Source organism: Nonomuraea sp. NPDC049400 (genome assembly GCF_044466425.1).
GTDB lineage: Bacteria > Actinomycetota > Actinomycetes > Streptosporangiales > Streptosporangiaceae > Nonomuraea.
This window is the reverse complement of sequence record NZ_JBITMP010000019.1, coordinates 101,676-201,624: the sequence shown is the minus strand read 5'-3', so window position 1 is coordinate 201,624 and position 99,949 is coordinate 101,676. Positions and strand designations below refer to the sequence as shown.

Annotated in this window: 90 protein-coding genes and 1 rRNA gene; 36 read left to right on the top strand and 55 right to left on the bottom strand. The window is 70.1% G+C overall.

All coding sequences use genetic code 11. The features are described from left to right. Window positions 1-91, bottom strand: a 16S ribosomal RNA gene (locus tag ACIBVN_RS29240); the annotation flags it as partial. A 480-nt stretch (window positions 92-571) separates the two neighbouring features. Here ACIBVN_RS29240 and ACIBVN_RS29235 point away from each other — a divergent pair. Beyond that, on the top strand, window positions 572-1,573 hold the full coding sequence (locus tag ACIBVN_RS29235) for an AI-2E family transporter (RefSeq protein ID WP_397141702.1): 1,002 nt from the start codon (window positions 572-574) through the stop codon (window positions 1,571-1,573). Here the strand turns inward: ACIBVN_RS29235 and ACIBVN_RS29230 are convergent. Further along, window positions 1,559-2,245, bottom strand: a complete 687-nt coding sequence (locus tag ACIBVN_RS29230) for a DUF6597 domain-containing transcriptional factor (protein ID WP_397141700.1) — start codon at window positions 2,243-2,245, stop codon at window positions 1,559-1,561. The two genes, ACIBVN_RS29235 and ACIBVN_RS29230, sit on opposite strands and share 15 nt — an antisense overlap. A gap of 19 nt (window positions 2,246-2,264) precedes the next feature. After that, window positions 2,265-3,128, bottom strand: a complete 864-nt coding sequence (locus ACIBVN_RS29225; protein WP_397141698.1) for a hypothetical protein — start codon at window positions 3,126-3,128, stop codon at window positions 2,265-2,267. A 52-nt stretch (window positions 3,129-3,180) separates the two neighbouring features. Between ACIBVN_RS29225 and ACIBVN_RS29220 the strand changes: the two genes are divergently transcribed. After that, a complete protein-coding gene (locus ACIBVN_RS29220) occupies window positions 3,181-3,615 on the top strand; it encodes a hypothetical protein (RefSeq protein WP_397141696.1) in 435 nt (144 codons plus the stop codon). 25 nt (window positions 3,616-3,640) lie between these two features. On the opposite strand, the gene ACIBVN_RS29215 is transcribed toward ACIBVN_RS29220, so the two are convergent. The 8 genes from ACIBVN_RS29215 to ACIBVN_RS29180 are packed head-to-tail and all read right to left on the bottom strand — an operon-like array spanning window position 3,641 to window position 12,121. After that, window positions 3,641-4,837, bottom strand: a complete 1,197-nt coding sequence (locus tag ACIBVN_RS29215; RefSeq protein WP_397141694.1) for an ABC transporter permease — start codon at window positions 4,835-4,837, stop codon at window positions 3,641-3,643. Next, complete coding sequence (locus ACIBVN_RS29210) at window positions 4,834-5,496, bottom strand: ABC transporter ATP-binding protein (protein ID WP_397141714.1); 663 nt, start codon at window positions 5,494-5,496, stop codon at window positions 4,834-4,836. Before ACIBVN_RS29210 ends, ACIBVN_RS29215 begins: the two co-directional genes overlap by 4 nt. Then, the gene (locus ACIBVN_RS29205; RefSeq protein ID WP_397141692.1) at window positions 5,496-6,587 is read right to left on the bottom strand and encodes a peptidoglycan-binding protein; all 1,092 of its coding nucleotides are present in this window, start codon (window positions 6,585-6,587) and stop codon (window positions 5,496-5,498) included. Before ACIBVN_RS29205 ends, ACIBVN_RS29210 begins: the two co-directional genes overlap by 1 nt. After that, window positions 6,584-7,105: a hypothetical protein gene (locus ACIBVN_RS29200; protein WP_397141690.1), complete on the bottom strand. Its 522-nt coding sequence runs from the start codon at window positions 7,103-7,105 to the stop codon at window positions 6,584-6,586. Before ACIBVN_RS29200 ends, ACIBVN_RS29205 begins: the two co-directional genes overlap by 4 nt. A 23-nt stretch (window positions 7,106-7,128) precedes the next feature. Then, a complete protein-coding gene (locus tag ACIBVN_RS29195; protein WP_397141688.1) occupies window positions 7,129-8,556 on the bottom strand; it encodes a sensor histidine kinase in 1,428 nt (475 codons plus the stop codon). Further along, a complete protein-coding gene (locus ACIBVN_RS29190) occupies window positions 8,553-9,230 on the bottom strand; it encodes a response regulator transcription factor (protein ID WP_397141686.1) in 678 nt (225 codons plus the stop codon). The genes ACIBVN_RS29195 and ACIBVN_RS29190 overlap by 4 nt, the downstream gene beginning before the upstream one ends. Before the next feature lie 57 nt (window positions 9,231-9,287). Then, window positions 9,288-11,063, bottom strand: coding sequence for a hypothetical protein (locus ACIBVN_RS29185; protein WP_397141684.1), 1,776 nt, complete (start codon window positions 11,061-11,063; stop codon window positions 9,288-9,290). Beyond that, window positions 11,060-12,121, bottom strand: a complete 1,062-nt coding sequence (locus tag ACIBVN_RS29180) for an AAA family ATPase (RefSeq protein ID WP_397141682.1) — start codon at window positions 12,119-12,121, stop codon at window positions 11,060-11,062. Before ACIBVN_RS29180 ends, ACIBVN_RS29185 begins: the two co-directional genes overlap by 4 nt. A 245-nt stretch (window positions 12,122-12,366) precedes the next feature. Between ACIBVN_RS29180 and erm the strand changes: the two genes are divergently transcribed. Then, complete coding sequence (gene erm / locus ACIBVN_RS29175) at window positions 12,367-13,188, top strand: ErmE/ErmH/ErmO/ErmR family 23S rRNA (adenine(2058)-N(6))-methyltransferase (RefSeq protein ID WP_397141680.1); 822 nt, start codon at window positions 12,367-12,369, stop codon at window positions 13,186-13,188. Here erm and ACIBVN_RS29170 read toward each other — a convergent pair. Then, the gene (locus ACIBVN_RS29170; protein WP_397141678.1) at window positions 13,177-14,571 is read right to left on the bottom strand and encodes a hypothetical protein; all 1,395 of its coding nucleotides are present in this window, start codon (window positions 14,569-14,571) and stop codon (window positions 13,177-13,179) included. The two genes, erm and ACIBVN_RS29170, sit on opposite strands and share 12 nt — an antisense overlap. 117 nt (window positions 14,572-14,688) lie before the next feature. On the opposite strand from ACIBVN_RS29170, the gene ACIBVN_RS29165 reads away from it, so the two are divergent. Further along, the gene (locus ACIBVN_RS29165) at window positions 14,689-16,260 is read left to right on the top strand and encodes a molybdopterin-dependent oxidoreductase (protein WP_397141676.1); all 1,572 of its coding nucleotides are present in this window, start codon (window positions 14,689-14,691) and stop codon (window positions 16,258-16,260) included. Window positions 16,261-16,491: 231 nt separating this feature from the next. Here the strand turns inward: ACIBVN_RS29165 and ACIBVN_RS29160 are convergent, their stop codons facing one another. From ACIBVN_RS29160 to ACIBVN_RS29150, 3 genes are all read right to left on the bottom strand, one after another. Beyond that, window positions 16,492-17,901, bottom strand: coding sequence for a carbohydrate-binding protein (locus ACIBVN_RS29160; RefSeq protein WP_397141674.1), 1,410 nt, complete (start codon window positions 17,899-17,901; stop codon window positions 16,492-16,494). Next, the gene (locus tag ACIBVN_RS29155; protein ID WP_397141672.1) at window positions 17,898-19,460 is read right to left on the bottom strand and encodes a chitinase; all 1,563 of its coding nucleotides are present in this window, start codon (window positions 19,458-19,460) and stop codon (window positions 17,898-17,900) included. The genes ACIBVN_RS29160 and ACIBVN_RS29155 overlap by 4 nt, the downstream gene beginning before the upstream one ends. Before the next feature lie 225 nt (window positions 19,461-19,685). Further along, a complete protein-coding gene (locus tag ACIBVN_RS29150) occupies window positions 19,686-21,515 on the bottom strand; it encodes a M14 family zinc carboxypeptidase (protein WP_397141670.1) in 1,830 nt (609 codons plus the stop codon). Window positions 21,516-21,676: 161 nt separating this feature from the next. Here ACIBVN_RS29150 and ACIBVN_RS29145 point away from each other — a divergent pair, with 161 nt between their 5' ends. Beyond that, window positions 21,677-22,588, top strand: a complete 912-nt coding sequence (locus ACIBVN_RS29145) for an ATP-binding cassette domain-containing protein (protein WP_397141668.1) — start codon at window positions 21,677-21,679, stop codon at window positions 22,586-22,588. After that, the gene (locus ACIBVN_RS29140; protein ID WP_397141666.1) at window positions 22,585-23,346 is read left to right on the top strand and encodes an ABC transporter permease; all 762 of its coding nucleotides are present in this window, start codon (window positions 22,585-22,587) and stop codon (window positions 23,344-23,346) included. Before ACIBVN_RS29145 ends, ACIBVN_RS29140 begins: the two co-directional genes overlap by 4 nt. 35 nt (window positions 23,347-23,381) lie before the next feature. Here the strand turns inward: ACIBVN_RS29140 and ACIBVN_RS29135 are convergent, their stop codons facing one another. Both ACIBVN_RS29135 and ACIBVN_RS29130 read right to left on the bottom strand, forming a co-directional pair. Next, window positions 23,382-26,447 carry a BTAD domain-containing putative transcriptional regulator gene (locus ACIBVN_RS29135; protein ID WP_397141664.1) on the bottom strand — a complete coding sequence of 1,022 codons (3,066 nt, stop codon included), beginning with the start codon at window positions 26,445-26,447 and terminating at the stop codon, window positions 23,382-23,384. Between the two features lie 123 nt (window positions 26,448-26,570). Further along, window positions 26,571-27,959, bottom strand: coding sequence for a cellulase family glycosylhydrolase (locus ACIBVN_RS29130; RefSeq protein WP_397141662.1), 1,389 nt, complete (start codon window positions 27,957-27,959; stop codon window positions 26,571-26,573). Between the two features lie 306 nt (window positions 27,960-28,265). Between ACIBVN_RS29130 and ACIBVN_RS29125 the strand changes: the two genes are divergently transcribed. From ACIBVN_RS29125 to ACIBVN_RS29115, 3 genes are all read left to right on the top strand, one after another. Further along, on the top strand, window positions 28,266-29,474 hold the full coding sequence (locus ACIBVN_RS29125) for a serine hydrolase domain-containing protein (RefSeq protein ID WP_397141660.1): 1,209 nt from the start codon (window positions 28,266-28,268) through the stop codon (window positions 29,472-29,474). A gap of 33 nt (window positions 29,475-29,507) precedes the next feature. Next, complete coding sequence (gene leuE / locus ACIBVN_RS29120; RefSeq protein ID WP_397141658.1) at window positions 29,508-30,152, top strand: leucine efflux protein LeuE; 645 nt, start codon at window positions 29,508-29,510, stop codon at window positions 30,150-30,152. Between the two features lie 214 nt (window positions 30,153-30,366). Further along, window positions 30,367-31,008 (top strand): VC0807 family protein, encoded by a 642-nt coding sequence (locus tag ACIBVN_RS29115; RefSeq protein WP_397141656.1) that lies wholly within the window; start codon window positions 30,367-30,369, stop codon window positions 31,006-31,008. Here the strand turns inward: ACIBVN_RS29115 and ACIBVN_RS29110 are convergent. Continuing rightward, entirely contained in the window at window positions 30,916-31,863 is a 948-nt protein-coding gene (locus tag ACIBVN_RS29110; protein WP_397141654.1) for a hypothetical protein, read from the bottom strand. The two genes, ACIBVN_RS29115 and ACIBVN_RS29110, sit on opposite strands and share 93 nt — an antisense overlap. Beyond that, window positions 31,856-33,055, bottom strand: a complete 1,200-nt coding sequence (locus ACIBVN_RS29105) for a sensor histidine kinase (protein WP_397141652.1) — start codon at window positions 33,053-33,055, stop codon at window positions 31,856-31,858. Before ACIBVN_RS29105 ends, ACIBVN_RS29110 begins: the two co-directional genes overlap by 8 nt. Before the next feature lie 391 nt (window positions 33,056-33,446). On the opposite strand from ACIBVN_RS29105, the gene ACIBVN_RS29100 reads away from it, so the two are divergent. Genes ACIBVN_RS29100 through ACIBVN_RS29065 form a run of 8 tightly spaced genes read left to right on the top strand, consistent with a single transcriptional unit; the run spans window position 33,447 to window position 42,768 of the window. Continuing rightward, the gene (locus ACIBVN_RS29100) at window positions 33,447-34,064 is read left to right on the top strand and encodes a DedA family protein (protein ID WP_397141650.1); all 618 of its coding nucleotides are present in this window, start codon (window positions 33,447-33,449) and stop codon (window positions 34,062-34,064) included. 36 nt (window positions 34,065-34,100) lie between these two features. Further along, window positions 34,101-34,922 (top strand): DMT family transporter, encoded by an 822-nt coding sequence (locus ACIBVN_RS29095; protein ID WP_397141648.1) that lies wholly within the window; start codon window positions 34,101-34,103, stop codon window positions 34,920-34,922. 18 nt (window positions 34,923-34,940) lie between these two features. Continuing rightward, the gene (locus ACIBVN_RS29090) at window positions 34,941-36,143 is read left to right on the top strand and encodes a glycosyltransferase (RefSeq protein WP_397141646.1); all 1,203 of its coding nucleotides are present in this window, start codon (window positions 34,941-34,943) and stop codon (window positions 36,141-36,143) included. Beyond that, entirely contained in the window at window positions 36,140-36,805 is a 666-nt protein-coding gene (locus ACIBVN_RS29085) for a DUF998 domain-containing protein (RefSeq protein ID WP_397141644.1), read from the top strand. The genes ACIBVN_RS29090 and ACIBVN_RS29085 overlap by 4 nt, the downstream gene beginning before the upstream one ends. Before the next feature lie 51 nt (window positions 36,806-36,856). Then, window positions 36,857-37,612 (top strand): cytochrome P450, encoded by a 756-nt coding sequence (locus tag ACIBVN_RS29080; RefSeq protein ID WP_397141642.1) that lies wholly within the window; start codon window positions 36,857-36,859, stop codon window positions 37,610-37,612. Beyond that, window positions 37,609-38,358, top strand: coding sequence for an isocitrate lyase/phosphoenolpyruvate mutase family protein (locus ACIBVN_RS29075; RefSeq protein ID WP_397141640.1), 750 nt, complete (start codon window positions 37,609-37,611; stop codon window positions 38,356-38,358). Before ACIBVN_RS29080 ends, ACIBVN_RS29075 begins: the two co-directional genes overlap by 4 nt. A gap of 7 nt (window positions 38,359-38,365) precedes the next feature. Beyond that, window positions 38,366-41,185, top strand: coding sequence for a BTAD domain-containing putative transcriptional regulator (locus tag ACIBVN_RS29070; protein WP_397141638.1), 2,820 nt, complete (start codon window positions 38,366-38,368; stop codon window positions 41,183-41,185). Between the two features lie 35 nt (window positions 41,186-41,220). Beyond that, the gene (locus ACIBVN_RS29065; protein ID WP_397141636.1) at window positions 41,221-42,768 is read left to right on the top strand and encodes an MFS transporter; all 1,548 of its coding nucleotides are present in this window, start codon (window positions 41,221-41,223) and stop codon (window positions 42,766-42,768) included. Window positions 42,769-42,787: 19 nt separating this feature from the next. Here ACIBVN_RS29065 and ACIBVN_RS29060 read toward each other — a convergent pair whose 3' ends face one another. Further along, window positions 42,788-43,435, bottom strand: coding sequence for a winged helix-turn-helix transcriptional regulator (locus ACIBVN_RS29060; RefSeq protein ID WP_397141634.1), 648 nt, complete (start codon window positions 43,433-43,435; stop codon window positions 42,788-42,790). A gap of 90 nt (window positions 43,436-43,525) precedes the next feature. Here ACIBVN_RS29060 and ACIBVN_RS29055 point away from each other — a divergent pair, with 90 nt between their 5' ends. Then, window positions 43,526-43,813: a DUF4287 domain-containing protein gene (locus ACIBVN_RS29055; RefSeq protein WP_397141712.1), complete on the top strand. Its 288-nt coding sequence runs from the start codon at window positions 43,526-43,528 to the stop codon at window positions 43,811-43,813. 30 nt (window positions 43,814-43,843) lie between these two features. Here the strand turns inward: ACIBVN_RS29055 and ACIBVN_RS29050 are convergent, their stop codons facing one another. From ACIBVN_RS29050 to ACIBVN_RS29015, 8 genes are all read right to left on the bottom strand, one after another. Beyond that, window positions 43,844-44,758 (bottom strand): serine hydrolase, encoded by a 915-nt coding sequence (locus ACIBVN_RS29050; protein ID WP_397141632.1) that lies wholly within the window; start codon window positions 44,756-44,758, stop codon window positions 43,844-43,846. Window positions 44,759-44,886: 128 nt separating this feature from the next. Further along, a complete protein-coding gene (locus ACIBVN_RS29045) occupies window positions 44,887-45,762 on the bottom strand; it encodes an alpha/beta hydrolase (protein ID WP_397141630.1) in 876 nt (291 codons plus the stop codon). Beyond that, window positions 45,759-47,153 carry an NAD(P)/FAD-dependent oxidoreductase gene (locus ACIBVN_RS29040; protein ID WP_397141628.1) on the bottom strand — a complete coding sequence of 465 codons (1,395 nt, stop codon included), beginning with the start codon at window positions 47,151-47,153 and terminating at the stop codon, window positions 45,759-45,761. Before ACIBVN_RS29040 ends, ACIBVN_RS29045 begins: the two co-directional genes overlap by 4 nt. 36 nt (window positions 47,154-47,189) lie before the next feature. Further along, the gene (locus tag ACIBVN_RS29035) at window positions 47,190-47,975 is read right to left on the bottom strand and encodes an ABC transporter permease (protein ID WP_397141626.1); all 786 of its coding nucleotides are present in this window, start codon (window positions 47,973-47,975) and stop codon (window positions 47,190-47,192) included. Then, window positions 47,972-48,823: an ABC transporter permease gene (locus tag ACIBVN_RS29030; protein WP_397141624.1), complete on the bottom strand. Its 852-nt coding sequence runs from the start codon at window positions 48,821-48,823 to the stop codon at window positions 47,972-47,974. The genes ACIBVN_RS29035 and ACIBVN_RS29030 overlap by 4 nt, the downstream gene beginning before the upstream one ends. A 3-nt stretch (window positions 48,824-48,826) precedes the next feature. Continuing rightward, the gene (locus ACIBVN_RS29025; RefSeq protein WP_397141622.1) at window positions 48,827-50,014 is read right to left on the bottom strand and encodes a spermidine/putrescine ABC transporter substrate-binding protein; all 1,188 of its coding nucleotides are present in this window, start codon (window positions 50,012-50,014) and stop codon (window positions 48,827-48,829) included. Window positions 50,015-50,035: 21 nt separating this feature from the next. Beyond that, the gene (locus ACIBVN_RS29020; protein WP_397141620.1) at window positions 50,036-51,181 is read right to left on the bottom strand and encodes an ABC transporter ATP-binding protein; all 1,146 of its coding nucleotides are present in this window, start codon (window positions 51,179-51,181) and stop codon (window positions 50,036-50,038) included. Window positions 51,182-51,194: 13 nt separating this feature from the next. After that, window positions 51,195-52,628 (bottom strand): gamma-aminobutyraldehyde dehydrogenase, encoded by a 1,434-nt coding sequence (locus ACIBVN_RS29015; protein ID WP_397141618.1) that lies wholly within the window; start codon window positions 52,626-52,628, stop codon window positions 51,195-51,197. 196 nt (window positions 52,629-52,824) lie between these two features. Here ACIBVN_RS29015 and ACIBVN_RS29010 point away from each other — a divergent pair, with 196 nt between their 5' ends. Next, window positions 52,825-53,316: an Lrp/AsnC family transcriptional regulator gene (locus ACIBVN_RS29010; RefSeq protein ID WP_349455573.1), complete on the top strand. Its 492-nt coding sequence runs from the start codon at window positions 52,825-52,827 to the stop codon at window positions 53,314-53,316. A gap of 39 nt (window positions 53,317-53,355) precedes the next feature. On the opposite strand, the gene ACIBVN_RS29005 is transcribed toward ACIBVN_RS29010, so the two are convergent. Together ACIBVN_RS29005 and speB are read right to left on the bottom strand one after the other, a co-directional pair. Then, entirely contained in the window at window positions 53,356-54,867 is a 1,512-nt protein-coding gene (locus ACIBVN_RS29005; protein WP_397141616.1) for a purine-cytosine permease family protein, read from the bottom strand. After that, window positions 54,864-55,799 carry an agmatinase gene (speB, locus tag ACIBVN_RS29000; RefSeq protein WP_397141614.1) on the bottom strand — a complete coding sequence of 312 codons (936 nt, stop codon included), beginning with the start codon at window positions 55,797-55,799 and terminating at the stop codon, window positions 54,864-54,866. The genes ACIBVN_RS29005 and speB overlap by 4 nt, the downstream gene beginning before the upstream one ends. Window positions 55,800-55,869: 70 nt before the next feature. Between speB and ACIBVN_RS28995 the strand changes: the two genes are divergently transcribed. Next, the gene (locus tag ACIBVN_RS28995) at window positions 55,870-57,336 is read left to right on the top strand and encodes a PucR family transcriptional regulator (protein ID WP_397141612.1); all 1,467 of its coding nucleotides are present in this window, start codon (window positions 55,870-55,872) and stop codon (window positions 57,334-57,336) included. A gap of 20 nt (window positions 57,337-57,356) precedes the next feature. On the opposite strand, the gene ACIBVN_RS28990 is transcribed toward ACIBVN_RS28995, so the two are convergent. The 10 genes from ACIBVN_RS28990 to ACIBVN_RS28945 are packed head-to-tail and all read right to left on the bottom strand — an operon-like array spanning window position 57,357 to window position 68,579. Continuing rightward, entirely contained in the window at window positions 57,357-57,638 is a 282-nt protein-coding gene (locus ACIBVN_RS28990; RefSeq protein ID WP_397141610.1) for a hypothetical protein, read from the bottom strand. Then, window positions 57,631-58,509 carry a hypothetical protein gene (locus ACIBVN_RS28985; protein WP_397141608.1) on the bottom strand — a complete coding sequence of 293 codons (879 nt, stop codon included), beginning with the start codon at window positions 58,507-58,509 and terminating at the stop codon, window positions 57,631-57,633. The genes ACIBVN_RS28990 and ACIBVN_RS28985 overlap by 8 nt, the downstream gene beginning before the upstream one ends. 34 nt (window positions 58,510-58,543) lie before the next feature. After that, on the bottom strand, window positions 58,544-61,276 hold the full coding sequence (locus ACIBVN_RS28980; RefSeq protein ID WP_397141606.1) for a glycoside hydrolase family 38 C-terminal domain-containing protein: 2,733 nt from the start codon (window positions 61,274-61,276) through the stop codon (window positions 58,544-58,546). Continuing rightward, the gene (locus tag ACIBVN_RS28975; protein WP_397141604.1) at window positions 61,273-62,352 is read right to left on the bottom strand and encodes a Gfo/Idh/MocA family protein; all 1,080 of its coding nucleotides are present in this window, start codon (window positions 62,350-62,352) and stop codon (window positions 61,273-61,275) included. Before ACIBVN_RS28975 ends, ACIBVN_RS28980 begins: the two co-directional genes overlap by 4 nt. Then, complete coding sequence (locus ACIBVN_RS28970; RefSeq protein WP_397141602.1) at window positions 62,349-63,245, bottom strand: TIM barrel protein; 897 nt, start codon at window positions 63,243-63,245, stop codon at window positions 62,349-62,351. The genes ACIBVN_RS28975 and ACIBVN_RS28970 overlap by 4 nt, the downstream gene beginning before the upstream one ends. Beyond that, window positions 63,236-64,414: a CehA/McbA family metallohydrolase gene (locus tag ACIBVN_RS28965; protein WP_397141600.1), complete on the bottom strand. Its 1,179-nt coding sequence runs from the start codon at window positions 64,412-64,414 to the stop codon at window positions 63,236-63,238. Before ACIBVN_RS28965 ends, ACIBVN_RS28970 begins: the two co-directional genes overlap by 10 nt. Continuing rightward, a complete protein-coding gene (locus ACIBVN_RS28960) occupies window positions 64,411-65,475 on the bottom strand; it encodes an ABC transporter ATP-binding protein (RefSeq protein WP_397141598.1) in 1,065 nt (354 codons plus the stop codon). Before ACIBVN_RS28960 ends, ACIBVN_RS28965 begins: the two co-directional genes overlap by 4 nt. Beyond that, window positions 65,475-66,293, bottom strand: coding sequence for a carbohydrate ABC transporter permease (locus ACIBVN_RS28955; protein WP_397141596.1), 819 nt, complete (start codon window positions 66,291-66,293; stop codon window positions 65,475-65,477). Before ACIBVN_RS28955 ends, ACIBVN_RS28960 begins: the two co-directional genes overlap by 1 nt. After that, complete coding sequence (locus ACIBVN_RS28950; protein ID WP_397141594.1) at window positions 66,290-67,216, bottom strand: carbohydrate ABC transporter permease; 927 nt, start codon at window positions 67,214-67,216, stop codon at window positions 66,290-66,292. The genes ACIBVN_RS28955 and ACIBVN_RS28950 overlap by 4 nt, the downstream gene beginning before the upstream one ends. Beyond that, window positions 67,191-68,579 carry an extracellular solute-binding protein gene (locus tag ACIBVN_RS28945; RefSeq protein WP_397141592.1) on the bottom strand — a complete coding sequence of 463 codons (1,389 nt, stop codon included), beginning with the start codon at window positions 68,577-68,579 and terminating at the stop codon, window positions 67,191-67,193. Before ACIBVN_RS28945 ends, ACIBVN_RS28950 begins: the two co-directional genes overlap by 26 nt. Window positions 68,580-68,843: 264 nt before the next feature. Between ACIBVN_RS28945 and iolC the strand changes: the two genes are divergently transcribed. The 5 genes from iolC to ACIBVN_RS28920 all read left to right on the top strand — a co-directional run bounded on the left by iolC (window position 68,844) and on the right by ACIBVN_RS28920 (window position 74,481). Then, on the top strand, window positions 68,844-69,782 hold the full coding sequence (gene iolC, locus ACIBVN_RS28940; protein WP_397141590.1) for a 5-dehydro-2-deoxygluconokinase: 939 nt from the start codon (window positions 68,844-68,846) through the stop codon (window positions 69,780-69,782). Then, a complete protein-coding gene (locus ACIBVN_RS28935; protein WP_397141588.1) occupies window positions 69,779-70,684 on the top strand; it encodes a deoxyribose-phosphate aldolase in 906 nt (301 codons plus the stop codon). Before iolC ends, ACIBVN_RS28935 begins: the two co-directional genes overlap by 4 nt. Next, window positions 70,681-71,520: a 5-deoxy-glucuronate isomerase gene (gene iolB / locus ACIBVN_RS28930; RefSeq protein WP_397141586.1), complete on the top strand. Its 840-nt coding sequence runs from the start codon at window positions 70,681-70,683 to the stop codon at window positions 71,518-71,520. Before ACIBVN_RS28935 ends, iolB begins: the two co-directional genes overlap by 4 nt. After that, a complete protein-coding gene (gene iolD, locus ACIBVN_RS28925) occupies window positions 71,517-73,367 on the top strand; it encodes a 3D-(3,5/4)-trihydroxycyclohexane-1,2-dione acylhydrolase (decyclizing) (protein ID WP_397141584.1) in 1,851 nt (616 codons plus the stop codon). Before iolB ends, iolD begins: the two co-directional genes overlap by 4 nt. Window positions 73,368-73,428: 61 nt before the next feature. Beyond that, complete coding sequence (locus tag ACIBVN_RS28920) at window positions 73,429-74,481, top strand: AI-2E family transporter (RefSeq protein ID WP_397141582.1); 1,053 nt, start codon at window positions 73,429-73,431, stop codon at window positions 74,479-74,481. Here ACIBVN_RS28920 and ACIBVN_RS28915 read toward each other — a convergent pair. Further along, on the bottom strand, window positions 74,426-75,028 hold the full coding sequence (locus ACIBVN_RS28915; RefSeq protein WP_397141580.1) for a PadR family transcriptional regulator: 603 nt from the start codon (window positions 75,026-75,028) through the stop codon (window positions 74,426-74,428). The two genes, ACIBVN_RS28920 and ACIBVN_RS28915, sit on opposite strands and share 56 nt — an antisense overlap. A gap of 64 nt (window positions 75,029-75,092) precedes the next feature. On the opposite strand from ACIBVN_RS28915, the gene ACIBVN_RS28910 reads away from it, so the two are divergent. Then, a complete protein-coding gene (locus ACIBVN_RS28910) occupies window positions 75,093-75,569 on the top strand; it encodes a hypothetical protein (protein WP_397141578.1) in 477 nt (158 codons plus the stop codon). 120 nt (window positions 75,570-75,689) lie between these two features. Here the strand turns inward: ACIBVN_RS28910 and ACIBVN_RS28905 are convergent, their stop codons facing one another. Then, entirely contained in the window at window positions 75,690-76,172 is a 483-nt protein-coding gene (locus tag ACIBVN_RS28905) for a GNAT family N-acetyltransferase (RefSeq protein WP_397141576.1), read from the bottom strand. Window positions 76,173-76,191: 19 nt separating this feature from the next. On the opposite strand from ACIBVN_RS28905, the gene ACIBVN_RS28900 reads away from it, so the two are divergent. Continuing rightward, entirely contained in the window at window positions 76,192-76,839 is a 648-nt protein-coding gene (locus ACIBVN_RS28900; protein ID WP_397141574.1) for an HAD-IA family hydrolase, read from the top strand. 58 nt (window positions 76,840-76,897) lie between these two features. On the opposite strand, the gene ACIBVN_RS28895 is transcribed toward ACIBVN_RS28900, so the two are convergent. Beyond that, window positions 76,898-77,419 (bottom strand): DivIVA domain-containing protein, encoded by a 522-nt coding sequence (locus ACIBVN_RS28895; protein WP_397141572.1) that lies wholly within the window; start codon window positions 77,417-77,419, stop codon window positions 76,898-76,900. A 117-nt stretch (window positions 77,420-77,536) separates the two neighbouring features. Between ACIBVN_RS28895 and ACIBVN_RS28890 the strand changes: the two genes are divergently transcribed. Genes ACIBVN_RS28890 through ACIBVN_RS28880 form a run of 3 tightly spaced genes read left to right on the top strand, consistent with a single transcriptional unit; the run spans window position 77,537 to window position 79,682 of the window. After that, entirely contained in the window at window positions 77,537-78,265 is a 729-nt protein-coding gene (locus ACIBVN_RS28890; protein WP_397141570.1) for an ATP-binding cassette domain-containing protein, read from the top strand. Further along, on the top strand, window positions 78,262-78,933 hold the full coding sequence (locus ACIBVN_RS28885; protein ID WP_397141568.1) for a hypothetical protein: 672 nt from the start codon (window positions 78,262-78,264) through the stop codon (window positions 78,931-78,933). The genes ACIBVN_RS28890 and ACIBVN_RS28885 overlap by 4 nt, the downstream gene beginning before the upstream one ends. Window positions 78,934-78,983: 50 nt before the next feature. Continuing rightward, a complete protein-coding gene (locus ACIBVN_RS28880) occupies window positions 78,984-79,682 on the top strand; it encodes an SGNH/GDSL hydrolase family protein (RefSeq protein WP_397141566.1) in 699 nt (232 codons plus the stop codon). 349 nt (window positions 79,683-80,031) lie between these two features. Here the strand turns inward: ACIBVN_RS28880 and rlmN are convergent, their stop codons facing one another. Further along, a complete protein-coding gene (gene rlmN / locus ACIBVN_RS28875) occupies window positions 80,032-81,132 on the bottom strand; it encodes a 23S rRNA (adenine(2503)-C(2))-methyltransferase RlmN (RefSeq protein WP_397141564.1) in 1,101 nt (366 codons plus the stop codon). 107 nt (window positions 81,133-81,239) lie between these two features. Here rlmN and ACIBVN_RS28870 point away from each other — a divergent pair, with 107 nt between their 5' ends. Then, window positions 81,240-82,262, top strand: coding sequence for a suppressor of fused domain protein (locus ACIBVN_RS28870; protein ID WP_397141562.1), 1,023 nt, complete (start codon window positions 81,240-81,242; stop codon window positions 82,260-82,262). Here the strand turns inward: ACIBVN_RS28870 and ACIBVN_RS28865 are convergent, their stop codons facing one another. The 6 genes from ACIBVN_RS28865 to ACIBVN_RS28840 form a co-directional block, all read right to left on the bottom strand. After that, window positions 82,263-83,102: a phosphatidate cytidylyltransferase gene (locus tag ACIBVN_RS28865; RefSeq protein ID WP_397141560.1), complete on the bottom strand. Its 840-nt coding sequence runs from the start codon at window positions 83,100-83,102 to the stop codon at window positions 82,263-82,265. It abuts the gene before it with no gap. A gap of 314 nt (window positions 83,103-83,416) precedes the next feature. Continuing rightward, window positions 83,417-83,974, bottom strand: coding sequence for a ribosome recycling factor (gene frr / locus ACIBVN_RS28860; RefSeq protein WP_360693974.1), 558 nt, complete (start codon window positions 83,972-83,974; stop codon window positions 83,417-83,419). Between the two features lie 43 nt (window positions 83,975-84,017). Beyond that, complete coding sequence (pyrH, locus tag ACIBVN_RS28855) at window positions 84,018-84,716, bottom strand: UMP kinase (protein WP_349455627.1); 699 nt, start codon at window positions 84,714-84,716, stop codon at window positions 84,018-84,020. Window positions 84,717-84,914: 198 nt separating this feature from the next. After that, a complete protein-coding gene (tsf, locus tag ACIBVN_RS28850; protein ID WP_397141557.1) occupies window positions 84,915-85,748 on the bottom strand; it encodes a translation elongation factor Ts in 834 nt (277 codons plus the stop codon). A 609-nt stretch (window positions 85,749-86,357) separates the two neighbouring features. Continuing rightward, entirely contained in the window at window positions 86,358-87,242 is an 885-nt protein-coding gene (gene rpsB / locus ACIBVN_RS28845) for a 30S ribosomal protein S2 (RefSeq protein WP_397141555.1), read from the bottom strand. A gap of 512 nt (window positions 87,243-87,754) precedes the next feature. Continuing rightward, window positions 87,755-88,363: an ArsR/SmtB family transcription factor gene (locus ACIBVN_RS28840; RefSeq protein WP_397141553.1), complete on the bottom strand. Its 609-nt coding sequence runs from the start codon at window positions 88,361-88,363 to the stop codon at window positions 87,755-87,757. A gap of 419 nt (window positions 88,364-88,782) precedes the next feature. Between ACIBVN_RS28840 and ACIBVN_RS28835 the strand changes: the two genes are divergently transcribed. Further along, a complete protein-coding gene (locus tag ACIBVN_RS28835) occupies window positions 88,783-90,123 on the top strand; it encodes an MFS transporter (RefSeq protein WP_397141709.1) in 1,341 nt (446 codons plus the stop codon). Between the two features lie 349 nt (window positions 90,124-90,472). Further along, window positions 90,473-91,576: a LysM peptidoglycan-binding domain-containing protein gene (locus ACIBVN_RS28830; protein ID WP_397141551.1), complete on the top strand. Its 1,104-nt coding sequence runs from the start codon at window positions 90,473-90,475 to the stop codon at window positions 91,574-91,576. 432 nt (window positions 91,577-92,008) lie between these two features. Here the strand turns inward: ACIBVN_RS28830 and ACIBVN_RS28825 are convergent, their stop codons facing one another. Next, window positions 92,009-92,551, bottom strand: coding sequence for a class IV adenylate cyclase (locus ACIBVN_RS28825; protein ID WP_397141549.1), 543 nt, complete (start codon window positions 92,549-92,551; stop codon window positions 92,009-92,011). 24 nt (window positions 92,552-92,575) lie between these two features. Here ACIBVN_RS28825 and ACIBVN_RS28820 point away from each other — a divergent pair, with 24 nt between their 5' ends. Next, window positions 92,576-92,773 (top strand): hypothetical protein, encoded by a 198-nt coding sequence (locus tag ACIBVN_RS28820; RefSeq protein WP_397141547.1) that lies wholly within the window; start codon window positions 92,576-92,578, stop codon window positions 92,771-92,773. Between the two features lie 104 nt (window positions 92,774-92,877). Then, complete coding sequence (locus tag ACIBVN_RS28815) at window positions 92,878-93,963, top strand: peptidoglycan DD-metalloendopeptidase family protein (RefSeq protein ID WP_397141545.1); 1,086 nt, start codon at window positions 92,878-92,880, stop codon at window positions 93,961-93,963. 223 nt (window positions 93,964-94,186) lie between these two features. On the opposite strand, the gene ACIBVN_RS28810 is transcribed toward ACIBVN_RS28815, so the two are convergent. Together ACIBVN_RS28810 and dprA are read right to left on the bottom strand one after the other, a co-directional pair. Then, a complete protein-coding gene (locus ACIBVN_RS28810) occupies window positions 94,187-95,050 on the bottom strand; it encodes a tyrosine recombinase XerC (RefSeq protein WP_397141543.1) in 864 nt (287 codons plus the stop codon). Window positions 95,051-95,631: 581 nt separating this feature from the next. Next, window positions 95,632-96,876 (bottom strand): DNA-processing protein DprA, encoded by a 1,245-nt coding sequence (dprA, locus tag ACIBVN_RS28805; RefSeq protein ID WP_397141541.1) that lies wholly within the window; start codon window positions 96,874-96,876, stop codon window positions 95,632-95,634. A gap of 124 nt (window positions 96,877-97,000) precedes the next feature. Here dprA and ACIBVN_RS28800 point away from each other — a divergent pair, with 124 nt between their 5' ends. Then, on the top strand, window positions 97,001-97,210 hold the full coding sequence (locus tag ACIBVN_RS28800) for a hypothetical protein (RefSeq protein WP_397141539.1): 210 nt from the start codon (window positions 97,001-97,003) through the stop codon (window positions 97,208-97,210). A 288-nt stretch (window positions 97,211-97,498) separates the two neighbouring features. On the opposite strand, the gene ACIBVN_RS28795 is transcribed toward ACIBVN_RS28800, so the two are convergent. Both ACIBVN_RS28795 and ACIBVN_RS28790 read right to left on the bottom strand, forming a co-directional pair. After that, window positions 97,499-99,034, bottom strand: a complete 1,536-nt coding sequence (locus ACIBVN_RS28795) for a YifB family Mg chelatase-like AAA ATPase (protein ID WP_397141537.1) — start codon at window positions 99,032-99,034, stop codon at window positions 97,499-97,501. Next, the gene (locus tag ACIBVN_RS28790; protein ID WP_397141535.1) at window positions 99,035-99,394 is read right to left on the bottom strand and encodes a YraN family protein; all 360 of its coding nucleotides are present in this window, start codon (window positions 99,392-99,394) and stop codon (window positions 99,035-99,037) included. It lies immediately after the preceding gene. Window positions 99,395-99,949: the final 555 nt, after the last annotated feature.

Below are 99,949 nucleotides of genomic sequence, written 5' to 3'. Positions count from 1 at the left end.
TCGAGTACCCCGAAGGGCCTTTCCGCTCGACTTGCATGTGTTAAGCACGCCGCCAGCGTTCGTCCTGAGCCAGGATCAAACTCTCCAAACAATGTTTACGTCTGGATTGTGAATCCAAGCAATTTCCGTCAAAAGACGGGGATATGCATGTATCTCATGCACTGGCTTTTAACACACTGTTGAGTTCTCAAGAAACGGACGCGTACTTCCTCACTCGAAACCGTTCAGGCTTTTCGCTCGGAGGCGTTCATTTCGTTGTGTCTTAATTCTTTCAGCCGTTCAAGTCCCTGTCAAATTGACCCGACTTGCTCGATCTGTGGGAATTAATCCGCGCCCCGCTTCCGGGACAACCCCTCTAACTTACCAGCCCACATGAGTAGACGCGAACGCCACCGCCGTGGAAGTGTCAGGAGGTCGCCCCCGAGTGAGCCCGGCGATCACCGCCGCCCTCGTGGGACTGGTGAACTCTATGTACGCCTCCGGGAACCGTCAAATCGATGGTTCGGCCGCGCACCAGGGGTAGGTACCGGAGGTGCGAGATCAAGCCGCGCCCCGGGCACTCATCATCCTGGTGGGCATCGCCGCCGCGATGGTCGTCCTCTACGGAATCCGTGAGGTGGCGCCGATCGCCGGTCCTGTCGTGCTGGCCCTCGTGCTCGTCATCGCCGTCTCCCCCGTGCGTGCGCGCCTCGCCGCGCGGCATGCGCCCATCTGGCTCCAGGTGGCCGTGCCGTTCCTCATCGTCGTGCTCGTGCTCCTCGGCATGGTCGGCATCCTGACCATCTCGGCCACCCAGCTCGCCTCGCTGCTGCCCACGTACGCCCCCGAGTTCGACCGCCTCCTCACCGACGCGCAGCACTGGGCCACCACGCACGGCCTCAGCAACGAAATGATCAATAGAGGTCTGCAGGCGTTCGACCCGGCGAAGATCGTCGAATTGGCGCAGAGCCTGCTCGGCAGTTTGATCGGCATTCTGTCGGCGATGTTTCTCATCGTCGTGTTGTTGCTGGCGATGTGTCTCGACGCGCCGGTGACCGCGAAAATCCTCACCACCGGCGAGGGCAACAGGCCGCAACTGGTGACGGCCCTGGGCACGTTCGCGCACAAGACGCGGCGCTATCTGATTGTCTCGACCATATTCGGGCTGATCTACGCGATCCTCGACGTGATCGCCCTGTCGCTTCTCGACGTGCCGCTCCCGCTGCTGTGGGGCGTGCTCGCGCTGATCACCAACTACATCCCCAACATCGGATTCCTCATCGGCCTGGTGCCGCCCGCCATGCTCGCCCTGCTGGACGGCGGCGTGCAGAAAATGTTGCTCGTCGTCGCCGCGTACACGGTCACCAATGTCGTCACCCAGTCGTTCATCCTCCCCAAATTCCTGGGGGACGCCGTGGGGCTCTCCACGACCATGACGTTCATCTCGCTGATCGTGTGGACTTTCGTACTGGGGCCGCTGGGCGCCATTCTCGCCATTCCGCTCAGTTTGCTGGCGCGGGCGCTGTTCATCGACAGCGATCCGAGCGCCGGGTGGGCGCAGGCGCTGGTCTCGGGGAAGCTACCCGGAAAGTGAGACGAGGTGGCGCATGGACACCCCGCTCAGCCGCTTGACGTCGTGGGACAGGTGCGCCTGGTCCGCGTAGCCCGCCGTGACCGCGACCTCTGCCAGCGGGACGCCGGCGCGGGCCAGGGCCAGCGCCCCCTGGAAGCGGACGATGCGCTGGAGGGTCTTGGGCGCGTAGCCGAACGAGGTCAGGCTGCGGCGATGCAACTGGCGCTCGCTGAGCCCGAGGTCCCAGGCCACCTCCCCGACCGTGCGGCCGTTCCTGAGCGCGCCGGCGATGGCGGAGCCCACGGGATCGACCGACTCCCCCTGGGCGAGGCGCGCTCTGACCGCGGCACGCATCGCGTCGAGCCGCCGCGCGGGGCAGATGTCAGGGATGTGCAGGGGCGGGAGGTCGGACAGCGGGACGCGCTGGTCGCGGAGCTCCTGGAGCGGGACGCCGAAGAAGTCGCCCGCCGCGCCCGGCTTGAACCGGATGCCGACGAACGTGTCGCCCGAAGCCATGGGCGCCGGCATGGGCCCCGTGTCCGGACCGGCCACGAACAGCCCCTGCGGCCCCCAGATCAGGTCGACGCAGGCGTCGGGCACCACGAGTTGCGTGGTGTCCGCCTCGCTGACCTGGTGCCACACGCAGGCGACGCGGTCGGCGAGGTCGGCGCCGGGGGGCCGTTCCACGTACATGCCCCCAACGTACGCGACCTCACCGACAGAACTCCGGCAGCAGCCCGTACGCGCGCAGCGTCTTGAGCCGATGGACGGCGAGGTATCCGCCCCATTCGTGCTCCACCACAGGGGTCCAGATCAGCCAATTGAGACCCCACTTGTCGTCATCGAACTGCGTGTCCATGTATGCGGTGAGATGGTGGTCCAGGACGTCCCGGGTGAACAGCGGCAGCCGCAGCGGCTCCGGCGCGAAGTCCAGCGGGAAGTGAACGTGCCCGGTCTCGTGCACATCGAAGGAGACCGTGGCCAGGATGGCCCCCCGCAATCGGGCGAACTCGGCCTCCGCGCGGTCCCGCTCAGTCACCAGGTCAAGGAACGTCACGATCGCGCGAGCCTCGTACGGGCCCACCTCTTCCAGTGCGGCGATGCGTGACCAGCAGAAGTCGGTGGCGGCGGCCAGCCAGGGATGCGTGCTGCCGTGCTTGTGCAGCAGCCCCGCGATCGACGCGGTGGGGATGAGGCTCCCGGGCGGCGAGTCGGAGGTCTCCCACCAGGGCGCGTGCAGCGTGTCGCGGACGGACGGCAGGACGAACGGCACGCCGCCGTCGGGTGCGCTGACGCGGGCCAGGTAGTCGCAGGCGGCGGCCACCATCGGCGAGTCGAACGCGTCGAGCTCGTCCAGGATCCAGAACGCCACCTCGACCGGCTCCGGCTGGCTGCCGGCGCCGCGCAGGTCGGGCTCGAGGGCGTTGCCGAAGCCGCCGTCGGCGTTCTGGTAGCAGCGCAGCACGTCGAGCACCCGCTCAGGCGGTCCGCCCCTGAAGAGCGCCTCGAATCGCAACCTGTCGATGAGGCGCCCGTGAAGCTGCAGGTATCTCTCCGCGCGGTCGATCACATCCATGAAGGCGAAGCTATCCCTTCCCCCGGGCCGTTCTCTTGTCAGAATCGGACGTGTGGAGCGGCAGCGGCGATGGGATGAGGACGAGCGGTTCACCGGCGTGAGCGACGCGGCGGCGATGCTGCCCGCCGTGCGGCAGCTCGGCGAGATGATGCGCACGGAGGGGTGGGTGACCGAGGAGCCCGAGGCGCATCTCCTCCCCCACCTGCGGCGCGCGCCGGGCTGGGAGGTGCTGGGCGAGCGGCAGCTCGACGACGGCTTCTACGAGGTGCTGGCCCGCCCGGAGGAGGAGCTGGAGGGCATCGACGTGCAGCGGGCCGTGATCAGGCTGCTGTCGGTGATCGCCGAGCCCTCCTTCCTGGTACGCCAGGCGGGCGGCAACGTGTACGACTGCGTGACCGGCGTGATGCCCGGCGACCCTCCGGGGATCTTCAAGTCGCACGGGCACCTCGTCCGGGTCATCGTCGTCACAGAGCAGGTCAGGGAGTAGGTCGGGAAGTAGGTCACGGAGCAGGTCAGGGAGTGGCCAGTGCCTCCGTCGGCGACATGCGGGCGGCGCGTACGGCCGGGTAGAAGCCCGCGACGCCGCCGATGACCAGCGTGGCGAGTACGCCGCCGAGCATGGCCCAGAGCGGCACGGTCGCGGGCCAGCCCTGGAAGCCCGCGTAAGCCGCCGTGACACCGATGCCGAGGAGCACGCCGCCGACGCCGCCGATGGCCGACAGCAGCAGCGACTCGGCCAGGAACTGCAGGCGGACCTGGCCGCGCGTGGCCCCCAGCGAGCGGCGCAGACCGATCTCCGCGCGCCGCTCGAGCACCGAGATGACCATCGTGTTGGCCACGCCCACGCCGCCCACCAGCAGCGCGACGCCGCCGAGGCCGAGCAGGAGCGCGTTCAGCGTGGCGTCGGTGGCCTGTTTGGCGGCCAGCACATCGGACGGTCTGGAGACCTCGACCTCGTTGGGCTGCTCCGGGTTCGCGGTCGCGGCGAGCACGTCGCGCACGGCGACGACGGACGCCTCCTGTGCCCTGGTGTAGATCGTGGTCGGGTACCCGTCGAAGCCGAGCCGCTCCTCGGCGACCGGCCAGCCGACCAGGGCGGCCGTGTCCAGTTCGGGGGCGAGCGGCGCGGGCGCGAGCACGCCCACGACGGTGAACCACCGCCCGCCGAGCCACACCCGCTGGTCGGGACCGGCGTGGACGACGCCGAGCCGGTCGGCCGCCTTGGCGCCGAGCACGGTGGCCGGGTAGCGGTGGGTGGCCTCGTTCAGCCAGGTGCCGCCGGCTACGGTGGCGCCGACGTCCCGGAGCAGGTCGAGCCGGGCGGCGGTGACGGAGACGCTGCTGGTCTGGGCCGCGGGGATGTGGTCGTTGCGGTACACCTTGGCCGGTGTCGTGCCGGTGGCGGTGACCGCGGTCACGGGCGCGATCTGGCCGATCATGCCTTCGGCCGCCGCGGGCAGGTGCGACGCCTCGCCGAACAGGGTCTGGCCGGGCGAGACGGTGAGCAGGTTCGTGCCGAGCGCTTCGAGCTGCCGGTTGAGGTTCTCCTGGCTGGAGGCGGAGATGCCGACGACGCCGAGCATGGCCGCGATGCCGATGGCGATGCCGAGCGCCGACAGGAACACCCGCAGCGGCCTGGCCCGCAGCCCCGCCCCGCCGACCCTGACCACGTCACGCGGCCGCATCCGGGAGGTCACCAGGGCGGTCATGTCCGGACCCCCTCCGCCACCTGGCCGTCGAGCATCTCGACCTGCCTGGGCAGCGAGGCGGCGATGTCGCGGTCGTGGGTGATGACGACCACGGTGGTGCCGCCCGCGTTCAGCTCGCGCAGCAGCTCCATCACGCCGGCTCCTGAGCGGGAGTCGAGGTTGCCGGTCGGCTCGTCGGCCAGCAGCAGTCGCGGCTCGCCGACGACGGCGCGGGCGATGGCCACGCGCTGCCGCTCGCCGCCGGACAGCTCGTGCGGGCGGTGGCCGAGCCGGTGCCCGAGCCCGACGCGTTCCAGGGCGTCGTACGCGCGCAGCCGCCGCTCCCGCAGGGGCGGACCCGCGTACAGGAGGCCGTCGGCCACGTTGTCCAGCGCGGAGACCCCGGCGGCCAGGTGGAACTGCTGGAAGACGAAGCCGATGACGTTCGCGCGCAGCGCGGACAGCTGCTTGTCGGTGAGCGAGCCCACGTCGTGCCCCGCGATGCGGACCAGCCCGCCGGAGGGGCGGTCGAGCGTGCCGATCATGTTGAGCATGGTCGACTTGCCCGAGCCTGAGGGGCCGACGATGCCGACGAGCTCGCCGTGGTGGATGTCCAGGGAGACCCCGCGGAGCGCGGCGACGTCGCCGTAGTGCTTGCTGACGTCGTGCAGTTCGACGATCACTTGGGCACCGCCACGGTCATGCCCTCCTGCACGCCGGTGACCTCGACCTGGCCGTCGGCGAACATGCCGGTCCCGACCGCGACGTAGCGGGTGGACGAGCCCTCGACGACCTGCACGCCGTAGCCGCCCTCGGCCAGCGCGAGCAGCGCGCCGACGGGCACGGCCAGGACGTTCTCGCGCTGGTCCGACACGATGGTGACGTCCACGGGGGCGGCGTCGTACGACTTCTTCAGCCCGCTCACCGACACCTTGACCTCGACCGTGGTGGCGGCGTCGTCACCGGTGCCGGTCTCGGTGGCGACCGTGCCCACGCTGCTGATCTTGCCGTTCACCTTGCTGCCGTCGGGCAGCTCGACGGTGGCCTTCATGCCCTTCCTGACCAGGTGCTCGTCGGCCACGTCGAGGTTGACCAGCACCTCGCGGGTGGTGCCCGTAGCGGTCAGCACGGGGCCGCTCGCCGTGTCGCCGAGCGCCTTCTTCAGCTCGCCGACGCGGATGGGGCCGTCGGCGATCACGACGTCGCCGGGCCGCACCTCGCCGGTGGCTTCGAGGCCCAAGTCGTCCTGCCAGTCCTCGACTGCCTCCCTGGTGGCCCAGGTGAACGTGCCGTCCACGTCGAAGCCGGTGTGGCCGAGCGCTTTCAGGTTGCGTTCGAGCAGCTCGACGTCCTTGCCCTCGACGCCGTCCGCCAGGGTGCGGTAGAGGGGCATGGCGCCGTACAGGAGGGGGCGGCGGTCGGCGTCCACGCTGTAGACGCCGTGGCCCCGGGTGATGGTGGCGCCCTCATCGGGCAGCCAGGTGATCGTGCCCTGGGACTTGCCGGTGACGGTCAGGGTGTCGCCGTAGCCGAGGGTGCCGTCCACGGTCTCGGTCTCGATGAGGGTGGTACGGGTCACCTTGGCGGTGGCGGGGGGCGTGCGGGCGGCGGCGGACGTACCGGTGCCGTCGCCGCCGAAGCCCACGGCGGCGGTGGCGACGGCGGCGGCGAGCAGCGCTGCGCCGCCCGTCCACGCCAGCGTCCGCAGGGGGCGGCGCCGGCGTGGCGGTAAGGCACGCGCGGCCACCAAGGGCTCCTTGACCTGCGTCACTTCCGCTCTCCCGTCTTGCGGAGCTTGCCGCAGACCTCGAACGCCTTCTTGAACGTGGGGTCGTTCCGGTCCAGGTTCAAGGGCGTGTCGCTGGTGAAGGTGCCGTCAGGGTTGGGGTCGGGCCAGTCCACGCCGTTCTCGCGCATGCACTTGGCCAGCTCGCGGAGCTGGTCCACCTGCTCCGGGTCGAGATTCCCGCGGTCCTTGAACGGGGCGTAGGACTGGCAGGCCTCGATGGCGTCCGTGACCTTCTTCTTGTCGGCGTTCTTGCCGATCGACCGCAGGCCGCCGCCACCGTCCGGGTCGGGGTCCTCCATGGGGATCCCGTGGTCGCGCATGCACTGCGCGAACTTCCTGGCCTGCTCCTGCGGGTCCGTGGTGCCGGTGGGGCTTGTGCTCGCGGAGGGTTTCGCGGACGAGCCCACGGCTACGGAAGCGACGCCCGTGCCGTTCTGCTGGCCGCCGCAGCCGACGGCGAGCGCGGCCAGCAGGGCGGTCGCGATGATTGTCCTGGTCATGCTCCGAATGTGCCGAGCGCGCTTCAATGCGGGCTGGGAGCCGCCTCGGAGTCAGGTAGGAGCACGCGGAAGGTCGCGCCCTCACCGGGCGCGGTGTGCACTTCGACTCGGCCGCCGTGGGCGCGGACGATGGCGGAGACGATGGCCAGGCCGAGCCCGGCGCCGCCGTCGGACCTGGATCTGCCCTGCCCGACGCGGTAGAGGCGGTCGAACAGGCGTGGCACGTGCTCGGGCGGCACGCCGGGCCCCGTGTCCGAGACCTCCAGAACGGCCGTGCCGTCCGACCTGCCGACCTTGACGGTGACGGAGGCGTCGGGAGGCGTGTGGCAGAGGGCGTTGGCGACGAGGTTGGCGGCCACCTGGCGCAGGCGGGCGTCGTCGCCCATGACCGAGACGGGCGCGAGCGGGCCGTCGAGCCCGGCGAGCTTGACCTGCCGGTCCGGTACGCGTACGCGGGCGTCGCGGATCGTGTCGGCGGCCACCGCCAGCAGGTCCACGGGGCGCGGGTCGAGCGGGCGCTCCTCGTCCAGCTGGGCGAGGGTGAGCAGGTCGTTGACCAGCACGCTCATCCTGGCCGCCTCGTCCTCGATCCTGCGCATCGCCTCGTCGGCGTCGCCGCCGCCCCTGCGGTGCAGCTCGGCGAAGCCGCGCACGGAGGTGAGCGGGGTGCGCAGCTCGTGGGAGGCGTCGGCGAGGAAGCGGCGCATGCGGGCCTCTGAGCCGGTCCTGGCGGCGATCTCGGAATGGAGGCGGTCGAGCATGACGTTCATGGCACCGGCCAGGCGACCCGGCTCGGTGTGCGGGTCATGCGCGGGCACCCGCCGGGCGAAGTCGCCGCCCGCTATGTGGCCGACCGCGGCCTCCATCCTGGTCAGCGGGCGCAGACCGAGGCGTACCAGGGCATCGGCTGCCAGGCCGAGCAGAAGCAGCACGAACGCGCTCACCGCGACGAAGATGACGGCGGCGGAGGTCTGGGTCTGCTCGACCTCGGCGAGCGACTGGGCGAACACCAAGGTCTTGCCGTTGGACAGCTGCGCGGCACGGACGCGCCACGAAGGCCCTGAGGTGCCCGGCACGGTGTAGGCTCCGTCGAACCTGCTCTCGCCGATGACGGGACCGGGCTCCTCGGGGGCGCCGCCGAACTTGAACTGCAGCGCGCCGTCGGAGCCGTAGACCATGACCTGCTGGACGGCGGCTATCCGTTTCGTGAGGATCTCGGACAAGAAGCCGTTCATCGGGACCTGCGTCGGTTTCGGGGCCACCGTGAAGACCGGGGCGCCATTGACCTCCGCGACCCTGGCGAGCTGCTCGAGCTGCTGGTCCACCCGGTCCATCAGGTTGTCGCGGAGCAGCGCGACGCCCGCCACGTTGGAGAGCACCAGCCCGAGCGTCGCGACGCCGAGCACGGCCATGACCAGGCGGGTGCGCAGGGTCCAGGTGGCGGGCCTCACCGCGGGGTCCTCAGCGTGTAGCCGACGCCGCGCACGGTGTGGATGAGCTGCGGCTCCCACTTGTCGATCTTCTTGCGCAGGTAGTAGACGTACGACTCGACGATGCTGGAGTCGCCGTCGAAGTCGTAACGCCACACGCTGTCGAGGATCTGGGCCTTGCTCACCACCCGGCCCGCGTTGGTGAGGAGATATTCGAGCAGGTTGAACTCGGTGGGCGACAGGTCGACCGGCACCCCCGCCCTGCGTACCTCGTGAGCCTGCGGGTCCAGCTCCAGGTCGGCGTAGCGGAGGATCCCGTCCCGGGGCGTCGAGCGGCTGCGGCGCAGGATGGCGCGGATGCGCAGCACCACCTCCTCCAGGCTGAACGGCTTGGCCACGTAGTCGTCGGCGCCCAGCGTGAGCCCCTGTACGCGGTCCTCCACCCGGTCGCGGGCGGTCAGGAACAGCACGGGGATACGCTCGCCGAGCCGCCTGGCGACCTCGAACCCGTCGAAGTCCGCCAGCATCACGTCGAGCACCACGATGTCGGGCTTGAACTCCCTGGCTGCCGTCACCGCCTCCGCGCCCGTCTCCACGGTCCGCACCTCGAACGACACCAGTCGCAAGGTCTGCGAGAGCAGGGCGCGGATGTTCGGCTCGTCGTCCACGACGAGCACCCTGGCAGGTCGGTCCATGGGTAAAGGTCTACCCGAGCCACTTCAAAGCGAGCTCAAAGTGCCGCGCGGAAGCGTTCACTTCACGTAGAACACCGGCCCGCGCGGCCGGAACGGCAGCGAGGCGCCCTGTGGCACCAGGAACGCGTGCTCCCTGCGGACGCGCAGCACGTCGCACCAGCCGTCGGTGATCACCAGGATGGGGCCGTCCGGCGGGAAGTCGTCGGCCTGCTCGAGCAGCCTGACACCGGGCTGGAGCACCGTGCCGCCCCGGCCGCGCACCCTGACCTTGCCCGCGATCTCCTCGACCGGCAGGTATCCGGCGTCGTAGGCGGCGGCGTCGCAGAAGACCACGCGGGCGCGGGGCACGTCGCGGGCCGCGGCGTAGGACGCGATCGCGCCGAGCGCCTTGCCGAGCAGCTTCACGTCCATGGAGCCGGAGGTGTCCAGCACGACCCCGAACGTGGCCTTGCGTACGACCTCCTCGGGACGCACCCAGCCTGGCCGCGGGATGCCGGGGCTCGACGCTTGCCTGCGCGATGCGCGGGCGTAGGAGCGCCGCTTCTCCTCCGGCTGGAAGTGCTCGTCGAACCAGCGGGCGAGCTGGGCGTCCCAGGGCAGCGGCGGCTGGTCGAGCGCGCGGATCTCCTGCTCGAGCCCGGCGGGCAGCAGGCCCCGGCCGCTGCTCTGGTGGTAGGCCAGGCCGGTGCAGAGCGCGTTGCGGTAGTAGTCGTCGAGGTCGACGTACCCGCCGGCGCGGCGCGGCGGGTGGTCGAGCACGTCGCCGAGCCCGCGCCCGCGCAGGGTGGCGAGCTTGCGCAGGCGGCGCAGGTCGGTGGCGATGCGGTCGTAGACGGTCTCCGCCGACAGGCCGCTCAGCGACTGGTCGAACAGCAACCCCTCCGGCATCTCGCCGACGCCCATCTCGACCAGCCACCCGTTGATCACGTAGTCACAGGCGACGTTCCACAGGTACGGCTCGCGCATGCCGCACCGCTCACCGTGGCGCAACGCGGCGTGCAGCATCTCGTGGGCCAGCACGAAACGCCATTCGGGCTCGGAGTGCCGGGCGAGCGGGTTGATGTAGATCTCCCCCGCCTCGGCGCTGACCGCGGCGATCGAGATCGACCAGCCCCTGGCCAGCTCGGCGTCCGAGACGATCGTCATGCCCGCGGCCAGCGCGCCGAGCAGCGGGTACGACGACGTGAACCAGCGCAGCGCCCGGTCCCACGGGCCCTTGACATGCCCTTCGACCGGCGTGCGGGGCTCGCCGGCCCGGTCGAGCGCGCTGGTGGCCGACTCGGCGATGCCGATCGCGAACGTGCGCTGGAAGTCCATGTCCTCTGCCAGCTTGGCCGAGCCGATGCGGAAGTCGGGCTCGCCCAGCGGCTTGAGCTGGACCGGGACGCCCTGCCTGCGCCAACGCTCGGACAGTGCCACCTCGTCATGCTCGGGCAGCTCGTCAGGGAGCGGCCAGGGGCAGCGCCCGATCTTGAGTGTGCGCAGGAACCGCTCCACGGCCAGGCAGCAGGCCGCGTGGTAGGCGGGCTCCGGGCGCTCGCCGTCGATGTCCTTCGGCGCACAGGCCCGCGGGTCGGCGTGGCCGAAGCCGAGGTGGAGCAGCAGGTGGGCGAAGACCCACGTCCACTCCTCCGCGGGGGCGCGGCGCTTGGGGTGGAAGCGCACGTCGCCGTCGTCGGTGACGATGGCCCAGGTGTCACCGCCCAGCTCGTCCTGCTCGGCCTCCAGCAGGTAGCTGTGGAAGACGCGGAAGAGCGGCAGGCGGACGACGGCGTTCCAGCCGTTGTGGACCTCCGCCCGCCACGGATCGACCTTGGCCTTGGCCCGGCTCACGACCGGGCCGCCATCAGCCGCGGCACGTCCCTGCCGACCTCGACCAGGAACCAGGTGGGCAGGGCGGGCGCGCCGTCGGCGTTGTTGGCGATGACCAGCTGGGCGCATTCGAGGGAGATCTCGGCCAGCTCCACCAGCAGCGTCTTGGCCCGGAAGCCCAGGTCGCGGGCGCGGGAGGAGGCTCCGCGCTTGTCCGTGGGCAGCTCCTTGATCAGGCGGGCGCGGAACGCCTCGGCCAGGAAGTAGAGCAGGTCGCGCTCCTCGGTCCTGCGCGGCCAGGGCGCCTCGCCCTTCAGCACGGCCTCCAGGTCGTACGCGTGCCGGACAGTCTTGACGTACGCGCGGAAGGCCGAGGCGTGCGTGGCGGTCAGCGTGCCGAACGCCAGCATGGCGATCGTCTCGTCGGACACGTCGTCACCGTAGGAGAGCAGCACGTCGGAGAGCATGTGCCAGGCCCGCGGGGAGGAGAACGGCTCCTCGGTCTTCGGCGGCGGGCTCCACAGGTGGTCGGGCCGCTGCACCAGGTAGTCGACGATCCACGGGTGGATGCCGTTGGCGGCGGCCCACTTCAGCCAGTCGTCCGCCGAGGCCCGCAGGTGCACGTGGACCAGCCGGTTGATCAACGCGGACGCCATCGGACGGGCGAGCGCGTTGTCGGTGGCGCGGTTGCCCGCGCCGATCACCACCGAGCCGGCGGGCAGCTCGTACGTGCCGATCCTGCGGTCGAGGATCAGCGAGTAGAACGCCTTCTGCACCTCGGGCGAGGAGGCGTTGAGCTCGTCGAGGAACAGGCAGTACGGCTCCGCGCGGGCGATCGACTCGGGCGGCGCGAACCGGCTGCGCCCGTCGACCAGCTCGGGCACGCCGATCAGGTCTTCGGGGGCGAGCTGGGTGCCGAGCAGCGTCACGCACTCCAGGCCGAGTGAGTCGGCGAACTCGCGCACCAGCGAGCTCTTGCCGATGCCGGGGGCGCCCCACAGGAACACGGGCCGGACCACGGCGACGTGCAGCAGCAGCTCCGGGAGCTGCGCCGGGGTGACCGTGACCGTTGCCTGCACGCCTTCCAGGGTGACGAACCTGGCACCGACCGCGCATCACATTTAATTGCGTTGCCCGGCCGACCGGCCGCTGCCTACTGTGGCCGGCATGACATGCATGTTCGCCTGCCCCGTCTTCATTCGCATCCGCCGTGGCCGGGCTCTGGCCCGCTAGCGGACGCGAACGTATGGAGCGGTAGCGTCCGCACGCGTGCCCAGGGCCCTTCGAGACCTGTCAATCTCGAGGACCCGAAAGGGCAAGTGCTGTGGCGCAGAATTTCGCGCACGGAAACTATTCACATACTCAACGCAAAGCCAGGAGCACCGGCGGCCGCACGCCCAGAGACCGGGCGCGGCGCACTCTCTCGCAGAATTTCCTGGCCGACCGGCATGCCGTCGACCTCATGGTGAAGGCCGCCGCCCCCGAAGGGCTCGTGCTGGAGCCGGGCGCGGGCGAGGGCGTGCTCACCTTCGCGCTGGCCGAGGCGGGCGCGCGGGTCGTCGCCTACGAGATCGACCCGAGACTCGCCGTACGGCTGGCCGCCCGCACGCGGAGCGATCCCAGGATCGACGTGGTCAGGGGCGACTTCACGGCCGCGCGGGCGCCGCGCGAGCCGTTCGCGGTCGTGGGCAACATCCCGTACTCGATCACATCGAAGATCGTGGACTGGTGTCTGCGGGCACCTTCGCTGACCTCGGCGACGCTGCTCACCCAGCGGGAGTACGCCCGTAAAAGGACGGGCGACTACGGCCGCTGGAGCCTGGTCACGGTCGAGTCGTGGCCGTGGTTCAGCTGGCGGCTCGGCGACACGATCGGCAGGGAGGGCTTCCGCCCCGTCCCGTCGGTCGACTCGGCGATCCTGCGCATCGAGCGCAGGCCGCACCCGCTGGTGAATGGGCACCGCTCCTACCAGGAGCTGGTCGAGCTGGGCTTCGGCGGGGTGGGCGGCTCGGTGCGCGCCTCGCTGAAGGCGCGCTACCAGGGGGTGGACGCCGCGCTGGCGGCCGCGGGCGTCGCCCGTGACGCCGTCGTGGGCCACGTCCACCCCGACCAGTGGATCACCTTGTGGGAGCGCCTATGCCGGTGACTTGACCCTGGCCGCCGTCGAGGACCCGACGGCGGGAGCCAGTCCTGGGGCCGCGGCCGCGACGCGGCGGCCCCAGGGCATGGCCAGCAGCAGGACGGGCAGCAGCACGATGGACGCCCGCGACCAGTCCTGGTGCAGGTACCACCAGGAGTTGACGTCGAACTGCGTCATGTAGAGATAGCCGTATCCGGACCAGATCGACACGCCCACGATGGCCGGCCAGGCGAACCTGGTGGGCCTGGCGACCAGGAACGGCATGAACCACAGCAGGTATTGAGCGCCCAGCCGCGGCGTGACCACCATGAAGATCAGCAGGATGGCGATGGTCATGTCGATCGGGTCGGCCCGCCGCCAGATGAGGATCGCCGCGATGACGCACGCGTAGATGAGGTTCGTGCCGAAGGAGGCCAGCTCCGGTATCAGCGCCCAGTCGCCGCCGGTGAACCACGGCGTCCAGCCCCATTCGCCGATGATCGGCCGGATGTCCCGGATCGTGTTGATGACCGCGGGGATCTGGTCGAGGGACGTGCCCGCGAAGATCGGCAGCGTGACCAGGAAGAACACCGGCAGGAGCCCGGTGGTGAACAGGGCGGCGACCCTGGAGCGCAGGTTGGGCAGGAGCAGCAGCATGCCGGGGATCAGCCAGATCGGCCAGCTCTTCGCGCACAACGCGAGGCCCATCAGGACTCCGGCCAGCGCGCCCCGCTTGAGGTCGGCCCGGTCGCCGGGCCCCGGCAGCAGGGCGCGGTGCAGCATGCCGCCCCGGCCGATCACACGCGGGATCGAGGAGCGCACGCCGTACGCGGCCACGCCCGCGCGCACCTTGGCGACGACGTCCGTCGCGATGCCGGGACGCTCCAGCGGGCCGGAGCCGCGGGCGACCACGAACGCGGCCACACCGAACACGAGCGCGACCGGCTCCACCTGGCCGTGGATGCAGGCGATCATCACGGCGAGCGGGTTGAGCGCGTACTGCAGGGCCCGCAGCGACGCCTTGGGGCCGCCGGCCAGCTTGGCCACCAGCGGGATGAGCACGATGTCGGCGACCACGGTGACCAGGCGCCCGGCGTACTCCCACGGGATGCCGAGCCAGAGCAGGATGCCGTACACGTACGGGATGGTCGGCAGGAAGTGCCAGCCGCCCTCGCTGGCCAGCACCGGGTCCTGTCCGCGCAGCACGGCCTCGCCCGCGGGCTTGAAGCTCTCCATGAAGTCGACCGGCTGCCAGGAGTCGATCGCCGACGTGTACATGATCAGCAGGCGCACGGCCACGCCCACGAGGACGGCGACAATGAGCGGCGGACGCCAATCGCGCCATTGGGCGATGAGAGCGAGTACGACACCGGCGACGAGGACTATCCCCGTGAGAACTGCGTAATCCATGGCGGCCTCTAGCCTGCCGCAACACCGGCAGTGCTGCCACCAGGGCTTCCAATTCTTATCCCCGACATGCCGATACGTATGGCGATTGAGCATCACTGTCTGTGTTGAACTTTTTCCATGGGGGGATCGCAGGTCAACCAGGCACTGGTCAGGCTCTATTTCGAGGTGAGGGATGGGACGCGCGACCCGGTCGCCACCTGGGCGAAACTCACAGCGAATTCACAGCAATACCGGGCGGCGCGAGGTGATCGGCGAGTGCCGCTCGACGACGGCACGGCGGCGGAGCTGGTGGCCGCGGCGATGGTGCACACCGCCGGTCAGCACGGGGCCGCCCGGGTGGCGGCGCTGGCCACCTCGCCGCTGGCGCGGCTGGTCGGCGGGCTCGGCGGCGCGGTGCTGACCGAGCATCCGTGCGCGCCCGATCAGGTGCTGGGGCCGCGGTTCGCGGGTCCGGGCGCCGACGACTGGGCGCGCGCGGCGTACGTGCTGCAGTGGGGGGAGAACAACCGGCTGGTGCGCACGCCGGACACGCCCTGGGTGATCGCCGGGCGGTACAAGGGGCAGAAGGTGGTCGCGGTCGGCACGCATCCCACGCGGCTGTCGGACGAGACGCTGGTCGTGCGCTCCGGCACGGACGGGGCGCTCGCGATGGCCATGGGGCACGTGCTGCTCAAGGAGTTCTACCTGGACAGGACGCCGTTCGCCAGGCACGCCATGGAACGCACCGACCTGCCGTACCTGGTGCGGCTGCGGGCGCGCGAGGACGCGTACGTGCCGGGCGGGCTGCTGGGGCGCGGGTGTGGCCGGCTGAGCGTGTACGGCGGCGAGGCGGTGGAGGTGCTGCTTCCGCGCTTCGACGACGGACCGGGCGTGCTGCGCCGCGGCGTGCCGGTGCTGCGCGAGGGTGACGAGCTGGTGACGACCGTGTTCGACCTGCTGCTGGCCGTCTACGGCGTGTCGCGTCCCGGGCTGCCGGGCGTGTGGCCGTCCGGGTACGCGGACCGGGCCGAGCCGTACACGCCCGCCTGGCAGGAGGCGTGCACGGGGGTGGCCGCGTCGCGGACGTTGAAGATCGCGCGTGAGCTGGGCGTGACGGCCGAGAAGACCGGCGGGCGGTGCCTGATCGTGCCGGGGCGGCTCGACACGCCGCACGCCGACACCGCCTACCGGGCGATGCTGGCGCTGCTGGTGCTCACCGGGTGCGGGAGCGGATGGGCGCAGGCGGGCGGGGCGGGGATCCCGCTGGTGCCGTACCTGTGCCTGCACGCGTGCGGCGAGGACCTCGCGGACGTGGGCGCGCTGAGCTGGGCGCTGGCCGAGGGGCTGTTCGCGCGCAGGACGTCGCGCTCGGTGCTGCTGGAGGCGGTGCGCGACGGCTGGCCGATGGCGCCGCCGCCGCGCGTGCTGGCCCTGCCGCGGCCGATCTACCCGCTGCCGCCCGACGTGGACCTGCTCATCGGGCCCGACGACCACTGTGACATGTCGTCGCCCGACGCCGAACTGGTGGCGGACGCGGTCGAGAAGCTGTCCGGGCTCCGGCCGTCCGCCGAGACCAGGCGCGGTTCCGGCGGGGGCCGGATGCGGCTGCTGGTGGACCACGCCTGGATGCACGAGTACGGCGAGGCGCTGCCCACCTACCGGCCGCCCGGTCTCGGCATCCCGCTCAAGCCCACCCAGCTCGTCACGTGAGCCCGTTGCCCGCGTCGCCCATGATCGGGCCCGAGGATCGAGATCAGCACCTTCTTGCCCTGTGCCTGCTTGTCGCCGTCTCCACCGCCGCCGCCCGCCGTGGTGCCGCTCGCCTCGGGCGTGTACGCCGAGCAGTTGTTCGCGACGTCGCAGGCGCGGACCTTGAACCCGACGTCATCGGTGTGCCTCCGTGCGGCCCGCCCCCTGCGCGGGGACGGGCCGCACAGCGGGTCAGAAGCCGGCGGTGATCCTGGTGAACTCCCAGTCGGCCTGGGAGATGCCGCTGCAGTGGGAGACCACGCCGCCGCCGGGGCAGGGGCGGTCGCGGTTGACGGCCCAGTAGGCGAGCCTGGTCAGGCCGCGGGCCTTGGCCCAGTCGCGGATCTGCGTCCAGGTGGACGGGGAGGTCAGCTCCTGCTGGTCGGACAGGCCGTTCATGCCCGAGATGCCCATGCGCGCGTACGCCTGGGCGTCGGTCCACCCGAAGGCGCTCTTCAACGCGTTCTTCAGGCCCTCGGAGGCGTTGACCGTGTCCTGGTACATGTTCGAGCCGCCGAAGTCGAACGGCATGATCGTGTAGTTGTCGATCGGCACGCCGAGCGCCTTGGCCTGGTTGATGAGGCGCACGCCGGGCGCGGTGGGGCCGGTCCTGGAGGTGCCGAAGGTGACGACGACCTTGACGTTCGGGTTGTTCTGCTTGACGATCTTGAGGCCGTTCAGGATGCGGTCCTGGACGGTGTAGTTCTCGAACTCGTCGGTGTTCTCGATGTCGAAGTCCACGACGGCCGGGCCGACGGCGTTGATGACCTGCTGCACCGCGCCCGCGAACGCCTGCGGCGTGGCGCAGTTGGGGCCGAGCTTGTTGCCCGACCAGCCGCCGAAGGAGATCTGGACGCTGCCGCCCTTGGACTTGATCGTGTTGATCGCCTGCTGGTCGGCGCCGCCGGTCAGCGGGCGGTTGCCGTCCCAGGCCGGGGTGCAGCCGCCGCTCGACAGGATGAACGCCATCGTGAACGACTTGACGCCGGTCGCGTCCATGACGGTGCCCGGGTTGGGCGGGTTGCCCCAGCCCATGTAGAGGTAGGGGGCGCCGGGCATCTTGGTCCCGCCGCCGGTGCAGCCTGACGTGGTGGCGGTGGCGTCACGCCCGGCCGACTCGCCCGCCGAGTTGTACGCCTTGACCGTGTAGGTGTGCGTCGTGCACGTGCCGAGCCCCGAGACGGTCGCGCTGGTGCCGGTGACCTGGGCCCGCTGGGTCGAGCCCTCGTACACGCGGTAGCCGGTCACGGTGCCGGACGAGGCGCCCCAGCTCAGCGAGATGCTCGAGCTGGTCACGGACGTGGTGACCGTGCCGGGCTGGCCGGGCGCGCCGGGGTTGCCGCCGCCCGAGCCGACCTTCCAGAGCGCCGGCACGTTGGGCGGCTCCCACCCGGGCTGGGAGGTGTGGGCCTGGATGCACACGTAGTCGACGCCGTTGTAGGTGACGACCGTGCCGATGGCGTACGAGGTCCACGGGGCCCAGGCGGCGGCCATCTGCTGCACGGCTCCGTAGGCGGCGGGCGCGGCGGCCGTGAATCCGGCGCCGGTCAGCGCGAGGGCGATCCCGGCGAGTAATGCGAGGAGTTTGCTGCGAAATTTCATGGCATTCCCTGGAGGTGGGGCTTGACGGTCTTGGAGAAGGACCAGTTGTTGCTGGCGTCCCAGTTGATGGACCAGGTCATCGCGCCCCTGATGTCCGGGTAGGCGCGCGGTGGCACGAAGGTCCCGCAGCTGGTGCGCTTGGCCAGGCAGTCGAGCGCCTGGTTGACGAGGGAGGGCGAGACGACGCCGCCGCCCGCGGCGCCCGGCCCGGCCGGCAGGCCCAGCGCCACCTGGTCGGGGCGCAGGCCGTTCTCGAGCTGGATGCAGGCGAGTGCGGTCATGAAGTTCACCGAGCCCTGTGTGTACGCCTGGGCCTGGTCGCAGCCGAGCATGGAGCCGGAGTTGTAGTACTGCGTGTGGACCACCGTGAGGATGTCCTTGATGCTCAGGGCGAGCTTGAAGTACTCCATCCCGGTCGACTGCATGTCGATGGTCTGGGGGGCCATCGTGATGATCAGTCCCGAGCCGGCCTTGGCGCGCAGCGACCTGAGCGCCTGGGCCATGTAGGTGGCGTTGAGGCCGTTCTCCAGGTCGATGTCCACGCCGTCGAAGCCGTAGGCCTGCATCAGCGCGTACACCGAGTCGGCGAACCTCGTCGCGGCGGCCGCGTCGGCGACCTGCACCCGGCCGGCCTCGCCGCCGACGGACAGGATGACCTTCTTGCCCCGCTGGTGCAGGGCCTGCACGTCGGCCTTGAACTGGGCGTCGGTGTAGCCGCCGACCGCCGTGGCCAGTCCGGGGTCGAGCGCGAAGGCGACCTGGCCCGGGGTGGCGGTGGCCTCGCCGAACGCGATCGCGACCAGGTCGTACTCGTCGGGCACGGCCGACAGCTTGAGCTCGGCGGCGGCGTTGGCGAAATTGTGCCAGTAGCCGGTGAGGAAGTGCTTCGGCAGGCTTCCACCGCCGCCGGTGCAGCCGGTGGTGGTGGCGGTGGCGTCGCGGCCTGCCGACTCGCCCGCCGAGTTGTACGCCTTGACGGTGTAGGTGTGGCTCTCGCAGGCACCGAGCCCGCCGATCGTGGCCGTGGTGCCCGTGACCGTGGCCTTGACAACGGTCCCCTCGTAGACGCGGTAGCCGGTCACCGTGCCGGAGGACGCTCCCCACGTGAGGGTGATGGCGCTGCCGGTCGCGGTGGCCGAGACGGCGCCCGGCGCGCCCGGCGCCCCGGTCGAGGAGCCGCCGCACGGGGCTCCGTTCAGCGTGCAGCCGGTGATGCCGGGGAAGTTGCCCGGGCTGCCGTTGAAGCCGAAGCTCGCGCTGGCTCCGGGCGCGAGCGCGGGCGCCCAGCTCGGGTTGGTGAACGTGTAGTGCTGTCCGCTCCGCGACATGACCGCGTCCCACGCGGAGGGGATCGAGTAGCCGGCGGGGACGTCGAACTGGACGTTCCAGCCGGTCATGGCCGTGGTGGCGCCGTTGGTGACGGTGACCTTGCCCTCGAAGCCGGAGCCCCAGTCGGAGACCTTGACGAACGTCGCGGTGGCCGAGGCGGCCTGGGCGGGGAGGGCGTACAGGCTGAGTGCGAGGGTGGAGAGGGCCAGGAGGATCGCGCGAGGTCTCACGAGTTCTTCCTTCGGGGGTGAGGCGCCGTACGGCTTGCGCCGGGGGGTGAGAGCGCAAGCCATACGGCACCGGCAAGGAGAGGCTGACTCGGATCCGATGAATTTATAGGAAACTTTCCTAAGTATTAGGCGCGATCGTAGCCTTGACACGGGAGGCTTACAAGACCCAAACACGACTCCGCCGTACAAGACACACGATCTTGTACGGCGGAGCGGCGGTGCGGTCTACGGTTGCTGGGTGATCCTGACGTCGTCCACGCCCGCCTCCACCAGGGAGGCCCCTGAGGCGTCGGCGGCGTCGATGAGGATGCGCACCGTCTGGCCCGCGAACGCGTTCAGGCTCGCGGTCGCGGTGGCCCAGGCGCCGTTGCGGTTCGAGGCCGCGCCGGCCTGGTTCAGGACCGTGGCGGTCGTGTTGCCGACCACGCGCACACGGAGGTAGTCGGCGCTGGAGGCGTTCGAACCGTGCGCCAGGTACCACGACAACGACAGGTTCAGCGCCCCTGTGGACGGCAGCGTGATCGGGGGCGACTGGATCGAGGTGACGCCGCCGTCGATGTCGTACGCGCCGGCGGAAGTGCCTGCCAGTCGGCCGGTCACCAGGTCGTTCGTGCCGCTGACCGTCGTGCCCAGCTGCTTGGCGCCCGACGAGGTGGTGGCCTCGGGGTCACCGCGCTCCCACTGGCCGAGGGTGGCGGTGTCGGTGCCCGACGGGTTGACGGTCCAGCCCGTCGCCGTCTCGAACGTGTCGGAGTAGACGGTCACCGGCGGTGTGCCGGTGCCGCAGTACTGGGCCTCCTTGCCGATGATCCGGTAGACGCAGTCCGAGTATTCGAGGAAGCGGAGCACGGCCTCCCTGTTGCGGGTGGTCTGGGGCACGATCTGCTCGTCAGGCGGGTAGAAGCCGGGACTCGCGCCCGTCGGGTACATCTCGAACGTGAAGCTGAAGATCTTGTAGACGCCCCACATCCAGTCGTCGATGGTCCCGTCGGTGATGTAGAGGTCGCTGGCCTGCTCGGGCGTGTAGCCGTTGGTGGAGGCCATGTTCTGGCCGAGCGTCGCGTGCGCGTCCCGGTCGTCCTGGGTCAGCCCGGGGGCGGTGTCGTTGAAGGTGTACCCGTAAGGCCAGAGGATCAGCTCGCTGTAGGTGTGCCAGTCGATGTGCGCCTTGAGTTGCTGCACGCCGCCGACGACCCGGCTGCGCACCCAGTTGGCCGCCGCCTTGACCTCGGGCGCCGACTCGGCGCTCGTGCCCCGGTACGTCTCGCTGGACGTCGAGCCCGACGAGCCGCCGCAGCAGCCCCAGTTGTAGGCCCAGTTGCGGTTCATGTCGGTGCCGACTGCCGACGAGCCGGAGTTCGGCTGCCGGTTCTTGCGCCAGGAGCGGTAGGAGCCGGTGGCGATGTCGTACTCGCCGCCGTCCGGGTTGAGGTCCGGCATGATCCAGATCTCCCTGGTGTTCACCAGGTTGGTGATCCTGGAGTCCGTGCCGTAGTTGTCGGCGAGCAGGTGCATGATGTACAGCGCCATCTCGACCGTCAGGTGCTCGCGGGCGTGCTGGTGGGCGGTGAAGAGCACCTCGGGCTCGTTCTCGTCGGTGCCCACGTTGTCGCTGATCTTGATCAGGCGCAGCGCCCTGCCCTCGTACGAGGTGCCGTACGTGGTCTGGCTGACGATGTTCGGGTGCGCCGCGACCAGGGCGTTGATGTCCGCGGTCATCTCCGCGAAGTTGTGGTAGCCGGAGTCCGCCGGCGGGAAGTCAAGCGCCCCGACGCCGGACGGGGATGTCGGGCGCGGCACCTCCGCCACCCGGTAGCCGAGCCGCCTGATGGCGGAGATCTCGGCTTCCGTCGCCGTGACCAGGACCGAGTCCTTGGCCACCTCCTCGATGGCCGCGCCGGTGGCCGCGACGGCGCTGCGCTGCTGCGCGTTCGCGGGGCCCTGGACGCGGTACTGCTTGTTGGCCGGGGGCTCCGCGGCGGCGCCCGCCCCGGTCATGCCGGTCAGGCTGATCAGGCTGAGGGCTGCCAGCAGGATGACTAATCGGTGTCTCACCTGTCCTCCTCGGGCGCTCGGGATCGGGTCGTATCCGGCGCCTGACCCCGAGACTGAAGACCCGGCCTCACCCAGGAAAGGCCCAAATTTACGGACATGCACCATCTCCCTGACAGGTCTTTGCCAGATGGATGCCAGCGGGCCAGGACACCGTCGGGGACATGATGTACGCGATCGAAGCCGAAGGGCTCGTCAAGAGATACGGCGACAATGCGGCGCTCGACGGCGTCGACCTGAGGGCCAGGACGGGCGCCGTGCTCGGCGTCCTCGGCCCGAACGGCGCGGGCAAGACGACCGCGGTCCGCATCCTCGCCACCCTGACCGCCCCCGACGCGGGGCGCGCCCTGGTCGGCGGGTACGACGTGACCCGCCAGGCCGGAAAGGTACGCGAGCTGATCGGCCTGACCGGCCAGTACGCCTCCGTCGACGAGAAGCTGACCGGCACCCAGAACCTGCTGCTGATGGGCCGCCTGCTCGGCCTGTCCAGGCCGGCGGCCAGGGCCAGGGCGGCGGAGCTGCTGGCCCGCTTCGGCCTGGAGGAGGCGGCCGGCCGCGCGGCGGGCGGCTACTCGGGCGGCATGCGCCGCCGCCTCGACCTGGCGGTCAGCCTGGTGAGCCGCCCGCGCATCCTGTTCCTCGACGAGCCGACCACGGGGCTCGACCCCCATGCCCGCGGCGGGCTGTGGGACGTGGTCAGGGAGCTGACCGCCGACGGCGTGACCGTGCTGCTGACCACGCAGTACCTGGAGGAGGCCGACCAGCTCGCCGACCACCTGCTGGTCATCGACCGGGGCCGGGTCGCCGCCGCCGGGACGCCCGACGAGCTGAAGGCGCTGGCGGGCGGGCACCGGCTCGACGTCAAGCCGCTGCGCGCCGCCGACCTGGAGAAGGCCGAGACGATCCTCGGCACTAAGGCCGTGGACGGCGTGGTGAGCATCCCCGTGCACGACCTGGCCGAGCCGCCCGCCGTGCTGAGGGCGCTCGACGACGCGGGCATCGTGCTCGCCGAGCACGCCCTGCGCCTGCCCTCACTGGACGACGTCTTCCTCACCCTGACCGGAGAGCACCGATGACCACCGCGATTTCCCAAGGGCTGACGCTGGCCTGGCGCAGCCTGATTCCCCTCAAGAACAGTCCGGGCCAGCTCCTGGGCATGCTGTTCCAGCCCGTGTTCATGATCGTCATCTTCGTGTACCTGTTCGGCGGCGCGGCCGGCGGCGACCGTGCGGGCGCGGTGGCGTACATGCTGCCCGGCGTGCTCGTCCAGGTGGCGCTGATGTCGACGATCACCACGGGCATGAACCTGGCCACCGACATCGGCAACGGCGTGTTCGACAGGTTCAGGACCATGCCGATCGCCAGGTCGGCGCCGCTGGCGGGACGCATCATGGCGGACCTGCTCACGCTGCTGATCACGATCGCGATGTCCATGCTCGTGGGATACGCCGTCGGCTTCCGCGTCACGACGGACCCGCTCAGCACGCTGGCGGGGCTCGGCCTGGTGCTGCTGCTGGCCATGGCGTTGAGCTGGGGCTCGGCCTGGATCGGCCTGGTGGCCAAGTCCGTCACGTCGATGCAGGGCATCTCGACGGCCGTCCTGTTGCCCCTCACGTTCGGCAGCAGCGCCTTCGTGCCCGCCACCGACATGCCCGGCTGGCTGACCTGGTGGATGAGCGTCAACCCCGTCTCCCACCTGGCCGGCGCCCTGCGCGGGCTGCTGACCGGCGGCCTGCACATGTCGGACGTGTGGATCACGTTCGGCTGGACCGCCGCGCTGCTCGCCCTCTTCCTCCCCCTTGCCCTTCGCGCCTACAACAGGAGAGTCCGATGATCGAGACCACCGAGACCATGACCACCCGCGACGTCCTACGTCGTGCTGCCCACCGTCCCGTAGACCTCTTCTCTTGACATGGCCGCGCCCTTGGCGAAGCACTCCTCGAAGTGCTCGTCACCGAGCGCGGCCCTGGCCGTTCGCAGGCCCTCCAGGGTCTCCGGCGAGGTGTTGTGCGGCTCCACCGCCGACGACGCCCCGAAGAGCACGGCCGCCCGCTCCTGACCGCCCGCGGCCTGCGCGGCCAGCGCGAACCCGGCCAGCACCAGCGACAGCACCGGCCGGTCCGGGCTGGTGTTCCCCAGTGCTTCCAGTGCCCGGCGGTGCTGCTCCAAGGCCGCCTCCACGTCGCCGTTGCGCGCCAGCGCCCGGCCGTAGGCCGTCATGACCGAGGCGATGAGCTGGGGCACCGGCGGGGACTGCGCGAGCAGGTCGAACAGCCCGCGATAGAGCTCCAGTCCCCGGTCCAGATCGCCGCGCTGGCAGGCGTGCGCGGCCTCGGCCAGCCCGAGCAGCAGCCGCGTGTGCGGCGCCGTCTCCCTGTCCACGCTCGCCCTGGCCCTGGCCAGGTCCGCGCCGGCGCCGTCGAGGTCGCCGCCGCGCTGGCGCAGCTCCGCCACCCTGACCAGCGTGGAGATCGCCTCGTCGGCTCCCACCCACGCCCTGGTCAGCGACCACGTCTCGGCTATGAGGTCGTCGGTCGGCGCTCCCCTGGCCGCCCGCAGCTCGGCGAGGCCGAGCAGCGCCTCGCTCAGCCCCCACCGGTCGCCGAGTTTCCTGAACCCGGCCACCGCCCGTTCCAGGCTCTCCTCACTACGCGCGGAGCCGCCGATCATGAGAGCGGCGCTGGACAGCCAGAGGTCGTCGCTCTGGACGTACGACTCGAGCAGCTCGGCGGCGTGCTCGTCGCGGCCCGCGGCGGCGGCCATGACGGCCTTGCCGATCTTCAGCATCGGGTGCAGCGGCCCCTCCCGCTCGGCCGTGCCGATCAGCCGGTCCATCCGGTGCGAGAGCGCGAGCATGGCGGGCCGATCGTTGATGATCGTGCTGAACAGGTTCACGCCGTACGCGAACATGCAGGCCGTGTACGCCGCGGCCAGCCCGGCAGGCGGCTCCTCGCCCGCCAGCTCGATCACCTGCGTGGCCCAGGCCGCGCTCTCCTGCCGGTAGCCGCACATCCACCAGTACCAGTTCAGCGCCCCGCACAGCCGCAGCGCCGGCTCGACGTCCCGCTCGTCGATCAGCCAGCGCAGCGCGGCGGCGAAGTCGTCGCGCTCGGGCGACAGGCGCTCGATCCAGGCCGTCTGCGCGCCCGTCCGCAGCTGCGGCACCGCCCGTTCGGCCAGGTCCAGCAGGTACGCCGCGTGCCGCCCCCGGTACTCGCCGACCTCTCCCGCCTCCGCCAGCCGTTCGAGCGCGTAGGCGCGGATGGTCTCCAGCATCGAGTAGCGGCCCTCGGGCGAGACCTGGACCAGTGACTTGTCGGCCAGCGCGCCCAGCACGTCCGCCGCTCCGCCGCAGACCTCCTCGACCGCCTCCAGCGTCGCCCCGCCCGCGAACACGCCAAGCCTCCTGGCCAGCACCCGCTCCTCCTCGCCCAGCAGGTCCCAGCTCCACTCCACCACCGCTCTGAGCGTCTGCTGGCGCGGCAGCGCGGTCCTGCTGCCGCCGGTGAGCAGCTTGAACCGGTCGCCGATGCGGTCGGCGAGCTGCTGCGGCGTCATGGTGCGCAGGCGCGCCGCGGCCAGCTCGATGGCCAGCGGCATGCCGTCCAGCCTGCGGCAGAGCGCCACCACGGCGGCCACGTTGTCGTCGTCGATCGCGAACCCGGGCCGGGCCGCGCCGGCCCGGTCCAGCAGCAGCCGGACCGACGGATACGTTTCCGCCTGTCCAGGGCTCGCGCCGACGGGCGGCGGCGCGAGCGGCGGGATGGGCGCCAGGTGCTCGCCCGGCAGGTTGAGCGGCTCCCTGCTCGTGGCCAGCACCCTCAGGTCCGGGCATTCGGTGAGCAGCCGCTCGGCCACCTCGGCCGCCGCGTCGATGAGGTGCTCGCAGTTGTCCAGGACGAGCAGCGCGGGCCGGCCCGCGACGGCCTCGGCCACCTGCGCCACCGGGTCGGTCCCGTCCGCGGGCATGCGGTACGGCGGCCGGTCGTCGCGCAGCTCCAGTGCGTCGAGCACAGTGCCAAGGACCTCGTTCAGGTCGCTGACCGGGGCCAGCTCGACCATCCAGGCCGCTTCGGCGGATCGCAGCGCCACCTCGGTGGCCAGCCTGGTCTTGCCCGCGCCGCCGGGGCCGACCAGCGTGACGATCCTGGCCTGGCCGAGCAGGGCGGCGAGCTGGTCCAGCTCGGCCTCGCGCCCGATGAAGCTGGTCCGCGGCGCCCGTACGTTGCCTCTCGGCCGGACGCGGACCTGCGGGGCCGGCGGGCGTACCTCTCCCGAGACCACCGCCAGGTGGGCGGCACGCAGCTCCGGCCCGGGATCGACGCCGAGCTCGTCGGCGAGCGTGCCGCGGGTGCGCTCGAACAGCTCCAGCGCCTCGGCCTGCCGTCCCTCGGCGGCGAGCGCCCGCATGGCCAGGGCGGCCAGCCGCTCGCGCAGCGGGTGCGCGGCGACCTCGGCGGTCAGGTCGACGGGCGTGCCGGCCGCCAGCCGCGCCTCGGCCTGGGCCTCCACTGCGGCGAGGCGGTCCTGCTCCAGGGCGGCGGCCGCGTTCGCCAGGAGCGGCACCGAGGTGAGGTCCGCCAGCGCGGGGCCCCGCCAGAGCTCCAGTCCTCCCCCGTTCCTGGCCGTCCGTCTGAACCGCAGAGCGTCCACGTCGCCTGGGTCCACGGTGAGCGCGTAGCCGCCCGGCCTGCTCTCCACCACCTCGTACGGACGCAGCGCCACCCGCAGCCGCTTGACCAGCGTCTGGAGGGCGTTGGCCGCGTTGGCGGGCGGCTCGTCCGGCCACAGGGCGTCGATCAGCCGCTCGGCCGTGACGGTCCGGCCGGCTTCCAGCGCCAGGATGGCGAGCAGCGCCCGCAACCTGAACCCGCCGACCGCGACCGGTCCCCCGTCGCCCTCGACCTCCAACGGCCCAAGGATGGATATCCGCACATGTCACATCCTGCCGTGCCTCTCCCGGCCCCCGGCACGGGCCTTGCGCGGGCCGGAAAGCGGTCAGCCAGGGGCGGCGGCTGCCCCTGGCTGGGTCGCGGACGTCAGATCCGACGCGGAGGGTCAGAAGTCGTCAGGGGTGCGGACGCGGTCGCGGATCCAGACGCCGGCCGGCTTGAGCCGGGAAGTGCCGGCGAAGGGCCCGTTCGGGCAGGTGCCCTCGGTGAAGACGGCCCCCGAGCGGAAGTCGTCAGAGAAGTTCCAGTTCACCCAGCTGATCTTCTTCTGCGCCATCAGGTCGAGGTACTGCTGCGACCTGGTGAAGTTGTTCGACCCGTCCCCGGAGGCCGTCTGGGTGCCGAACTCCGTGACGAAGATCGGGAGCCGGTCGGCCGCCCTGGACAGCGTGTCGAGGTACTCGCTGCCGTGGGAGGCGGCGTAGAAGTGGAACGTGTACATGATGTTGTCGGCGTTGACCGGGTTGTTGATGATCTCGGTCTCGCTGGCGCCGTCGGATACGCCCAGCGACGACCACGCGCGGGTGCCGACCAGGATCGGGGTCTCGGGGTCGTACTGCCTGATCACGGGGATGAGCTGGTTGGCGTAGCTGCGCACCGTGGACCAGGAGACGCCGTTGGGCTCGTTGGCGATCTCGTAGAGCAGGTTGTTCTTGCCGTTGTGCCGCTGGGCGATCTCGGTGAAGAACGTCTTGGCCCGTGACAGGTTGTAGTTGGGGTCACCGGGGCTGAGCATGTGCCAGTCGACGATGGCGTACATGCCGCGCGCGGTGGCCTGCTCGATCAGGTTGTGCACCCGGTCGGTGAACAGCCGGGGGTTGGTCTCGTAGCCGTCCTCCTGGATGTACATGGAGATGCGCAGGACGTCGGCCTTCCAGTCGTTGGCCAGCGCGTCCAGCGAGGCGGTGTTGAGGCACTGGTAGTACCACTGCAGGCCGTGGCTGCTCATGCCGCGCAGCTGGATCTGCTTGCCCTGCGCGTTGCAGAGCTTGACCCCGCACACCTTCAGCTGCCCGTTGGCCTGGACCGGCGTGCCCGCGGAAGGAGCTCCGACGACGAGGCGGTCGAGGTTGGGGCCGCCGTTGGCGGTGGTGGCGGTCGCCCGGACGGTGTTCGTCCCGGCGTTGAGCGTGGTGGTGAGAGTGGCCTCCTGCCAGGTGGTCCAGGCGCCGGTGCCGGGGAAGTCCCGGGTGGTCGTGGTGCCGTTCACGGCGACAGCCATCGGACGATTCGTGGTGGTGCCGTTGGCGTACCTGAAGGTGAGCGTGGCGGGACCGGCGGTGGCGGCGTCGACGGCGAACTCGACGTACGAGCCCGTGGTGTTGTCGTAGTTGACGAAACCTGTGCCGCTGTAGCCGGCGTGGTTCGACTCGGCCACGCCCTGGGAGATCGTGGCGTTCTCGGCCTCGTACGTGGTCGCGGCCTGGGCTGGAGCGGCTTGTAAGGAGGCGGCGACGATCGCGGCGATGGCGGCCAGCCGCACGGATCGATGCATGGGGGGTGAGCTCCTCACGCGTTCATTAGGAAACCTTACTAACTGAGGAGCGTAGATCGGACGTCAACCCGAGGACAAGACCCAAATTTGACGGGGACAGTCAAAGGGCGCGGTCCACGCGGCCACCCCTAGCCGCGCGGACCGCGCCCATCTCGAGCGGCGGACCCGCAGGACAGCAGCGCCGCCAGCCACAGCGCGACAGCGAGCCCGCTCCGTATTCCATGCTAAACAAATAGGGATTGCAGGTAAAGCTTGAATTCGCGGCAGGGTGGTGACAGGAACTGCCGTTCGTGATGGATTCGGGAAATGAGCGTGCAGGGCACTTGTGATCCCCGCTTCTCCCAGGTCGCGGAGGAGTTCGAGAACAACCTCGCCGCGCGCGGCGAGGTGGGCGCGTCGGTGTACGTGATCGTCGACGGCGAGGTCGTCGTCGACCTGTGGGGCGGGCAGGCGGCGCCCGGCGTCCCGTGGCAGAGCGGCACCATCGGGCACGTCTGGTCGTGCACCAAGGGCGCGACCGCGCTCTGCGCCCACGTGCTGGCCTCGCGCGGCGAGCTCGACCTCGACGCGCCGGTCGCGCGCTACTGGCCCGAGTACGCCGCCGCCGGCAAGGGCGGGACGCTCGTCCGGCACCTGCTCGCCCACCAGGCAGGTCTGCCCGCGCTGCGCGAGAAGCTGCCGCCGGGCGCGTTCTACGACTGGAAGCTGATGGCCGGCAGGCTCGCGGGCGAGGCGCCATTCTGGGAGCCGGGGACCAGGCACGGGTACCACGCGCTGACGTTCGGCTACCTGGTCGGGGAGGTCGTGCGGCGGGTGAGCGGGCGCTCGCTCGGCACGTTCTTCCGCGAGGAGATCGCCGAGCCGCTCGGCCTGGAGTTCTGGCTGGGACTGCCGGAGGAGCAGCAGGACAGGGTCGCGCCCACGATTCCCGCCGACCCGCCGGAGACGCCGCCCTCCTTCTACGTCAAGGCGTTCACCGACCCCGGCTCGATCCCCGCGCTGCTGCTGTCGAACGAGGGCGGCTACATGATGCCCGGCGAATCGGACAGCCGGGCCGCGCACGCGGCCGAGTACGGCGCCATCGGGGCGATCACCAACGCCCGGGGGCTGGCCGGCATGTACCGGCCGCTGTCGCTGGGCGGCGGCGAGCTCGTCACCCGGGAGCACCTCGCGCACATGTCGCTCACCGTCACGGCGGGCACCGACGCGGTGCTTGGCGTGCCGACGCGCTTCGCCCTCGGCTTCATGAAGGCGGCGGACAACCGGCACCTGCCGCCCGCCGACAGCGAGGGCGCGCTGCTGTCGGCGACCGCCTTCGGCCACGCGGGCATGGGCGGCTCGATCGGCTTCTGCGACCCGGCGGCGCGGCTGGCGTTCGGCTACACCATGAACAAGCAGGGCATCGGTCTCGGCGTCAACCCGCGCGGCCAGGCCCTGGTGGACGCCACGTACCGGGCGCTCGGCTACAAGCAGGTGTACGGCGGGATATGGACCGCGACGGGCGAGATATCGTGATGTGCGGTTAAGCCTTCCCCTGGAGCAAGCAGCATGTTCTTCGGTATCACGGACTTCTGGGCCTACGTCATCGGCGCGTTCCTGATCATTCTTCTCCCCGGCCCGAACTCCCTGTACGTCCTCAGCTTCGCCGCCCAGAACGGCGTCCGCCAGGGCTACCGGGCCGCGGCGGGCGTCTTCCTCGGCGACACCGTGCTGATGTTCCTGGCCGCCGCCGGCGCCGCCTCCCTGCTCCGCTCCAACCCGCTGCTCTTCACGATCGTCAAGTACGCGGGCGCCGGCTACCTGGCGTGGCTCGGCTTCCAGATGATCAGGGGCGCCTGGCGGTCCAGGAGGTCGACCGAGGAGAAGCCGCAGGTCAAGATGGAGCGCCAGGCGCGCCCGTTCCGCAAGGCCCTGATGATTAGCCTGCTGAACCCCAAGGCCATCCTCTTCTTCGTCTCGTTCTTCATCCAGTTCGTGGACCCGTCGTACACCGCGCCCGCGCTGTCGTTCCTGATCCTGGGCGCGGTCATCCAGGTGTTCAGCTTCCTCTACCTGACGGCGCTGATCTTCGGCGGCACCTTCCTGGCCAGCCAGTTCCGCCGGCACAGGAAGCTCAGCGCCGGTCTGACCTCGGGCGTCGGCGCCCTGTTCCTCGGATTCGGCGCGAAGCTCGCCACCACGTCACTCGGCTGAAAGCCGGCCGAAAGGCCCTGCTGTTTTCGTGGAACCCAGATGGAACGCGTCAAAAGAGGCAGTCGCACCACCTCGCCTCAGGTACGGTAAGCCACCGGCGTGCTTCCCGGGACCCGGGTGATGCCGTTCTGGTTACAGCGAGCGGTCCATCTGGAAAGCCTTGTCCCCCGAAGCCCGGGTAGACGCTGATCGTCGGCCTATCTGCGGAGCAGCCTTGAACCATCCCCCAGTCACCCTCCCACGCCTCACCGCACTTGCCCGGCAGGCGGCTCCGAAGCTGCTCGAAGGCGTCGTGGCGCCGCTGGTGGTGTTCTACCTGGCCATGATGGTCCTCGGATTCACGGGGGCGCTCGTCGCCACCGTCGCCTGGGTCTACCTCGGAGTGGCGTGGCGGCTGATCAGGCGGGTCAAGGTGCCCGCGACCATGTTCCTGGCCGCGTTCGTGATCACGATCCGCGCCCTCGTGTCGTTCTGGACGGGCACGTGGATGTGGTTCTTCATCCAGCCGGAGATGGGCACGATCTGCATCAGCATGGCGTTCCTCGCCTCGGTCCGGCTCAACAAGCCGCTCGTGCAGAAGCTCACGCTCGACTACATCCACCTGCCGTCGGCGGTGCTCAAGCACGAGCGGGTACGCAGGTTCTTCGCCAGGATCACGCTGCTGTGGGCCTTCGTGCTGCTGATGAACTCGACGTTGAGCATCGCCCTCGCGGTCCACGAGTCGCTGGCGGGCTCGCTCGGCGCGTTCATGGTGATGAGGACGTCAGCGGTGGCCGTGATCAGCGGTCTGGCGATCGCGTTCTCGATCTTCGCCTTCAAGCGCGTCCTGCACCGGCTGCACGTCGCCCATACGTGATCGCTCGGCGAGCAGGAACGCCCCGCACATCCCCATGACCAGCCCGGTCAGCATGGCGAACAGCTCCACCAGGTTCGACGCGGACGCCCCGCCGGCGAGCGGCCCGCCGACCGACATGACGATCATCGGGTAGAGCCCCCAGCCGAACAGGGAGCCGGAGCCCAGCCAGGCCACCACCAGCGGCCGCCAGAACGGGCCGCCCCCGCGCCGCCTGACCGCCAGGATGAGCGCGACAGCCCCGGCGATGCCCAGCAGTCCCTTGAAGCCTTCCAGGAAAAAGCCCCCGGAGAGCCTGACCGCGCCGATCGGCAGGGTCACCAGCAGCGCGCCCCAGGCCACGACCGTCTGGAACGACCGGGTGGGGCTGGCGAAGGGGTGGCCCACCCGGGTGGTGAAGGCGTGCGGCCACCGGTCGCGCGAGTAGAGCCAGAAGGCGGTCATGAGCCCGACGCCCTGCCCGATGAACCCGCCGTAGACCATCATGTAGACCCACGGTTCGATGCTCCCGCCCTGGAACGCCGACAGCCCGTCGAGCATCACCATGATCGGCGCCGTGACGACCATCACCGACAGCAGGCCGGTGCCCACCCACAGCGGCAGCAGCACGAGCCAGGCGGGCAGCCGCAGCCCCCACCTCATGGTGAACGCCAGCGCCAGCACCATTCCGACGGCGTCCATGCCGAACGTCATCGCGTTGAGCCCGACCATCGACGAGTCCCTCATCAGGTCGGGATCGGTGACCCCGATCGAGCTGCCCGTCAGCCAGAGCAGCTTCAACGTGAGGTACGGCAGCATCGCGGCGACCGCGACGATCGCGGCGGTGACGCGCCCTATGCCCGCTCTCTGTTCATTCATGCTCCGAGCGTCGCGCGCCGGGCCGCCGGTTCCCTCCCGAGCCGCGGGGATCCTCATCCCCCGTCCGGGGGATGGTCACGTCCAGCTCGAAACCGTCCCCGACCGGCCCGGCGGTCAGCGTGCCGCCCGCGAGCCGTACACGCTCGCGCAGGCCCGCCAGCCCCAGCCCGCCCGGCAGCGCGGTCGGCCGGGCCCGCGGCCGGTCGTTGCGCACGGTGACGCGGTCCGGCGCGACCCGCACGGTGACGGCCGCCCCCGGCGCGTGCTTGGCCGCGTTCGTCAGCCCCTCCTGCACCACCGCGTGCGCCAGGGCGGGCACCGGACCGGCCACCAGATCCAGGGCGATCGGCATGCCGGAGTCCCTGGCCCGCCGCACGACCTCGGCCACGTCCTCGTCCGCGGGTGACAGCGGCGCCGCGTCGGAGTCCTCGCGCAGCAGCCCGATGATCTGGCGCAGCCGCTCCGTGGCGTCCGCCGCCGCCAGCCGCAGCTCCCCCGCCGCCTTGACGTGCGCCTGGTCCAGCCCGTGGGCCAGCTCGAGCCCCGCGGCCCTGACCGCGATCAGGGCCAGGTCGTGGCCGAGCGAGTCGTGCATGTCCCGCGCGATCCTGGCCCGCTCGCGCAGCCTCGCCTGAGCCTCGGCGGACAGCCTGGCCTGCGTGCGCTGCTGCAGCAGCTTCCGCCTGAGCAGCCCCAGCAGGTACGGCACCACGTACGTGCCCAGCAGCCCCGTCACCATGGACACCCACAGGGCGAGGTCGCCGCCCTGGACGAGCACCACGCCCACGCCGACGACCGAGATCAGGCAGAAGGCGACCAGTGCCGGCCGGATCGCGGCCAGGCGCCGTCCGGTGAGGTAGGCGTACCACATGATGAACGGCGAGGTGGCCAGCAGCGGGAGGATCTTCACGTTGCGCCTGGGCAGCAGCCAGCTCAGGTCCACGGTCGCGAACCCCTCGCTGAACCGCCACGGCCCGAGCGGCAGCAGCAGCACCAGCGCGGCCAGCGGCCAGCGGCGGCCGACCAGCACCGCCACGGCGGCGAGGCCGATCCTGGGCACGGTCACCATGCCGAAGGCGGCCGGGTCCTTGACCGGGTCGGGACCCATGGCCGCGACGAAGATGCCGAGCACGGCCCAGAGCAGCAGGTCGTAGACCACCTGACGGCGGCTCTCCCGGCGAAGACGTCTCACGGCACCGACGTTATCCGCCTCACGGACGCGGGGGTCACGGCCGAAAGTCGGCAGGCGACCCTGACGAAAGTCAGGGTAGGGCGTCGTCCCCTGTCGCGGTGGGGCTAGCACCACCTCGAAAGCGCCTACCTCCACTCCTGTTTCCGCCTGCGGAAACAGGTTTGATCGATGGTGTCAACCGGAGGTCGGAACCGGACCCCTGACGAAAGTCGGGGGTACTGCGTGCCGATCGTCCGATGTGCCGTGACCTGCGGAGTTTCTACCTTCATGGGGTACCGGCCCTGAACTGCATAAGGGATGGGTCCGCGTTCGACCCGGGGCATCCCCGATGTCCCGGACCGTCCCACGCAGACACGCTGTGTGGGTGCCCTGACGATCGGAGTACACGCTCATGTCGCACGCCATTCTCGACCTGGTCCAGCAGGTGATGTCATCGCCGTGGTTATACGCCGCGCTGTTCGTCCTGGCGCTGCTCGACGGGTTCTTCCCCATCGTGCCCGCCGAGACCTCGGTGATCACGGCGGGGGTGTTCGCCGCGTCGGGCGAGACGAACCTGGGGCTGGTCATCCTGGTCGCGGCGCTGGGCGCGTTCGCGGGTGACCACACCTCCTACCTGATCGGCAACAAGTCGGCGGGCAGGCTGCGGGGAAAGAAGGCGTTCGTCTGGGCGCGCGGCGCGCTGGCCGAGCGGGGCGGTCTCGTCCTGGTCGTGGCCAGGTACATCCCCGGCGGGCGCACCGCGACCACGCTGACCATGGGCGCCGTGCGGCATCCGCTGCGCTCGTTCACGTTCTTCGACGCGATCGCGGCCGGCTCGTGGGCGGTGTACTCCGGGCTGATCGGCTTCTTCGGCGGGATGGCGTTCGAGAACGACCCGATCAAGGGCCTGCTCCTCGGCCTCGGCATCGCGGTGTCCATCACCGCGGTCGTCGAGGTCGTGAGATGGCTCAGGAAGCGACGCGCCATCCAGCCTTCCCCGGAACGTCTTCCTGCGGACACGTCCGTTTGACCCTGCCTGGCAACCATCCGTCTGAAAGGAGTGCGCATGACTGTGCTGGCCGCGGCGATCGCCTTGGTCGGTTCGCTGTTCTTCGCGCTCGGAGCCGCACTCCAGCAGTTCGAAGCAGTCGAGTCGGCCAAGCCGGGGCTGCTGACGCTGCTGCGCCGGCCGCGCTGGGTGCTCGGCGGCGCCTCCATTCTGGCGGGTGGCGGCCTGCACATCGTCGCGCTCGGCCTCGGCCCGCTGACCATCGTCCAGCCGATGGGGGTGGCCAGCCTGCTGTTCGCCCTGCCCATCGCCGCCACGCTGCACGGCCGCAAGCCCGCACGCAAGGAGCTGGCGGCGGCGGGTGTGGTGGCGTCCGGGCTGGTCGGGCTCGTGCTGCTCGTCCCCGCATCCGACGGTCCCACCTACCTCAGCCCGAACGGGGTGCTCACGCTGCTCGGCGTGGCCGGCGTCGCGGCGGTCCTGCTGTGGGCCGGCTCGAAGGCGGTCTCGCCCGCGGGCCGGGCCGCGCTGCTGGCCACCAGCTCGGGCGTGCTGTACGGCGCCACGGCCACCCTCGTGCGCGTGCTGGTGGACGGCGCCTGGAACTGGTGGTACCTGCTCGCGCTGCCGGTGCCCGCCCTGCTGGCGCTGATGATGCTCCAGCGGGCCTACGCCGTCGGGCACTTCGGCGTCTCGTTCGCCTCTCTCCAGATCGCCGATCCCCTGACGGCGGTGGCGTTCGGCGCGCTGCTGCTCGGCGAGCCACTGCCGACCGGGATCGCGCCGGTCGCCGCCGCGGCCCTCACCGCGGCCGGCACCATCGCGCTGGCCCGGACCAGCCCGCTGGAAGCCCACAACAATTCCCCCGCCCCTGTGTGAAAACGGAGTGTCACTCACATGGCCATGCCCCTGCGCTCGCTCCCCGAGACCGCCCCCGCACCCGAGCGTCCCCGCCGCGTCCTGATCTCGACCGACACCTACCCACCCGACGTGAACGGCGCCGCCTACTTCACCCACCGCCTGGCCACCGGCCTGGCCGCGCGCGGCAACGAGGTGCACGTGGTCTGCCAGTCGGACGCGGGCCCGCCCACCGCCGACGTGGTGGACGGCGTGATCGTGCACCGGCTGCGCTCCGCCCCGATCGTCGTCCACCCCACCATGCGTTTCACCGTGCCGACCAGGCTGGACCGGCTGATCGCGGGCATCCAGCCCGACGTCCTGCACACCCAGGGCCACTTCGTGGTCGGCAGGGCGGCCATGGCCGCCGCCCGCCGTGCCGGGGTGCCCGTCGTGGCCACCAACCACTTCATGCCCGACAACCTCTTCCAGTTCTGCCACATCCCCGACCGGCTGCGGGCCAAGGCCGGCCGGCTGGCCTGGCGCGACTTCAGCCGGATCTTCAACCGGGCCGACCACGTCACCACCCCGACGCCGCTGGCCGCCAAGCTGCTGGCCGACCAGGGCTTCACCCGCGAGGTGGAGGCGGTCTCCTGCGGGATCGACCTGGCCAGGTTCTACCCGCGCGCCGAGCCCAAGGCATGGGCGCGCAAGCTGTTCGACCTGCCCGACCGGCCCACCGTCCTGTTCGTCGGCCGGCTGGACGAGGAGAAGCGCCTGGACGAGCTCGTACGCGCACTGCCGCTCGTGCTGAACGAGACCGACGCGCAGGTGGCGCTCGTCGGCAAGGGCAACCAGCGGGCGGAGCTGGAGAGGCTGGCCAAGCGCATCGGTGTGAGCGAGCGGGTGTTCTTCCTGGGGTTCGTGCCCGACGAGATCATGCCTCAGGCGTTCGCCGCCGCCGACGTGTTCGCCATGCCGGGCATCGCCGAGCTGCAGAGCATCGCCACGCTTGAGGCCATGGCCTCGGGCCTGCCCGTGGTGGCCGCCGACGCCATGGCGCTGCCGCACCTGGTGGACGACAACGGCTACCTGTTCCAGCCGGGCGACGTGGTCGCGCTCGCCAGGCACCTGACGGCCATCCTCGCGGACGACGGCCTGCGGGCCAGATTCGGCAAGGCCAGCAGGGAGCTGGCCCTCACCCACGACCATCAGTCGTCGCTCGCCCGGTTCGAGCAAATCTACGATGAGGTGACTCGATGATCCCACGCCAGAGCGCTGTGGGCGCCATCGCCGGCACGGCGGTCTCCGCGGGCGCGCTGACGTACGCGCAGGTCGCCCTGCCCACGCAGACGTTACTCAGCGACTACGCGCTGGTCTCCGGCGGGCTCGTGCCCGTGCTGATCGGGATGCTCGCGCTGGCGGGGGCATGCCTGTCCCTCGCGTACGGCCTCGCGGCCGGTGACCCGGTGCGCACGGCGGCCACCAGGGTGCTGCTGCTGGCCGGGGCGGCGGGGCTGATGATGAGCGCGATCTTCCCCACGGACCCCTCGACGGTCGGCTCGATCACCGGCGAGATCCACCGGTGGTCGGCGGCCGTCGTGTTCACCTCGCTGCCGGTCGCCGGCTGGGCCCTGGCCAGGGGCCGGGCCGCGGCGCCCCGATGGAACGCGGTCCGGGCCATGAGCGTGACCTCCGCGGCCACGCTGGCCGTCTATCTGGCGGCACACCCCGCCTCCATCACCTCGGCGCTGATCGGCGGCTCGGCCTACTACGGGCTGCTGGAGCGGGGCGTGGTGCTGGCCGAGATGGCGCTGCTTACGGCCATGGCTCTGGCGTCCGCCGGAAGGCGGCCCGCCGTCCAGACCCCGGCCGCCCCGGCCGAGCCCCAGCGCTCCGAGCGCTCCGAGCGGCTGGCGGCCTGATGCCCGCATCCTTCGACCGGCGACGAAATTACCCCGTTCTAGCGTGGAACCATGCTCATCACACGCCACGCAGACGCCGAAGCGGTGCTCGCCGACCCGAGATATGTGCCGCCTCCCGTACGCCAGGACGCCGCGGAGGGCACGCTGGCCTGGCTCCGCGCCCAGGTGTCGCGCTTCAGCACCGGCGAGACGCACTCCGGGCGGCGCCACCTGCTGGTCGAGCGGCTGGCCGCGGTTGACCCGGCCGAGCTGAGACCGGCGGCCAGAGCCATGACACTGGAACGGGACGGGGACTGGCGGGGCGTGCCCACGGCCGTGCTCGGCGCCGCGCTGGGCGTCAAGGACACGAGCGCGGTGGCGGCCGCCGCGACCGGATACCTGTCCGGCGAGGAGAGCCCGGAGGCCGACGCCGCCGTCGCCGAGCTGCTCGAGCTGGCCGGCATCCCCGAGATCACGCTTCTGCTGCAGGGGCACGCCGCCACGGAGGCGCTCATCGAGCACACGCTCAGGCATGCCGAACCCGGCGACGACGTCGAAGCCCTGCTGCACGAGACGCTCAGGCAGGACCCGCCGCTCAAGGCCACCCGCAGGCTCGACACGCGGACCGGCGGCGAGGTGACGATCGACCTGGTGTCGGCCAACCGCGACCCGGACGTGTTCGCCGATCCCATCAGATTCGACCCCTCGCGCGGCCGTACACCCCATCTGACCTTCGGTCACGGCGCGCGCCCCTGCCCCGCGCCCGCCCACGCGCTCGCGCTGGCCGCGGGCGTGCTCGAAGCCCTGCTCCACGGGAGCCGCTCATGAACTTCCACGACCTGCACCGCCCAGGAGATCCGCTGCTGCTGCCGAACGCCTGGGACTACGGCTCCGCCGCCGTCCTGGCCGCGCACGGCTTCCCGGCGATCGGCACGACCAGCCTCGGCGTGGCCGCCGCGTACGGCAGGCCGGACGGGGCGGGCGTGACCAAGGCGGAGACGATCGAGCTGGTCGAAGCCGTCAAGGACCTGGGCGTCATGGTCACCGTGGACATCGAGGGCGGGTTCAGCGACGACCCCGCCGAGGTGTCCGACCTGGTCGCGAGCCTGGCCGCGCTCGGCGCCGTCGGCGTCAACCTGGAGGACGGCCGTCCCGACGGCACCCTGCGCCCGATCGAGCTGCACCAGCGGATCATCGAGGCGGCCAAGGGACACGGGGTGTTCGTCAACGCCCGCACGGACACGTACTGGCTGAAGACCGGTGACGACACCCTGGAGAGGGTGGCCGCCTACGGGCACGCCGACGGGATCTTCGTGCCGGGGCTGACGGACCTGAAGGAGATCGCCGAGGTGGCAGCCGCCACGCCGCTGCCGCTCAACGTCCTCCACCAGCCAGGCGGCCCCACCCTCGCCCAGCTCGCCGAGGTCGGCGTGGCCAGGGTGAGCACCGGGTCGCTCCTGTACCGGGCCGCGCTCGGCGAGGCGGTCGCGACAGCGCTCGCCGCCCAGGGGAAGCAGGCACCTCCGATGCCGACGTACGCGGAGATCTCCGCCCTGCTGCCGCGGCCACGATAATCGAGGCATGCGCTTTCAGATCCTCGGGCCCACGACCGTGCTGGGCGAGGACGGCGAGCCGGTCACGCTCGGCGGTCCCCGGGTGCGGGCGCTGCTGACCCTGCTCGCCCTGCACGCCGGCCGCATCGTCGGCGGCGAGCAGCTCGTGGCCGGCATGTACGGCCCCAGGCCCCCGGAGGGCGTGGCCAACGCGCTGCAGTCGCAGGTGTCCAGGCTGCGCAGGGCGCTGGGCAAGGACCTGGTGGAGTTCCACCCGGCCGGATACCGGCTGGTGGCCGACCCTCAGGAGGTCGACGCGCGCAGGTTCGAGCTGCTCGCGCAGGCGGGCAGGCAGGCACTCGCCGGCGGCGACCCTGGCCGGGCGGCCACGCTGCTGCGGGAGGCGCTCGACCTGTGGCGGGGTGCGCCGCTCGCCGACGCCCCGCACGCCGGGTCCGCCGCGACGGCGCTGGAGGAGTTACGGCTGGCCGCCACCGAGGACCGCGTGCAGGCGGACCTCGACCTGGGCGGGCACCGCGAGCTGGTCGCCGAGCTGCGCCAGCTCACGGCCGCACACCCGCTGCGCGAGCGGCTGCGGGCCCAGCTCATGCGCGCGCTCTACGGCAGCGGACGCCAGGCTGAGGCGCTGACCGTCTACGACGAGGCCAGGAAGACCCTGGACGAGGAGCTGGGCGTAGAACCCGGAGCCGAGCTGGCCGCCGCCCACCTTGCCGTGCTGAGGGCCGACCCGGCGCTCGGCGCCCCCACGCCCCCCGCGCCCAGGCAGCGGGGAGGACTGCGCGCCCAGCTCACCAGCTTCGTGGGCAGGGACGAGGAGATCGAGCAGGTGCGCGCCAGGCTGCGGGCCAACCGGCTGGTCACGCTGATCGGCCCCGGCGGCGCAGGCAAGACCCGGCTCGCGACCGAGGCGGCGGAGCGGGCCACCGGCGACGTGTGCTTCGTGCCGCTCGCGCCCGTCTCCGACGGCGGCGACGTGCCGAGGGCCGTGCTGGCCGCGCTCGACATCCGCGACACCCTCATGTACGGCCCCGAGCGGCCCGCCGTCGACCCGGTGACGAGGCTGGTCACCGCACTGGCCGACCGCAGGCTCCTGCTGGTCCTGGACAACTGCGAGCATCTCGTCGCGGCCACCGCCGAGCTGGCGGACGCGCTGCTGGCCTCCTGCCCCGGGCTGCGCGTGCTGGTGACCGGGCGCGAGGCGCTCGGCATCACCGGCGAGTCGATCCTGCCCGTGGCGCCGCTGCGGCTGCCGCCGCCGGAGCCGGGCAACCCGTTGGACTACCCGGCGGTCCGGCTGTTCGCCGACCGCGCCGCCGCCGTCCTGCCGGGGTTCGCCGTGGAGGCGGGCAACGCCGCCCAGGTCGTCCGCATCTGCCGGGCGCTCGACGGGCTGCCGCTGGCCATCGAGCTGGCCGCGGCGCGGCTGCGTACCCTGTCGGTGTCCGACGTGGCGGCGCGGCTCGACGACCGGTTCAGGCTGCTGACCCGGGGCAGCCGTACGGCGCTGCCCCGGCACCAGACGCTGCACGCGGTCGTCGCGTGGAGCTGGGACCTGCTCGACGAGAGCGAGCAGCGGCTGGCCAGGAGGCTCTCCGTCTTCCTGGGCGGCGCGCGGCCCGAGGCGGCCGAGCAGGTGTGCGGGCTGCCGGAGGAGGTGCTGTTCTCGCTGGCGGAGAAGTCGCTGGTGGAGTTCGTGGACGGCCGTTTCCGGATGCTGGAGACGATCAGGGCGTTCTGCGCGGAGCGGCTGGCGGAGTCCGGCGAGGTCGAGCAGGTCTGCGAGGCGCACGCCGGCTACTACCTCGACCTGGTCACGACGGCCGACCCGTGGCTGCGCACCGGCGAGCAGCTGGAGTGGCTGGCCCGGCTCGACGAGGAGGGCGACGACCTCAACGCCGCCGTGCGCTGGGCGACCGAGTCGGGCCGGCTGGAGACGGGGCTGCGGCTGCTGGCCCGCAGCGCCTGCTACTGGTGGATGCGCGGTCACCGCGTGACCAGCGCGAACCTGGCCGCCGCGCTGCTGGCCGAGCTCGGCAACCGGCGCCCACCCGGCATGGATGAGGAGTACATCATGTGTGTGCTCATCACAGCCTGGGCGGGCGGCATCGACGAGGGGCTACGCGCGCAGCTGGTGGAGGCGCGGCAATCGTTGCCGGTGGACTTCCTGCCGTCGCGGGTGGAGTTCCTGATGATGCTGCTGTCGGCGTTCACGGGGCCTCCCGGCGACTTCGACGAGATCTTCGCGCTGCTCCTGGAGCAGATCGATCGGCTCCCGCCCTGGCAGCGGGCCCTGTCCTACAGCGGCGCGGGGTTCGTGCTGCAGCAGGTCGGCCGCCTCGATGAGGCGCAGGCACACTTCGAGCTGGCCCTGGCCGGGTTCAAGGCGATCGGGGAGCGGTGGGGCACCGTGCTGGTGCTGTCCGGGCTGTGCGCGCTGTACCAGGAGCAGCGCGACTTCACGACCGCGTACGCGCTGGCCGACGAGGCGCTCGCGGTGGCCAGGGAGCTGGACGCCAAGTCGGAGATCGCCGAGGGTCTGTGCCGGCGGGGCGACGTCCTGCTCAGCCTGGCCGACGCGGCGGGAGCGCGGGCCGACTTCACACGCGCGGCCGGGGTGGCGCGCCGGAACGGCTCCATGGAGAACCTGGCGTGGGCGCACCTCGGCCTGGGCGAGGTGGCGCTGTTCCAGGGCGAGCAGGACGAGGCCCGCGCCCTGCTCACCCAGGCGCGCGACGAGGTCCCGGCCGACTGGTACAGCGCCGAGGAGACCCGCGCCCGCATCGCCGCCGCGCTGGCGGAGGTCAGCCTGCCGGTCAGCGAGCGGTAGGCAGGCCGTCAGCCGCCCTCACGAGAGTGGGCGGCATGAACAACAAATGGTCCTGCCTGGCCATCGCCTGCCTGGCGACCCTGCTGCTCTCGCTCGACCTCACGGTCCTGCACCTGGCCCTGCCCCGGCTGGTGACCGACCTCGGCGCGAACTCCACGCAGCTGCTCTGGATCAGCGATATGTACGGCTTCGCGCTCGCCGGCCTGCTCGTCACCATGGGCAACCTCGGCGACCGCATCGGCCGCAAGCGCCTGCTGCTGATCGGCGCGGCCGCGTTCGGCGCCGCCTCGCTGGTGACCGCGTACGCGCCCAACGCCGAGCTGCTGATCGCGGCCAGGGCACTGCTCGGCGTGGCCGGGGCGACGATCATGCCGTCCACCCTGTCGATCGTCCGGAACGTGTTCACCGAGCCGGGCGAGCGGACCGCGGCCATCGGCATCTGGAGCGGCATGAGCGCCGCCGGCTTCGCCGTGGGGCCGGTCGTCGGCGGGCTGCTGCTCGACCACTTCTGGTGGGGCTCGGTCTTCCTGATCAACGTGCCGATCATGCTGCTGGTGATCGCCGGCGGGATCCTCGTGCTGCCCGAGTCGCGCAACCCCCATGCGGGCCGGATCGACCTGGTCAGCGTGGCACTGTCGTTCGCCGGAGTGGTGACGGCCGTCTACGCGGTCAAGGAGGCGGCGCACAAGGGCATCGTCGCGGACCCGGCGACAGTAGTAGTCGAGCACGCCGACGTGCTCGCGGCGGGCGTGGCCGGGGTGCTGCTGCTGGGCCTGTTCGTGTGGCGGCAGGCGCGGCTTCCCGAGCCGCTGATCGACGTGCGGCTCTTCACGCGGAGGGCGTTCAGCGCGTCCATCGTCACGAACCTGCTGGCGATCTTCACGATGTCGGCCATGATGCTGATGTTCGGCTGGTACCTGCAGCTCGTGCTTGGCTGGACGCCGCTCCAGGCCGGCCTCGCGCAGCTGCCCGGCGGGCTGAGCGGCGCGGTGGGCGGCGTCCTGGCCGCGAAGCTGATCCGCCACCTCGGCAGGAACGGCGTGGTCGCGCTCGGCCTGGCCATGAACGCGGGCGCGTTCCTCTACTACTCCACGCTCGGCCCGTCGCTGAACTACCTCGCGCTGCTGCCCGTCATGCTCATCGGCGGCCTCGGCATCGGGTTCACGTTCACCGTCAACAACGACAACGTGCTGGCCACCACGCCCAGGGAAAGGGCCGGGGCGGCGGCCGCGGTGTCGGAGACGGCGTTCGAGCTGGGCGGGGCGCTCGGCATCGCGATCCTGGGCACGGTGCTGAACTCCGCGTACCGGGCCGGTCTGGACGACACGGTCGTGCAAGCCGGGGCGCGGGAGTCGATCGCCGGGGCGCGGGAGTCGATCGCCGGGGCGATGCGCGCGGCGGAGGCGCTGCCCGCCGAGGAGGCAGGCAGGCTCGTGCGGGCGGCGCAGGCGGCCTTCATCGAAGGGCTGCACCTGACCTCGCTGGTCACGGCGGGGCTGCTGGCCGTCGTCGCGCTGGTGGCACTGGTCGGGCTGCGTGGCGTGCCGAAGGTCATCCCGGAGGAGACGCTGACCAGCGCGTGACTCATGGCCCCTCTGTTGATCAGAAGCGGAACATCTCGGCGAACCGGCTGAGTAGCGCGGGATCGCCTTGTACGCGCACGCTGCCGTCGTGGAGCACCTCGTCCGGGGTCTTGCTGCCGCTCATCAGCTCGCGGACGGGGTGGCCGGTCAGTCGTTCGATGACGAGGTCGGGGGCGGGGTGCGGGCCGATGCCGACGGTGAGTCCCCCGTCGACGATCTGCAGGCGGAGCGTGAAGTCGCCCATGCGGACCTCGTAGCCGACGGTGACTCCTTGGGCGGCGTCCGGCCGGTAAGTCGTACGGAATGACATGGCGACCGACTCGGCGGTGACGAGCTCGCCGGGGCGAGGCTCGTCGAGCGTCCGCGCGCCCCAGCGGCCCAGCGCGACCAGCGCCGGCTCGAGATCGCGTCCGTAGTCGGTGAGCTCGTAGACGACTGCGCGGTCGGGATGCGGCAGCGCGCGGCGGGTGGCCAGTCCTGCCTCTTCGAGCTGCTTGAGGCGGGCCGACAGGATGTTGGTCGGGATGCCCGGCAAGCCCTTGCGCAGGTCCGTGAAGCGCTGAGCCCCGGTCAGCAGATTACGGACGATCAGCATGCTCCACCGTTCGCCGACCATCTCCATCGCGCGGGCCAAGCCGCAGAACTGTCCGTACTCACGAGACGTCATGATGCAAATCTTATCTCATGCTTCAGTTGACAAACCATGCTTGCAAAAGACAAGCTTGCTGCTCAGTCACCTCGCAAGATGGAGAAACGCATGTCGTTCCAGGCATACCTCGACAACATCGAGGACAAGACAGGACTGACACCACGTGAGTTCATCGCTCTGGCGAAGGAGCGCGGCTTCGACGACCCGTCCGTGAAAGCCGGAGTGATCGTCGACTGGCTGAAGCAGGACTACGACCTTGGACGTGGGCACGCGATGGCGTTGGTGCACGTGATCAAGAAAGGGCCGAAGATCGACACCAAACACGTCGGCAGCTCGGGTTCCCATCGCGACGAGTCCGACACGCTGTGGCTGGACGGCAAGAACAACCGGCCCTGAGGAGTCGGCCAGGCGACACCACGCAGGCATTCAGGCGATGGGCCTGGTCGGGCAGGGGCGGGTGATGGTCGGGGAGAGAGTGTCGAGGCGGGCGCCGATCAGGCGGGCCACGCCCTCGATGGTCTCGATGCCCGCCCCCTCCCCCGGCTGGTGGTCGGTCTGCACCGACAGCAGCAGGTCGCGGCCCGGCCCCACGATCCGGCCGTAGCTCGTGACGGCCCACGACGCGTTGCCGACGAACGGGCGCGGCGTCCAGCCGTTCTTCAGCGCCACCCGGTCCCCGGGCCGGGCAGCGGCGCTGACGCCCCACGACTGGTCCTTCTGGACCCGGGACATCAGGTCCAGCACCAGTCTCCGGTCGGGCGCGGTCAGGCCCCTGCCGCCCTTGACCAGGACCTTCATGAGGCGGATGCGGTCTGCGGGGCTGGTGGTGGTGCCGCCCCAGTAGATGCCGGGACCCGGCGTGGTCTCCCGGAGCCCCACCCTGGTGTAGAAATCGCTCATCGAGCCGCCGACCCGCGACCACAGGGCGTCCGCCGCGCTGTTGTCGCTCTCTGTGATCATGCGGGCTGCCAGGTCGCGTTCCTCCTCGTCCAGCTCACCGGTGCCGCGGAGCAGGAGCGCGGCGAGGATGTCCACCTTGGCGCCGCTGGCGGTGATGATGTCGTGTCGGTGCTCTCCCTCTCCGAACGACACCCCGGTGACCAGGTCAAGCGCGCCGTAAACGATCCGGCCGGGGCGCGTGCTCACGTACCGGGAAATGTCGCGTTCGAGGCGGACGCGGGCCGTGGCGGCGGCGCGCGGGTCGGGAAATTTCATGACGCAGCGGGCGACCTTGATCGGCGCTTTCACCGCCACGGGCGCGACCGGCCCGCTCTCGGTCCCGCACCCCGCCGCCAGCACCGGCACCAGCATCGACCAGGCCGCCATCCACTTCGCGCGCACGCGCCACCCCCATGATCTCATCGGGGGTCACAAGGAGCATGCTCCGCGAGGCGGCGCGGCCCGCCATGACACGCGCTTTCCTGGCCAGGCTTTCAGCGCGGCCTTGCGGAGCCGCTACCACACGGACGTCAGAGGTGCTCGGCGAGGAAGTCGGCCGTCGCGTCCACAGCCTGGGTGACGTACGGCTCGCGGTCGTAGAGGTCGATGTGCTGCTTGGCGTCCACCCAGACGAGCTTCTTCGGCTGGTCGAGCCGCCGGTAGGCCTCCTCGGCCCCCTCGGGCGGGCAGAACCGGTCGATGACGCCGTGCACGATCAGCGCCGGCTTCGGTGACAGGAAGTCCGCTCCCATCATGTTGTCCATCGTGACCAGCTCCCGCACGCTGGCCCTGGTCACCGAATTTGACCAATGGGGCGAGGCGCCCCGCGAGGTGCCGTAGTACGCGTACGGCTCGTCGCCCGGCATGGCGGCCTCGCCCTCCTCCGCGACCGCGGGCATGTACTCGACGGCGCCGCCCAGATCCTGCCGCTCCAGGACATCCGTGAGCCCCGCCAGCACCGACTGGTAGTCCATCCCGGCCCGCATGGAGTAGGGGTTGTTGTACGCGCCCGCAATACCGGTAAATGTCCGGACGCGAGGATCAAAAGCGGCAAATTTCAGGGCATATCCGCCACCCAGGCATACCCCCACCACCCCGATCCGCTCCCGGTCCACCTCGTCCCGCGACCGCAGGAACGACACGGCGGCCCGCAGGTCGCGCAGCTTGCCCTGGGGATCCTCCTCCCGGCGCGGAAGCCCCTCGGACTCGCCCCAGTTCCGATGGTCGAAGGCCAGCGTCACGTACCCTCGCTCGGCCAGCCGCTCCGCGTACCGCCCGGTGACCTGGGCGCGCACCCCGGTGAGTGGCCCCGTGAAAACCAGCGCGGGGCGCGGCCCCACGCCGCCGGGCACCCGCAGGTCCCCGACGAGCGTGAGGCCGTCCGCCATGAATTCCACCCGGGTCACGAGTCGAACCCCAGTCCCATCCGGTCGAGCGTGCGCAGCCACAGGTTGCGCTTGCCCTGGTGCTGGTCGGCCTGCGCGATCGACCACCGGGTGACCTGGATGACCCCGGACCGGACCGGCTCGGGCGGGAACGGGACCGGCTTCTCCTTGACCATCCGCAGCTCGGTCCGCTCGGTGGGCTCGCCCGACAGCAGGTCGAGCATGACGTTCGCGCCGAACCGGGTGGCTCCCACGCCCATCCCGGTGTAGCCGGTCGCGTAGACCAGCCGCCCGCCGTGCGCCTGCCCGTAGAAGGCGCTGAACCGGCTGCAGGTGTCGATCACCCCGCCCCACCTGTGCGTGAACCGCACGTCGCCGAGCTGCGGGAACGTGTCGTAGAAATGCTCTGCGAGCTTGACGAACGTCTCGTCGCGCTGCTCGTACTCGGACTTGACCAGGCCCCCGTTGTAGTAGACGGCGTCGTAGCCGCCCCACAGGATCCGGTTGTCGTCGGTCAGCCGGTAGTAGTGGAACTGGTTCCCGGAGTCGCCGACGCCCTGGCGGTTGCGCCAGCCCACCTCGGCGAGCTGGGCGCCGCTCAGCGGCTCGGTCATCAGCGCGTAGTCGTACACGGGGACCACGAAGTGCTTGAGCCGGCGCAGCAGCGGCGGGAACACCCCCGTGCCCAGCGCCACCCGGCGCGCGCCGACCGCGCCGTACGGCGTGCGCAGCGTGATGGTCGTGCCGTCGTCTCCCAGTGAGCGGACGGGGCTGCGCTCGTAGACCCGCACCCCCAGGCTGAGGCACGCGTCCCGCAGCCCCCACGCCAGCCGCGCCGGGTCGAGCATGGCGCACCCGCTGCGGTCCCAGAGCCCGCCCAGGTAGGTGGGCGAGTTCACCTCGGCCCGAACCTGCTCCTGGTCGAGCGGCAGGTAGTCGAGCCCGTGCGCCGAGATCAGGTCCAGGTGCTCGTGGAGGTCGTCGAGCTGCCACGGCTCGGTGGCCACGTGCAGCTCCCCGGTGCGCTCGAACGAGCAGTCGATGCCGTAACGCTCCAGGGTGCGCTCGATCTCGTCGAGGTTGGCCACCCCCATGCGCTCGAGGCGGTCGATCTCGTCCGGCCACCGCTCCAGGCCGTTGGGCAGGCCGTGGGTGAGGGTCGCCAGGCAGAACCCGCCGTTGCGCCCGGTGGCCGCCCAGCCGATCCTGCGCCCTTCGAGCAGGACGACGTCCAGCGAGGGGTCTCGTTCCTTGGCCATCAGGGCCGTCCACAGCCCCGAGAAGCCTCCGCCGACGACGACCAGGTCGGCACTCGTGTTCTCCTCAAGCCGCGGTCGCGGCTCGGGTCTGGCCGGGCTGTCCAGCCAGTACGGCTTGCGCTCCGCATCAGCAAGCGCCTTCAGCGGATCCACAAATCCCACTTCCCTACGAAGTTCGTGGAGGTTTATTTAGGTACGGCGCCGCGCCGCCACCGCGTTTCCGATCGCGATCAGCACCCCGATGCCGAAGATCAGCGTACCCATGACGTTGACCTGCGGTGGGATACCCGTCTTCACCGCACCCACGATCCACAGGGGGAAGGTGACGGTCGAGCCGTTGACGAAGCTGGTGACCACGTAGTCGTCGATGGACAGCGCGAACGACAACATCGCGCCGGCCATCACGCCCGGCATGATCGACGGCAGCGTCACCTGCCTGAACGTCCCCCACGCCGTCGCCCCCAGGTCCCTGGCCGCCTCCTCCAGCGACGGGTCGAGCGTGACGATCCGCGCCCGTACCGTCACCACCACGAAGGACACCGAGAACAGCACGTGGGCGATGATGACCGTGTTCGCGTCGCGCGGCACGTTCCCGGAGACGAACAACGACAGCAGCGACGCGCCCATGACCAGCTCGGGCGTGGAGATGGCGGCGAAGACCAGGAAGTTCGTGAGCCCCTTGCCGCGGAAGCGGTGCCGCCCGAGCGCCAGCCCCAGCATGGTGCCGATCACGACCGTGATGACGGTGCTGACCGCGGCGATCACCAGCGAGTTGCGCAGCGCCACGGTCAGGTCGGAGATGTCGAACAGCTCGGCGTACCAGCGGAGCGTGAAGCCCTGCCAGGAGGTGTTCGACTTGCTCTTCTTGTCGTTGAAGCCGAAGAGGATCATCACGGCGATCGGCGACGACAGCCAGACGATGATGATCCAGGTGTAGATGTGGAGGAGCCGGTCCCCGAGCCGAGCGCCCCTCATCGGGCCGCCGCCTCGAGCACGTTCTCCGTCCCGAGCGCCCTGGCGTAGATGAAGATCCCCACCAGCAGCACCGCCATCAGCGTGAACGACAGCGCCGAGGCGGTCGGGTAGTTGAGGTTCGTCAGGTACTCGGTCTGGATGATGTTGCCGATCATCGTGTTGGCCGTACCGCCGAGGATCTGCGCGTTGATCGGGTCAGCCGTGGCGGGCACGAACGTCATCAGCACCCCGGCGAACACCCCCGGCAGCGACAGCGGCAGCACCACCCGCCGGAAGGCCGCCGTCCGCGTCGCGTACAGGTCCTGTGCCGCCTCGATCACCCGCGGGTCCACCCGCTCCAGCGACACGTAGATCGGCAGGATCATGAACGGCAGGAAGTTGTACGTCAGCCCGCCAACCACGGCGACCGTCGTGGCCAGCACGTGGAAGTCCGCGGGCAGCAGCCCCCAGCCCTTCAGCGTGCCGAACAGGATGCCGTTGTCCGACAGCAGGAAGTTCCACGAGATCGTCCGCAGCACGAACGACACGAAGAACGGCAGCAGCAGCAGGAACAGGTACACGGACTTGCGCGTGCCGCCCTTGAACGCGATCCAGTACGCCACCGGATACCCGATCACCAGCATGGCTGCCGTGGCGAGCCCGCCGTAGACCAGCGAGCGCGCCAGCTGGGTGCCGTACCTGCCGAGCGCGTCGCTGTAGTTGGAGAAGCTGAACGTCATCGCGAAGCCGTCGATGGCGTTGCCGGTCTGCAGGGAGACCGACGCCATCGCGGCCATGGGCACGACCAGGAAGATCGCCAGCCACAGCCAGCTCGGCAGCGCCAGGAGGTAGGGGGTGAGCCGCCTCATGCGTTATGCCTGGGTGACGGACTGGAAGATCGGGTTGAAGACCTGCTCCTGCTTGGTGGTCAGCGGGGTGTAACTGCGCAGCTTGGCGTAGTCGGCCTCGGTGGGGAACATGAGCGGGCTGTTCACCATGTCCTCGAGGGCCTTCTTGTCCTTGCCCTTGGCCGTCTTGGCCTTCTCCCGCAGCAGGTCCTGCACGGCGGGGACCGGCGTGACGTACTGGATGAACTCGTCCAGCTCGGTGGCCACCGCCGGCTGGTAGAGGTAGTCCATGAGCATGAGCGCGTCCACCGGGTTGGCCGCGCCCTTGGGGATGAGCATGTTGTCGGTCCAGATCGTGCCGCCCTCCTCGGGCACCACGAACTTGACGGGCTCGCCGGCGAGCTGGCGCTGGAAGACGTCACCCGACCAGGCCATGGTCAGCCAGACGTCGCCCTTGGCCACGGCGTCAATGTAGCTCTGGTCATAATATTTCCGGACAATTCCGGCGTCGCGCTGCGCCTTGAGCTTCTCCCCGGCCTTCTTCCAGTCGGCCTCGGTCGACTTCTCGGGATCGATCCCGAGCGCGAACATGGCGAAGTTGCCGATCTCCTGCGCGTCGGACATCATGCCGACCCGGCCCTTGTACTTGGGATCGAAGAGCGACTCGATGCTGGTGATGTCCTCGTCGACGTACTCGGTGTTGTACGCGATCCCGGTCACGCCCGACGTGTACGGCACCGTGTACTTGTTGCCCGGGTCGTAGGCCCGCTCCTTGTACTTCTGACCGGCGTTGGCCGCGAAGTTCGGCAGCTGGGAGTGGTCGAGCGGGGTCGCGTAGCCCAGGTCGATCATGTGCTGGAGCTGCACGCCGTTGGTCATGACGACGATGTCGTAGCCCAGGGACTGCCCGGCGCGCAGCACGGGGTCGGCCTTGCCGAAGAACTCGGCGTTCTCCTGGATGACCTCTTTGTACTCGTACGAGATGCCGGTGGCCTGCTGGAACTTCTTCAGCGGCGCCTGGTCCTCCGGCATGTACTCGGGCCAGTTGGCGAAGACGACCTTGCCGTGCTTGGTCTGCTTCGCCCAGTAGTCCTTGACCGCGTCGGCCTTCGGCGGCGCGGCCTTCTGTCCTTGAACACCGCAGGCGGCCAGGGCCAGCCCGGCGGCGGAGAACCCGGCGATCCGGAAGACGTCACGACGGGAGCGGGGCATGGGGTGGTTCATGGGGTGCTGTCAACTTCCAATCACGTACGAGTGCCGCGCCTGCCACGACAGCCACACGGAGTCGCCCCGCTCCGCGGTGGCCGTGGCGTCAAGCGCGTTCTGCTGAAACACGGTGATGATCGTTCCGCCGCGAGCGGCGGAACGATCATCACCAAAGTGGCGTGCTTGATTGGCGCCCTCGCTACGCTCGGTCGCGCTGGCCCCGTCAGCGAGACTCACCGCGTAGCTGTTGTAGGTGCCCAGGTAGACCACCTCGGCCACGGTCCCGCGAACGGCGCTCAGCCCCTCGGCGGGCTCCTCCGTGCCGATGGTGATCTTCTCGGGCCGCACGGTCACCGTCACGTCGCCGTCGTGCCCCGGCACCAGCACCCGGCCGCCGCCGATCTTCAGCACGCCGCTGTTCGCGGTGCCCGCGAGCAGGTTGGAGGTGCCGATGAAGCCGGCCACGAACGCGGTCGCGGGCCGCTCGTAGATCTCACGCGGCCCGGCCAGTTGCTCGACCAGGCCGTCGTTCATGACCGCGATCCGGTCGCTCATGGTCAGCGCCTCGTTCTGGTCGTGTGTCACGTACACGAACGTGATGCCGACCTCGCGCTGGATGCGCTTGAGCTCGATCTGCATGGTCTGGCGGAGCTTGAGGTCGAGCGCGCCGAGCGGCTCGTCGAGCAGGAGCGCCCGCGGCCGGTTGACCAGCGCGCGGGCCAGCGCCACGCGCTGCTGCTGGCCGCCGGACATCTCGCGCGGCCGGCGCTTCTCCCTGCCGGTGAGGTCGACGATCTCCAGCATCTCGCCGACCCGCCGCCTGATCTCCTCCTGCGGCGTCTTGCGCTGCTTCAGCCCGAACGCCACGTTGTCCCAGACGCTCATGTGCGGGAAGAGCGCGTAGGACTGGAAGACCATGTTGACGTCGCGCTTGTTGGGCGGGACGTTCGTGACGTCCTTGCCGTGCAGCCTCACCAGGCCCTTCGAGGGCGGCTCGAACCCGGCGATCATTCTCATGGTCGTGGTCTTGCCGCACCCGGACGGGCCGAGGAGGGAGAAGAACTCCCCCTCGGCGATGCCCAGCGTGACGCCCTTTACCGCCTGGACGACCTCGCCATGCGAGAGGTACTCCTTGACGACGTTCTCAAGCTCTATCGCATTCAGCTCAGCCATCCCGGGTACTGTCCTATTCGCCGATGTAGTGCATGACGTGCTTGACGCGGGTGTAGTCGTGCAGGCCGAACACCGACAGGTCCTTGCCGTACCCGGAGTGCTTGAAGCCGCCGTGCGGCATCTCCGAGACGAACGGGATGTGCGTGTTGACCCAGACCACGCCGAAGTCGAGGCGGTTGGACATGCGCATGGCGCGGCCGTGGTCCGAGGTCCAGACCGAGCCGCTCAGGCCGTACTTCACGTCGTTGGCCTTGGCCAGCGCGTCGGCCTCGTCGGTGAACGTCTGGACGGTGAGCACAGGGCCGAAGACCTCGTTCTGCACCATCTCGTCGTCCTGCTTGAGGCCGTCGATGACCGTCGGCGCGAAGAAGTAGCCCTTCTCGCCGACGCGGTGGCCGCCGGTGAGCACCTTGGCGTGCGCCGGTGCCCGGTCGACGAAGCCCTGGACCCTGGCGAGCTGGTTCTCGTTGTTGAGCGGCCCGTAGAGCGCGTCCTCGTTGTCCAGGTCCCCGGTCACGGTGCCGGCGGCGGCCTCGGTCAGCGCGGCCACGAACTCGTCGTGCACGCTCTCCTGCACCAGCACCCGGCAGGCGGCGGTGCAGTCCTGGCCGGCGTTGTAGAGGCCGGCGACGGCGATGTCCGCGGCGGCCTTGCGCAGGTCCTTGACGTCCTCGAACACCACGACCGGGGCCTTGCCGCCGAGCTCGAGGTGCACCCGCTTGAGGTCGTCGGCGGCGCTCTTGGCGACCGACATGCCCGCGCCGACCGAGCCGGTGATGGCGACCATGGAGGCCGTCGGGTGGCCGACGACGAGCGCGCCGGTCTCGCGGTCGCCGGTGACGACGTTGAAGACGCCGGCGGGCAGCACCTCGCCGAGGATCTCAGCCAGCTTGAGCGTGGAGGCGGGGGTGGTGTCGGACGGCTTGAGCACGACCGTGTTCCCTGCCGCCAGAGCGGGGGCGATCTTCCAGACCGCCATCATCATCGGGTAGTTCCAGGGCGTGACCTGGCCGATCACGCCGATCGGCTCGTGCCTGATGACGCTGGTGTGCTCGGCGAGGAACTCGCCCGCCGTGGGGCCCTCCAGCGTGCGCGCCGCGCCCGCGAAGAACCGGAAGTGGTCGCCGGCGACCGGGGTCTCGTCCTCGGCCATGCGGGCGCGCGGCTTGCCGGTGTTGCGGCACTCGGCCTCGTTGATCTCGTCGGCCCGCGCGTCGATCGCGTCGGCGACCTTGAGCAGCAGGTTGGCCCGCTCCCCCGGGGTGGTCCTGCCCCACGACTCGAAGGCGGAAGCCGCGGCGGCGTAGGCGGCGTCGACGTCCTCGGCACCCGAGACGGGGGCCTGCAGGTAGGCCTCGCCCGTACACGGATCGATGACGTCGGAGAATCGGCCGCTCTTCGCGTCCACGAACTCACCGTTGATGAAGTTCTGGAGACGGGTGATCAAGTGCCCCTCCTCGTGGCTGAGATGCCGCGACTCTGACAGAGCGCGTCGCATCTGAACAAGGGATTTCGTGGTGAAGATACCAAATTGCTACGAATTCGCTTGACAGGCGGCCAGGAACTGACAACATGTCGCACCGGGACGGCAACTCAGCGGGAACGTGCCCGTAACGCCGGGCCGCTTAGGAGGACTGCAGTCGATGACGACGCCGCCGCGCGTACGCCGCACCAACGCCAATGCCGGGCCGGTGGTGCTCGACGATCTGTCCAAGCAGATCATCGAGCAGCTCCAGCGCGACGGGCGCATGCCGTACGCGGCGATCGGGAAGGCGGTGGGCCTGTCCGAGGCCGCCGTGCGCCAGCGCGTCCAGCGGCTGCAGGACGCCGGCGTGATGCAGATCGTCGCAGTCACCGACCCTCTGACGCTCGGGTTCCCCCGGCAGGCGATGATCGGCATCAACATCGAGGGCGACCTGGAGGCGGTTGCCGACGAGCTGGCGGCCATCGAGGAGATCGACTATGTGGTGCTCACGGCGGGCTCGTTCGACGTGATCGTGGAGGTGGTCTGCGAGGGGGACGGGCACCTATTGGAAATTCTTAGCAAAATTCGCGCCATCCCCGCCGTACGGGCCACGGAGTCGTTCGTCTACCTGAAGCTGCGCAAGCAGACCTACTCCTGGGGCACCCGCTAACCGACCCTCGCGACCGCGCGCGCAGGTCGACCAGCTCCATCACGTGACCGGCTCGGCCGCCGCGTCCACGATGGGCAGCACCGGCGTGTCGGCGGCGCGGGCCAGCCGCGGCCCCTCGGGTCCGTAGACCTCGCGCGGCTCCGGGAAGGCGGCAAGCAGCGCCAGGTAGAGCAGCCCGGCCACGGCCAGCCCGACCGGCAGCGAGATGTCCACGCCACCGGCGAGGTCTCCGAGCGGCCCGACGAACTGCCCCGGCAGGTTGACGAACATCAGCGCCAGTCCCCCCGACACCAGCCAGGCGCTCAGCCCACGCCAGTTCCAGCCGTGCGTGAACCAGTAGCGCCCGCCGCGCTGGCGCCGGTTGAAGACCTGCAGGGCCTCCGGGTCGTACCAGCCGCGCCGGGTCACGTAACCCAGCATCATGATCACCATCCACGGCGCGGTGCACGTGATGATCAGCGTGGCGAACGTGGAGATGCTCTGCGTGAGGTTCGCGGCGAAGCGGCCGATGAAGATGAACACGATCGACAACGTGCCGATGAAGACCGTGGCCTGCACGCGGGAGAAGCGGGTGAAGACGCTGGAGAAGTCGAGCCCGGTGCCGTAGAGCGAGGTCGTGCCCGTGGACATGCCGCCGATGAGCGCGATCAGGCAGACGGGCACGAAGTACCAGCCCGGCGAGATCGCCAGCAGCCCGCCGACGTAGTTGGGCGCGGCCGGGTCGACGTATTCGGCGGCCTTGGCCGCGATGATCGACGCGGTGGCCAGGCCGAAGAAGAACGGCAGGATGGTGGCGATCTGCGACAGGAACGCAGCGGCCATCACGCGGGAGCGCGGCGTGCTCGCCGGGATGTAGCGGGACCAGTCCCCGAGGAACGCTCCGAACGACACCGGGTTCGACAACACGATCAGTGCCGCGCCGATGAACGACGGCCAGAACAGCGGGTCACCCGCCGCCAGCGTGCCCGGGTAGGAGGGGTCGAAGTCACCGGCGAAGGCGAACACCCCCAGCACGAACAGCAGCGACGCCGCCGCCACCGCGATCTTGTTGACGAACAGCATGAACCGGAAGCCGTAGACGCACACGACCAGCACGAGCACCGCGAAGATCCCGTACGCGACGCCGTAGGACAGGTCGGTGTCCGGCAGCCCTGCCAGCCGGTGCGCGCCGCCGACCAACGCGTCCCCCGACGACCACACCGAGATCGAGAAGAACGCGATCGCGGTGAGCAGCGACAGGAACGACCCCACGATCCGGCCGTGCACGCCCAGGTGGGCCGACGACGAGACGGCGTTGTTGGTGCCGTTGAGCGGCCCGAACAACGACAGCGGCGCCAGGATCAGCGCCCCCACCACCAGCCCGAGCACGGTGGCGGCCAGCCCCTGCCAGAACGACAGGCCGAACAGGATGGGGAAGGCGCCGAGCACGCAGGTGGCGAAGGTGTTCGCACCTCCGAACGCCACCCTGAACAGGTCGGCCGGGCGCGCGGTGCGGTCGGCGTCGGGGATGCGCTCGACCCCGTAGGTCTCGATCTCGGTGATGCCGCTCATGTCTGCTTCTCCTGCATCGCCAGCAAGCTGACCAGGTCGTACGCCACGTGGGAGGCGGCGATCGAGGTGATCTCCGCGTGGTCGTAGGCCGGGGCCACCTCGACCACGTCGGCCCCGATCAGGTTGCGGCCGGCCAGTCCGCGCAGGATCTCCAGCAGCTCCCGGCTGGTGAGCCCGCCCGCTTCCGGCGTTCCGGTGCCGGGCGCGTGCGCGGGATCGAGCACGTCGATGTCGACGGACACGTAGAGCGGCCGATCGCCGATGCGCTGCCGCAGCACGTCGATCACTTCGTCGAGGCCGCGCCGCAGGACATCCGCCGCGGTCAGGATGCCGAACCCGAGCCGCCGGTCGTCCTCGAGGTCCTTCTTGCCGTACAGCGGGCCCCGGATCCCGACGTGGCTGAGGGCCTCGGTGTCGAGCAGGCCCTCCTCGACCGCCCGCCGGAACGGGGTGCCGTGCGTGTACTCCGCCCCGAAGTACGTGTCCCACGTGTCGAGGTGGGCGTCGAAGTGCAGCAGCGCCACGGGACCGTGCCTCCTGGCCACGGACCGCAGCAGCGGCAGCGCGATGGTGTGGTCGCCGCCGATCGCGACGAGCTTGGCGTCGATCGAGTCCGCCGCGCCCTCGATGCTCTCGATGGCCGCGCCGATGTCGAACGGGTTCGCCGCGATGTCACCGGCGTCCACCACCTGCGCCCGCTCGAACGGGGAGACGTCCAGCCCCGGATGGTACGGCCGCAGCAGCCGGGACGCCTCCCTGACCGCGGCCGGGCCGAACCTGGCGCCCGGCCGGTAGGAGACGCCGGTGTCGAACGGCACGCCCACCACGGCGACGTCGGCCCGCTCGACCTGGTCGAGGCGGGGCAGGCGGGCGAAGGTGGCGAGCCCGGCGAAGCGCGGGACCCGGCTGGAGTCGACTGGGCCTAGATTCATGCGGCCCAGTGTTCGTCATGCGTCTGACCTGCGACAATTGTAGGACTCACGAAGTATTACGGTGTGTGTTGTGGCTGAGCACAAGCTGACCGTCGAGGACCTCCTCCGCTCCCCCGCCCTCCAGCTCCGCCTGCTGGCGGGCGAGGCCGGGCTGTCACGTTCGGTGTCGTGGGCGCATGTGAGCGAGCTCGACGACCCGACGCCGTGGCTGCTCGGGGCCGAGGTCATCATGACGACAGGCCTCGGCGTGCCCCGTACGGCCGCCCGGCAGCGCGCCTACCTCGAACGCCTGGACGACGCCGGGGTCTCGGCCCTCGCGCTCTCGGCCCAGCTCCACGTGCCGCCGCTGCAACCGGCGTTCTTCGAGGCCGCGGAGTCGCGTGGCATGCCGGTGCTGGAGGTGCCCCTGGCGGTGCCGTTCATCGCGATCGCGCAGGAGGTGGCGGCGGCGCTCCAGGAGGACGCGAGCCACCGCCTCGGCGCCCAGCTCCAGGTGTTCGGCGCGCTGCGCTGGCTGGCCTCGGAGGACCTGGACAACGCGACCTTGTTCAACCGCCTGGAGCGCCTGTCCGGATACGACGTCCACATGTGCACGCCTCAGGGCCGCGCCCTGCTGCCCGGCGTGCCCGTGCCCGCGCTCGACGTCCTGCCCAAGGAGCCCGACGCGCCTCCGACGATCCCCGGCGGCTTCGTCCTGCCGGTGTCCGCGCCCGGCGGCCCCGCGGGCTTCCTGGTCGCCTTCGAGCGCGAGGGCGCCCGCCCGGCGGGCCTGGCGGTGGTCCAGCACATTGCGACGGTGGCCGCGCTCCAGGTGGCGATGGCCAGGCACGAGCACGAGACCCTGCGCAGGGAGGGCGCCGAGACGCTGGCCGAGCTCCTCCAGGACGTGCTCGACCCCCCGGCCGCCCGCCGCCGCCTCGCCAGGCTGGGCCTCCCCTTGGCGGAGGACTCGGTCCTGCTGGTGGTCCGCGGCGCTCCCGACGAGGCTCTGCGCCGGGCCCTGGACGACCTCCCCCACCTCATGCTGCGAAGAGGAGACGACCACTACCTCCTGGGCCCACCCGAGCTCGGCTCCGCCATCGCGGCCCTACCTGGGGTGCGGGCGGGCATGAGCCGCCCGTTCCCGCCCGGCGAGTCGATGCGACTGGTGCAGCGCGAGGCGCTGTGGGCGGTCGCGCACGCGGCGGAGTCGGGCAGGCCGCTGGTGCACTACGGCGACGACACCACGGGCCGCTGGCTGCCCGACGACCCGGCCACGCTGGCGGCCCTGGTGGATCACGTGCTGGGCGAGGTGCTGGCCTACGACAAGGCCCACGACTCGCGCCTGCTGGCGTCCGTACGCGTGTGGATGGAGCGCAACCGCCACACCGACGACGCGGCGGCGGTGCTCCACATCCACCCCAACACCCTGGCCTACCGGTTGCGGCGCTTCGCCGCCCTCACCGGACGCGACCTGTCATCGAGCTCGGCGTTCGCGGAGGTCTGGCTGGCCATCCGCGCCGCCCGCCAACTCGGCCTTCTGGGGTCCGGCCCCTGACGGGCCGGTTTGCCGGAACCTCAGGCTTGGCCGCGGTCGAAGAGCTCTTCCGCCGACTCGACGGTGAACGCCCGCTGGAACCAGGCTTCGAGAGTGGCTGTGTCCTCACAGCCCGCGATCCGCTCACGGACCTCCTCGGACACCTCGATGCCACGCATCTCCAGCAGCTTCAGCAGAAGCTTGGCTTCGCCTTCCGCCCTGCCTTCCGCCCTGCCTTCCGCCCTGCCTTCCGCCCTGCCTCCCGCCCGGCCCTCAGCCAGCAGGCTCTCGGCGTACTCGCCCTGAGTCGGCGACTCAGACAAAGAGTCCGTCCGCCGACTCGACGGTGAACGCCCGCTGAAACCAGGCCTCGAGAGTGGCCGTGTCCTCACAGCCAGCGATCCGCTCTCGGACCTCCTCGGAGACCGCGATGCCACGCATCTCCAGCAGCTTCAGCAGAAGCTTGGCTTCGCCTTCCGCTCTGCCTTCCGCTCTGCCTTCCGCCCGGCCCTCAGCCAGCAGGCTCTCGGCGTACTCGCCCTGGTAGGGATAGGTCTGCATAGCCATGAGTCTCCCCCATTCTTCCTGTGCCACGCCAGTCAGCGACACGTTTATGTAGTGCCCGTACTGTCCGGCAAGCTTGCGATCGATCCTGCTCAGAGCCTGGTTCAAGGTGCCCAGGATGTCCTTGAACAGCGGGTCGTCGTTCTTCGTGATGGCTGCGACGACGGCCAGCCCGATATTGCCCGCCGCCTCCTCCACATTGGTGATGGCCGGAGTGTTGTCGGGGCCAATGACCAACGGGGTCAGTGTTAACCCAGGATGGCCGGTTTCTATGGGCTTGGCCGCCCAGCGGGCGATCTTTCGGTCAGGACAGATGACCACCAGGCAGACGGGACATCTCTCACGGGCCCGGAAGTTGGCGATGTACTCCAGCCACGAATAGAGCTTGTCCTTGTCCTCTCCGCGTTGGGTCTCCGTGATGACCCCGAGCTTCTCCTTTCCCTTGCCGTAGAGCAGCGCGCCGTCGGCTCGGCACACAGCCGGCTTGGCGTCCGATAGATCAGGCGAGCCCAGCCGAGCGTCGCCTGATTCCGGTATCGGCAGGTCGAACAGTGCCCGCAGCATCTGCGCGGTGTGTCCGAAGTCGAGGGTGGCGATCTTGGTGATCCCCTCGTGTTGCGACGTGACCATGCCGCAACATTACAACTGGCGTTCGACCCATTACTCAGAGTTGACGAATTTGGATGGTCGCGATTTCCCACGGCCCCATCGGCAGCCGCACCACACCATCGGTGACCTGCACAGACTCCCCGGGACGTCCGCGCAGATCCGCGGGCCGCGCTTGCCCGAAGGCGCCGGAAATGACGGCTTCCGTGGCGTCGGGGGTCAGCGCCACCACCCGCAGCTCCTGCCAGTCGTCGCGCATCCTGAGCGAGGTCATCACCACCCCGTCGCCCGTCACCGACAGCCCGGACGAGGGAGAGGGCAGCGCGAGCGCCCGGTCGCCCTGGCCCGGGACCACGAGGAGGTCGTGGCGGAAGGTCTCCGCCTGAGGAACCACCTCCTGCCAGGACTCCTGGTACGGCATCAGCGCCAGGCTCACCGAGCGCAGCCCGCGCGACTGGGCGGCCGGGGTCGGGAGCTGGGGGCCGGCCGGTTCGGGGCGCAGGGCGTTGCGGTTGCGGGAGAGGTAGCCGACCGAGCGCAGCAGGGTGAGGGCCAGCTCGCCGTCCACCAGCTCGTACTCCGTCACGTGCTCGAGCAGCGCCGCCACGCCCCCGGCGGCCACCCACGACGAGGCGGGGAAGGTGGGCAGCGGGGTCTCGCCGCAGCCGCCCTCCGCGGTCAGCCCGCGGGTGACGACCGCGAACTGGCCCTCGGCGTGCGACTGCGACGCCGGGGCAGGCAGCGGCACGTGCAGGCGCACGCGATGGTCCTCGCACCGGTTGTCGAACTCGATGTGCAGGCGCACATACGGCTCGCCGGCCCGCAGCTCGACGCGGGTGGTGACGACGATCTCCTCGGTCCGGAGGCTCCGGGAGGGGGCGGGGAGCTCGGGAGCGCCGTGGACTCCGTCGCCGGAAGCGGGCCACCGGTACGTGCGCCGCACGTCCACCTGGGCCACCACCGGACCCGAGCAGATCAGCTCCGTCTCCACGGACGACGGCCGCGAGACGATCAGGTCCGTGAGCGGGGGCGCGTGGTTGTAGGTGTCGCCGACATCGCCGCCGTCCACGATGCGGCCCGCGCCCGTGATCGTGGTGCCGTCCCGGCCCAGCAGCGTCAGGGTGCCGTCGTCGGCGATCGTGACCCGGAGCAGGCCGTTGTCCAGCACCTGCTCGTCCCCGCGCACCGGCAGGGTCGCCGAGTCGGACCCGAGCCAGCAGGACGGGTCGTGCTCCATGGGCCGCAGGCCGGAGGCGGGCGTTCCGTACACCTGGTCGCGCGGCGCGGGCCGCAGGCTCGTGTGGCCCAGCGGCGGCACCTCGACCAGCGCCGCGACCTTGCGCCGCGGCTCGGCCAGGATGCGGACGCGGCTCACCCCGTCCAGCTGCCCGTGCAGGTCGCGCACGTCGAAGGTCAGCGACGTCTCCCGCGCCACCGTGAACGTCAGCGTCCCGCCCTCGACCGACCAGCCCGTGATGTGCTGCCCGTAGAGCTCGGTGCCGTGGACGAAGGTCAGCGCGAGCGCCGGGTCCATCTCCTCATCGAGCAGCAGCGTCCCGGCGTACTCCAGCGTCTGCGACGGCACCGGCGCGCCGGAGGCGTCCACGAGCGGGTCCGTCCCGGCCAGGTCCACGACGACCACGCCGCTGCGCACCTGAGGCGTCGGGTTGACGACGAGCGCCCCGTCGGAGGGCACCGACCCGGCCAGGCGGGCGGTCACCATGTCGCGTACGGCCTGCCCGAGGTGCTCGGCCTCGGCGATGCGCGCGGCCACCTGCTGGGCGGTGTCGTCCACGCCGCAGCCGGTCACCGAGTCGTGCCCGCTGGCGTCCACCAGCCGCCACCACGCCATGTCCAGGAAACGGCCGGGCCACTCCCCGCCCCAGAGGGTGGCGAGAGGTTCGGCGTAGCGCTCGACCATGCGCTCGGCGCGGCCCATGGCCTGCTTGACGTGGGCGCGGACCGAGATGACGCCGGGCAGGATGTTGGCGCGCGCGTGCGAGCGCAGCTCGCCGGCCACGCGCGGCAGTCCGTCCACGTCGCCGGAAAACTCCCCGATATATCCGGACAAGGTGTCCATCCGGGCGCCGATCGTGGCCACCATGTCCGGGAGCCCGCGCACGGGCGCCGAGTGGTCGGTGCCGTACATGGCCAGCAGCGGCCCCTCGGGCCCGTGCCACTCCCGCATGGTCGTCACGAACGAGGCCGCCCGCTCGGCCAGACCGGACGCGTCCGCGAACAGGTACGCCCCGTTGCCGTACCCGCCCGCGGGCAGGTACTGCGTACGCAGCGCCGTCCCGTCGGGCGCGACCCAGGCGAAGGCGTCAGTGGTGACCGAGGACGGCACCCCGCGATAGACGCAGGCGTGCAGCAGCCCGGCCTTGCGCAAGATCTGCGGCATCTGCGCCGTGTGCCCGAACATGTCGGGCAGATACCCGACCGGCATCGCCCCGCCGAGCTTGTCCGCCCGGGCCATGCCGAGCTCGAGGTTGCGCACGATGTTCTCGCCCGAGCACAGGAACTCGTCGAGCAGGATCTGCCACGGGCCCACCGCCAGCCGCCCCGACTCGACGAGCGCGGCGATGCGGTCGCGGTTCTCCGGTCGCACCTCCAGGTAGTCGTCCACGCAGGCCAGCTGCCCGTCGAGGGTGAAGTGGTAGGCGGGCTCGCGCTCCATCTGGTCGAGCACCTCGTCGAGCAGCGCCACCAGCCGTAGCCGGAAGCGCTGGAACGGCTCGTACCACTCCCGGTCCCAGTGCGTGTGCGGTACGACGACGATCTCAGCGCTCACGCTGCCTCCCCTCCAATGGGCAGATAATGCTGTACGGCGTAGCGGGCGGCGATCCGCTGGGCCGTCACGATGTCCTCCAGCGCGCCGCTCGCGTCGGTGAGCGGCGGCTTGCCATCGTTCACGAAAGCATGGAAGGCGGCCAGCTGTACTTCGAATGCCTCGGTGACGTCGCGGTACTCCGTACGGCTCTCGGCGCCGGACACCACTGTGAGGGTCGTGGGGGCGTTCATCAGGTAGGGCGAGGGGAACACCAGCTCCAGCGAGCCCTTGTCGTGGTGGATGGCCACGGTCTCGCGGTAGGCCGGGTAGTCCTCCAGGTAGTGCCAGCGGACGGAGAACCGGCCCCGGGCCGGCAGGGGACCGCTGATCTCGATGGAGCCGGGCGCGGGCCCCCACGTCTCAACGTACGAAATTTCCGCAGGAGAGCCGGTAAAGCGCCTCAAGAGCGACAAATCGTGGCATATCGAGCCGAGCGCCACCCCGTACAACCCCCTGACCTGCTCCGGCGCCGACTCCCCCAGCGCCCGCGAGACGAGGCCGCGCTCGGCGGCACGCAGCGAGTCGAGCAGCCCGGGATCCACGTCCCGTGCCTGCGTCAGGTTGGCGAAGGCGAGCTGCGACTCCCCGCTGGGATGCAGCACGGTCACCTCGACCGACCTGATCACCTCGGGACCGCCGAGCTCGGCCAGCAGCTCCTCCGCCCGGCTCACGGCCGGGTCGTACTGCTTCATGTAGCCCACCATCAGCCGCCCCTCGGGCAGCGCCGCCACCTCGGCCCTGGTCAGCGCGAGCGGCTTCTCGCACAGCACGGCGTACCCGGCGGCCAGCGCCCGGCCCGCCGTCTCCCCGTGGGAGCCGGACGCGAGGACGAGCACGGCGTCGAAGCCTCCGGCGGAGAGCATCTCCTCCACCACCGTGTAGCGACCGGCAGCGCCCAGCCGGTCGCCCACGGCGTCGGCCAGCGTCCGCGACAGGTCGCAGACCGCGGTCACCTCGAACAGGTCGCGCCGCCTCGACAGCAGCGGCACGTACACCGCCTGCGTGACGGCGCCGCATCCCACCAGCGCGATTCTCAAATCCCCAAGTCCTTCAGCTTCTGTCGGTTGGCCGCCTGGTCGGCGATGTTCTGGGCGACGGTGCGGCGTCCTGGCAGGGTGTCCTGCTCGATGATGATCCATCCCGCGTAGTCGATCTCGTCGAGGGTGCGCACCACGGCGGGCAGGTCCAGCTCGCCCTCGCCCAGCGGGGCGAACCCGCCGCGCCCCATGAGCTCGCGCAGGTCGGCGCCGTCGGCCAGGGCCTGGGCGAGGATCTTCGTGTCGCCGTCCTTGATGTGCACGTGGTCGACCCGGCTCGCCCAGTCGCGCAGCGCCGTCACCGGGTCGCCCCCGGCCAGCAGCAGGTGGCCGGTGTCGAGGCAGAGCTGCACGTCGGTCAGCTCCAGCAGCCGTTCCACGTCGCCGGGGGTCTCGACGTAGGTGCCGAGGTGGTGATGGAACGCGGGTTCCAGCCCGCGCTCGCGGCAACGGTCGGTCGCGTCCTGCACGCGGGCGGCGTACCCCGCCCACTCGGACGCCGCCAGCCCTGGAACGCTCCCACCTGGGCGCGCGAACCGCCCCGGGGACCCCGAGCAGGCCAGCGTGGGCCGTGGCCCGAACCCCTCCGGCGCCGGGGGCGCGGCGGCGAACACGTCGAGCGCGGCCTGCAGCACCGGCAGCGCGGCCTCGTACGCCCCCGCGTCGCTGTATGGCAGGTCCACCCAGCCGCCCGTGAGCAGCAGCCCGTTGCCGGCCAGCCGGTCGGCAAGCTCGGATCCGGTGCCCAGGTATCCGATCGGCCCTGAGTCGATGCCCTCGTAACCGGCCTCGGACAGCGCCCGGACCATCTCGTCGGCGCTGAGCGGCGGCGGCTCGGTGGCCAGCTCGAACACACCGAAGCTCACGGGCGCGTTAGCGACCTTCACTCGCATAGTGCGATCACCTCGTTCTCAAACGTTTCCAGGCGGTGTCGTCCGTCAATGGCCCGCAGCAGCACGCGCTCCCCGCGCACGACCTGCCGCGTGCCGTCGGGGCGGACCAGCACCAGGCCGTCGGCGTCCAGCGCGAGCAGCTCGTCGCCCAGCCTGAGCAGCAGCGGCCCGTCGGGCCCCGTGGAGACGGCGGTGCGCCCGGCGCGCACGCCGTCCAGCACCGCGCTCGTGTCCTCGGCCAGCACCCACGTCGTCGGCGCGCCCGGCAGGCCGTCGGAGCCGTGCCGGTGGAAGTCGCTGCCGCCGATCGCGATCACGTCGTCGCGCCAGGCGTCCGCCCAGGCCAGCGGCGCGCCCCAGCGGCGGTCCCACCAGCCGGAGCTCCAGACCTCGGCGATCCGGGGCCGGCGGGTGAGGGGCAGCAGCCAGGCGCAGTCGCCGCCGAGCGGGTGGTTGATCGAGATCAGCCCGCCCGCGCGCTCGGCGTGCTCGGCCCAGGAGTCGGCCGGCTGCCTGAAGTCGACCCAGCCGACGTCACCGAAGACGTTCGCGTGGCCCCGGTCGGTGGTGACCTCCTGGCCCGGGATGAGCGTGATGTCGCGGTCGATCTTGGCCAGCCAGGGGTGGTGGCTGACGGTGTTGTGGTCGGTGACGGCCAGGAAGTCGAGCCCGCGACCGTGAGCCAGCTCGGCCAGCTCGGCGATGGTCAGGGTGCCGTCGCTGTGCAGGGTGTGGGCGTGGAAGTCCCCGGCGAACCACCGCAGACCGTCGACGGAAGGGATGTCCCGCCGGGGCGGGCGCTGCCCGTGCGGCGGCTCCTCCGTGACCGGCTCGTCGGGGACGACGGCCGAGGTGGTGATCTCCAGCGCGTAGTCGAGCCCCTGTGGCGGGATCCGGTGCAGCCGCAACCACACGTGCCACGTCCCGGCCTCCGGCTCGCCCGGCAGGTAGCCGGGGGTGGCCCAGTCGCGGATGATCGTGTACTCGTCACGCGCGCCCCCGGACCAGCCGCGGAAGCCGTCCGGCGCGCCGCATCCGAGGTCGATCACCCCTTGCGACCTGTCGTACGACAGCCGGACGGACACGGCCGCGGTCCCGGCGGGCACCTCGAACGGCACCTCCCGCAGGATCCGCTCCAGCCGGTCGTCCAGGCTCCAGTGGCCTCTCACACCAATTCCCCGTCCCGGTAGACCAGGGCGCGGTCGCGCCGGGGCGCCGCGTAGCCGTCGTCGCCGATCGCGGGCTCGCTGCCCTCCGGCACGACGGCCTGCACGGTCACGTCGTTGACGTCGAGCGTCACCAGATGGGACGCGCCGAGGTTCTCCACGATGGCCACCTTGCCGCCCAGCGCGCCCTCCGCGGGCTCGGGCGAGTAGGCCAGGTATTCGGGCCGCACGCCGTACACGATCTTCTCCCCGTCGGACAGCCGTCCTTCGGCCGAGGCCGGCACCGCCACCTTGCAGCCTGCCACCTCCAGCGTGTCACCTCGTACGGTGCCGTCCAGCAGGTTCATGGGTGTCGAGCCGATGAATCCGGCCACGAACGTGTTGGCGGGCCGCTGGAACACCTCGGCCGGGGTGCCGATCTGCCGGATGTGCCCGCTTTCCATGACGGCCATGCGGTCGGCCATGGCCAGGGCCTCCGCCTGGTCGTGGGTGACGAAGACCGTGGTGACGCCCAGCTCGCGCTGGAGCTTCTTCAGGAACGTACGGGCTTCGAGCCGCAGCCGGGCGTCCAGGTTGGACAGCGGCTCGTCGAACAGGAACGCCTGCGCCTGCGTGGCCATCACCCGGGCCAGCGCCACCCGCTGCTGCTGCCCGCCGGAGAGCTGCCCTGGCCGGCGGTCCATGAGGTGTTCGAGGCCGAGCCGCGCCCCGACCTCGGCGGCCTTGTCGCGGCGCGCGGACTTGGCGACCTTCTTGATGCGCAGCGGGTAGGCGATGTTGTCCGTGACGTCCATGTGCGGGAAGAGCGCGTAGTCCTGGAAGACCATGGCGACGTCGCGCCCGCCCGGCTGCACGCCGGTCACGTCGCTGTCGCCGATGACGACCGCCCCGCCGGTGGCGGTCTCCAGCCCGGCGATCGTGCGCAGCAGCGTGGTCTTGCCGCAGCCGGAGGGTCCGAGCAGGGCGAAGAACTCGCCGTCGGGGATGGCCAGGTCGAGCGAGTCGAGCGCCTTCACCCCGCCGGGGTAGACCTTGGTCAGCCCGCGTAGTTCGATTCCGGCCATTAACGCTTGATCCCTCCGTGGAAGCGGAAGCCGTACTTCTTGCTGACGAACAGGTACATGAGAACCACGGGAATCGAATAGAGCAGGCCGAACGTGGACAACATGCTCAGGTTGGCCTGGCCGCCCTCGGTGTACAGCGTGTACGTGATCACGGCGGCCGGCTGCTTCTCGACGTCGCTCAGCAGCAGGTACGGCATCAGGAAATTTCCCCACACGTTGGCCACGGCCCAGACCGCGATCGTCGCCAGCCCCGGGCGCACGAGAGGCACCACCACGTCCCGCACGATCTGCAGCGGCGTGGCCCCGAACACCCGCGCCGACTCCTCATACGACTTCGGCGTCGAGTCCATGAAGTCCTTGAGCATGAAGATCGCCGCCGGCAGCAGCCCGCCGGTCAGGATGAGGATCAGCCCGAGCTGCGAGTCGATGAGGTTCAGCTCCACCGCGAGCTGGAACAGCGGCACCATGGCCGCCGTCCCCGTGATGATCGACGACAGCAGCAGCAACGCGTAGAGCAGCGCGTCCCTGCCGGGCAGCCGCACCCGGCTCAGCGCGTACGCGGCCAGCGCGGCCAGGATCACCACCAGGACGGCCGTGCCGACGGACAGCAGCAGCGAGTTGTAGAGGGACGGCAGCGCGTACGGATGCTCGACGACCGCCCTGAAGTTGTCCCAGGTGAAGTCGGGCACCTGGACCTCGTACGTCGGGTTGGACGTGAACGGCGCCGTCACCAGCCACAGCAGCGGGATCGTGAAGAAGGCCAGCAGCACCGCGATCAGCGTGTAGAACCCGATCCGGCCCAGCACGAAACGCGTCATTTCTTGCTCCGGAGCAGCCGCAGGTAGAACACCGCCACGACCAGGTTGATCAGCAGGATGATCGTGGAGACCGCGGCGCCGTGGCCCAGCTCGCCGCTCTGCAGCGCGACCTTGTACACGTGCACGGCCAGTATCTCGGACTTGCCGTCGGGGCCGCCCGCGGTGAGCAGGAAGGGGGTGAAGTCGTTGAACGTCCAAAGGCTGATCAGCAGCAGGTTCGTCAGGATGTGCCCTCTGATGTGCGGGAACACCACGTCCCTGAGCTGCTGCCAGCCGGAGGCCCCCGCCAGGCGGGCGCTCTCCAGGTGCGACGGCGGCACGTTCCCGAGCGCGGCGCCGTACAGCATCATCGAGAACGCGGTGCCGCGCCAGATGTTGAACACGATGATCGACAGCATGGGGTGATCGAGCAGCCAGCCGAAGCCCTGGGTGCCGAGCAGCGCGTTGAGCGTGCCGGCGTCGCGGTCGAGCAGCGCCACCCACAGGAACGACACGATCGCGCTGGGCAGGATCCAGGCCAGGATGACCAGGCCCTCGACCACCCGCTTCAGCGGACCGCGCCGGTCGCGCAGCAGCCAGGCGATCGTGAAACCGAGCCCGACCTGCCCGATGACGGCCGAGCCCGCCACGAACTCGACCGTCAGCCAGGTGGAGCTCCAGAACTCCGGGTTGCTCACCGCGTCGATGAGGTTGGCCGGCCCGACGAACTGGGGATCCGCCGCGGCGAGGCCGGTCAGGCGGTAGTTCGTGAGCCCGAGATAGAGCACCCAGAGCGCGGGGAAGACGAGGAAGACCGCGACGAGCAGCAGGGCGGGGGCCACGAAGACCCCTGCCCGCAGCCTGCCCAGGCCCGCCGCGTCCGAGCTGTACCGCGCCGGTCCGGCGGTCTCGGGGACCTCAGGAGGCGATGTTGCCAGCGCCACCGACGATTCCCTCAAGCTTCTTCTGGTAGTCGGCCGCCGCCTGGTCGGGCGCAGTGCCGCCCACCACCGCGGCGGTGGCCTCCTGCAGCGCCACCGACACCTGCGGGTAGACGGCGACCGGCGGCCGGTAGGCCGTCAGCGGCATCACCTGCTCCGAGATGTACGCCAGCAGCGGCTCGTTCACGAGGATCTCCTTGTTGACGTCGGTACGCGGCGTGATGCGTACGTTGCCGTCCTTGGTCTCCTCCTTCAACGCATCCGGCGAGAGCGTGAAGGCCGCCAGCTCGAAGGCCTCCTTCGGGTGCTTGCTGTTGGGGTTGATCGTACGCAGGGCGCCGCCGGACATGCTGACGAAGTCCTGGCCGCGGATGCCCTTGCCGGGCTCCATGGCCGGGATCCTGGCGTAGCCGACCACCTGGTCGCGGTCGGGCATCTTGGCCACGCCGTCCTTGGGGTTGACGACGCCGCGCCAGAAGTAGTCGCCCTCCATCAGGATGCCGATCTTGCCCTGGGCGAACTGCTGGAACGACTTGTCGCGGCCCTTGGCCTCCTGCTGGAGCTTGGGGTCGCCGAGGCCGCCGCCGTAGATCTTCTGGTAGAAGCCGAGCGCGTCCTTCATCGGCTGCGCGGCGCCGGTCCACTTGCCGTCCTTCTGCACCTCGCCGCCCGCGCCCGCGAGCAGCGGCAGCACGCCCTGCATCGAGGTGGCCTCGCCCATCGCCGTGCCGGCGTTGATCTGGATCGGCACGGGCACGCCGGAGGACTTCAGCTTCGTGCCGGCGTCGAGGATCTCCTGCCAGCTCTTCGGCTGCCAGTCGGCCGGGAGCCCGGCCTTCTGGAAGAGAGTCTTGTTGAAGTAGAGCACCCGGCCGTCGGTGCCGACGGGCAGGGCGTACTTCTTGCCGTTGAACGTGGCCGCGCCCTGCACGGCCTCGGGGATCTGCGACCAGCCGTCCCAGTTGTCGGCGTCCGCCCCGACCACCTCCGACAGCGGCTTGATGAAGCCTGCCTCGGCGAACTCGCCGGCCCAGATGCCGTCGATGTCCATCACGTCCGCGCCCTTGCCTGACTTGAGGTCCAGGGAGAGCTTGGTCTTGTACTGCTCGTCGTCGACGCCGCTGGGGACGAACTTGACCTTGACGGTCTTGCCCTTCGCCTTCTGGGCCGCCTCGAACTTGGGGATCACCCAGTTGGTGATGAAGTTCGCGCCGGCGGCGTTCTTCCCGCCCGCGATGGCGTTCTGGGTGATGGTTAACTCGATGGCGTCACCGCCTCCGCCGGACGATTGGCCGCAGGCGGCCAACCCCAGCCCGGTCGCCGCCAGGACCGCGACCACACCCATCGACCGTTTCCGCACTGCCATGCATACCCTCCGGAATGTCCGTAAAGGAGGTAAAGCCATCGGCCAATATGTCATGACATCCATATGACGTAAAGACCCGGCCATACATCGAGGATGTGCCCGCATGCTGCGCCTTTGCTCCGCCGGCGGGGGAGCTCACAGTCCGACACTACGCGATGTGAGGCGCGCGGGTTTTAATCAAGGCACATTAGGTAACATAGCGGACATCCATATGTCATGACAATATGCCATAGTGTCGACGGTAAGCTCCACCTTGGAGGTGCTTTGTACGACCTGATCACGATCGGCCGCTGCGGCGTCGACGTCTACCCGCTGCAGACCGGCGTCGGCCTGGCCGACGTCGAGACCTTCGGCAAGTTCCTCGGCGGCAGCCCGACCAACGTGGCCGTGGCCGCGGCGCGACACGGGCTGCGCTCCGCCGTGATCACCGGCGTGGGAGCGGACCCGTTCGGAGAGTTCGTACGGCGGGCGATCCGCGGCTTCGGCGTGGACGACGCCTTCGTGAGCACCATCGAGGGCCCGCCGACGCCCGTGACGTTCTGCGAGATCTTCCCTCCCGACCACTTCCCGATCTACTTCTACCGCGGCGAGCACCCGCCCGACCTGCAGATCTCCCCTTCCCACCTGGACCTCGAGGCGATCGCGGGCACGAACCTGTTCTGGTTCTCGCTGACCGGGCTGAGCCAGGAGCCGAGCGCCGCCGCCCACGCCGCCGCCCTGTCGGTGCGCAAGTCGGGCTGGACCGTGTTCGACCTCGACTGGCGGCCGGCGCTGTGGGAGTCGCGGGAGGCCGCGCACGAGGCGGTGCGGCGGGCGCTGCCGTACGCGAACGTCGCCGTCGGCAACCTGGACGAGGTGGAGACCGCGGTGGGCGTGCGCGACCCGGAGGCCGCCGCGCAGGCGCTCCTGGACGCGGGCGTGAAAGTGGCCGTGGTGAAAATGGGCCCCGAGGGGGTTCTCGCGCGTACCTCTGAGGAAAGTGCCTTGGTGGAGCCGGTGGAGGTGAAGGTGGTCAACGGCATCGGAGCGGGCGACGCGTTCGGCGGCGCGCTCTGCCTCGGGCTGCTGCGCGGCTGGCCGCTGGAGCGCACGGTGAGCTTCGCCAACGCGGCCGGCGCATTCGTGGCCGCCCGCCTGGCCTGCGCCGACGCGATGCCGTCCGCGGCGGAAGTGGAAGACCTGCTGAACGGGGCGGGCTCTTGAGCGACATCACACTGCCCAGGTCCGCCGGATACGAACGGCTCACCCACATCAGGGCGACCCGCCCTGAGGAGATCGCCGAGGCCGCGGCCCGGCGGCAGCGGCGCGGCCTGCCGGGCGAGGGCGAGCGGCTGCTGATCATCGCCGCCGACCACCCGGCCCGCGGCTCCCTGGCCGTGCGGGACCGGCCGCTGGCCATGGCCAGCCGCACGGACCTGCTCGACCGCCTCCAGGTGGCGCTCTCCCGCCCCGGCGTGGACGGCATCCTGGCCTCACCCGACGTGCTGGAGGACCTGCTCCTGCTGGGCGCGCTGGAGGACAAGCTGGCCTTCGGCTCCATGAACAGGGGCGGCCTGCAGGGCTCGGTCTTCGAGGCGGACGACCGCTTCACCGGCTTCGACGCGGCCTCCATCGACGCGATGCGCCTGGACGGCGGCAAGATGCTCTGCCGCATCGACCCCAACGACCACGCCACCGTGTCCACCCTGGAGTCCTGCGCCCGCGCGGTGACGGACCTGGCCCGCCGCCGCCTGATGGCCATGGTGGAGCCCTTCTGGTCGCTGCGCACGGAGTCGGGGGCGCTGCGCAACGACCTGTCGCCCGAGGCCGTGATCCGGGCGATCAGCGTCGCCCAGGCGCTCGGCGCGACCTCGGCGTACACGTGGCTCAAGATCCCGGCCGTGGCGGAGATGGAGCGCGTGATGGCCGCAACCACGCTGCCCGCCCTGCTGCTCGGCGGCGATCCGCCGGACATCGACGCCGCCTATGCCGACTGGCACCGCGCCCTCGCCCTTCCCGGGGTACGGGGCCTCGTGGTGGGCCGCGCCCTGCTCTACCCGCCGGACGACGACGTGGCGACCGCGGTGGACGGCGCCGCGGCCCTGGTTCGGGAGGCTCGCAAATGACATACGTTCCGTACGGCAAGGCCGCCAACGGCCCCTGGTCGGTCGAGATCACGCCGGCCATGGCCGGCTGGACATACTCGGGTCTGCGCGTCCTGGACCTGACGGATGCCCCGGTCTCCTTCGACACGGGCGAGGAGGAAATGCTGGTCCTCCCGCTCTCCGGCTCCTGCACGGTGACGATCCCGGCCGACACGTTCGTGCTGGCGGGCAGGGATTCTGTGTTCGACGGGCCGAGCGACTTCGCCTACATCCCGATCGACACGCAGGTGACCATTCAGGGCGCCGGGCGGATCGCCCTGCCCTCGGCCCGCGCCACCCGCGCTCTCGAGCCGCGTTACGTGCCCGCCACCGAGGTCTCGGTCGAGATCCGCGGCGCGGGCCAGGCCAGCCGCCAGGTGAACAACTTCGCCGCCCCCGACGCCTTCGACTGCCACAAGCTCATGGCCGTGGAGGTCCTCACCCCGGACGGCAACTGGTCGTCGTACCCGCCGCACAAACACGACACCGACAATCCGGGCGAGGCGGTCCTGGAGGAGATCTACTACTTCGAGGTGCGCGACCAGGGCATCGGCTACCAGCGCGTCTACTCCTCCGAGCGCGGCCACATCGACACTCTCGCCGAGGTCTCCTCCGGCGACGTCGTCCTGGTCCCGTACGGCTACCACGGCCCCGCCATGGCCGCGCCCGGCTACGACCTGTACTACCTGAACGTCCTGGCGGGCCCGGCGGAGCAGCGTTCGATGGCGTTCTGCGACGATCCGCGCCACGCCTGGATCCGCTCCTCCTGGGAAGCTCAGCCCACCGATCCCAGACTGCCGTTCGGGAGGACCTCATGACACAGCTGACGGTCGCGCAGGCCGTCGTACGCTTCCTGGCCCAGCAGTGGAGCGAGCGCGACGGAGTGGAGCACAGGTTCTTCGGCGGCATCTGCGGCATCTTCGGCCATGGCAACGTCGCCGGGCTCGGCCAGGCGCTGGCCACCTCCACCGAGGACCTCCCCTACCACCTGAGCCGTAACGAGCAGGCCATGGTCCACACGGCCGCCGCCTACGCCCGGGCCGCCAACCGCCTGGCCACCCTGGCCTGCACCACCTCCATCGGCCCCGGCGCGACCAACATGATCACCGGCGCGGCCGGCGCGACGATCAACCGGCTGCCGGTGCTGCTGCTGCCCGGCGACATCTTCTCCACCCGCGTGGCCGGCCCGGTGCTGCAGGAGCTGGAGGATCAGCGCTCGTACGACATCTCCGTCAACGACTGCTTCAAGCCGGTCTCTCGCTACTGGGACCGGATCAACCGCCCCGAGCAGCTCCCGTCCGCGCTGCTGGCCGCCATGCGCGTGCTCACCGACCCGGCAGAGACCGGCGCGGTGACGCTGGCGCTGCCGCAGGACGTGCAGGCGGAGGCGTACGACTGGCCGGAGGAGCTGTTCGCCCGCCGCGTGTGGCACATCCCCAGGCCCAGCCCCGAGCGGGCGGCCGTGTTCAGGGCGGCCCAGCTGGTCAAGTCGGCCTCGCGCCCGCTGATCGTGGCCGGCGGCGGGACGATCTACAGCGAGGCCACGGAGCAGCTGCGGATCTTCGCCGAGACGTACGGCATCCCGGTGGCCGAGACGCAGGCGGGCAAGGGCGCGCTCCCCTACGGGCACCCGCTCGCCATGGGGGCGATCGGCGCCACCGGCACCACGGCGGCCAACGCGCTGGCCCGCGAGGCCGACCTGATCATCGGCGTCGGCACCCGCTACAGCGACTTCACCACGGCATCCCGGACGATCTTCGCGCCCGATGCCCGGTTCCTGAACCTCAACGTCACCGCCTTCGACGCGGCCAAGCTGTCGGGCATGCAGCTGGTGGCCGACGCCCGCGAGGGGCTCGCGGACCTGGTCGAGGCGTTCGCGGGCTGGAGCGGCCCGCCTGGCGCCTACCGCGAGCGGGCCGCCGAGCTGACCCGTGAGTGGGACGCGGCCGTGGACCACGCGTACGCGCTGGAGGGCACGCCGCTGCCCCAGTCCGCGGTGATCGGCGCGGTCAACGCGGCGGCGGGCGACGACGGCGTGGTGGTGTGCGCGGCCGGTTCGATGCCCGGCGACCTGCACAAGCTCTGGCGGCCGAGCGGTCCGGGCAGCTACCACGTCGAGTACGGCTACTCCTGCATGGGCTACGAGATCGCCGGCGGCCTGGGCGTCAAGATGGCGGCTCCGGAGCGCGAGGTGTTCGTCATGGTGGGCGACGGCTCCTACCTGATGATGGCCCAGGAGCTCGTCACGGCGGTCTCCGAGGGGATCAAGCTGGTCGTCGTCCTGGTGGACAACTCCGGTTTCGCCTCCATCGGCCGGCTGTCGGAGAGCGTCGGCGGGGAGCGGCTCGGCACCTCCTACCGGAGCCGCGACGGCGGCCCGCTGCCGGTCGACCTCGCCGCCAACGCGGCCAGCCTCGGCGCGTCGGTGCTGCGCCCCGAGTCGGTCGCCGACCTGCGCAAGGCCCTCGACGCGGCCCGTTCGGCGACCGAGACCACGGTGATCTACGTCCGCACCGATCCGATGGCGGACGACGTGCCGTCCTCCGAGGCGTGGTGGGACGTGCCCGTGGCGGCGGTCGGCACGACGGACTCGACCCGGGCGGCGCGGGAGACGTACGAGGTGAACAAGCTCTCCCAGCGTCCCCACCTCACTCCGCCCGGCTGACCAGGGTTGCCGCCGATCCCGCTGGGGAAGGCCTCTGACCAGGCAGAACAGGGGGCAGGGGATGAGGCCGTGGCGGCTGCTCGGTTGGCTCGTGGTGATCGCGGTGGCCGGTTTCTGCCTCTATCACGTGCGCACGGTGGCCGTCTCGATCGTCATCGGCGTGTTCATCACGGCGCTGCTCCTGCCCCCCGCCCGCTGGCTCAGGTCACGCGGGCTGAGCCGCGCCCTGTCCACCACGATCGTCTTCGCGGGCGGCCTCGTGCTGGCGGCGGGCCTGTTCGCCCTGGTGGTGCCGCCCACCATTGACAGCGTGTCCCAGCTGCGGACCAGCGTCGGCAAGGTGCTCGACGACCTGTACCAACTGACCGCCAGGTTCGGGCTCGCCCCCCGGCAGCTGGCCGAGCAGGCCAGGGATTACCTGGCCGGCCAGGGCCGCCAGATCACCACCGGCGCGCTGGCCGGGCTCAGGACGGTGGGCGAGATCGTCGTCGGGGCGGTGCTGGCGATCATCCTGTCGGTGTACTTCGTGCACGGCGGCGACCGGCTCTTCCGCTGGCTCGTGGACCTCGCGCCCGCCTCGGCCAGGACCCGCCTCACCGAGGCCGGTCACCTGGTCATCACCGTGGTCGGCCGCTACATCCGCGGGATCGCGCTGGTGGGCGCGGTGGACGCGCTCTTCATCGGATCCGCCCTGTGGATCATGGGAGTGCCGATCGCGTTGCCGCTGGCGGTGCTGACGTTCGTGGGGGCGTACCTGCCGGTGGTGGGCGCGTTCGTCGCGGGGCTGCTGGCCGCGGTGGTGGCGCTCGTGGCCAAGGGCTGGCTGGTGGCGCTCATCGTGGTCGGGGTGACCGTGGCGGTGCAGCAGATCGAGGGGCACGTGCTGGCCCCGCAGATCTACGGCAGGGCCCTGGACCTGCCCGGAGCGGTCATCCTGGTCGCCATCGCGGTGGGCAGCCTGGTCGCGGGCATCATCGGCGCGTTCCTGGCCGCCCCGGTGGCGGGAGTGATCGTGGCCCTGCTCCGGAGCTCGAGAGGTCCGGCCGGTCACGCGGAGGTCAAGACGCCTCCCACCCGCCCGCAGCCCCCGCCAGCGACGCCTGCGACCAGGTGAGCCGCCCGGCCCGCAGGTCCTCGATGACGGCGCGCAGCCACCGGCTCTCCGTGGCCGTCATCTCCCGCAGGTATTCGACCTCCAGCATGGTGACGCGCGGCAGACCTGCCTCGGCGGCCAGAGTCGCGTCCAGCCCGGCCAGCGTCTGGGCGACCGCCTGCTCGCGCCGCTCGAACACCTCGGCCAGCTCTTCCGGGGTGAGCAGGAGAGCGTTCGTCAGTGCCGCGGGGAACTGCGGGAACTCCTGCTTGGGCGTGCTGAGCATCTCGTCCAGCCACTTGCGCAGCGCCGCCTCGCCCTCATCGGTGAGCTCGTAGACCGTGCGCTCGGGGTACTGCTGGTCGCGCCCCGTCTCGCGGACCCTGATCAGGCCGCCCTCCAGCAGCCGGTCAATGGTCCGGTAGAGGCCGGCCCGCTGGCCGACGTTGACCACCAGGTCCTTGCCCCACTGCTTGAGCAGACGCTGGATGCCGTACGGATGCAGCGGCCGGTAGCGCAGGAGGGCCAGCACGGTCAGGGCGAGCGGCGAACCGCGATCGAGAGCCATGCACCAATACTAGCCCCAAAGTTACTAGTTGACGAAGGACTAGTTTCAATGCAACTATCGAGCCATGAGCGATGTTGAGCGAATCCACTCCGACCACGCAGTCACCCGACGTCTGGGCAACTGGACCACCGCGAGCCGCTTCGAGGTCCGCACCCGTTACGGCCAGAGCACCATCGACCTGCGCTCCCCTGACCTGCCCGACGACCTGGAGCTCCGGCTCGACCTCGACCATGGCGTGGTCAAGCTGCTGGTTCCCGATGACGCCACCGTCGACCACTGGGACCTGCAGTGGACCGGCAGGGGCAAGGTCAAGGACTACGAGGCGCCCAAGGAGAGCACCGGGCGGCGCATCCGCCTGATCGGCACGGCGGTCACGAGCGAGGTCCGCGTTGCGCGCCGCGGGGTCGCGATCATCACCGCGATGATGTCCCGCGAGTACTTCCGCGACGTCCGCCAGGCCCAGAAGAACGGCACCCACCCCACGGTCGACGACCCCGCACGCAAGCTGGAGCCGGCGGGCTGCAAGACCTCCCGGTCCTGATCATCGGCTCCGCGGGTCTCGCCTCAGCGCTCTTCCTCCCCCATCAGGGCGTGCCCTGCCCGCCGGTCGACCGCCGTGCCGACCGTGGGCAGGGCCAGGGGCTCAACCCCGCACCCTCAGTCAGAGGGGAAGCTCCAGCTCCAGCTCGTGCCGGATCGGGATGCCGTCGGACTCGGCGGGGATGCCCGGTTTGAGCTGGCGCGCCCGGTCCACGCCGTGCCGGTGCAGGGCGACCAGGTCGAAGCCGTAGCGCTGGTAGAAGCGCAGCGCGTGCGTGTTGTCGTTGGTGGTGACCAGCCAGAGCCGGGCCGCCCCGCACTCGGTGGCCGCGGCGCGCACCGCGTCGAGCAGCGCCACGCCGACCCCCTTGCCGGGGATCACGGCGTCGATCGTGATGATCTCCACGGAGTCTCCGCGCTGCGCGTAGGTGATGATCCCGGCCAGCTCACCGTCGATCTCGGCGATGAAACCGGGCTGGGTGGCGGCGTCGATCAGCTCACCCCGGCCCAGCGCGACCACGGTGGCGCCGCCCCAGCTCTCGGTCAACACCCGGGTCACTCTCGCGAGATCTTGTGGCTCGATCGCCCGCACGGATATCGCCATGTGCAACATTATGAGATCTATGCGATGGGCAACGTTCGACTGTTTCGGGACACTTGTCGACTGGCGGCACGGCATCCGCACCAGCGCCGAACTGATCGCGCCTGGTCAGGGGGCGCGGCTGCTGGAGGCGTACAACCGGCATGAGCACGCCGTGCAGGCCGAGTCTCCGGCACTCCGCTACCGCCACGTGCTCGCCGAGACGCTGCGCAGGGCCTGCGCCGAGGAGAAGGTCGAGCTGAATGAGGACGACGCCTCGGTGCTGGCCGCGACGATCCCTTACTGGCCGGTCTTCCCCGAGGTCGGCGCCGAACTGGCGGCGCTGCGCACGGCGGGCTGGCACCTGGCGCTGCTCACCAACTGCGACCGCGACCTCATCGCCGAGACGCGGCGGCGGCTGCCCATGCCGTTCGACGCGGTGGTGACCTCGGAGGACGTGGGCGCCTACAAGCCGTCCGACGCCCACTTCGAGGCGTTCAGGCGCTCGTACGAGCCGACGACATGGGTTCATGTGGCGCAGAGCTACTTTCACGACATGGTGCCCGCGCACCGGCTGGACATCCCACGGGTGTGGATCAACCGCCAGGGCGAACGACCTGAGGACGAGAAGATCATCCAGCAGGCCCTGCCCGACCTCGGCGGGCTGCTCGCAGCGGTCGAGAACGCCTAGCCGCGCTGCTCGGGCGGGCGAGAACGCATAGCTGCCCTCCTCGGGCAGGCGAGAACGCCTAGCCGCGCTGCTCCAGCACGTCGGCGATGCCTGAGAGAAAGGCGTCCACGTCGGAGATCAGGTAACCGGACCTGAACAGCACGGTCGAGAACCTCGCCTCCCGGACCTCCTTGGCCGTCACGGGGAACTCGGTCGTCCCGCGCAGGGTGGCCACGATGCGGTCGAGGAAGGCGTCGATCTCGTCCTCGTTGTAGCCGGTGCCCATGCGACCCGGGCGGAAGGCCACCCGTTCGACGCGCGCCGCCTGGGTCTCGAACCACTCCTCGCGCAGCATCTCACCGGTGGGCTCGGCCATGGCCAGCCGTACCGGACGTTTGGCCTGGGTCTCCAGCGCCACCACGAACGCCTCCAGGGCGAAGTCGACCGCGGTCTCGTGATAGCCGCCGCGCTTGGCGCGGAACGTGGCCCGGCGCACGTCGTCGGCCGTGACGGGCTCCATGGCGTGCGGGCCCCGGCCGAGCGTCGACTCGATCCGCCCGATCAGGGCGTCGACCTCGGCGGGGTCATAGCCTGAACGCATACCCATGACGCGCGGAAAGCGATTCAAGCCCACTCCTCTTGAGAACGTGCTGGGGGTGCCTCCATTGTGGGGCTCTTTATCACGACGATGCGACCCGACATATAGCTTTGCAGGATCATGCAGCTGTCCAAGGTCTCTTTTCGCTACCGAAGACGCGGTCCGTTAGTCATCCAGGACGCCGACGCGCGGCTCGCCCCCGGCGACGTGATCGAGCTGGCCGGCGTGAACGGGGCAGGCAAGTCGACCCTGCTCCGGCTCCTGGCGGGCCTCGCCCGGCCGACGACCGGCACGATCGCCGGCCGCCCCGAAGTCGTCGGCTTCGCCCCCGACCGGTTCCCCACCGCCCAGCCGTTCACGGTGACCGCCTACCTGCGCCACATGGCCCGGGTACGCGGCGGCGCCCGCTGGGAGCCGTGGGCCGAGCGCCTCAACATGGACCACCTCCTCAACGTCCCCCTCGGTGAGCTGTCGAAGGGCAGCGCGCACAAGGTCGGCCTGGTCCAGGCGCTGATGGCCGAGCCGGGGCTGCTGATCCTGGACGAGCCGTTCGCCGGGCTCGACGCCGGCACGCGCGAGGCGCTGCCCGCGATCGCCGCCGAGGTGGCGGCCCGCGGCGGCATCGTCATCGCCAGCGACCACCAGGGCGGCCTGCGCGCCCTTCCCGTCGTCCGGCACTGGTCGCTGGTGGACGGCCACCTCAAGGAGGGCACGGCGGCACCTCTCCAGGAGAGCGAGGACCGGGAGGCGGTCGTGGCCGTCACCGTGCCCGAGGCCGAGCTCCACCACTTCCTCACCAGGATGCGCGCCGAGGGCTATCAGGCCCGCGAGATCGAGGAGACCGGATGATCGCCCTGGCCGCGTTCCGCCTGGCCGCCTACGTCCGCTCGCACCGCGTGTACCAGGCACTCCTCCTGGCCCTGGCCATGCTGGCGATCGTCTACGGCAGCCGGGCGCCGCGGGGCGCGGAGGCGGCCGTGCTCACGGACGGCGCCGTGCTGATCATTCCGATCCTGGCCTGGGCCGCCAGGAGCCTCCTCGACACCGAGCCCGACCGGCAGCGCGAGCTGTCCGCGGTCCAGGCGGGCGGCTGGGGCAGGGAGGTGGCGGCTGGCCTGGCGGCGGCGTTCGCGGCGTGCACGGCGCTCGCGGCGCTCAGCCTGGGCTGGGCGCTCCTGCTCGGCGTCAGCCAGTCCCCGACCGGCCCCGTGCTGGCCGCCGTCCTCGTCCTGCACGTTCTGGCCACGCTCACCGGAACCGCGCTGGGCGCGCTCACCAGCCGCTCGGTCGTCCGCTCTCCCGCCGTCTCGATCATGGCGTTGCTGCTCGGGTTCATGGCGATGCTGCTGCTCAGCGCCTCGTCCCTGCATTGGCTGACCGTGCCGCTCATCGCGTGGATGAAGGCGGCGAACGCAGGTCACCTCCTCGACCAGCTCCCCGAGCTCGCGGCTGTCTCCCTGTTCTGGTGCCTGATCGGCCTCGGGGCGTACGTATGGCTCCGGCGTAGGGTAGGTTAGTGAGCACTCACCCACTCTGAGCGGAGGAGGCAACGGTGAAGGTGATCTGCATGGGTGACAGCATCACCCGCGCACAGGTGAGCGCAGACTACGTGGCCATGCTCTGCGCCCGGCTGCCCCAGGCGGCCGTGATCAATGCCGGGGTCAACTACGAGCCGTCCTCGGAAACGGTGAAGCGGCTGGACGACGTCGTCGGGCAGGACCCGGACGTGGTGACCGTGCTGATCGGCACCAACGACGCCAACTCCACACTCAGCCGGAAGCTCGCCAAGACACTGCGCAAGCGCTGGCAGCTCTCCGCGGACCCGACCCCGGAGGGCTACGCCGCCAACCTCACCACCATCGCCAGGAGGCTTCAGGACCAGACGATGGCCCGGGTGGCACTGCTCTCCCTGCCGGTCATCGGCGAGGACCTCAGCTCGGTCCCGGTGCGGCGGGCCGCCGAATACAGCGAGATCGTCCGGCGGGTCGCGGCGCACGAAGGCGTCACGTACCTGCCGCTCAACGAGCGGATGACCGCGTACCTGGAGGAGCAGGGCCGCACGCCCGGCACCCACTACCGCGCGGAGGGCCGGCTGGCGCAGACCGCCGCGATACAGCACTTCCTGCTCGGCCGCAGCCTGGACGCCATCTCCAGGAGCCGCGGCCTCCAGCTCACCACCGACACCGTCCACCTGAACGGCCGGGGCGCCCGCTTGATCGCCGACCTCATCGAGGGCTTCGTCGCCCGCTCGATAGCCCACCACTGACTGCCCGCGTCACCGACCTGCCCGCCGCTGAACACCGCCTCGCGCGGCGGCGGCGTGGGATGCGAAGAGTCCAGACGCCCCCGCCGGAGCTCGGCGTCCCGTCGCATGGAAGCTCGACATCCCGTCGCACGGAAGCCCAGCGCCCCGTCGCACGGAAGCCCAGCATCCGTCTCACGCGGGTTCCCACTCCGTCGCCTTCCGCCGGCACGCCCGCGATCCCCGTGCCGAACGGCCTCTGAGACGTGCACGGCCGCCCTGCACGGTGGCTGGCTGGCCCGCCCCCTCCGGAGCCCTCAAGGAGCTGTGAGGCGCGACCGTAGCAACGCGGCGTGTTCGGGGAAGGAGCAGGCTACTCGGCGGCGGCGAGCTGGCCGCAGGCGCCGTCGATCTCGCGCCCGCGCGTGTCGCGCACCGTCACCGGCACGCCGTGGAACTCCAGCCGCCGCACGAACGCCCGCTCGTCCTCAGGCCGGGAAGCCGTCCACTTCGACCCGGGCGTCGGGTTGAGCGGGATCAGGTTGACGTGCACGAGCTTGCCCTTGACCAGCTTGCCCAGCAGGTCGGCCCGCCACTCCTGGTCGTTGATGTCCTTGATCAGTGCGTACTCGATCGAGATCCGCCGCTTGGTCTTCGCCGCGTACGCCCAGGCGGCGTCGAGAACTTCGGCCACCTTCCACCGCGTGTTGATCGGCACCAGCGTGTCACGCAGCTCGTCGTCGGGCGCGTGCAGCGACAGCGCCAGCGTGACGGGCAGCCCCTCGTCGGCCAGCTTGCCGATCGCGGGCACCAGCCCGACCGTGGAGACGGTGACGCCGCGGGCCGAGATGCCGAGCCCGTGCGGCGCGGGCTCCACCAGCCGGCGGACCGCCCCGATCACCGCCTTGTAGTTGGCCAGCGGCTCCCCCATGCCCATGAACACGACGTTGCTCACTCGCCCCGGTCCGCCGGGCACCTCGCCGGCGGCCAGCGCCCTGGCCCCTGCGACGACCTGCTCGACGATCTCGGCGGTGGACATGTTGCGGGTCAGGCCCGCCTGGCCGGTGGCGCAGAACGGGCAGTTCATGCCACAGCCGGCCTGCGACGACACGCACATCGTGACCCGGTCGGGATAGCGCATGAGCACAGACTCGACCAGCGCCCCGTCGAACAGCCGCCACAGCGTCTTACGCGTCGTGCCCCTGTCGGTGCTCAGCTCCCTGACCGAGGTGAGCAGGTCGGGCAGGAGCGTGGCGAGCTTCTCGCGGGAGGCCGCTGGCAGGTCGGTCATCGCGCCGACGTCGGCGGTGAGGCGCTCGAAGTAGTGGCGGGAGAGCTGGTCGGCGCGGAACGCCTTCTCGCCCAGCTCCGTGACCGCGGCCCGCCGGTCGGCCATCGACAGGTCGGCCAGGTGCCGTGCGGGCTTGGCTCGCCGGGGCGCGACGAAGGTGAGCTGGCCTGGTGGCTGGGACACGTTCCTGCCTTCGCTTGAGGGGCTGTCAATCAGGGTAATGAACGTTCGGATCGGAGGTGACATTCCTGCTCGCGTCATGGTCGCCGCCCGATCTACAGTCATCTCGTATGGCGATTTTCCGGTCGGCATCTGGCGAGGGTGGCGCCGAGGTCGTACTCGCTGTCGGCAACCCGTACGGGAGCCGGACGCTCGTGGTCGAGCGGGACGAGGACTCCTCGGTAGCTTACCTGTGCTCGCCCGACGGCACGGTGCACGGCGCCGTCTGGCTGGCCAACCACCGTCCCGCCCCCACCGTGGTGGATCTGGCCAGGATCAACGCCGGCCTGCCGCCGCTGATGCCCAGGGCCAACACCGCCCACCCGGCCGGCCGCAGGCCGCTCGGGCAGCTCAGCGCGCTGTGGTTCGAGGAGGGGGACGGGGTCGCCCTGTACGAGGACGACGACCTGCTGGCGGTCATCCCCGGCTGGGCCGACATGAGCAGGGGCATGCCCGGTTACGCCCGTGACGCGGTGGGCGAGTCGCCGTTCGCCTGGGCGCTCTCGGAGGCGCTCGAAGGGTTGCGGCCCCGTATCTCCAACGCCAGGTCCTACTGGCGCTGGCGGCACAACGAGGGGTCGTGGCCGTCGTTCCAGCAGTTCGTGATGGGGCATCTGGACCGGGTGCTCGGCCCCGCGGGACGCTACTGGGACGCCAGCGGCGAACGGCTGCCGACAGTCGGGATCACCGAGCGTTCGCCGCACCAGGGCCGCGACTTCACGGTGCTGTCCACGGTCGGGATGAGCTGCCAGCGCATGCCCACCGTCGAGCAGTGGATCGACAAGCCGGGCGCGTACGCCCGGATCGAGCTGGCCGTGGCCACCCGCGAGGACCCGCGGGACGCGGCGCTGCTGCTGGTGTGGCTGTCGCAGTATCCGTGGCACTCCGTCACGTGGCTGGGCCACGGGCATACGGCGAAGTGGTATCACGAGCCCTCGACGTTCCCGCTGGGGCCGCGGTATTCGGGTGTCCTGATGCTGGCCAACGCACCCCACATGCCCGACATGTCGGGATTCGCGTTCGGCGGGGAGGCCGTACGGTGGCTCTGGCTCTCGCCCGTCACCACCGAAGCCCTGGAGGCCCAGAACCGCTGACTAGAAGAACAGGGTCATCAGCAGCCATACCGGCACCAGCGTCGTCACCAGCGAGTCGAGCCGGTCCATCAGGCCGCCGTGGCCGGGCAGGATGGTGCCCAGGTCCTTGATCCCGAGGTCCCGCTTGATCATCGACTCGATCAGGTCGCCCACGGTCGCCAGCAGCGCCGCGAGCCCGCCGATCAGCGCGCCCTGCCAGATCTCGCCGTGCATCAGCCAGGTCACCAGCCAGGCCCCGACCGCCGTGCACGCGACCACCGATCCGGCGAACCCCTCCCAGGTCTTCTTGGGGCTGATCACCGTCATCTTGTGCCGGCCGAACAGCACACCGGCGACGTAGCCGCCGATGTCGCTGGCCACGGTCACCGCGATGAAGATCAGCACCCGGTGGTCGCCGTCCTCGGGACGCAGCAGCAAGGCCACGAACGCCGCCAGCATGGCCGGATAGAACAGCGTGAACACCGAGGCCGACGCGTCCCGCACGTAGCCCTCGGTCCCTTCGCTGAACATGCGCCAGATCAGCAGCACGAACGCGAACACCGCGAACGTGGCCAGCAGCCACACCGGCCCGCCCCAGTACGCCGTCGCCTGCATCGCCGCCATCCCCGCGAGCACCGGCACGGCGGGCACCTTGATCTGGCGGGTCGCGAACGCCTTGGACAGCTCCAGCACGCCGACGCCCACAGCCCCCACGAGCACCAGGAGGAACAGCTCCTTGATCGTGTAGAGGGAGCCCACGACAAGCGCGCCCAGCACCACACCGACCGCGATCGCGGCGGGCAGGTTCCTTCCGGTACGGCTGCCGCCGCTCGAGCTGGTGCCAGCCGTACGGTTATTCACAGAGTTCTCCAAAAGCCACGGCCCCCGCCCCGGGGCGAGGGCCGTAGATGCAAGAGCCGCCACCCACGACAGCCCGCCATAGGTGCAAGGGCCGCCACCCACGACGACCCACCGCAGGTGCAAGCCCGCTACCTGCAGCGGCCCGCCGTAGGTGCAAAAGGACCGCTACCTGCGACGGCCCGCTGAACGCGGCCCGCCGTAGGTGCAAAAGGACCGCCACCTGCGACGGCCCGCCGAACGCGGCCCGCCGTAGGTGCAAAACCACCGCCACCTGCGACGGCCCGCCGAACGCGGTCCGCCCCGCGGTGTGCCGCTCAGACTTCGAGCAGCTCGGCTTCCTTGTGCTTGAGCAGCTCATCGATCTTCGCGACGTGCTTCTGGGTGAGGTCGTCGAGCTCCTTCTCGGCCCGCCTGACCTCGTCCTCGCCCGCCTCGCCATCCTTGATCATCTTGTCGAGGATCTCCTTGGCGGAGCGGCGGATGTTGCGTACCGACACCTTGGCGTGCTCGCCCTTGTTCCTGGCGACCTTGATGTACTCCTTGCGCCGCTCCTCGGACAGCTCCGGGAACGTCACGCGGATCACCTGACCGTCGTCGGTGGGATTGACGCCGAGGTCGGAGTCGCGGATGGCCTTCTCAATGGCGCCCATCGAGCTCTTGTCATAAGGCTGGATCAGAACCATGCGCGCCTCCGGCACGTGGAACGACGCCAGTTGCTGGATGGGCGTCGGCGTGCCGTAGTACTCAGCGTTGATCTTGTTGAACATCGAGGGGGTGACGCGGCCCGTACGGATGGTCGCGAAGTCCTCCTTCGCGACCGAGACGGCCTTGTCCATTTTTTCCTCGGCTTCGAGGAGGGTTTCGTCGATCACAGCGGCTCCCTGTCTACTAGCTGGCGGTGTCGGGCTCGCTCCCTCATTTGCCTGTGGGACTCACCAGCGTGCCGATTTTCTCACCGCGTACCGCTCGCAGGATGTTGCCCTCGCCCATGAGGTCGAAGACCACGATCGGCAGGTCGTTGTCCTTGCACAGGCTGATCGCGGTGGCGTCCATGACCGCGAGGTCGCGGAGCAGCACCTCGCCGTAGTCAAGATGGTCGAACCTGACCGCATCCGGATTTTTCCGTGGATCGGAGTCGTAGATCCCGTCCACCTGCGTCCCCTTGAGCAGCGCCTCAGCGCCGATCTCCAGGGCTCGCTGGGACGCCGCGGTGTCGGTGGAGAAGTACGGCGAGCCGAGCCCGGCGCCGAAGATGACCACGCGGCCCTTCTCGAGGTGCCTGATCGCGCGGCGCGGCAGGAACGGCTCGGCCACTTGCTGCATGGTGATGGCGGTCTGCACGCGTGTCTCGACGCCCCGCCGTTCGAGGAAGTCCTGGAGGGCGAGGCAGTTGATGACCGTGCCGAGCATGCCCATGTAGTCGGCCCTGGCCCGGTCGATGCCTCCCTGCGACAGGGTGGCGCCGCGGAACATGTTGCCGCCGCCGACCACGACCGCGACCTGCACGCCCTCCTTGACCGCCTCGGTGATCGAGTCAGCCAGGTGATCGACGACCACCGGATCGATGCCCAGCGGCTCGCTCCCGGCGAACGCCTCTCCTGACAGCTTCAGCATCACCCGCTTCCACCTCAGTGGACTTTGCGGGTTTTGAGATGAGGAAGCCGCCGTCCGTGTGGATTCGTGGGCTGGCTCCCGGTGGTCCTGCACGGCGGCGGCCTCCTTCGTTCGGTGGGGCGGTGGGGCTTGTGGCTCTGTCTCTTGCCTCAGCTGCTGGGCTTGTGCCCAGCTGGTAGCTGGTGGGCTCGACTAAGCCTAAGCCTGACCGACCTTGAAGCGGACAAAGGCCTGGACCTCGACGCCGTTCTCCTCGGCGTACTTGCCCACGCTCTTCTTGTTGTCCTTGACAAAGGCCTGCTGGACAAGCGTGAAGTCCTTGTACCAGCCGTTCACGCGGCCCTCGACGATCTTGCCGATGGCGGCCTCGGGCTTGCCCTCCTCGCGGGTCATCTCCTCGAAGAGCTTGCGCTCCTTCTCGACGACCTCGGCGGGAACGGCGGCAGGCTTGAGGTACTGCGGGGCCATCGCGGCGGCGTGCTGCGCGATGTCCTTGGCGACCTCTGCGTTCGGCTTGTCGAGCTGGACCAGCACGCCGACCGTCGGAGGCAGCGCCGGGTCGGTCTTGTGCATGTAGGCGCCGATGTAGCCGCCCTCGAGCACCGCGAACCGGCGGATCTCGATCTTCTCGCCGAGCGCGGCGTTGGCGGTGTCGAGGTGCTCCTTGACGCTCTTGCCGTCGAAGGACGACTCGAGCAGCGTCGCCACGTCGGCGGGCTTGGTCTCGAGGATGTGCGCCACGACCTGGCCGGCAAGCTCCTGGAAGCGCTCGCCCTTGGCCACGAAGTCGGTCTCACAGTTGAGCTCGAGCAGCGCGGCGGCGGAGTCGCCGTCCTGCTTGAGCGCGACGAGGCCGTTGGAGGCGGTACGGGCCTCGCGCTTGCCCACGTCCTTGGCGCCCTTGAGGCGCAGCAGCTCGATCGCGCGGTCGAAGTCGCCCTCAGACTCTTCAAGCGCCTTCTTGCAGTCCATCATGCCGGCAGCGGTGATCTCGCGAAGCCGCTTGACATCGGCCATGTTCACGGAAGCCATTGCTTTTCCTTGTGGGATTTCGTCGTCGTCGTCGTGGATCGGGTGGGCGCCGGAGTCCCGTCGCCCACCCTGGTTCTGGTACGGCAGGCGCTTGCCGTACGGAAGCCTTTGTCTTGCGTCAGCCTTTGTCTTGCTTTGCGGGCCCCGGCTCGCCTGGCATACTGCCCAGCCTCGCCCTGGCATACCATCCCGGACCGATAGCGCCCAGCACCGACGCCACCCGCCCGGCCCACCACACCGGCCCAAACCCAGCAGCCCGACCCGGACCACCGCGCCCAGCCCGAGCCCTATCGCCCGACCCGGCTGCCCGGCCCGGCTCGCGTCTGTCGTGACCCCGGCCCGGCTCGTAGTGCCAGCCTGGCTCACCGACCTGGCACGGCTCGCGGCCCCAGCCTAACCCGGCGCCCAGGGTGGCTCGACGCCCCTGGCCCAGCTCGAACTCCCAGCCGAGCCCAGCGACACCGGTCCGACTCGGCACTCTGGCCCGACCGTTCGTCGATCTCGCCGTACTGTGCCGGGGATGGAGGCCCGCGCCCTACCTGGTGAAGTACTCACTCACCTGGCCGGCACGGGCCCGTACCCGCATGCCTTGGACCGAAGCCCTCGGCGTCAGGCCTGCTGCTCGGCGTCGCCCTCGGCAGCGGCGGCCTCAGGAGCAGCCTCAGCCGGAGCCTCAGCCGCGGGAGCGGGCGCTTCCGCCTCGGCAGCCGGGGCCTCGCCGGTGCCCTGCTCGATCAGCTCGCGCTCCCACTCGGCCAGCGGCTCGGCGGCGGCCGGCTTCTCGTCACCGCGGGCGGCACCGGAGCGGGCCATCAGACCGGCCGCGACACCGTCGGCGACAACCCTGGTCAGCAGGCCGACGGCGCGGATGGCGTCGTCGTTGCCCGGGATCGGGTAGTCGACCTCGTCGGGGTCGCAGTTGGTGTCGAGGATCGCGACGACAGGGATGCCAAGCTTCTTGGCCTCGCTGATCGCGATGTGCTCCTTCTTGGTGTCGACGACCCACACCGCGCTGGGCACGCGGCCCATGTCACGGATGCCGCCCAGCGTGCGCTCGAGCTTGTCCTTCTCGCGGCGGCGCATGAGGAGCTCCTTCTTGGTGAGCCCCGAGCCCGCGACGTTGTCGAAGTCGAGCTCCTCGAGCTCCTTCAGCCGCTGGAGCCTCTTGTGCACGGTGGAGAAGTTGGTGAGCATGCCGCCCAGCCAGCGCTGGTTGACGTACGGCATGCCGACCCGCGCGGCCTGCTCGGAGATGGCCTCCTGAGCCTGCTTCTTGGTGCCGATGAACAGAATGGTGCCGCCGTGGGCGACCGTCTCCTTGACGAAGTCGTAGGCGCGGTCGATGTAGGAGAGCGACTTCTGCAGGTCGATGATGTAGATGCCGTTGCGCTCGGTGAAGATGAACCGCTTCATCTTCGGGTTCCAGCGCCGGGTCTGGTGACCGAAGTGAACGCCGCTCTCGAGCAGCTGTCGCATGGTGACGACGGGGGCCATGTGCTGGTCCTCCAGGTCTTGGCGCCCTGCGGATGGGCGCGGTTCTCGGTTGTGCCGCGACAGCGCGTAGTCTGCCGCCCTGATGCCCCGAAACCTCGCCAGCCGGGCCGTAGCCCGGACCGATGGCGCGGTCCGCAATGAGGCATGCGAAGTCGGCCTGTGGTCACAGGCCACCGAAAAGTCTACCTCCCACACCAGCCCAGCCTGACCGTCAGCCGTCAAACGGACATCTCTCGCCCCTCTGCCACCACACCGGCGCCATCGCGATCACCCAGGCATCACAGCAAAGACCGTCGCGTCACTACGCGAGCCACCTCGTCACCGCGCCTACGACTCCAAGGGTCCAATCCGACGCCTTCCCCGGCCTACTGACCACGCCACCCCCTGGCCCGACATCAGACCGCGCGTACAGCGACAACCGCGTACCACGAAGGATCCGGACCAGCAGCCGGAGACGCGTACCCCTCGAACCTTCACGCCGGCAGCAGACGCCGGAGTTTATCCGCCTCCGCTCAGCGTGCCGCGTCGTGATCCTCGGTAGGCAACCCCTGCACCGGCCTCTTCGCCACCGGGAACAGGTTGACCTGCACTTCGGCGACCCTGGCCCCACTCGGCGCCGCCTTCTCGTCACGCTTGGCGGCGATGTACGGCTCGATCAGCTTCTCGATCGACTCGTTGAGCCGGGCCAGCTCCTCCGCGTCGACCCTGATCCGCATACGGCTGAACCGGGTGACATCCCGCCACTCAGCCGACTCCCTTTCGACCTCGGCCAGCGCACGATCCGCCTCTTCGTTGGCCTCTCGGCGGAACGCCAGCATCAACGACACCTTGGCATCCCGCACATCCGGCTGATCGCCGGGCAGGACTCCGATGGAGATCGGCGCGTCCACGGACTTCCACAGCCGCTCCCTGCCGTCGCCCCGCGGCGGCGCGTCCTCAACGAACCCGTACTTGGCAAGCATGCGCAGGTGGTAGCTGGCGGCACTGGGCGTGATCCCCGCGATCTCCGCCACTTCGGTGGCGGTAGCGCTCCCCTCGACCCCCAGCCGGCTGAGGATCATCAAGCGCGCCGGGTGGGCCAGCGCCCGCATTGCCTTGGGATCACTGAGCCCCTCACTCATGCGGCCAAGGGTACCCCGACGCGAGTTCTGAAGCATTGCTTTCATAACTATGAAGGGATATCTTCACAGTTATGAAGCGTTCCCTTCACATCTCTCGCGCACCCGACCACGGACCGGTCCACCACCTCACCGCTCCCCACAACGCCCCAGAACACAACCTTGGGAGGCAGCACCGCCAGCCGAACCACGACACAGCGACACAGCACCACGTACGGAACCACGACCTTGAGACACGGGACCACGAACCGAACCACGCCCCTGAGACGCATCGCCGCGATCCGAGCCACGACCCTGAGACACATCGCCGCGATCAGCATGACGACCCCACCACTGACCACAATTGCCCCGAGCGGAACCCGACCGCCCAGGACCACAGGTCCAACCATCACCACCCCGACGTCCACCACCCCACCACGGACATAGCGGATATAAACGACACAGGCGCGGCCCAACCACCCCCGCTCAGAAAGCAGCGCGACTACCGGCTCCTCTGGACGGCCCGCACCATCTCGGTCACTGGCTCAGAGGTGTCCAAGCTGGCCATCCCCCTGACCGCGGTCACTCTGCTGACCGCCTCCCCCTCACAGATGGGACTGCTGACGGCCACCGCCTCGGTGCCCGCCCTGCTGTTCGGTCTCCAGTCAGGCGCCATCGCGGACAGGCTCACCCGGCACCGCCCGGTGATGATCGCCTGTGAGCTCGCATCGTGCGCAGCCGCCATCACGGTCCCCGTAGCCTGGCTACTCGGCCTCCTCAACGTCGCCTGGTTGATCGCCGTGGCCCTGGTGATCGGCTCGGCCGGAGTGCTCTTCAAAGCAGCGAACTTCCCTTATGTCGCAGCAGTCGTCGCGCCTTCCCAGCGAACTGAGGCGATGGCCGGCTTCCATGCCTCCTACTCGGTGGCCTCGGTCAGCGGCCCCAGTCTGGCGGGTCTGTTGGTGCAGCTCCTCACAGCCCCGCTGGCCGTGCTCGCTGAGGCGCTGTCCTTCCTGACCTCGGCCCTCTTACTCCGCGCCATCCGAACCCCTGAGAAGAACGAACCGGCAACTTCCCGAGGCATGTGGCGCGACGTCGTAGAAGGCCTGCGAACCAGCGTCACCCATCCCGTGCTCCGCGCCCTCCTGGGCGCAGGCGTCACGATCAATTTCTTCGCGATGGCGTACACAGCCGTCTACATGCTCTACATGGTCAACACGCTGAACATCCCCAAGGCCCTGATAGGTGTCCTCATCGCCTTGAGCGGCATCGGCGGGCTACTGGGCGCCTGGGCAACGGCCCGCCTGTCCAAGCGTTACGGCGAGAACCGCGTCCTGCTCGTCTCGGTGCTCTTCTTCCCCATCGAAATCCTCGCGGTAGGCCTGCTGACCGGCCCTCTGTGGTGGAAACTCTCGCTACTCGCGCTGACCGGAACGATCATAGGCGCCATCGTCGTCGCCTTCGCCACCTGTATGGGCGCCATCGCCCTCCGCGAAACCTCGCCCGAGCTCCGTGGCCGAGTGAACGCCACCATGACCTTCGCCGTGCAGGGCGTTCTGGCCCTCGGCGGCATAGCCGGAGGCGTACTCGCCGAGTTCCTGGGCCTACGCCCGGTGATCCTCATCTGCGCGGCAGGCATAGCACTGAGCACGATCTGGATCTGGACGTCTCCCCTACGCCCGCGCCGTACACGATCCGCGCCCACCGCCACGCCAGGCACCAACCCGACCTTGTCTCAAGAAATAGATCTCTGGATCACTTCCAGGCGCCGTTCCATCCCCTGACCGCATCAGCCGCCGACCTCAGCCGCTTGCGCACCCGGCCAAAGTCACTCTCACAACCGCCACCGACCTGTCCGACACCGCCCTCCGGCAGCCCATCATCGCAGCTCTCCGCCAGGCCCCAAGCCATCATCCAGCCACTTATCCACAGGCCATCAGCCACGCCTCGCCCCATCCTGGCCACCGGTATCCGCGGGCGGAACGCCGCACCTGGCGCCCACGCGGGCCGCGGGCGCCGGCCGCGCCCATTGCACAGCTCCTGCTGCGAGCCGCCACCGAAATTGTGTGGCTGCGCCGGACCGGAATAAACTCGCCATCGGCGAAAGTGATTATCGGTTTCAGGAGTCGGTCAGTGGGCGGTGGAGGCAGCGTCAGGGTCGAGGCGTGGCCGAATGAGGCGAGCACGCTGGAGGGCATCGCCAGGCATATGTACGGCGACGCCGCGCAGTGGACGCGGATCTACGAGGCCAACCGGGACGCGATCCACCATCCGGACCGGCTCCGGACCGGGCAGGTGCTCCGCGTCCCGGCGTATTTGCCGCCGGGCGACCGGCGCGCGAGCGCAGTCACGCTCGACCCACCCGGTAAAGACGAGTGGAAGCATTGGAGCGCTGAACCGCGCCTGCCCAGGGAGTGGCCCGGCCTGGATGAGGACCGAGCGGACGGCTTTGAGGTACGGCACGCCGACCTGCGCGCCGCCGGGCGGCGGCTTGCCTCTATCGGCAAGCAGATCTCAGAGATAGAGTTCCCCACGCTCGGCGAGGCCCCCCTCGGGTGGAACGAGGTGGCGTCGTTCATGACGCGGGTGAGCGAACTGCGGTCAGCGGTGCGGACGTTCCTAAGCGACACGCGTGCGGAGATCATGGTGGCCGCGGCCCTTATAGGCGCGGCCGAGAACCGGTACGCCGGCCTCGAACCTGACGAAAGGGTGCCGAACCTCAAGGTGAGTAGCGTCTACCCGCGGGGGTCGAGAGAGCCCGGCCCGCCGCGCCCCCGAACGTACGTCGATGCCATGGAGAGCAACGAGATCGGCGAAATGATGATGCGTGCGGCGCCGGAAGCGCTGAACCTTCCCGATGTCGTCGCCGCCGCGAACCGGTCCGCCGACGATCTGGCCGCACTGACCTACGCCCTGTTCCACAAGGCCAGGGAGATTCGCGAAGCCTGGCGAGGCCCCGCCGCGACGGCGGCGCTGCACGCGCTTCGGCGGATCTACGCCACCCTGCGAGGCCTCGCCCATGTGGACGGCAGCGTGGCCACGGTCACAGCGGAGTTCTCCGGCGTGCTGTCCTGCGCCCGGACCCACGCCCTCGACCTGGTCCTCCAGGGCGGCGGCAACCTTCGTCTCCGTCCGCACCTGCGCACCGTGAACGAGCGGATCGACACCTTGTATCGCGGCCTTCCCACCAGGGTTCACCTTGCTCTCCCCGGTCTGATCAGCGCAGAGGGCGGTTGAATCACCACCAAGATCGTCGCCTGGATCACGGTAGCGCACTGATCCTCGGGATCGCGCTGACCTGGACGGAGGTGGATCCGGCGCTGCCGCGCAGCGGAGCGGCGCGGGTGGGCGTGGCTGGGGCAGGCGGTGATACCTCGATCAGATGACTCGGAAGGTACACCCTTCCCGTCAGATCCACAGGTTTCGATCATTGCTCGCGCTAACAGCGGCTCGGCTCACTACTGGGACTGGCGATCCATGCCCCCAGCAACGGCACGTACCAACCCACCCCCTGGTTCACCGGCACCCCGAAGGAAGCCCTCGATCTGGTCTGCGACCTCCACGTGACCCCTCACGGACTGACCACCTCAGATCCGAAAGTCCACCCCCGAGAGACTTCCAGGCAAGGCCGCTAAGGCACCAAGCTGCGGATGGCGCGGGCAAGTAGCCTCATGGGTTGGTGGGTCGTTGGTGGTCGCGGTGCTCTGTGACTGCTTCGGTGTAGTCCATGGTCGATAGATCGTCTTCGGTGATCCCAAGGTCGTACATCTGCAATCTCACCGCTTCAAGTGCGGCCGGAAGCTGATCGAGGCTATCAACGATCGTCTCGATCTCCAGGAAAGTACCGTCCAGTTCGGGGACAGTAACCATGGTTGCCAGCATGGCGCGTCCCCTCGCTTGAAACTGCCAATTGGTGCAGTACTTCTCGAATGAGATGTACGGGTTGTAACCAAGACTCCTCAGGATGGTGTCGATCGCCTCCGCGTCGGCGACTTCTGTCTCGTCCTCGGGCTTGGAATGGCTGGCCTCGTCCACCATGGGCGATTTGTGGGTCAGCAGAACGTGACGTCCCTCGTTGCTGGTCACCGTGCGGACGCGCAGCTCACGGCCGATGGCAGTGAGGGAGCGGTCCAAGCTGTCGTAGTAGGTGTCGCGGTAGATGGTGGTTGCGCTCGTGGCCTGATGATCGTACGCGGCCGAACTGCGAGCCATCACCCTCACCCCCTGGAGATGACCATGCACAACACGATCCATGACCAGACGCGCGACATCCACGACAGCACCGAGTACGTCACGCCTCGGCCGGTCCGTTTCGCCCAAGGCTGGATGTTCATCCAAGCCTTCCTCGGGCTCATCGCCAGCGTCCTGCTGGTGGCCCTGCTGGCACCGGCCGGTCCACTCACGGGCCAACCGGGTCAACACGGGGCAGCGTAGCCCCAAAACCCCAGGTCAACCCCCTGATTGTGGAAAACCCAACGTCCTCCACAGAATCCCGTTCGCTCCCCCGCCGCCCCGGCGCGACTAACCACACTCGCGCCATGAACTCCGTCCGCAAAGCAAGACCGAAAGCCTCGCCCGTCCGCCGTCTCCTCAAGCCGACCAGGGGAGCCCTGACGGCACTTGCGCTGCTCCTCACCGCCGCGATGATCTTGCTCCCGACTGCCCCCGCAAGGGCCTCTCCACCCACCTGGCGCTGGCCGTTGGACGGGCATCCCCGCATCCTTCGCCGCTTCGCCCCACCGCCGGAGCCATGGCTCGCCGGACACCGCGGCGTCGACCTGGCCGCTCCCACAGCCACCCCGGTCCTGGCGGCGGGCCCGGGCACGGTCCGCTTCGCCGGCCCCGTAGCGGGAAAGGGCGTGGTCACCGTCGAGCACGAGGGCGGCCTGCGTACGACGTACCTCCCTGTCGAAGCGTCGGTACGCCGAGGCCAACCCGTCGCCTCAGGAGCCAGACTCGGCGTCATTGAAGCCTCGACTGGCCACTGCCAGGAGTCCTGCCTGCACTGGGGCCTTCGCCGCGGCACCGACTACCTCGATCCCCTCCTGCTCCTAGGCCACGCCCCCATCCGCCTCCTCCCCCACTGGCCCATAGACAACAACGCCCTCAAGCCCCCAGACGAGGGCGCCCTCGGGCCCCCAGGCGAGAGCACCCTCGGGCAGATGGCGGCCCGAAACGAGATCACCCACCCCCTCAACCAGCAACAGTCAAGATCCCAATCAGCTCCCCGCCCTCTACAACCGAGGGAACCCAAAGCCCTCGGCACCGCCCCAGCCTGGCCCGCCCTGACTGCGAGCACTGCACCACCGCCCCCTCACGACGGCTCGCCAAAGGAGCAGCCACCACCCCTGACGATCCCGAACCTCACCACGCCGACCGCCTCAAGCCGTCGGACTGAGCCCGCCGCCCCTCAGGCCACGAAACTCGGTTTGCTGACCCGCTCAGCCTCGACTCCCGCGGCACCTGCCATCGGCCTGGGCGCACTGTTCGGGATGGCCCTCCTGATCACAGCCCTACGCCGTCACGGACGTACTCGGACGACCCAGCACACTCACAGGGGCCAACACCGCAGACGTCGCCACAGGAGAAGACCCCGAAAGCACCGGCACCCGCCATCGCGATGAGAGGAAAGGCCCCAAACAACGAGCAGCCCCATCAACGCAGAGCCCAACACCGATCAGCTACACCACCACGCATGAGCAAGGAGCAAGGAACAAGGAACAACGTTCACATCAACATCAAGACGCGGCCCAACGAGGTCGACCAGCACCAAGGAGGAGATTCAACAGAGCCGGCAGGGGACCGGAAGATCGATCAGGAGCGCACCCGATCACCACGTCCCTACCATCAGGCCCTCGGATGCGCCTGCCGATACGCCGCCCTCAGACGCTCAATCGAGACATGCGTGTAAATCTGCGTGGTGTTCAGCGACGCGTGCCCAAGCAACTCCTGGACACTCCGCAGATCCGCACCGCCCTCGAGCAGGTGGGTCGCCGCGCTGTGCCGCAACCCATGCGGCCCCATGTCCGGGACCCCGTCCACCTGAGCCAACCTCGCATGCACCACTCGCCGAACGGTCCCCGCGTCGATCCGCCCGCCCCGTACCCCGAGGAAGAGCGCAGCACCTGACCGAGCCCGCACCCACAACGGCCGCCCGTGAATGCACCACCTGTCCAACGCCCGGAGAGCAGGCAACCCAAACGGCACAGACCGTTCCTTACGCCCCTTGCCCAACACCTTGATGACGTGCCGATCCCGATCCACATCATCGACATCGAGCGCACACAACTCACTCACCCGCACGCCAGTGGCGTACAGCAGCTCAAGAATGGCCTGGTCCCGCAATTCCTTGGGTTCCTCCGTCGAAGGAACCTCAAGGACGGCCTGCGCCTGCTCCTGATCGAGCACGGAAGGCAACGGCCGTGCTGCCTTGGCACTTCCCAGCAGCAAACCAGGATCCGCAGCCAGCCAGCCGCGGCGATGGCAGTAAGCGGTAAAGGTACGAACGCACGCAGTCCGCCGCGCCAAGGTAGCCCGCGCCTTCCCTGCGCGATGCTGCTCCGCCAGCCACTCTCGCAGCACCCGGATGTCCAGCTCCTCGAGCCGCCCATCCACGTGATCAAGCAGCGAGTTCACATCAGTCAGATATGCACGCACGGTGTGCGATGAAAGGTCCCTTTCAAACCGCAGGTGCCGACCGAACTCCGCCACCACTTCATCCCGACCAACACCCCCATTCGTCCCCATACCGGCGTCTTCCCCCGCGCTCCCGCTCACAGCCACCTCGCCACCGCCCCGGATAGTGCCATCACTCGAGAACCACCATCTCGTCAGTTACCAATGCCTCGCAATCACCACCGACCGCCGCCTCACTAGCCGCGCTCACCGTCAAAGAAGGCACTGGGCGCTACTCCATGACGACCCGAGCGACTGGTGCGGCGCCATCGCCGACGCGCCGCACCCGGCGACGCGCCACGGCGCCGCCGCCAACGCGCCGCCCTGGCCGTCATGGAGTAGCGCCAGGGCGGTCGCCCTCAGGACCTGGCCGGTGGTCTTACGGATTTGACCAAACGTCATCCCAAGGAAGCCTCGTCGAACGCACTCCTCGAGCGAGCCGAACGCCCCGCAGGACCGGCTGATCATTCCTCGTCTGCCCGGACTCCCCATGCTCTAGCCTCAAGTCCTTCGGACCTGTCCAAACGCCCTTCTCAGCCGTGATGGCCTTTGCCCAGCCTCAAGTCTTTGCGGCCTATCCAGATATCCCTCTCAGCCGTAATGGCCCTTGCCCAGCCTCAACGGCCCTCCTCCCAGGTAAGACCGGGCGTCTCGAGGCGCGGGAGGTCGTCGTCGGGGAACGGAGGTTCTTCGGTTGGGTCGGGCGCTGGCCTGGGCGGCGGTTCGAGGACGGCGGAATCTGGGGCTTTGCGGTAGGAGGCCGTTTGCCTGCGCAGGCGCCAGCCGTTCGTTGTGCGTTCTATGTAGCCTGCGGCGGCTAGGCCGCCCAGGGCGCTCAGGGCGGCGTCCAGGCTTATGCCTGCGGCGACCGCAATCGACGCTGGGCCGGCGCCGCCTCGGGAAGGGATCGCGTCCAGGACCTTGCGGGTGGTCTCGTTAAGTTTGTCTCTGGGGACCGCCGGGGGCCGGCTCTGAGGGGCCAGATCGTCGCCTATTACGCCTACGAGGTCGATCATTTCCTCTGGCGAGGTGACGCATACGGCCTTACGTTCGCGCAGGAGCTTGTGGCAGCCCGCTGACACGCCTGACGTGATCGGGCCGGGGACTGCGCCCAGGTGCCTGTTGAGGGACAGGGCGTGGGCGGCTGTGTTGAGGGCCCCGCTGCGCAGGGCTGCTTCCACCACCACCGTGCCTCTCGACAGGGCGGCTATCAGGCGGTTTCTGATCAGGAAACGGGCTCGGGTGGGATGGACACCGGGCGGGCACTCGCTGATCACGACGCCCTGGCCTCTGACGGCGGCGAACAACGTGTCGTGATCCGCCGGATAGCAGACGTCCACGCCGCAGGCCAGGACGACCACCGTTGGCGAGTCGGCGGCCAGGGCGCCTCTGTGGGCCGCGCCGTCCACGCCGAAAGCGCCTCCAGACACCACGGTCCAGCCTGCTTCGCTCAGACCGACACCGAACTCGGCAGCGATGTGGGTGCCGTACGACGTGGCGGCTCTGGCTCCCACCACCGCGACGGATTTGAGGCAGGAGAAGCGCAGGTCGGCCGTACCGTGGAGCCACAGGCCCAAGGGACGGCCGGGGCCCAGTTGGTCTAGCTGGGTGGGCCACTCGGAGCTGCCGGGGATGATCAATCTGGCTCCGGACTTCTCTCCGGCTTCGAGGTCTGCTGCCGGATTGGCGGCGGCCAAGCGGGCGTGCCAGGCGTTCAGGCGGGCAGCCAGGTCGGGTGCACGGTCTTGCTGGGCTTCGCGGGCTCGCTGGGCCTCCTGGGCCGTGAACTCGGGCGGCAGTGCGCGTGCGCGAATCGCCTCCACTGCCGCTGGAGCGCCGTACTGCATTACCAGGCGGCCCATGACGGGGTCCCCGACGTCGGCGGCCCTCATAAGAGCGGCTCTGGCCTCAGCCTCGGTCTGGTTCTGGTTCTGGAGCTGGGCTTGGGATTCCGCTTGCGCTTGGGGTTGGGGTTGCACTGCGCCTGTGCCGCTCGCGGTGGCGGTGGCAGTGTTCGCGCCGCTGCCGCTGCCAGCCGCAGCGGCAGCGACGGGGTGTGCCCACATGCCGGTGGCGGTGCTGGTGTCTGTGACGACGGCGGACGTGGTGCGGCTGCCGGTTTGGGTGACGGGGGAAGCGGCGCTGGCGGTGACGGTCGAAACGTCGCTGGCGGTGACGGTCGAAGCGTCGCTATGAGTGATGGTGCCGGCGGCGGGGCTGGGCCTCGTCCCGATCGGGGTGGCTTCTGGGGAACCGCTCGCAACGGTGCCTTCCGCAAGGGTGCCGGTGCCGCTGTTGTCCGGAGTCGAGGCGGGCAAGGCCGCTGTCGAAGTCGCCCCAGGAACAGCAGTTGGTTGAGGTAGTAGGGGCTTGTGTGCTTCTCGGGGTGGGGCGGACATCAGGGCTCCTAAAAGGGTGCAGGGCTGGAGGAGGTGGTGGTGAGGGTCGCTTTTGGGGCTCTGCGTGAGTCAATGGGTGTCGGCGTCACGAGTGCACTCCGAGCCAGAAGCCGAGGGCGGCGTTGGTTTCGTCCTGCTCCGGAGTGTCTTTGTCGGCCAGGTCGGCGAGGGTCCAGGCGACGCGCACGACCCGGTCCAGGCCGCGGGCGGTAAGGGTGCCCGAGTCCAGGCAGGACGTCATGGGCTTCATGGCCTCGCTGGATGGCCGGTAGTCCGAATGGAGGAGGGATGAGGGGATTTCGGCGTTCGTACGCCAAGGGGTGCCGGCCAGACGCTTGGCGGCTCGTTCGCGGGCCACGAGCACGCGTTCGGCCACCGCCTTGCTCGTCTCCACGAACTGGCGGTCGGCCAGGAGTTCGCGTCTGGACGAGCGGACCACGGTGACCTTCATGTCGATGCGGTCGAGGAGCGGGCCGGAGAGCCTGCCCAGGTAGCGGCGCCGGATCGTGGGGGTGCACTTACAGGTCTCACCCTGATCCTCCGTCTGGGCGCAGGGGCAGGGGTTGGCGGCCAGCACCAGCATGAACCTCGCCGGGAACGTGACCGAGCCCGCCGATCTGGAGACCGTCACGCGGCCGGACTCCAGCGGCTGCCGCAGGGAGTCGAGCACGTGGCGAGGGAACTCCGGGGCCTCGTCCAGGAAGAGGACGCCCCTGTGGGCGAGGGAGACCGCCCCCGGACGCACGACCGCGCTGCCGCCGCCGATGATCGCGGCTGACGTCGCCGTGTGATGCGGGGCGACGAACGGGGGCCTGCTCATCATGGGTGCGTTCGGCGGCAGGACGCCCGCCACCGAGTGGATGGCCGTGACCTCCAGGGCATGGTCGAGCTCCAGGTCCGGCAGGAGGGTGGGCAGCCGCTCGGCCAGCATGGTCTTGCCGGTGCCCGGTGGGCCGAGCATCCAGAGGTTGTGGCCGCCTGCCGCGCACACTTCGAGTGCCCGGCGGGCGACCGGCTGGCCCACCACGTCCGCCAGGTCCACTGCCGGGTCGACGGCGGACCTGGGCGGCTCCGCGCCCTCCTCGACCCGGGGCTCCAGCGCCTCTTCTCCCTTGCGCAGCCATTCCACGAGCTGGCGCAAGTGCGCCACCGGAACCACCTTCACGTTGGGCACCAGGCCGGCCTCGGCTGAGTTCGCGGAGGGGACGACAACTGTGACGTCCCCGTGTTTGGCCGCCCCGAGAATGGAGGGCAGCACACCGCGTACGGGCCGTATGCGGCCGTCGAGGCCGAGCTCGCCCAGGAAGAACAGCTCCGCGATGCGTTCGGCGGGGATCACTCCGGCAGCGCTCAGGATGGCCACTGCTACGGCCAGATCGAACTGAGATCCTCGCTTGGGGAGGCTGGCTGGGACAAGACTGACGATGATGCGTGCGTCGGGCCAGGGATAGCTGCTGTTGACCGTGGCGGACCTTACCCGGTCGCGGGCTTCGCTGAGCGCCGTGTCGGGGAGGCCGATGAGGTGGATGCCTGCCAGGCCGTTGCCCACGTCGGCCTCCACCTCGACGGTGCGGCCCGTGACTCCGATCACGGCCACGCTGCGGGTGCGGGCCACGGCCATCTAGATCGCCCCCCGTACGTGGTTGAGGGCGAAGTCACCGGCGAAGCGCTCGAGGGCGATCACATCCACTCGTACGGCGTCGAACCTGCTCGGCTGAGTGGCCAGCCACCTGGCCGCGAGCATCCGGAGCCGAGCCAGCTTGGCCGGGCTCACGGACTCCAGGGCTGTGCCGTGGGATCTGCCGGATCGGGTTTTGACCTCGACGACGACCAGGTTGGGGCCGTCTTCGGCGATGATGTCGATCTCGCCGTGGCGGCAGCGCCAATTACGGTCGATGATCTTCATTCCCTGGGCCTCCAGGTAGGTCACGGCTACCTGTTCGCCTTGTTTGCCGAGCTCTAGGTCGTGCTTCGCGGCCATGTGCCACCTCCGTCGGTCCGCTCGTGGTCCGGGCACTGACCTTCGCGGATGAGGAGCGGTGGAGGAGGGGCCGAATGGGGTTCTGGGGATAAGGGGGGTGGGTTACCAGTTGGTTGTGGATGGCGACTCAAGGGCCCTGGGGACGTGCGCCATATGACGGGCGCTGTCGGTGCCGGCTCACGGATGGCGGATGCAGCAGAATGCGGCGGAATGCAGCGGAATATGACGGACGTTGGGGTCCGTGGTGCTGGTCCTTGCCGGTGTTCAGATGCAGAGGCGGCGTGCAGGGCGCTGGCTCACGCCCGATGTGCGCATCTCTGGCTCTCGGGCGTGGTGTGCGCGTAAGGGCATGCGGGGTCCCGCGTGTTGACGGATCGGGGCACACGGGATCGCGGGCATTGAGCGCTCGGGCACACGGGATCGCGGGCATTGAGCGCTCGGGCACACGGGATCGCGGGCGTTGAGCGCTCGGGCACACGGGATCGCGGGCGTTGAGCGCTCGGGCACACGGGATCGCGGGCGTTGAGCGCTCGGGCACACGGGATCGCGGGCGTT

Coding starts and splice junctions, on each gene's coding strand:
- ACIBVN_RS29055 (WP_397141712.1), top strand. CDS start 43,526: ATGTCGTTCCAGGCATACCTCGACAACATCGAGGACAAGACAGGACTG.
- ACIBVN_RS29060 (WP_397141634.1), bottom strand. CDS start 43,435: ATGACGTCTCGTGAGTACGGACAGTTCTGCGGCTTGGCCCGCGCGATG.
- ACIBVN_RS29080 (WP_397141642.1), top strand. CDS start 36,857: ATGCTCATCACACGCCACGCAGACGCCGAAGCGGTGCTCGCCGACCCG.
- ACIBVN_RS29020 (WP_397141620.1), bottom strand. CDS start 51,181: ATGGCTGAGCTGAATGCGATAGAGCTTGAGAACGTCGTCAAGGAGTAC.
- pyrH (WP_349455627.1), bottom strand. CDS start 84,716: ATGCTGAAGCTGTCAGGAGAGGCGTTCGCCGGGAGCGAGCCGCTGGGC.
- ACIBVN_RS29160 (WP_397141674.1), bottom strand. CDS start 17,901: ATGAAATTTCGCAGCAAACTCCTCGCATTACTCGCCGGGATCGCCCTC.
- ACIBVN_RS29030 (WP_397141624.1), bottom strand. CDS start 48,823: ATGAGGCGGCTCACCCCCTACCTCCTGGCGCTGCCGAGCTGGCTGTGG.
- rpsB (WP_397141555.1), bottom strand. CDS start 87,242: ATGGCCCCCGTCGTCACCATGCGACAGCTGCTCGAGAGCGGCGTTCAC.
- ACIBVN_RS29005 (WP_397141616.1), bottom strand. CDS start 54,867: ATGAGCGGCATCACCGAGATCGAGACCTACGGGGTCGAGCGCATCCCC.
- ACIBVN_RS28955 (WP_397141596.1), bottom strand. CDS start 66,293: ATGACGCGTTTCGTGCTGGGCCGGATCGGGTTCTACACGCTGATCGCG.
- ACIBVN_RS28900 (WP_397141574.1), top strand. CDS start 76,192: ATGCGATGGGCAACGTTCGACTGTTTCGGGACACTTGTCGACTGGCGG.
- dprA (WP_397141541.1), bottom strand. CDS start 96,876: ATGGGCCGCCTGGTAATGCAGTACGGCGCTCCAGCGGCAGTGGAGGCG.
- ACIBVN_RS28945 (WP_397141592.1), bottom strand. CDS start 68,579: ATGGCAGTGCGGAAACGGTCGATGGGTGTGGTCGCGGTCCTGGCGGCG.
- ACIBVN_RS28890 (WP_397141570.1), top strand. CDS start 77,537: ATGCAGCTGTCCAAGGTCTCTTTTCGCTACCGAAGACGCGGTCCGTTA.
- ACIBVN_RS29010 (WP_349455573.1), top strand. CDS start 52,825: ATGACGACGCCGCCGCGCGTACGCCGCACCAACGCCAATGCCGGGCCG.
- ACIBVN_RS28960 (WP_397141598.1), bottom strand. CDS start 65,475: ATGGCCGGAATCGAACTACGCGGGCTGACCAAGGTCTACCCCGGCGGG.
- iolD (WP_397141584.1), top strand. CDS start 71,517: ATGACACAGCTGACGGTCGCGCAGGCCGTCGTACGCTTCCTGGCCCAG.
- ACIBVN_RS29070 (WP_397141638.1), top strand. CDS start 38,366: ATGCGCTTTCAGATCCTCGGGCCCACGACCGTGCTGGGCGAGGACGGC.
- ACIBVN_RS29165 (WP_397141676.1), top strand. CDS start 14,689: ATGGGGGGATCGCAGGTCAACCAGGCACTGGTCAGGCTCTATTTCGAG.
- ACIBVN_RS29065 (WP_397141636.1), top strand. CDS start 41,221: ATGAACAACAAATGGTCCTGCCTGGCCATCGCCTGCCTGGCGACCCTG.
- ACIBVN_RS29110 (WP_397141654.1), bottom strand. CDS start 31,863: ATGAATGAACAGAGAGCGGGCATAGGGCGCGTCACCGCCGCGATCGTC.
- ACIBVN_RS28840 (WP_397141553.1), bottom strand. CDS start 88,363: ATGAGTGAGGGGCTCAGTGATCCCAAGGCAATGCGGGCGCTGGCCCAC.
- ACIBVN_RS29190 (WP_397141686.1), bottom strand. CDS start 9,230: ATGGACCGACCTGCCAGGGTGCTCGTCGTGGACGACGAGCCGAACATC.
- ACIBVN_RS29215 (WP_397141694.1), bottom strand. CDS start 4,837: ATGACCGCCCTGGTGACCTCCCGGATGCGGCCGCGTGACGTGGTCAGG.
- ACIBVN_RS29230 (WP_397141700.1), bottom strand. CDS start 2,245: ATGTACGTGGAACGGCCCCCCGGCGCCGACCTCGCCGACCGCGTCGCC.
- speB (WP_397141614.1), bottom strand. CDS start 55,799: ATGAATCTAGGCCCAGTCGACTCCAGCCGGGTCCCGCGCTTCGCCGGG.
- ACIBVN_RS28870 (WP_397141562.1), top strand. CDS start 81,240: ATGGCGATTTTCCGGTCGGCATCTGGCGAGGGTGGCGCCGAGGTCGTA.
- ACIBVN_RS28795 (WP_397141537.1), bottom strand. CDS start 99,034: ATGGCCGTGGCCCGCACCCGCAGCGTGGCCGTGATCGGAGTCACGGGC.
- ACIBVN_RS28915 (WP_397141580.1), bottom strand. CDS start 75,028: ATGGCTCTCGATCGCGGTTCGCCGCTCGCCCTGACCGTGCTGGCCCTC.
- ACIBVN_RS28885 (WP_397141568.1), top strand. CDS start 78,262: ATGATCGCCCTGGCCGCGTTCCGCCTGGCCGCCTACGTCCGCTCGCAC.
- ACIBVN_RS29125 (WP_397141660.1), top strand. CDS start 28,266: ATGAGCGTGCAGGGCACTTGTGATCCCCGCTTCTCCCAGGTCGCGGAG.
- ACIBVN_RS29130 (WP_397141662.1), bottom strand. CDS start 27,959: ATGCATCGATCCGTGCGGCTGGCCGCCATCGCCGCGATCGTCGCCGCC.
- ACIBVN_RS29075 (WP_397141640.1), top strand. CDS start 37,609: ATGAACTTCCACGACCTGCACCGCCCAGGAGATCCGCTGCTGCTGCCG.
- ACIBVN_RS28970 (WP_397141602.1), bottom strand. CDS start 63,245: ATGCGAGTGAAGGTCGCTAACGCGCCCGTGAGCTTCGGTGTGTTCGAG.
- ACIBVN_RS29090 (WP_397141646.1), top strand. CDS start 34,941: ATGGCCATGCCCCTGCGCTCGCTCCCCGAGACCGCCCCCGCACCCGAG.
- ACIBVN_RS29170 (WP_397141678.1), bottom strand. CDS start 14,571: ATGGATTACGCAGTTCTCACGGGGATAGTCCTCGTCGCCGGTGTCGTA.
- ACIBVN_RS28820 (WP_397141547.1), top strand. CDS start 92,576: ATGCACAACACGATCCATGACCAGACGCGCGACATCCACGACAGCACC.
- ACIBVN_RS28895 (WP_397141572.1), bottom strand. CDS start 77,419: ATGCGTTCAGGCTATGACCCCGCCGAGGTCGACGCCCTGATCGGGCGG.
- ACIBVN_RS29085 (WP_397141644.1), top strand. CDS start 36,140: ATGATCCCACGCCAGAGCGCTGTGGGCGCCATCGCCGGCACGGCGGTC.
- ACIBVN_RS28985 (WP_397141608.1), bottom strand. CDS start 58,509: ATGGTCACGTCGCAACACGAGGGGATCACCAAGATCGCCACCCTCGAC.
- ACIBVN_RS29225 (WP_397141698.1), bottom strand. CDS start 3,128: ATGGATGTGATCGACCGCGCGGAGAGATACCTGCAGCTTCACGGGCGC.
- ACIBVN_RS29095 (WP_397141648.1), top strand. CDS start 34,101: ATGACTGTGCTGGCCGCGGCGATCGCCTTGGTCGGTTCGCTGTTCTTC.
- ACIBVN_RS28790 (WP_397141535.1), bottom strand. CDS start 99,394: ATGGCCGCGAAGCACGACCTAGAGCTCGGCAAACAAGGCGAACAGGTA.
- ACIBVN_RS28825 (WP_397141549.1), bottom strand. CDS start 92,551: ATGGCTCGCAGTTCGGCCGCGTACGATCATCAGGCCACGAGCGCAACC.
- ACIBVN_RS28815 (WP_397141545.1), top strand. CDS start 92,878: ATGAACTCCGTCCGCAAAGCAAGACCGAAAGCCTCGCCCGTCCGCCGT.
- ACIBVN_RS28910 (WP_397141578.1), top strand. CDS start 75,093: ATGAGCGATGTTGAGCGAATCCACTCCGACCACGCAGTCACCCGACGT.
- ACIBVN_RS29035 (WP_397141626.1), bottom strand. CDS start 47,975: ATGAGGGGCGCTCGGCTCGGGGACCGGCTCCTCCACATCTACACCTGG.
- leuE (WP_397141658.1), top strand. CDS start 29,508: ATGTTCTTCGGTATCACGGACTTCTGGGCCTACGTCATCGGCGCGTTC.
- ACIBVN_RS29200 (WP_397141690.1), bottom strand. CDS start 7,105: ATGACCAGGACAATCATCGCGACCGCCCTGCTGGCCGCGCTCGCCGTC.
- ACIBVN_RS29025 (WP_397141622.1), bottom strand. CDS start 50,014: ATGCCCCGCTCCCGTCGTGACGTCTTCCGGATCGCCGGGTTCTCCGCC.
- iolB (WP_397141586.1), top strand. CDS start 70,681: ATGACATACGTTCCGTACGGCAAGGCCGCCAACGGCCCCTGGTCGGTC.
- ACIBVN_RS28880 (WP_397141566.1), top strand. CDS start 78,984: ATGGGTGACAGCATCACCCGCGCACAGGTGAGCGCAGACTACGTGGCC.
- ACIBVN_RS29140 (WP_397141666.1), top strand. CDS start 22,585: ATGACCACCGCGATTTCCCAAGGGCTGACGCTGGCCTGGCGCAGCCTG.
- ACIBVN_RS29145 (WP_397141668.1), top strand. CDS start 21,677: ATGATGTACGCGATCGAAGCCGAAGGGCTCGTCAAGAGATACGGCGAC.
- ACIBVN_RS28905 (WP_397141576.1), bottom strand. CDS start 76,172: ATGGCGATATCCGTGCGGGCGATCGAGCCACAAGATCTCGCGAGAGTG.
- ACIBVN_RS29100 (WP_397141650.1), top strand. CDS start 33,447: ATGTCGCACGCCATTCTCGACCTGGTCCAGCAGGTGATGTCATCGCCG.
- ACIBVN_RS28920 (WP_397141582.1), top strand. CDS start 73,429: ATGAGGCCGTGGCGGCTGCTCGGTTGGCTCGTGGTGATCGCGGTGGCC.
- tsf (WP_397141557.1), bottom strand. CDS start 85,748: ATGGCTTCCGTGAACATGGCCGATGTCAAGCGGCTTCGCGAGATCACC.